This is a genomic window from Paenibacillus sp. DP01 (assembly GCF_044784315.1).
In the GTDB taxonomy this organism is placed as follows: Bacteria; Bacillota; Bacilli; order Paenibacillales; family Paenibacillaceae; genus Paenibacillus; species Paenibacillus polymyxa.
Genome location: NZ_CP173059.1, coordinates 4,109,117 through 4,224,459, shown reverse-complemented (window position 1 = coordinate 4,224,459; position 115,343 = coordinate 4,109,117). Strand labels below are relative to the sequence as shown.

The window sequence follows — 115,343 nt, the reverse complement described above, 5'->3', positions numbered from 1 at the left end:
CATTGCCTGCGGAATCGGATCGTTGGCATGTGGTCGTGGATGCACACGGGGCCGGGAATGAGACACGCTATGAAGTGGTAGGCCATCGTGTGACTGTATCGCGCTGGTCGATGATGGTGTTGTATGATCAGGCTGGACCTCCCCAAGCCTCCTTTTTGACTGAGCAAGATCAAGCTAACGAGCAAGTGGATAACGAAACGAAGGGCTTAGATGAGGGGACGAATCAAGAGATTGCAGGTACAGCAATGACAGATGCCCAGCGAGGAAACGATAGAGCGGTTATTCCGTTTCGTACGATTGAACTGATCTACGAGCGTGCAGACCGGCAATACTCTGGCTGGAATGTGTGGGTATGGGGCACCGGACACCAGGACGGACATGTTGAATTTCACGATTGGGATGATGGTCGGGCAGTAGCCCGCATTCGGGTTGCTCCTGATGTACAGCGAATTGGCTACATTGTCCGCCTGAATCACTGGGATGCCAAGGATGTGGAGGCAGATCGATATATTGATGTAAATCCGACCCAGTCTGTGATGCAGGTATTGATTCATAGTGGCAGAGAGGAATATTTATTACTGGTTAACGATAACCGGGCGGGATAGACTTGTATGCCTGGTTGCCATATATACACGAGAAATAGCATTTTTCGATCATTTCGAGAAATGCTATTTTTTTATGCAAATGTGCGTCAGTTTCAGAAAAAAGGGGTAAAATAGAATTATGGACTTGTTTAGTTTTGCCAGCTTGCTGGCTTATATTCTGTAGTACGACTGGTAAACAAGCAAGATTCTTGGAGGAAAATCATTTGTAAGGTAACCTGAAGGAGGTTGTATATCATGAGTTCTAATGGAGGAAGTATTCAACTAACCGCCCAGCCGAGAACAGAGAAGAAGGGTTCGGCCATTCGTGGATTGAGGTTAAAAGGACGGATTCCAGCTGTGGTTTACGGCTCTGAAATCGAGGGAACCCCTGTACATGTCGATGCCAAGGAATTTAATAAAGTAATCAGAACCGGACGTTCAGAGGTTTTTAATCTCACAGTAGAAGGCGGAGAAACGATTCCAGTCATTATTAAAGATTATCAACAGCGTGACAACCAATGGTTGCATGCCGACTTTTTGAAAATTTCCAAAAACAAACCGCTTCGCGTGCGTGTTTCGATTGATTATCAGGGTACGCCTGTAGGTACAAAATCAGGCGGTATTCTGCAAGTTCAAGAAACAGAAGTCGAGGTTGAAGGTTTGCCTTCTGACTTGCCGTCCACTATTGAAGTGGATGTATCCGCACTGGATATTGGCGACAAGCTGAGCGCAAGCGACTTGAAGCTTCCTAAAGGCGTGACGCTGCATGTCTCTGAAGAGGAGTTGCTGGCATCCGTGATCGTTCCGCGTGCAGTCGAAGTAGAGAATGCTGCTGTGGAAGGTGATGCAGCGGCAACTGAAGGTGCTGAAGAGGCTTCCGAAAACAAGGAATCTTAATGGATTCAGCAGGCACATTAAACGTTTGCTAATTAAAGAAAATGATTAAACTGTGAATTAAAACCGTTCCCTGTTAGGGGGCGGTTTTTCTCTTTAAAGTACGACCATCATTCAATACGCGTTCTGATATGACGATATATATAGTATGGCATTTACATTTTTATTTTATAAATACCTAATATATCTCTAAGGAGCGCGTACACAATCATGGACAGAACGAATGAATTGTTGTGGCAAAGAAACAAATTGGTGATCATTATTTTTTGGATTATGACTTTGAGCAGCATCGTCCCGGCAATATCTAATCCCTCGATGTGGATATCTAGCGGTGTAGGATTAGTAGTCGCGGCAATTTTGACGATTCTGAATATACAAAAGATAGGAATCCGGCTTATTCCTTGGATTATTACATTTTATAGTGCATTAATATGTATATTTGTGAACTTATCTAGCGTGGAGGTAGTGACTACGATCTTTATTTGTTCATTGTTGTTACTCTACCCATCTTATCCATATTTTCTGGTAGCTATGACTTTAAATCTATGTAATATTTTTATACAAATTACGATCGGTACGCCTGCAACTCTGCCAGCTACCGGTTCTTTGCGTTATGTACATGAATTTATTATTGTAGGGCTGATTGGGTTACTATTGCTAGTGGTATCGGTGTTAAACCAAAAGCAGTTTAAGATAACGGAGGAACAAAATAAAAATATGGATGCCACAAGGCAACGTATTGAATTTCTGTTTGAGCAAGTGAGGCAGGCTGTAGCGGGATTACATAGCTTTACAGAACGATTCAGGAATCAAGTGGATGCTACAGGCATTGTGACGAATGAAGTCGCCATCGGGTTTCAGGAGGTTGCCGAAGGGGTAGAGATGCAGGCTTCGAATATCACTGAGGTAACCGATAACTTGGCTCAGTCTGATCGGCATGTGCGCGAGGTTGCCGATCATTCCCGGGAGCTGAAGCAGCTCTCCGAAGATACGAAAAATGCCGGGGGTAGAGGCAGCAGTCAACTGCTTGCATTAACATCTCAAATTAAAGATTTGGGTCAGGTGATGAGTCGTACCAAAGAAGAATTGGATGAGTTTAAATTGCAGAGTGACAATATGTCTGCCATGCTTAAAGATATTACTCAAATCTCAAAGCAAACCAATTTACTGTCCTTGAATGCATCCATTGAGGCCGCCAGAGCGGGAGAGCATGGAAAAGGATTTGCGATCGTGGCTGGAGAAGTGCGTAATTTGGCTGAAATGGTTGGGAACACCTCAGTGGCGATGGAGGGTATTTTAGAGCAGCTGAGAACTCAGATGGATTCCGTCGTAAGCCAATTTGACATAGGACAGGAAAGATTGCAGCAAAGCATGGAGTCGGCACATTCGACCGAAATTGTACTGGAAGATATCCTGCAAAATGCCAATAAAGTATTGGTGCAGGCTGTGGAGGTAGAGTCCAGTACGAATAGTATGCAACAATTTTCGTCTCAGGTCGTTCAAGAGATGATGGAATTTTCCAGTGTGACAGAACAAGCAAGTGCAGCGTCTGAACAAATTTTGGCTGGAGTAGAAGAGCAGCAAAATATAACCTCCAATATGGTAGCGGGATTTAGTGAGCTGGAGGCATTGATTATTCAGTTGAAAGAGCTGGTCCATGATCAGAATGAGAACAACAGCTCTAGTGAAATCGGCAAAAGTAAATAACCGAAAAGCATCATCATCGGACTAGAGATCCGGGGCTTATCGCTAACAAGCGGTATCCCCGGTTTTTTACTTCTTATTGGGAAGAAGGGAATGAAGTGGGAAGTTTTAGAAGCTATAATTAGATGGAAGTTGATGGTATAATTTGTGGCAGTTTAAATGCTTTGGAACAAGGGGGAATGACTATGATGATGGGAAAGCAAGCACCTAAATTAAAAGCAGGAGACGAGATACGCATTCTTTCGCCATCCCGAAGCTTGTCTATTGTTTCTGAGGAAAATCGACTGATTGCTCAGAGTAGACTGGAGGCGCTTGGGTTTAAAGTGAGCTTTTCACAGCATGTGCTGGAAAACGATGACTTTGCATCTTCTTCGATAGAGTCTAGAGTAGCTGACTTGCACGAAGCTTTTGTCGATCCAAAGGTAAAGGGCATTCTGACCTCAATTGGGGGCTATAATGCCAATCAGCTTCTAGCCCATCTGGATTATGATCTGATCGGCGCTCATCCTAAACGATTATGTGGCTATTCGGATATAACGGCGTTAAGCCATGCGATTTATGCCAGAACAGGGCTTATCACGTATGCAGGACCTCACTTTTTGACGTTCGCCATGTTGCGAGGAAATGAATATACGACGACTTATTTCCAAAGGTTAATGTTGGAAGAGGGTAGCATTCAAATCCAATCGTCGCCAGAGTGGAGTGACGATGCTTGGTATCAGGATCAGGATCAGGATCAGGATCAAAGAAGCTTTCACCGCAATGCGGGTCCATATGCGATTCATGAAGGCGAAGCAGAGGGTACGATTGTGGGCGGAAACTTGTGTACTCTGAATTTGTTACAGGGAACCCCATACATGCCAAGTCTAAAAGGAACCATAGTGTTTGTTGAGGATGATTACGAAAGCTCTCCCGCTACATTTGACCGGGATTTGCAATCATTGTTGCACCAGCCTGAATTTGATCAGGTTAAAGGAATCATCATAGGTCGATTTCAGAAGGCTTCGCATATGACAGAAGAATTGCTGCGGCAAATCATTTGTTCGAAAAGAGAATTGGCATCTATTCCTGTGATTGCAGATGTCGATTTTGGTCATACCACGCCGCAGTTTACATATCCGATTGGCGGGAAGGTGCTTATTCGTGCCCGTAATGGCAGGGTAGGAATTGAAATATGTGAATAATGGGTTTTTATTTGGGAGGAACGCATGTGAACGCCTTGCTGGAAATGCTGATGCAGCTCTTTGAGCGCGCAGCATTGTTGCTGATTTGTTTGTTTTTTATTACACGTATCCCCAGATTTAAGGAAACCTTGCAGAAGAACAGTCATTCTCCGGCAGAGCTGACTTTACTAACATTGATTTTCTGTATGTTTGCCCTGTTTGGTACCTACACCGGGATTGAAGTTGAAGGCTCGCTGGTTAACGTTCGAATCATTGCAATTATGGCGGGCGGTATTTTGTTCGGACCCTGGGTTGGGATCATTACAGGTATTGTATCGGGGATCCATCGTTATCTAATTGATATCGGGGGAGTGACCTCGATTCCGTGTTTGATTACAAGTATTCTGGCAGGTGTGGTGTCAGGATATATCGGCCGCCGGGTCAATCGTTCCAAGAGATGGCTGGTCGGCATCGCTGCAGGTATGGTCTGTGAAGCGTTGACGATGCTGCTCATTCTGGTAATGGCACAACCTCACGGCCTTGGTGTGGACATCGTTTCCAAGATCGGTCTACCGATGATTATCGGAGAGGTCAGTATCGGTTTAATCGTTCTATTGATCCAAAGTGTAGAGGGGGAAAAGGAGAATATCGCAGCAAGACAGGCCAAGCTGGCATTGGATATTGCCAACAAGACGTTGCCTTATTTTCGTTCGATTAATGCGGAATCCTTGCATACGATTTGCTCGATTATAAAAGAAGACATCAAGGCAGACGCGGTGGCGATTACGGATACCCGAGATGTACTGGCTTACGTCGGATTTGGCGAAGAACGCTATCATATCGGGGATGAAATTATTAGCGATGTGACTAAATCGACGATCCGCAGTGGTAAAATCACGATCCGCAACCATATTGCTGACGACAAAACGCCCCAAATCCAGTCTCTGCTCATTATCCCGTTAGAGGAGCGGGGAGAAGTAACCGGAACCCTAAAGATTTACTACCGAAAAGCTTATAAAATCACGTATCCGTTGCAGACGATGGCGATTGGCTTGTCTCAGATCATTTCTACGTTAATGGAAGTGTCGCGTGTGGAGCAAATTAAGGAAGCGGCGAATAAGGCCGAGTTAAAGGCACTCCAGACGAAGATCAACCCTCATTTTCTGTTCAACGCGTTGAATGCCATTGCCTCGACGACGCGCACCAAACCGGATAAGGCGCGAGAGCTGATTATTAATTTGTCAGGCTATCTGCGTTATAATTTGGAGCTGAATGATGATTTGATCGAAATTCACAAGGAGCTTCAACAGGTGTCGGATTACGTAGAAATTGAAAAAGCTCGCTTCGGCAATCGGCTTCAGGTGGAGTATGTAATGGATGAGGTGTCCGTGCGCATTCCGAGCCTAATTATCCAGCCCCTAGTTGAGAATGCGATTAATCATGGAATCCTCAAGAAAAAAGGGCCAGGTACAGTAACCATTTCTGTAAAAGACCGTGGCGAAAAGGTGCGTATTTCTGTAGCTGATACCGGGGTGGGTATACGGGACGATGTAGTGGATAACCTATATCATGATCAAGTTCCGGCTAAACAGATCGGCTTGTACAATGTGCACAGAAGACTCAAGCTTATGTACGGTGAAGGAGTCATTATTCTTAAACATGATCCGGGCACCGAAGTATATTTTGACATACCAAAGGAGAAGTCATGAAGGCCATAATTGTAGAAGACGAACTTCCGGCACGTGAAGAGCTGGAGTATCTTATTCAGACTCATAGCAGTATTGAGGTGACCGATAGTTTCGAGGATGGACTGGATGTATTCCGGTTTCTGCAAGATCAGGAGACGGATGCGATCTTTCTGGACATTAACATTCCTTCATTGGACGGGATGCTATTGGCACAGAACATTAGCAAATTTGCTAAAAAGCCCTATATTATTTTTACGACCGCCTATAAAGAACATGCGGCGCAGGCTTTTGAACTGGAGGCGTTCGACTACATTCTCAAGCCATATGATGAAAAACGGATCGCATCCATGCTGCATAAGCTCGAAAATGCTTATGAGCAGCGAAACGCTCAAATACAGGAACCTGTCCAGGCTGGGCAACCCCGAGCTGCTGAAACCAGTACCGTTGCTGCTCCGGGGCGTATTAATCTGCTGAAAAATGACAAAATTATCGTAACGGATGCAAACGATATTTACTATGCGTGTGCGCAGGAAAAGGTAACTCGTGTCTTTACAAGGCATGAAGAATATACGATGCCGATGAGCATTTCGGAATTTCATGCCCGCCTGCCGCAGCAGGACTTCTTTCGCTGTCACCGATCGTATACGGTTAATCTGTCGCAAATCCGTGAAATTGTACCTTGGTTCAATCATACGTATCTCTTGCGCTTGCGTGGACTAGAAGCAGAAATTCCGGTGAGTCGCAGTAAGGCCAAGGAGTTTCGGCAAATTATGCGACTTTAAAGGCATTTCATTCCGCTATATGTGCATTTCATTCCTCAAACGATTTCTAGCTGACATGCAGGGTTATAATAACCGTGTAAACAGAATCCTTACAGAATTGCTCTTTCACAGGCGCAAAGCGTACTGGATTCACGGTTATCATCATAACAAATGGATGCTGTAGAGCCGGAATGAAAAGAGGAGATCAATATGAAATCAAACAGCGGAAATCGCCTGCTGGTCGTACTGGGAACGATTATTGTCCAGATGGGTTTAGGTACCATTTACACATGGAGCTTATTTAATCAACCGTTGGTGGACCGCTTTGGCTGGAACCTCAGTTCGGTCGCTATTACCTTTTCAATTACCAGTTTTGCACTGGCGTTTGCTACGTTATTCGCAGGCAAGCTACAGGATAAATGGGGACTTCGTCGTCTGATTTTGTGTGCAGGTATCGTACTAGGGGCAGGGCTCATGCTCAGTTCACAGGTAACTTCGTTATCCCTGCTGTACATTTTGGCAGGTATTGTCGTAGGTTTTGCGGATGGAACGGCATATATTACATCACTGTCAAATCTGATTAAATGGTTTCCTGAGAAAAAAGGACTTATCTCCGGTATTTCAGTTGGGGCCTACGGTACAGGCAGTCTGATATTTAAGTATATTAACGGTTCGCTGATTCAGTCTGTTGGCGTATCGCAGGCATTTCTATATTGGGGTATCATCGTGCTGATCATGATCGTCGGTGGTTCTTTCCTGGTGAAAGAAGCAGTAGTTGTGAACAAACCTTCGGAACAAAATGGGGCTGTACAGCGGGACTATACCGTTAAAGAAATGCTGCGCACCAAGCAGGCATACCTGCTGTTCGTCATGTTCTTTACCGCTTGTATGAGTGGTCTCTACCTGATCGGTGTGGTCAAAGATATCGGTGTACGGATGGCTGGCTTGGATGTAGCAACAGCCGCCAATGCGGTCGCTATGGTCGCTATTTTCAACACGGCGGGTCGGATTATATTAGGTGCGCTATCGGACAAGGTAGGTCGTCTGAAAGTGGTAGCAGGTGCACTTTTAACAACAGCAGTTGCAGTTACAGTACTGAGTCTGGTACCCCTGAATTTTGGTTTGTTCTTTGCCTGTGTAGCAGGAATTGCTTTTTGCTTCGGGGGCAATATTACCGTCTTTCCTGCCATCGTAGCTGATTTCTTCGGTCTGAAGAACCAAAGCAAAAACTATGGCATTGTGTATCAGGGCTTTGGCCTTGGTGCGCTGGCGGGGTCATTTATCGCTGCCTTGCTCGGCGGATTTATCCCGACCTTTACCACAATTGCTGTGCTGTGCGTCGTATCGTTCCTGATTGCCCTCACCATTCGCACTCCAGAACAAGGTAAAGGCAAACTGCGCAGCGAACGGAAGAAAAATACCAATGGTGTGCGCAGCATGAAGCCAGGTACAAAATTAGGTTAAACGATTTGAGAAAATAGGACCAGATGAATGCCAAAAGACCTGTCATCATTTCTCTAAGGGAGATTATGGCAGGTTATTTGTTTTTCCAATAACCTGATTTACGGTATAATAAAAAGACGTGTAATAAGCCGATATATACAAAAGACATAAGCTAAGAACCTGACAGGAGGACGAGTCATGATCGTGGATACAAGCGGGAATCTGCTTGCCCGCAATACGAAGCTGCGAAATACATATCAAATTCGAAGCGCCTTGTCCCGCAGTGAGCTGGCCATCGTGTATACGGCAAGGCTGTTGGATAACCGAGAAAAGGTCATTGTAAAGGAATTTTTTCCGAATGCGCTGGCTTTGCGGGGGATGGATCGAAAAACGGTCACTTGTAGCGCTTCTATGCAATCCAAATATGTAGAGTTTATGCATTATTTCTTGCGTGAAGGGCAAATGTTGAAGGAATTAAATCATCCGGGGGTTGTCGGTTATATAGATCACTTTGAGGAAAATGGAACTGCTTATCTGGTCATGGAATACTGTGCAGGCAAGACGCTGGATCGAATGATGCAAGAAGAAGCTGTGCCAACGTCTGATCCTACTTTTTTGTACCAAACGCTGCTACCATTAATTGATGCCTTGGAGTATATACACAACAAAGGAATTATTCATCGGGACATTAAGCCAGGCAATATTATGGTTGGGGAACATGGCAACATCAAGCTGATTGATTTTGGCTCTGCTGTGCATTTCGAAGGCAAGGAGCATCCGATCTTCACGACGGCAGGCTATTCTCCGCTGGAATTTTACTCTAACCGTTCGCGGCAGGGACCTGTGTCGGATATTTATAGCTTGGCCGCCACGCTGTATTATTGCCAAAAAGGATCACCCCCACCGGATGTGCCAGGCAGATTATTTGCAGATCGGACCGAACGGATTCGGATCGAAAATGCAGGGATTTCACTACTGCCGTACGTGATTCGGCGTGGCCTGGCGGTACAGGCTAACAAGCGTTGCCGCTCACTTCGATGGTTTAAAGCCGCACTACGTGCGGAATATTGGATAAAAAAAGGGAAGCGCCCTACTCTTACGGTTCGTTAATCGTAAGAGTAGGTGCTTCTCTTTTTTATTCCGACGGACGTTATCCTGTCGGAGCTTGAATATGGTCGGTGTACACTGAAGTGTTCGGCTTAATCGCCTTGTACCGCAGCTCAATTTCAGTGACGCCGTCCTCAAACGTGATGTACAGTTTGTCACCATACGCCATGACCGCTTTTTTGTTACGGGTCAATCTGATTTTTCCATGCTGCAGGGCGCAACGTGTATCATGTTTCACGATCAGAGTCCCTTTTTTACCTGCGGAAAATAGGATTCGTTCTGCTTCTGGCAACGGTTCGTGAACGTCAAGCGTACGGAATAACTCCTGCAAGCTGACCTTATGACCCGGAAAGGAGGTCAGCGGCCAAGATTTTACCGGAATCTCCTGTCCACTCGCTGTAGCGAGAAAATATCCTTCGATTCTTCCAGCAAACTGCGGCTTCGGTCGCAAGAACCAATACAGAAGAGCAGCTATCACAATGCTGATGGCTACCGTCCATTTAATGGCTGTATACCGGGATTGGACTGAAACGGTCAGTGTAGCGCTACTGGATGCACCTTCTGGATCGGTAGCGGTAATCTTTAGCTTCGTGTCACCTGTGTGAAGCTTGGATAGCAGCAGATCATTACCGTTAATCTCGGCATTAATTGTATCCTCAGAGGCTCCTGAATCCAGCTTATAATTCAGCTTGTCATGATTGGGATCAACAATAAAATCCTCTAAACTTCGACGGGAGTCACCGTCTTCTTTTACCAGATGTATCGTCAGGTCTTTTAATGCTTGTGGTGCTGCATTGGTGGCGTGAACTTTATGTACAATTCCCTTACGGTACCACTGCGGACTATCCAGAGATAGCTGCCATGTATAATCACCCGTTTGTGGGAACGCATATTCGGTATGAAAGGCTCCTGACTTATAGGTCATAGGCACCTTTTTAGCTGTACCGCCTTTTACAGGGGTAACTATAATATGGGCTTGAAGAGATGTATATACGGCCTCATCTGTAAGATTTTGGCCATCCGGTAACAGGAGCTGAGCTTGAAATGGTGTCGCTTGTCCCTTCAGCAATTGCATAGGCTTGTTGCCATGAGTTGCTGTTGTTTGCGTTCCTCCTATAGTAGCTTCAGCTTCCAGTCGGTAGCTGCCAAGTAAATTGATTTTAACCAAATCTCCGCGTATGCCCCGTAATTTCAACTTCACTTTACCTGCTTGTGGATGCTCAATTTTCAAAATTGCATATCGGCTCGACTTGTACCTACGGACATTTTCTGAATTGGAGTATAGCTGGGTTTCCAGCAGGGGATGCTCCGACAAAAGCACCAGATTGGCTTCCTCCATACTAGAGTCCGGTAGAGTCACCGTTAATTCTTGCATCTCGCCAGTGGTCGTAATTGCAGCAACTGGAACGAGTTTGGAGCGAATTTGACTGGCAAAAATACGATTCAGAATTTCCGGCAGATCCTCAGCACTACTCGTAATAAAAGAAGCTCCTCCCGTTTGAGAAGCGATCCGTTCGAGTTCTTGCCGGTTTACCGTGCCATCATGGTTCAGGCCAATCGTATACACCGGGTATCCCTTGGTCTGTGCAGATTTGATGACAGAGGATACATCGTTATTCGAGTCACCCTTAGACCGAGAACCAGAAGAGGCACCAAAATCAGTCTCTCCATCTGACAATAAAATCATAAAAGGCTGACGCCCTTGGGATGCTCCGGCAGCTAGCAGTTCTGAGCCTTTACGCAGCCCAAGTCCCAAATCTGTATAGCCAGAACGGTTCAACATTCTGATTTCCTGCTGAATTTGCGATTTTTGCGCTGCCACGCCAATCGAGGTAAGTGGTTTTGAGGCGACAACATGATGGTTGTAGGCGACGAAACCCACGCGTGTACGGTCTGCATCACTTAAGTCCATAAACATACTAATGACTTCGGCGGCAATACCCTCGGGATCCGTGTCTCTCATGGAATAGCTGGTATCCAGTACAAAAACAGCATCGTAACCCTCAATCGGAGCAGTCCCCGAAGATGCTGCATTAGCCTGATTTACAGTGCAAATGACCCCGTTTAAGCCCATTTGGAAAAATAGTACAAAAGTCATGAAAATGATAATTCCTAGTTTCCTTATTCTGAACATAAGCTCCTCCATCGGCGAGACCAATGTGGGCGTGCCAACTCTCCTAATCCTTGGGATATAAGGGATAAAGGATCAAAACAGCTGAAAACCCTCACATTAGCCATGAATTTGATACTTTTACGCTTATCAGAAATATCCAATGAACTTCTATCGGCAATTGGATTCCATTTGTGAATATTTCCCTGAAGAAACAGGTCTAACATATCATAAAAATTACGTATTCACGCATAAAATGAGCCAAAATGCCCTATTTCAATCTGAGACTACAGAAATTGACAAAACTAAAGGGTGCTTTGTATGATAGCTCTCGTATCAACGGCAAAAATTGGGATTGAAGTTAGGAATACGAAATCATAAATTTGAAGTTTCTGTGTTATATGACTTTTGATTTTGAATTTTATCTCATTTGAATGCCTTGCCGTTAAAAGCCGAATAGCGCTTCGGACCGATTTTCGAGGTTATATGCCTGTACCGTAAATGTGGTATAAGCTCAATCCTTTGACGAATTTAAATGTTAAGTAGGGGGGAGGAGGCAAATGAACTAAAAATGAATATTCGTCCGTTTCAAATTGGACATCCCATGTCCGAATATGGAGCAATGGACCTATACTCAAACTTTATTCATTTGCCGACAGCGATGGAAATCATTTATCAAACCAACCGGACAATGCTTTTTGAAGAGATTAACCCGGAAAAGCTGGACCTGATCACCATTGTAGGTGATGTGAAGGGTATCGACAGCTTGAGCGATGAGAAGATCAAGGAAATTAATCAGCACCTTCTGGTGCGCAGCTTTGACGAATTTTTGGATAAGTTTTCACCGACCGTGTATTCATTTTTTAACGCGGCCAATCAAAAGGTCGTCTACACCCTTAAAAAGCCTGAGGGAATTGATGAGGATAGCATTTCTGAAATTCGTATCAATCAAAGCAATGATTTTCTGAAAATGTTGTTTACGCTCATTGATACTAAGCGCAGTCAAGGAATCACCAATGTAGATTTCAAATTTGAAAATCTGTTGGATATGATTTCACCGAAAAAGGTTATGGACGATATTCGTCAAGTCCGCAAAGAAATTCACTATATGTACGGTGAATACGACAAGCTGGATGATGGAGATCCGAAGAAACTCGACATGGGTGACAAGCTGAATGCCATGTTCGAGGAAGCGAGCCAGAACTATAACAACGTTATGGCTATGCTGCCACTGGCCATTGAGGACATCAAAACCCGACTTCTGCTCGGTGGGGCCCAAGAGGAAAACGCCGGTGAGTTGATCCAGGTGGGTATGCTCTCCATTGGGGAAAGCGGCGAACTGAAAATTATTGAAGCGCCGAAGAGCGAAAGTACTGAGCTGATGCTGTTGGATGAGAACAGCACTGGCGATCTCTCCCAAGTATTCGAAGAAGATTACAACTCTATTACAGATACGCCTTCTGACTATGTAAAAGACTTGGTGGTTCGCACGTTTGTGCCACTGCCAGCTGTTCAGACCAAGGTTGACACAGCGGTTGAAGTTCAGAACTACAACACGTATCTGGAGTTCTATAAAAATGCCAAGGATGATTTCGTAAAGGCGGTTAAGCCTCTGGTAGAAAAAATCCTCGGTGTCAAAATGTTCTTCGATCAATATGCGACGAAGAGCAAAGGGATGCTGCCGACAATGCTGGTAGCGAATAACAAGCTGGACATGCTGGTGAAAAGTAGCAATATCCCGCGTCTGGAAACGTACCTGAACACCGTAAATGCCAAAAATGAATTCAGCGACACCATCTGGTTCGGGATCGTTCCATCTATCGAGCTTGAAGCAGCCGGTAAGGTAAAAGTTTCTCGTGAACGCTTTAAGGGCAACGAGAAGGTCGTAAAGCAGGGCGGAAATTCGATGGAATCGCTTTCGATGCTGCTGCAAGTCGTGAAGGATTACAAAATTCAAATGTTCTTTAACTTTGAATCCGGTGAAGAGACGACCTTCAACAGTATGGCGACAGCAGGCATCGATAAATATGTCGATAAATGCGCCAGTCTTGTACGCAGAGAATATAGCGAATTTGCGATTCCTTGTGTACCAAACTTTACCATTATTCCGAAGGATAAATCGGGTGTCATTATTGATAGCAAAATGCTACAGACCGAAGACGGTGTGCAGCTCTCCAAGGAAAAAGAAGATATTCTCAAGCTGTGGATCGAGGGCGTATATGTGGGCGCTGCCTATGTGGCCGCTGGCTTGGTCGCTTCCTATCAATGTCCTGAATACCTGCGTGAGACGTTCAAAACGGTCAATAAAAACTTCCCGGGTGTACGCTTCGACATTGAAGCTGGAGACAACAGTCTGCGCACGGTGACGACGATGGCCAAGGAAATCACTGGGTTCACCAACACGATCAAGGATGCCATCAACCGTAAAAACTTTGGCTTTGTATTTTCGTCCGAGAATGCTCAGATTCAGGATAAGGATATCCGCCGGATTACTGTCTACAAGGCAAGAAGCATGGCGATGTCCGAGGACGGCTTTGACTCTATCTACAAAACGCTGGTCAGCACGTACATTGAACGTATTTTGCGCTACCAAACAGGTGATTTCAAGCACGAAAATATCGTCCGCTTCTTTAGTAACAATCCGAGCAGCCAGAAGAGCAAGTGGCTGAGCAGCAGAGGATCTGTGAACTCGATCATTCAGGACGGAGATGATATGAGCTTCATTATTGACGAGAAAAGCAATATGTGTCATATCGATCTGGTCTTCAATGGTAATGTGAAGAACCTGGAAGTCATGATAACTAAGGGAACCAGCTCGGTCAAATCATGATCCGAGCACTACGAAAGATGGTAGAGGCGTTTCTATCCAGAACCGCCTTTATACATAAATCGCGGAGAAGCCCTGCTTCTTCCGCCATCATTTTACCTAATATCAAGGAGGCAACACACATGGGATTCAGATTGAAAGTAGAAGGACAAGAAACAATCGAGCTGGGCTTGGATAACATCCAAACGGTTATTTATGACACCGATACACCGGACGATTCCAATGCACGCTCCACTGACGTAGGCTCCACGCTGCGCATCAGCGGTAAAATCATCACAGCAGTAGACGGTGACAGCGCGGATGACACGCTGAAACTGGCTTTGTGGTCTCTGGTTCCTGCTGAAAAAGCAGACAGCTACCGTAAAGTAACACTGGAAGTTATCGCAGCCGATCAAGTGGTGCGTAAAATCTACTTCCCGAATGCTTTCGTTGTAGACTACAACGAGCACTTCGGCGACACAGAAGGTGTAGGCGCGTTTACACTCTACATCAAACAAAAGAAAGACAAAACCGAGTTGGCTACTATCGACGGCGGATATCCAGTTTAAGCTTAACGTCTTAACGTTAAGCGCGGCTTAAACACACACTCACCCGGCGCATACGTGAAGGGTGGATAAATATTAAGAGGCCTACGGGTCTCTTAATATTTATTTTTTTCGGAGAGGGGAACATCAGACAATGACCAACTACTATGAGCTGCTCGGTGTCAGCCGGGATGCTTCGGAGGCAGAGATTAAGCAAGCTTACCGTAAACTGGCCAAAAAGTATCATCCTGATACCAACCAGGGAAGCGAGGAAGCAACGCGCAAGTTCAAGCTGATTCACGAGGCTTACAATACCTTGCGTGACGAAGCATTGCGGCAGGCATACGATGCTGAGCTCATCCGAAAAGCTACAGGAACTAGCGGAGAACAGCAAGATAAAGCGAGAGGGGCAGCACCTTCAGGCGGTACGCGTAGGACAGCTAAAGGATTCAATCCGGCTGACATAGGCACTGATTTTGAGCAATTTTTCGGCTTTCATCCGAAAACGAAGGAGCGCTCACCAGGGAAAAAAACGAAAAAATCCGGTGATCCGACGGATACCTCAGCCATGTTCAACCAATTTTTTGGTATTCGTAAAAAGTGATGATTTCAGGATAGAAACGGGGGAAGCAAGCAGTGAAAACGGCGCAGAGCAGATGGGTTTTCATCATAGATGTTGCCATGTTCGGGCTGATGCTGGCGATCGCCTTTTATGTGTTTAATCGTACAGGCTACAGCGGTTTGAAGACTGTGGTCGCGATAGGTATTGGGATTAGCGTGCTTGTATACATACTGCGCAATCTGGTGTCCGTGGTACCTGTGCCCAAGCCAAAGGCAGAGCGTAAACGGATTACCAAGCTGGTGTTGATTGATGAAGAGGGTGAGTCCGTTAAAGAATGGTACATCGAAAGCGAAACATCATTGTTAATCGGCAAAACAACATCACGCTCTGAGGCAGATATTGATTTAGCAGGTACAGATTATGCTTCCTTGGTAAGTGTGGAGCATGCGGTACTCAACCGGGTAAACAGCGACTGGTTTGTGGAGGATGTGGATTCCGGCAACGGTACCGGGCTACGGTCTGCGAACGAAAGTGGCACCAAAAAGCTGGAAAGTGGCGAACCTTACCGAATTTACTCAGGCGATTTGATATATATTGCCAATACTAGGCTGCTCGTTAAATAGAAGAAATTGCATAACACGTAGATCGCTGTAAAGACAATCAAGACAATGGGGGAAGGAACCGACTATGAGTTTGACAAGATGCCCGAACGGACACATGTTCAGTACACGAAAGCACGGAAATACGTGTCCTTATTGTAATTCGGTAGTAAATATAGCCGCACCCAAGAGCGCGGAACCAGCAGCGAAAACAAACGTTGCGGGAGACGATGACAAAACCATGCCGTATTTAGGCGAGACGGTAGGGATTCACCCGGTAACCGGATGGCTGGTATGTATCGAAGGAGCACAGGTGGGTCAGGACTATCGCATTATGGCAGAAAAAAACTTTATCGGGCGCGCAGAGGAAATGCATGTCCGTATTATCGGAGACAACACGATTTCCCGCAGAAATCATGCGGTCATTGTGTATGATCCGAAGAAACGCAACTTTTACTTGCTGCCAGGCGATTCGTCAGGCTTGGCGTATCACAATAACGAGGCGGTATATTCACCAGTGGAGCTGGCTGCTTATGACGTGATTCAGCTCGGACGCAGCAAATTTATCTTTATTCCGCTGTGCGGCGCTCATTTCGAGTGGGATAACGAAAATTAGAACGGAAGTGGGCAATGGTGCAGGGAGGTAACGAGATGCAGCCTTATTTTGTTGTATGTGGAGCTGCGGTGCTGTTCGCTGTTCTTCTCATCATCCGTATACGACTGACGCGAAGTTCCGGCAGCCGTACCGTGAGTGGAATTGAGATTGGAAATGGTCAAACGATCGGGAGCCGGAGCGAGCAGGATGATTATTTCTCCAGTATGACCACCCCTGTGGGTACGCTGGCTGTTGTTGCAGACGGGATCAGTGGGCTGGCTAATGGACGTATGTCCAGTACCTTGGCTGTGACGACTTTTACGAAGGCATTTGCCAAGTTAGAAGATGCAACGAATTTGAACGGATATTTTGCAGAGGCTGCAACCCAAAGCAATCGCGGTATTTTGCAAAATTTGAATGGGCAGGGCGGGGGAACGACGCTCGCGGCGGTCATTGTGTGCGGCTATCAGCTGTATTACGGAGCGGTGGGCGACAGCTTGATTACAATTTACCGCAATGGTCACTTTCAGACAGTCAATTCCAAGCATACAGCGGAAACACTGCTGGAAGAACGAGTGCTTGCTGGACAAATGACCTCAGAGGAAGCTAAAACGAGTCCTGTACGCAATCAACTGGTCAACTACTTGGGTTATGAAGGCTTTGAGAGCATGGAACTGGGGAATGCACCGATTCGCCTGTATTCGGGTGATTATGTGCTGCTGTGCAGTGATGGCATTCAGGAGGCGCTGACGGAGATTGAGCAGGAAGAGATCATGCGCAAGGGCGGAACACCGCAGGAAATGGCGGATGCCATGATCGACACCATTAACGATAAAGGGTTTAAAAGTCAGGATAATGCGACAGTGCTTATTTTGGCGATAGGATGAAACAAGAAAGACGGGGGTAGCGATGCGCAAGGACAACAGCGATTTTAGTACCGCCTTTGTGTCGGAAGCGGGCTCTTATATAGATAACCGGGACTATTTTGCATTCATGGAGACGGACGACATGGCCTGTTATGTCCTCGCAGACGGTCTGGATTCGGATCAGGAGCTGCGCAGCGCAGAAATGGTAGTCAAAACGGTGCTGGAAAACTTTATGGAGAAGCCTTCCATGTCCAAGCGGCGTTTGATGAGAGATCTGCGTGAAGCGCAGGAATGGCTGCAATTTGAAAGCCGTCGTGTCCGGCTTAAGGCCAGTCTACTGATGGTAGTGACCAACTACAACAAAATGGTGTACGTTTCGTGCGGTAATGTGCGGCTATATCATTTTCGCAATGGAAGGCTTAATTTTCGCAGTAAGGATCATAGCCTGGCTCAGTCACTGGCAGATGATGGTCGTATTCCAGACGAAGCGACCAGTACACACGAGGAACGGGGGAATCTGCTGGAATACTTGGGGAATCCGAATGGGGTTCATGCCCATTACGCCAAAAAGACACAGCTTGCAGATGGAGATGTCATGCTGCTCGCTACATCTGGGATGTGGGAGGACGTTGAACTGGCAGAAATGCTGGGTGCGCTGGAGGAAGCGAAGGACCCGGGTATGCTGACGGATACGTTGGAAGAGGTCCTGCTGAGCAAACAGCGCCGGACGGTGAATAATTACACGGCTGCCGCCATTTATGTAAACAAAGTTTTCCAGGAAAAGCCTAAAAACCGTCGTAAGCTGATCAAACGGATTTTGATTGCGTTGCTCGCCTTTGTAATCGTGGGCGGAGGAGCATGGATTACACTGGCGCGTATGGCTGCGAACAAAGCGGCTGCGCTGGAAACGATGATCGAATCGGCTCAGGCTGCGGATGATTATGCAAGAGCTGGCGATTATGCAAAAGCGCTCAAATCCTACAGTGAAGCGAAAAACGCGGCAGTTAAGATTAATGATAAAATTCACAAGCGGTTGTACACGGCAGAGCAGAAAGTATCTCAATTGATGGTCGACGGAGACGGCTATGTGGAAAAGGCCGATTTTACCAAAGCTGAAGCCAGCTACGATAAAGCACGGAAAAGCGCCGGGCTATATCCACCATTTAATGTGAAGGACATTGAGCATAAAATCGACCAACTGGACAGCTATGCCGAGACGGCGAGCTGGATGAAGGACGGAGATTTAAAATTCCAGGGTGGCGATTACACAAATGCACTCAAGCTGTACAAAAAAGCAAATAAGGCTGCGATGGAATCCGGCTATACGTCCGCGCAAAAAGAGCTGGAGAAGAAGATTACAGAGACCAATGATAAATTGACAGCTATTCAGCAGCAGCTCAAGGAGATTCAAGCTGGCAAGCTTCAGGCCAAAGGGGATCGGCTGATGAAAGATCTCGATTATGAAGGGGCCATTGATGCTTATAGCGGGGCACAGGAGATTTATCAGGAGATTGATAAGCTCGAAAGTGTTCTGGCGCTGGAGCGGAGCATAGCCAAGGCGGAGGAAAAGCAGAGCGCGGAGCAGCAGAAAAATGGACAGCTTCCTGCTGGATTGGGATTGTCTGACGGAGTGTTGAACGACACAGATGCTGGAGACGCAGCGAGTGAAGCTTCATCTTCCGCTGCGGCAACCTCTGCCACAGCATCGCAAGCGAAGGCTGTGCCGACGGCTTCAGCGGGTCCTACGCCCGCGAAGAGGGAAGCCTCTCCGACTGCAAAAAGTGGTGGTACGGGGGATGGCAATGCCGCTTCGACCAAGGCGGACACCAGCAAAGAGCAAGGAACTGCTGATTCTGTTTCTAAAGCAGCCGGGGCGTCGAATTCAGAGAGTCAAGATCAGGCTGCTGCGAACGGGAAATAAGTTTTTATGTTCATTGAATGCTGGAGCCGGAAAGGAGTGAGACGTCGTGAAAGAGCTGGTACAAGATCGTTTGAGCAAGATGGACGATTTAGAGCAGAGACGTTTACTGAAAAATATGATGGCGGGGGTATTTATGAACCTCGTCGAATATCAGGAAGAAATGACCCGCCAGCTAGAACGGCGGGTATTTGAGGAAATTGAGAATACAGAAGAAAAGTTTGATGTGTATGTGTCATTGACATCGCGTGAGGACTATGACCCGATTCATGAATTTTTATATCCTGTGTTGCCCTCCGATGCAGTAGAAAAACAGGTAGACATCAGTCGTGTGGCAGAGGTGGTACGCGAAGGCGGGGAGATGCCGCTATTTACGCTTTTTCTCGAAATGGAGACCGAACAAATCTCGGCACTGGTACGCAGCAAACGAATTTTCTTAGGAATGCTGGTCACGGAAACTGCAAATTACCCGATTCGTTTTCGTCTGGAGCATAACCGATCTTATATGTTGGAGATTGAGCAGTTGTATCATACATTTATGCAAAATGGTATGCCGTGGAAAACGATTAATCATCCATACGCTTATAAATTTGTGGACTGTGTATTGATTGGTGGGGACGGCGAGCCGGCCGCTCATGAAGAAATCCATGAAATCTCGATTTCGTTGGAGGAATTCGACGTTTATAAGAAAGCCGATGTTTTTCCGCTGTGGAACATTGAAAGACTGGCTCTAAAGAACAGCGGTTTTCCTATACCAGCTATAGATCGTGTGAACTATGAGCATGTGCTGCCTTTGCGTAAAACAGGATCAGAGCATGGTTACCTGATTGACGGGACTGAAAGTGATATCCGCTATATCAAGCGGACAGAAGAGGAACTGACGATTGTCACACCACGTGATAAATCTGGCGAATGGAATGTGATGAAGGTTACGAAACCAGTTACAACCAAGCTTAGTCGTCAGACTTTTCCGGTATTGTCTAATCGGCGGCAGGACAGCTTTTTGGGTCGCTATGCAGGAAAACAGGCCGTGATTGTCCGGGCTAAAGCAGAGATCACGCGCATCGTCAATTCGTTTGAAGCGGCACAGGGGCTAGAGCTAGAGCGTGTGGACATCTGGGGAGGTGCAGGGCGAAATGATATAAGCAACCTTGTAACCAAAACTCAGACGTATCCGTTAAATCCGTTTGTCAGCGATAATGTACGGACAGAGGATGGCAAGCAGATCATGCGATTGGGGTTCAGACGTGGTTCTGAGGATGTGTTGCCAACCACACCTGCTTACATTTTATCCGATTTAATGAGCTTTCTGGTGTCGGAAGTGCAGATGTATTTTCCAGAGTACAAGTGTGAAGGAGAATGGGTGTGAATTACGTTTGGGATTTGCTCATGCGCGCAAGGAAACAGGGGCTGGATGTAGATAAATTCCGCTTCGTACCCGCTGTCAGCTATTCTCCGTATATGGAGCTTAGCTTGGCTGAGCTGAATACGTCCCATTTGGAGCAGGTAGTGGAGATTAATCCGTACTACCGCTTTTATTCTATTTTTCGGGATCTGTTTCCACCGGATGCAGCAGAGGATCTGGAGCTGAGAGAATCGCTATTTGATATTATGATGCATTTTCTGGCGGAGATCGATTTGTATCAAGGGATGAATCGGCGAGAGTACCATATCCGGTTTGTTCAGCGTGATATTGCGGATGGCATCTTTGGCCCGAAGGTAAAGGAAGCCTTTGGACAATTAAACCGTGAGGAACAGGACGCGATTGCTGAAGGTCTGCTGCGCCTGTATGAGACGGGGGAAGCCGTACATCTGCTAAAACAAACGATGCGTCGCGTCTTCCATCGCTCGATCATTTACACCAACTGTGAGGAAAAAGACGAACTACTCATATATATTGGCCAGGAGGAGACGATGCTGTCACGAATCAAAGTGGATTTGATTCTCGATTTGTTTCTTCCAGCACGGTTTACGACGGAATTGTATTGGACCAGTCATTTCGGCATTTTGGAGGAAGACCCTACGATGAAAATAGATGCTATCGCCCTCTATTAAGGCTAAATGGCTAAGAAAGGACATGTGAACGATGAACGGACCCTATACATACAGGTTGCTAGACCCGCTCACTGATCGAAAAAGCGCTCGCTTCACGACCAAATACACGCGGGCGGAATTGGAGCAAATGACGACCTTTCAGTTGCGCGGGATATGTGATAAAGAGCGACTGGTCGAGGGCTTTGCGAATCGTCTGGCACGTGAAGAATTGATTCGCGTAATCTTGCGATTTCGAAGCGCGGAGGAGCATCTACTCATTACCAGACCCAATCCTGACGGTTTTGAACGTATGCAATCGGCACTACAGCGCAACTGGAATGACCGCCCGCAGGAGAACGGCGGTATCCGGGTTCCCGCCAAAATCACGCTGTATCAGGGGGTGCGCACAGGTCGCATGGACAACTATCGGATCGAATCCGATTTGCCTTGGCTGAGCTCATCTAATGTGCTGCTGGTGAATGCGACAGGGGAATTATGTGGTGTTTTAAATTTGGTGAAGGATGAGGGACGAACAGGCGTATATTATCTTTCTCGTCACCGCGATGCTGAACTGCGAGAGACGTCCAATCATAGCTATAGCTTGCTGTTTCTGCGAAGACAGGAATCAGAATATTTTTATAACCTCTACTATGGAGATAAGCCAATGCTACCGCTGAAACTTCAGGGTCACCGAATCCCGGTGGCAGAGCTGATCATTCGGGGCACGGAAACAACCGATGCGGTACTGGCGATTGATTTTGGCACCTCGAACACCACGGCAGGTGCTTATTTGGATAGTTCCTACGTTACGGCCCCTGATACAGGGATGAGCAGCACAGTAAGGCTGGACGCTATCAATTATGTGTCATTCCCTGGTCCAGAAGGTACGGAAGGCGACTGGATCGAAGTGCTGCCGACTGCCATTCGCGTCGCGGACTGCTCCAATCCCGAGCATATCGTTTATGCATTTGGGGAGGAGGCACTACGTGGAAGTGATGTGGCAGGCAGCCGTGCCACGGTATTGCGGGGAATTAAACGTTGGGTCAATGACTATAAGCGAATCGAAGAATTAATGGATTCTGAGGGGAATACAGCAACCGCTTCCCGCAGCGATATTTTAGCGGCGTTTATCCGTTATGTGATTGCTACAGCCGAGCAGCAATTTAAGTGTCGGTTTCGCAATTTACACTTTTCTGCTCCTGTCAAGCTGCAGCCCCAGTTTATTGAGATGTTTAGCGATATTTTGCCTGATTACCGGATTGAAGCGGAGGATGCGCTGGACGAAGGGCTGGCAGTGCTGTACAACACGTTGGCAGACCAGATGGAACGAGGAACTTTTGCGGACGGTGAGGAGTATCAGGCACTTGTCATTGATTGTGGTGGGGGCACGACAGATTTGTCTTCCTGCCGCTTCCGGATTGAAGATGGGCGTATTGCCTACAAGCTGGATATTCACACAACGTATGAAAATGGGGATACCAATTTTGGCGGAAATAATCTGACGTATCGGATTATGCAGTTTATGAAAATTGTATTTGCAGGTTATTACGCTGCGGAGACGCGTTTGCCTGACACTGATATTGATGCTCTGATCGGCATTCCTTCGGGAGATTTGTACCGTCATGTGGATGAGTTTGGTGTAGATGCTGTATATGCAGGGCTGGAGGAACGGTATCGTGAGGCAGAGGCGATCTTGCCTACCGCGTTCAAACGGTATGAGCATGCTACACGGGATGAATATCAACGGGTACTGAGTAATTTTCATCTGCTGTGGAGTGCGGCAGAAAATATGAAAAAGGAATTTTTTCTACGTACGGGGATATTGCGCAGCCGCTTTGAATCCGAGCAGGTATTATCTGCTGAAAGCGACCTGAACATTGCCGTAATGGATCGTTGGCTGGTTTCGGTCATTGAGAATGGACGGTTCCGTGATGAATATGGTCTACCTGATGTAGTGTTTAATATTCGTGAAGTACAGCAGCTACTTAAGGCAGATATCTACAATATTGTGCGCAAGTTTCTGGATGATTTTTATTTGGAGGGACGCTTGCAGGATTATTCGATTATCAAGCTAACCGGGCAGTCCTGCCGGATTGACGTGTTCCGCGAAGCACTCAAGGAATTTGTACCGGGGCGCAGTATTGAGTTTCGACAAAAGGCAGAAGACCTGAGCCGAGTACCTGAGTTGAAAATGGCCTGTCTGCGCGGGGCTATCCGTTACCTGAACGCTAAAAAAATGGGAACCATTGAGCCTGTCATTACCAATCATATTCCAGCGATTCCGTATACGGTCAGCGCATGGACGCATACGGGGCGTGAGAAGGAACTGATTGCGAGCTTGGAAAGCAATCGGGTACGCGGTTCTATTTCCCGGCCGTCTCAAGCGGTTGAAGTGGAATTCTTCCTGACGGCCAACGGTGGCAAGCTGCGTCAGCGTCATGTGTACCGCAGTCGGCCAGATGCCTTTGAACCCATGCCGTATGAGGAAATCGCAGAGCTGTACGGTCGGGATATCCCGCAGGATGATACGGACTCCATTCGCAATGAGGAAACGAAGTATTTTGTTTTTGTCGGGGATAGTCGTTGGGGCTTTTACGTCGTGCCGATTACTCGCCATGATGAATTGCTGTATCTGGGTCCGAAGCGCTTTTTTGCCTTCGAAAATGATCTCTCCGAGCTGGATTTCTTTGACGGCACGAAATAATAAATTAAGGATTTTGCAAAATGCAGAAATCAGAAAAGCACACAACACATGGAGGGAATAACATGCTGTATGCAGGTTTTTGGAAACGAACTTTGGCCTATATTATTGACAGCCTTATTTTAGGATTTGTATTTATGATTATCGGACTGGTCTGGATCATCATTCAGGCCATTGGAGATTGGGTGCCATCTCCGGCAGAAACCTCTATGCTGACAGACGGGCCGACTGCTATTTTTACTATGCAATTATTAGGACAAACTTTGATGAATTTGGGGGCTTCATGGTTGTATTTTGCGATCATGGAATCGTCCAAATGCAGAGCTACGGTGGGCAAGCTGGCTCTTGGTATCGTTGTAGTAGATGAATTTAACCAAAAGCTGCGCTTTGGACGTGCGAGTGCCCGCTACTGGAGTAAAATTGTATCGAGTATCATTTTGTGGATCGGTTTTATCATGGCAGGCTTTACAGCTAGAAAACAGGCTCTTCACGATCTGATTGCACGTACCTATGTTGTGGACAAGCGCGAGCTGAATTATATACTGCGCGAGCAGGCTGGGCGCGGAGCCGGGATGTAAAGGTAGATCAATAAACTCTGAGATTAAACCTCAGTCTTCAATCGGGGGGAGCACGATGGATATACGCAGATGTATAGAAAAGAATTTTCGCCTATTTATTGGATTACTTGGAGTAAGTAAAGCTCCACCCACCACCGATGATGGAGTTATTGTTCCGCCTCCTGCGCCTGGTGTGAATCGGCTATCTGTTCCCTTAAATAAAGAAGAATAGAGAAAGGAGGAAATCCCATGTTAACGCATATCGTTCCAAAGTTTGAAAAAGGTCGCATTCTCAAAACCGAGATGCTGGAAAATCTGCGGGATTACCCCCGTAGCTTTCTGGATATCCGGTATCAGGATTATTCGGATGGTATTATTACCGGAATGAATGTGACCGTCGGGGAACATGCGCTGACCGTAGGCAGAGGCATTGTAAAGCATAAAAATAGATTATACCTGCTGGAGCAAGAGCAGGAAGTTTCATATGTGGCTACGGGGCGGCTATCGGTGTTGAAGCTGCTCTTTTTGGAACAAACCGATCGCCCGGATTTCACCGTGCATCATGCAGATATTGTGCTAGAGGCCGAGGCTGAGATCGGATTGGATGAGCTGGAGTTGGGTCGATTCAAACTCAAAGATGGAGCTGTGCTTCGCTCCAATTATCAGGATTTTGCTGATATGGCTACTGAATTCAATACATGGAGTGATATCCATGCCCCCTTTGCGGGGTTGTATCAAAGTACGTTGCGCCCAGAAACGCTGCGCTATTTTGCATCCGAGCTGCTCAAAAGCGGTACAACCGATCCGATGGATTGTATGTTTGCTATGATGTGCCTGAACCTGGAGGCTGTGGACAGAGAATCTATCCAGCATTATATTGCAAACCGAAGTGGTGCGGAATATAAGGAATATTCACATGCTCAGCTCCATAGGCAACTAGTGCTGATTTTGGAAGGAGCCGGACGGGGGAAGCGCACAACAGGCCGCTGGCAGGGCGGTGGAGCTGGACGGATGATTGTGGATTAGAACATCAGATAGAGGAGTGGAGTATGCATCCCCTCTATCTTTACTTCTATGCCCCAGTATTTGTTAAATCAATCCGGTGTAAGCCTATACATTTTTTTAAATAAAAAAGACGACATATGTATAAAAACAGGAATAAAGTCACTAAGACTATAGTCGCTTGTTTGGTGAAGTATGCATTCCTTAACCTGCTGAAATTCGACATTTTATAGGCTAGATGGATGTGCTTGAGACTAGGCTTGAGATCAACAAGATTGTCATATCAAGGAATACGTCTTTTAAGAAATTATAAGTGAGAGAGACTTGAACGGATAAGTTGCAGCGATTGCGCAATTGTGCTTGTCCATGATGAGTCTTTTTATATCGCTCATCCATACCTTGTCAAACCAGTCCGATTAGAGTAGAAAATTTGCATACATATGTATAAAAATGAGTATAAAGTCGTGGAAGCGCCCTTTGCTACGGTGAATTGACAAAATATGAAGCAGTGGCTAATATGGTTGAGGACACGGGAGATATTGGAATTTATAAAGGGGTAATGAGTTTTGAATAAGAGACTAGATAACAGATGTAACTACAAAATGAGATGGGGCCAAACGATTTTGGGAGCGCTGTTGGCGCTTAGTCTGGTGTTACTCAGTGGAGGAAATGCGTGGGCTTCATCTAGTGAACAATTAAAATGGATTGAGGGTGGCCGAAAGGTAGACCTGGGAAATGTAGCTGCGGTTGATTTAGACTCATCTCTTCTTTTTTTGGATGCGGCTAACACTGCGAAGGTAAGCGAGATGAATCACGAAAAGCCATCTGGCAAGGAAATTGGGAGTATATTTCCGAAGGATGAAAATCAAAATTGGGAAGTTGTTTTTGAATACTATGAACTTGGACATATCAAGGATGATGAAAAAGAAGACATCGATGCAGATGCCATTCTAGATAGTTATAAAGAGGGTACGGAAGAGAGTAACAAGGAAAAAGTGGAAAGTGATCGTCTGTATGTTACAGGCTGGGATGTGGAGCCTTTTTATAATGAAACTACCCATAATTTAACCTGGTCTATGCTGGCGGAGGATGGGAACAAGGAGAAGCTGATTAATTATAATGTTCGTGTGCTCACTCGTCAGGGTTATATCTCTGCCATATTAGTGTCCGATCCTGCACATTTGGACGCGGATAAGAAGTTCTTGAATGAGAAAATATTACCCAAGCTGACAGTCAAATCAGGTGAGCGATACGAAGATTTTAATGCTTCAACGGACAAAATTTCTGAATATGGCCTGACCGGACTGATTTTGGGAGGGGCCGGCTTGGCAGTAGCTAAAAAGGTAGGCTTGTTGGCATTAATCCTTGCTTTTATTAAGGGCGCGGGAGTTAAGGTGCTTGTCCTCATTGGTGCTGCTTGTGTAGGTGTGTTTGGTGTGATAGGCAAGTTTTTTGCCAAATTATTTCGCAAGAAAAAGTCAGAATCTATGCACAATGAAACGAATGCTCAGGATCAGTCAGAAACATTACAGTAGCTCTAAAGAAACACACCATAATATAATTACTAACAAAAAGGTCAGGCAGCCTGATCAGTACACACTGAAGAGGTAGCATGGGCAAGAACATTATGAACAGATGATCATGGTAATGATAGACCTATGAATCATCTGTTTTTTATATTTATCCCTTGTAATACTTTCGGTATACCGCGGGTGTTGTGCCTTCATATTTTTTGAATATTTTAATAAAATACCCTGGCTCATTAAAGCCGAGCTCACTACTGATCTGGGATACAGGGATATCTGTAGCTTCGAGCAGCTGCTTCGCCCATTTCATCTTTAAGCGGGCAAGATAGCTGGAAAAGTTCTCACCCGTTTCCTTCGCAAACAGCCGACTAAAATAACTCGGACTAATGTGACACAAGTCAGCCATGGCTTTTAGAGAGAAAGTTTCACCTTTGTGCTCATAAATATATTCAAAGGCGGGTTTGAGTACAGGATTTCCGCACGGAATATCCTCATCCCCTGAGGAGTTCAGATAGGCATCTGCTAAGAAATTATTCATTTCTTTCTTAAGGCTTTCGATATGCTTCAGCGAGTAGCCAGGAAGGATATCAGACAATTGCGGACTGGACTGTATGGCCGAAGCCTTTTCGAACATTTCCGCGAGAAGATTTTTGTTCATTGCTTCTTCAACAATATAATTACACAATAAGGATAACATGTTGGAGATCATCTGAATTTCCTGATAGGTCATCGTCGGCAGATCGGCATAGTAGTCCTTAAGTTCCTCCCATTTGGAGCTGTACAGTTTTTCATTTTTTGATGTGAGGATTTGTTCCAGCTGTAAAGCGTTCGAAGGATCGGCTAGGCGAACCTGACCTGCCATGACGGCGCCAATGTACTTATCGTCGATAATGATTGGTACCGCGATGTCAACGATGTCATAATGACAGAGATAAATATAAGGTTTGTTGGAACGCACCGCTTCAAGTCCACCACGAGAGTCACATTTCTGGCAGTAGGGAAGGAGATTCTCATCTTGGCGAACCTTCTTGCAGAACGATTGACATTGGCTGTGACTAGTTACGGGATTCCCTCTATAATCGACGGTGAGAATGGCTAATTTGGTAACGGATGCTAATGAATCCTGCAACTGCTCCCACTTTTTCAAATCAAAGATTTTCTGGATGCTCAAATGTTCACGTATCAAGATTCTCATCCCTTAATGGTAAATTATCCTGTAAGCAACAACAAAAAAGTACAATTTACATGCTTCAGTGCAAAAAAATACGATTGCAAATTATAATATATTCCTTGATTCCTCCAATGTAAAGTTCACATGGTTCGTTTATAGTTTTAATCAGAACGAAACCAACACCATTAAAGGGAGGAATTATAGATGAGAAAAGCTTTTATCAGCCCAAGCAAATATGTACAAGGTGAAAACGAATTGTTGAATTTGGGTTACTATGTGAGTACCTTTGGCAAATCTGCTTTACTGATCGCGCATCCAGCCGATGTGGAGCGGGTGAAAGATAAGCTTGATTCCACTACGGAAAAGTATAACGTAACCTTTATTGAAAGCGGTTTTATGGGTGAGTGCTCCAGACAAGAAGTGTCTAGACTCCAAGAAATCGCCACTGCGAATGGATGTGATTGCATCGTTGGTCTCGGCGGCGGCAAAGCGATTGACGCGGCGAAATGTGTGGCACAAGGGGAAGCGCTTATCATCTGTCCGACGATTGCTGCGACGGATGCGCCGACAAGTCACTCGGCCGTTCTTTATACTCCAGAAGGCGCATTCGACGATTACGCCTATTTTAAACAAAGCCCGAGTGTCGTATTAGTTGACACCACTGTAATTGCCAATGCACCAACCCGATTCCTCGTATCAGGTATGGGTGATGCACTATCGACATACTTTGAAGCCCGTGCGACCTCTCGCTCTTACTCCAGGGTCAACGCTGGACTGCCTAATGGAGTACGCGAGGGACAGTGTGCGCCAGCCGTAGGTACGAATGCGGCGTTGGCACTTGCAACGTTATGCTATGAAATGCTCTTAAAAGACGGTGCCAAAGCAAAAGCGGCATGCGATGAAAATCATGTTACACAAGCACTCGAAAATATCATTGAAACTAATATTTTACTCTCAGGTCTTGGCTTCGAAAGCGGCGGACTTGCTGCGGCCCATGCGATTCATGATGGACTTACCATTCTGGAAGGCACGCATCACTATTACCATGGAGAAAAAGTCGCGTTCGGTACGATCGCACAGCTGGTGCTCGAAAACGCACCGACGGAAGAATTACATCAGGTACTGGATTTCTGTTTAACCATCGGTTTGCCGGTCTGCTTGGCCGATATCGGTGTCGATCATATCAGCCAGGAAGAACTCATGGAAGTAGCTGCTAAAGCCTGCATTGAGGAGGAATCGATTCATGCCATGCCGTTTCCGATCACGGTAGAGCAGGTTGCAGCGGCAATTGCTGCGGCCGACCGGATCGGCAGCCAGTACAAAGCGGAGGTAAAATAGCATGAAAAAGGTCATCAACCGTACGGAAAATTTGGTTCTTGAGATGTGCAGTGGTATCGCGCTCGCGCATCCCGAGTTGGAATTTCTACCAAAATATAAAGTGCTCAAGAAAAAGGAACTGAACACGGAGAAAGTAACGCTCATCAGCGGTGGTGGCAGCGGACACGAGCCCGCTCACGCCGGCTTTGTCGGCAAGGGGATGCTCGATGCGGCGGTCTGCGGTGATGTCTTTGCCTCTCCTTCGCAAATTCAAGTGTATCAGGCCATCCGAGCAACAGCTGGGAAAAAAGGCACACTGCTGATTATCAAAAACTACAGCGGCGATATCATGAACTTTAGAAACGGCGCTCATCTGGCTGCTGAAGATGGTCTGGAAGTGGACTATGTAAAGGTTGAAGACGACATCGCTGTAGAAGACAGTCTATATACGGTCGGACGGCGCGGTGTAGCGGGCACGGTACTTGTGCATAAGATCGCGGGTGCAGCGGCAGAAGAGGGGCGTAGTTTGGCAGAAGTCAAAGCAGTGGCGGAGAAAGCCGCTGCGAATGTACGCAGTATCGGATTTGCATTGACGTCGTGCACCGTGCCGGCGAAGGGCTCGCCAACGTTTGAGCTCGGGCCTGATGAAATCGAATACGGCGTGGGCATTCACGGCGAGCCTGGAATCAGACGCGAGAAGCTGACAGATGCGGATACGCTGGCACGCAGAATGGTAACCGACCTCCTTCGAGATATGCAGATCGAAAATGGATTCAGCGGAGAAATTGCACTGCTGATCAATGGTTTTGGCGGTACGCCTCTGCAAGAACTGTATCTTTTCAATTATGCGGTCACTCGCGAACTAGCAGCGAAGGGAATCAAGATCAATCGAGCTTTTGTCAACAATTATATGACAAGTATCGATATGGCGGGCATCTCAGTTTCAATCATGAAGCTGGACGACGAACTGCAAACCTTACTTTCCCATGAAAGCAACACGCCTGCGTTCAAGGTGTCTGGACCTGCTGATCAAGTCGTGTTCACAGATCTATCAACTGTAGCAGACGAAAATCGGCAAGTATCTTTCGAGGTGGAAACTGCCCCTGCTTTTGCAGTTATTGAGGATAACAAGATTACGTTGAACAATCTGATATACCTGGTTGACAAAATGAGTGAGGTTATCATTAAGAATGAGGTGCCTTTCTGCGATCTTGATTCTCATGCAGGCGATGGCGACTTTGGCATGAGTGTTGCCAAGGGGTTCCGTCAGCTGAAACGGGAATGGAGCGACATCCTACACCAAGATTCCTTGACGATGGGAAGCTTTCTCCATTCATGCTCGCTCGTCATCATGGAATACTGCGGTGGGGCTTCGGGTCCGATCTGGGGCTCAGCATTTCGCGCGGCAGCACGATCTGCGGGTGAACGAAGCGAACTGACCATTGCCGAATTCGCAGATATGATGCAGGCTGCGGTGCAAGGCATACAATCGACAGGTGAACGTTCTTTCGGTAGAGGAGCCGTCGTGGGTGATAAAACGCTTATTGATGCATTAGTGCCATGTGCGGATAGCTGGGTAGAGAGCGCGAAATCAAATGTTGACGTGAAGGAAGCCTTTGTGCGAGGTGCTCAAGCCGCTGTCCTAGGGGCCAAAAAGACAGAAAACATCGTGGCGCGTATGGGACGTGCTGGAGCGGTCGGAGAGAGAAGCCTTGGTTATCCAGACGCGGGGGCTTATGCGCTTGGAGTGATTTTTACGGAGCTTGCTGAATGTTTGAACTAATTCGCTAATTCTTAAAAATTCAAGGTTTGTTCATTGCAATTGGGATGTATTAGGTTTATAATTTCAGACGGATTCAAAAGGCTTATCCCTGGATCCGTGGGAGTTCATCCCATCTGAGCAAGCATACTTGCATGCTCAAATAAGAATTAAGCGAGGGATTTACAATGAAAACCTGCTGCACCATCCAAGTTGACGAAGACAGTTTAGTTATTGATTTGCCAGAAGAAGGAACCACGCTAGAGTCCCTGCTCGGTGATATTGAGAGTTGTGGAGGCAGTGAAGAACCTTGGCTACAACTTATAGACAAGGTAATGGGTAACTCATCTGAGACTGTACTGACAGATCAAGCGACGGATGGCGGCGATATGAACGAAGATCAGGCGACCCAAGAACCTCAAGCTGCCGCTAAGGGGTAATAAGGACATCATACGTTAAGACGATATTGTTAACATTATCCGATCATATACAAGATCATGATAAGACTGCTGTACCGAGCCTAGGCATCGGGAAGCAGTCTTTTTTTAAGTTAAAGAGTTGCAATTAAGACTCTTTTTAACCTGTTAACCAGCCCAAATTGGCCAAATTTTTCAATAGCTAAATGAGACTTTTGTCCTTTCAGTACTCTACAGTAGCCAACTAAGGGGTACATATCCCAAAACCGTGACTTCTTATTCATTTTCTAGCATAAAGTCGAAATGTAACATGTAACTAACTATAATAGTAGTAACATCCATATACAGGTAAGTGACATCGAATGTTGGACCTGATCCTTTTATTGTATGAAGGAAGGGGCGAAAAAGCGGAGAACAACGTACTGATAAGTCTCATCTATTTTATTAAAAGGAAGGAATGTGTAAATGATGAACAGGCAATGGATCCTGCCAAGGATCGCAAAAAGAGTAGCAGTACTGCTAACAGCAGTGTTGCTATTAACGTTAACGAATGGGTTTAACTGGAATGCGTCAACAGCAGAGGCGGCCGGGACGACCCCTGTGGAACGTTACGGACAACTTTCAGTAAAGAGCGGTAAACTGGTGGATAAAAATGGACAGCCTGTACAGCTCAAGGGCATTAGTTCTCATGGCGTGCAATGGTTTGGAGATCTGGTGAATCAGGACACTATGAAATGGTTGCGGGACGATTGGGGCATTTCCGTGTTTCGAGTTGCGTTGTACACTGAAGAAAACGGTTATATTGCCAATCCTTCATTGAAAAATAAAGTGAAGGAAGCCATTGAGGCAGCACAAAAATTGGGTCTGTACGTCATTATTGACTGGCACATTCTCTCAGATGGCGATCCGAACATTCATAAAAATGAAGCCAAAGCTTTCTTTAATGAATTTTCCACTAAGTATGGTCATTTGCCTAACGTAATCTATGAACTTGCTAATGAGCCGAATGGGAATGTGAACTGGAACAATCAAATTCGACCTTATGCATCCGAGGTATCTCAGGTTATTCGAGCTAAGGACCCGGATAATATTATTATTGTAGGAACAGGTACCTGGAGTCAGGATGTACATGATGCAGCAGACCATCCACTTCCAGACAAAAATACAATGTATACCGTGCATTTCTATGCGGGAACACATGGACAATATTTGCGCGATCGGGTTGATTATGCACTGAACAAGGGAGTAGGTATTTTTGCTACCGAGTGGGGGACAAGCGACGCTTCGGGTAACGGTGGCCCGTTCCTGAATGAATCCAAAGTATGGACTGACTTTCTGGCTAGCCGTAAAATCAGTTGGGCCAATTGGTCGCTTGCTGACAAAAATGAGACCTCGGCTGCGCTGTTGCCTGGTGCCGATCGCAAGGGCGGATGGCCTGATTCACAATTAACAGCTTCCGGCAAATTCGTAAAACAGGCAATTCTGGAAGGCTCCAGCAGTCATGGTGGAGGAAGCAACGGCGGGAATAACGGCGGAGACGGCAACAATGGTGGTAGTAACGATGGTGGAAATAGCGGTGGAAACAATGGTAACGATCACAGTGGAAGTACACCAGGCGGTAATAATGAAGGGATCGTGCTTCAATATCGCACCGATGATACGAATGCCAAGGATAATGCGATCCGACCTCAATTTAATATCAAAAATACGGGTAAAACAGCTGTGAAGCTGAGTGATCTGAAAATTCGCTACTATTATACAGATGAGAGCAAACAAGCTCAGCAGTTTTTTGTAGACTGGGCCAAGATTGGCAACGAAAAGGTAAAAGCGACTTTTGTAACATTGCCAAATCCGAAGGTCAAGGCAGATAAATATGTAGAAATTTCTTTCACAGATGGAGCAGGAACGATTCAGCCCGGCGGCGAAACTGGGGAAATTCAATCCCGTATTCATGCTGCAAATTGGAGCAACTTTGATGAGACCAACGATTACTCCTATGGTGCTACCCAAACAGCATTCGCAGACTGGGACCATGGCACCGTATATCAGCAAGGTAAGCTGGTATGGGGTATAGAACCCTAGAAATTCAGCCATGACAAACTTGGCTGGAGTGAGTAAAGAGATGGGACTTTTGGTTGCACTCTTTTGAAGAAATGAAGTATAGCTTATGCGCCTTTGGTATATGGATGATGGAACTTTAGAAGTAAACAACTTATACTTCAGTTCCGATGGATATACTACTAAAGTACCATATGACATTCGACTTTTGTGGTATCTATATTACAACAAACCCCCGCTGTTGCCTTTATAGGCAGGCGGGGGGTTTAATGTTAATGAAAATGAGCCTCTGTTCATCTGTGTTTATACCAAATTAAAAGCTTTGGCCAGCAGACGGTAGGACTGAACACGTTTATTGAAGTCATGAATGGAAGAAACGACCAGTAATTCATCGGTACGATACTGCTCAGCCAGTCTTAGCAGCTGTTCCTTGCACTGCTCAGGAGTACCAACAACACGCCCTGCTGCAGACTGGCGCAGCCGTTCACGATCAAATTCTGTATAGGGATAGGACATGGCTGTTTTCACCGATGGAAGAGAATTCATTTCTTTACCCTGCATGAGTAAAAGGAAATACAAACTAGCACTGGATGCCAGCTGCTCAGCTTCCTCTTCAGTTTCAGCGCAGGCTACCGTAACTGCCGCCATGGAGTGAGGCTTATCTCCTAAAATCGAAGGCATGAATTGCTCGTGGTAACGCGCGGTAGCTTCTACGCCGCCCGGAGTACCGAAAAATTGGGCAAAGGCGTAGGAGGCACCCATCATCGCGGCCAATCTGGCGCTCTCCCCGCTGGAGCCAAGCAACCATAATTCAGGAACGGTTGATATCATCGGGGAGGCATGAAGGCCAGCAAACCGATGATTGTCAGGCACCGAATCATGGAAATAGTCGATTAAATCTAGAATCTGCTGTGGATATTGTTCGACAGCTTGGTATTTCCCTTCCTGCAATGCGCGAGTAGCCAGCGGCAAGCCGCCTGGAGCACGTCCTATTCCCAAGTCAATGCGTCCAGGGTGGAGCGCCTCCAGTAACCGGAAGTTTTCAGCTACTTTATAGGCGCTATAGTGTGGCAGCATAATGCCGCCTGAACCCACACGAATCCGCGATGTGTGAGCAGCCAAATGGGCAATCAATACCTCGGGACTGGAGTGTGCTAGTGTTTTGGACGCATGATGCTCGGATACCCAATAGCGACTGTACCCCAGTTGATCAGCTTCACGCGCTAAATCTGTTGTATTAGACAATGCATCTTGAGCAGAACCGCCTTCAGGAATATGAGACTGGTCCAGTATACCCAGTTTAAGCATTTTACAATCACCTCTTACACAACTGTATCAAACACAACCCATTTGGTCAAAATTCAAAACTCGATAGGTTGGAGTTTGGGCATCTTTTCGTTATAATAAAGGATGCATAAGGGATGAGAGAACATCTCTGCTCATGGAGAGGGGATTACATTTGTGTTAAGAACACCTTTAGGGCGTGTCCGGCTCATGCTCTGGATTCAAGCTATAGCGTATTTGGCGATACTATTCACCCACCAGCCGCTGCAAGCTGCGGGCATGACCCAGGCGGTTATGGTGATTGGTAACATATACCGGGTGAGCTTTCTGTTGCTCCTCGTCGCTTTAATCTATGGAAAAACCGCACTGCATTGGCCTTTACGGCGGCCTCTTTTCATTATGTTTGCATCCTTCATTCCGTTTGGTCTAATGATTATGGATTTTGTTTGGGTGCGAAAATGGACAGGGGATTCGACAGCAGAACAGAGAACTGCATCGTAAACTTTTCAGGAGAGGTGCTTCGCTGTGAACTGTCGAGGAGCTTGTCTATGGAAGCGAGATTGGCTCCGATGCAGTAGAAAGAACATTACGCAGATGGATGCGTGGTGTTCTTTTTTTATGCACCGGAGGAAACCGTTAACTCAATGTAATGCTAAGGTTTGAACTAAAAATTCAGCCGTCTTGCGTCTGTGGAAACCTTCAACCCAATGTCCCGTGAACGGATAAATTTCAATCGTCTTTGGTGATTCAATGCGGTTGTAAGCAGCGAAAATCGTCTCTGGCATACACACTGTATCCTTCAACCCTACAGATACCATGACAGGGATACGAATGCGATGAGCTAGATTCATCACGTCAAAATAACTCAATGTATGTAGTACCTGCTCCAAATGCTCGGGGAAGCGGTTTGCGAATTCGGCAGCTTCTGTCAGTGAACTGGTAGAATTCATCATGCCAAAATCCATATGACACATATTAGGAATATCCGCTACCGTCGTAGCAACTTTATCGCTGAGCGCAGCCACCATTAATGCAAGTCCACCGCCCTGGCTGGCGCCACTGATTGCGATTTTAGCCGAATCGACGTCGGCTTGCTCCGCCGCCCAGTCTACGGCTCTAAGGGCATCGGTTGTAATCGTTTTGTAGTAGCAGGTATCCTTGTCCAATATTCCTTTCGTGACCCAGCCTTTAACGGTTCCGTGAGGGTCATTCCGACGGTCCCCCGTTTCTCCTCCCTGACCACGAACATCTACCGCCAATACAGCAAAACCAAGCATTAGCCAAGATGAATAATCTTCAGGATAGCCCTTTCCGCCTGTGTAGCCATGAAACAGAACGATGCATGGCAGCTTCTGATCTCCTGCAAATCGGGGACGTACATACCAGGCATGCAGAGGCGTATCATCGATCCCCTCAAAAGTGACCCGATAGGCCATCATATGAGGATACGGTGTTTCTACGGGCGTTTTGAATGCACGTACAGGTTTGGCGTGAACTTCTTTCAGTGTTTTGTCCCAAAATAAATTCATATCTTTAGGGGTGGTAAGATCGGGAACGTACTGCTTCAATTCGGCAATTCTTTTTTCAATAACATTCATAATCAAAAATTCTCCTTCATATAGAATGAGTTCTCTTAGGCATTACTCGGTAAAGTGGATTTCTCCAGCTCGCTCAGCAGTTCAAATGCTCTTTCATTAGTGTCTCCGCATGTATCCTTATCCGCATGAAAGCCACTGCATACAGCAGGACGCTCAGGTTTTCCAAATAATTGGCAGCGGTAATCAGGCGTGAGTTGAGGGCAAGGAACACCAGCGGGTTTTCCGTCTGGCATGCCGGGAATAGGGGAAGAAATCGTAATGGCAATGCAACATGCAGCACATCCTACTCGACACTCCAGAGGGGGTCACTCCTTAATAATCTGTTATTTTTGTAACCTATGCATGAAGTGACTTCAGTGAAGCCATAATGTGAGGATGGCACAAAAAAAGCAGGAATACAAGGATAAACGGATAGGAGACACACTTTTCACACAAAGAGCATAAATAATCTGGGAGGCACGTAGGATGGTATCAAGCCCCCAAATCAGCGTACCATTGAGTGGTAATATTAACCATTTGGTCTCTGTGTGTTCAAAAGGAGTTCGAGTGGTTAATAATAGAACACAACGATAAAAACTAAAACGAGGTGACGCAAAATGAGTTGGTTATGGGCATTGATTGTTGGTGGTATTATTGGTTGGTTGGCAGGAATTATCGCAGGTCGTGATGTTCCGGGTGGTGTGATTGGTAACATCATCGCTGGTTTTATCGGTGGATGGTTGGGTAGCTTGATTCTGGGAGACTGGGGTCCTGAAATCGGATCGTTCTACATCGTTCCTGCATTAATTGGTGCGATTGTGCTAGTCGTGATTGTGAGCTTGATCTTCCGTTCCGTTGGACGGAGCAGAGGCTAACTTTACGAATTATTGAATAGACCCGTCCCGATGGGGCGCGAGTTAAAAATGGAAAAAAGCTGCTTCCGCAAGGTTCACAAATGAACCTGTGGGAGCAGCTTTTTTTTGAGATAAAGTTACATAGTTTCTATTGAAATCGTCTGATATGAGGAACAATTAGCACGCCCAGCACGATACACATGCCGATGGTTGCAAACATACCAATGGTGAGGATACCGCCAAGCTTGTCCGCCACGGCACCTACGGCCAGATAGCCGACAGGAAGCAGTGCGAAGGAAAACATCAAATCCAGACTGGCTACACGTCCAAAGGATTCAGCGGGAACTAATTCCTGCAGGCTTGTCTCCCAGATGATCGCAAAAATCATAATACCAAATCCTTCGAGCATCATGCTCATAATCAATCCTGGCATCCAGGTGACTATGGACAACAGCAGTAAGGCAAGACCGCTGACAAAAGCTCCTAAGTAAGCGAGCAGACCGCGGTGTTTCCAATGCTTGCGCGATCCATACACAAAGGCTCCCAACATGGCACCAATGCCACTACTTGCCATTGCGACGCCGTATACGACTGGATTATAGCCATGATGCACCTTGAACAGCCATGGGATGAGCACAGCGATAATACCTGAATAACAGATATTAATGAAAGAAAAGGCGAGTATCGTAATCCATAGCCAAGGATGGCTTTTAAGAATAGCAAAACCTGCTATAAAATCCTTGAGAAAATGTTGTCCACCCTGATCTTCCTGTGCTGAACCGGTCTGACGTTTGCCGATGATGGAGGCCAAATGAGCACTTAGCATCCAAAAACAGGCAAATGATACCAGGTAAGCGATAGAATCCAGTCCAAAGCCGACACCGGGAGAGGAAAAGGATACAATAAAGCCTCCTAGCGGAGGACCGAGTAGACGAACAGCTTGTATGCTGATTTGACTTAGCGCATTGGCAGCATTGCGGATGTCCGGTGTAAACACTTGTGCACGTAAGGCTGAATAAGCCGGATTAAAGATACCATCCATCAATCCGTACAACGCAAGCCCAACGAATAGGAACGGCAACTTCATCCCGTCCGTAAACATCAGCACTGAAGCAACGAGCATCAGACCAAAGCGGGCGACATTCGTGAACAGAAGGAGGCGAATTCGGTCAATTCTGTCCACGATCATTCCTGCGAAAGGAAGAATAAGTACATTTGGCAGCATATAAACCGTCATCGCAAATCCCATGATGGTGGTGGAGCCTGTCAGAGAATAGATAACCAGTGGCAAAATGACTGTCGTGACGGAGCTTCCTAACATCGCGATCCAATGTCCAAGCCATAAGAGGGTGAACGCTTTGGATTGTTTTAAAGGTGAAGTAAAGGTAGCCCAGGCCGAGTGCCTTCCTTCAGGGGATAAAGTTGTATTTTGGGTATCCATGATCACACTCCGGTAAATATTTCTAATCTGTATATTAAAACCTATTATACGAAATCTCTTATGTAATGGTACACAAAAAGTTGCTGCGAGGGGAGTGAAGATGAATAGCCAGCCTATGATGGAGTCAACCTAGAATAGCATTAGATGATAAAAAAATATAACTTACCTTTTGGATAGGGATTATTGGATAAAAGCATTGACGTGCGAAAATGAATGATGTACTATTCAATGACCAGCCTGTGCTAGGTTATCAAGAAAAAGGGAAAGAGTGTGGATAACATGAAAAAATTTAGTTTTTTACCGATTGTACTCATCGTGATGGCATTGCTGGTTTCGGCTTGCGGCAACAATGATAAAGGCGCTAGCACGAATGATGCATCTACCGGAGGGAACGGTTCTAATAATGGAAAAGCAGATACAACGGCTGCAGCTACCCTTGAATCTGTAAAAGCGAGCGGCAAGCTGAGAATTGGTACGGAAGGTACCTATGCTCCGTTTACGTACCATGATGCTGCTGGCAAATTAACAGGCTTTGACGTCGATATTGCAACCGAAGTAAGTAAGCGGCTGGGTGTGCAACCGGAATTTATCGAGACACAATGGGACGGAATATTTGCAGGATTGAACTCCAAGCGGTTTGACGCAGTATTCAATGAAGTGTCCATTACAGATGAGCGTAAGCAAAAATATGATTTCTCCGATCCATATATTGTCTCCAAGGCGGTTCTGATCGTGAGTGATGATAATACGGACATCCAAAAATTTGCTGATTTAAAAGGTAAAAAGGCAGGGCAATCCCTGACTAGCAACCTGACTCAAATCGCAAAAAGCAACGGGGCGGAAATTGTAGCAACCGAAGGATTCAACCAAGCTATTGACCTCCTCACTTCCAAACGGGTAGATGCGACCGTCAACGACGGATTATCCTATCTGGATCTGAAAAAGCAAAAGCCTGATGCTCCAATCAAAAAGGTGGACGAATCTTCGGATGCTTCACACAGCGCAGCAGTATTTAATAAAGGGAGCGAAGATTTGATCAAGGAAGTCAACAAAGCGTTGGCTGATATGAAGGCTGACGGTACGTATCTGAAAATTTCTGAAAAATATTTTGGAGCCGATGTGTCCAAATAATAAAGGATGTCTGTACAATGGATGATCGCCAAATACAAATTATTATGGATTCATTATTGCCTCTGCTAAAAGCAGGGGTTTCTTTTACGATTCCGCTCACACTGATCTCATTTGCTCTGGGACTTGTGCTGGCGCTAATCACTGCACTCGCCCGGTTGTCCAAATGGAGAATACTCAAGCTGATCTTCGGCTTCTATGTATGGGTGATTCGAGGAACTCCATTGCTGGTGCAATTGTATATTATCTTCTACGGTTTACCTTCTGTTGGTATTACACTGGACCCGTTTATTGCTTCAGTGATCGGCTTTACGCTTAGCGTGGGGGCCTATAGCTCTGAAATTATGCGTGCTGCTATTATTTCCATTCAAGAGGGTCAATGGGAGGCGGGATATTCCTTGGGGATGACACGCTGGCAAGTGCTGCGGCGGATCGTGCTTCCTCAAGCTTCCCGTGTATCCGTACCCCCGCTTGCCAACTCATTCATCAGCCTGGTAAAGGATACCTCACTGGCTGCCACCATCACCTATGTGGAAATGTTCAGAACGGCTAATCAGATTGTAGCTACCACCTACGAACCGCTATTAGTATATACCGAGGCTGGAGTTATTTACCTGCTATTTAGCACGATATTGACTGTGCTGCAAAATGATTTGGAAAAGCGTCTCAGCCGTTTTTCCATTAGATAAAGGAGATTGTACCGGTGATCCAAATTCGGAATATACACAAGTCGTTCGGCTCGCTGGAAGTGCTTAAGGGGATTGACGTGACGCTCGATAAGGGGAAAGTGCTCGTGATTATCGGTCCTTCCGGTTCTGGTAAAACAACGTTTTTACGCTGCTTGAATTTGCTGGAAGTTCCCGATCAGGGAGAAATTCAGGTAGGTGATATTGCCCTGAATTTTGCGAAAGGAACGAAGCCTCGACAAGAAAACATTTTGGCGCTGCGTAAGCGGACAGGGATGGTATTTCAATCCTACAACCTCTTCCCGCATATGACTGCGATACAAAATGTGATGGAGGGGCAAGTCACGGTTCAGAAAAAAAGCAAGGACGAAGCGCGCAATCGTGCATTGGAGCTGCTGAAGAAGGTGGGATTGGCTGATAAAGCAGAATCCTATCCGCATCAATTGTCGGGAGGACAGCAACAACGGGTCGGTATTGCCCGGGCAATGGCGGTCGAACCTGAGGTGCTTTTGTTCGACGAGCCCACCTCTGCTCTTGATCCCGAGTTGGTAGGTGAGGTGCTCAAGGTCATAAAGCAATTGGCTGCCGAAGGAATGACGATGGTTATTGTCACCCATGAAATGAAATTTGCGGCAGAGGTTGCGGATCATGTAATCCTGATGGATCAGGGCGTAATCATTGAACAGGGTACGCCACATCAGGTGCTGGAGCAGCCGACCAGTCCACGGGCCATCCAGTTTTTGAATCGACTGAGTGGGGAAACGGAATAAACTGAACAGAAAGGCAGCTACAGCCGGGGGTTAAAAATAACGCCCAGGCCAGTAGCTGCCTTTTATGCATCAGTAGTCCTCTTTTATTTCACTCTCATTTTTAATGTAATCAAGAAGGTAATCAAAAGAATACAACAGCCTGTTAGGAATGGAGCGAACATATTCACATCAAATAAAAATCCCGCTAGAGTAGGACCCAAAATATTCCCCACACTCATATAGGCATTATTCATACCAGCTACATATCCTTGCTCATTTCCTGCCATCTTCGACAATTGTGTATTAAGAGCTGGACGAAGCATAGCTGTGGCAAAGAAAATAAGGGAAGTCACAAGAAAGATACTCCAAAAGTCTTTGGCGAAGAGAAATAAAATATAAGCAGCAGAGGTGAAGAGAAGCGAGCCTTTGATCAACTTTTTTTCACCAAACTGCTTGATCATTTTAGCAACAACTAATGCCTGCATACCGACACCGATCACAGCACCTGCCGTTAGAAGGATTGAAATATGTTGCGGTGAGAATTGGAAGCGATCCGTTACATATAAGCCAAGAACGGATTCAAAGTTAGCGAGTCCAAAAGTCATCACCAGGACAATGACAAAGAACATCGCATATTTTGACTTTAATGATCTTGCATATTGTTTGAAAATAGATTCCCTTCGATGAGTTGTTGCCCGTGCTGCCTTCATTTGTTCTTTCGATAAGCTTTCAGGTAAATAAACGATTGAAAAAATAACTGCAATCATAGCTGCACCTGTTGCTGTATACAGCGGCACTCTCGTTCCATATCCTGCAAGAAGGCCGCCAAGTCCTGGACCAATGACAAATCCAAATGACATCGCTGCCGCTAGCAAGCTATTTCCTTTGGCACGTTCTTCGGTTGTTGTAATATCAGCTACATATGCCATCATGGGTGGAATAATCAGGGCTGCTGCAACTCCTTCCAGAAGTCTTGAGGTGTACAGCATCCACAGCTCATCCCCAATAGCAAACATAAATTTAGCTACAGCAAAAATAATAACACCTACGACGATAAAAACTTTTCTCCCATATCGATCAGACAGCTGTCCAGTTATGGGAGAGAGCAAGAATTGCGTTATTCCATAGGCTGCTACCAATAAACCGATGGCTCGCCCACTGGCACCAAATTCAATGATCAATTCCGGAAGAATAGGGGTAATCAAACCAACGCCGACCATCACAATGAATATATTGATCATGAGAATTGCGAGTATTCTTTTCATACTAAAAAACCTCCTTATCCATTGGTTTCTGGATAGGAGGCAGACATACGAACAAGAAGATACACTGCTCCCGTCAAAGAAGCAATGCTCTTATCGTTAATACCCAAAAGCCTACACTAATCCTATCCAGCAAATTCGTAAGATTACGTTTTTTCTTTGGAAATAGGATTAGTAGATCATTGGCTTAAGGTCACCCTTTCGGTACTTTATTGCTTATCAGTATAACATAAATTTCATAATAAGACAGTAAAAGGATTAATCAGAAGAACCCAACTCTTCCTTCGGAGGCATTTTTTAGCCAGTCCTGCTTGCGGCTTTTATCAAGCTCGCCCCGCATGCCTTTAATAATCAGCTCAATATCGGCTTTTCCTTGCTCATGCCATTCTAGAGCCGTGCTGACATACAGTTCACCAAGCTGAGCCAGGGAGAAGCCGTCCGTCATCGTTGCCGCCTTCTGTGTACCTGTCTCACCTGCAAAAACAAGGAAGTTACGCAGCTTGAGATACGCGAGTCGCAGCGCTTCATCAGGCAAACTGATTTCATAAGCTCGATCGAAGCGGCCCGCCCGGTTCATCAGACCCGGGTCGATTTTCTCGGGATAATTGGTCGTTCCGATCAGGAAGATGCCCTCCTTGGATGTAGCGCCGTCGAGCGTATTCAGGAAAAAGGAACGAACCTCCTGAGGCATAGAATCAATGTCCTCAATGACCAACACCATCGGAGCCAGGCGAGTAGCTGCCTCGAACACCTCTTTGACCGATTCGCTGGTTGTATATTCTGTAATTTGCCAGTAAGCAGCCGGACCCGGTACACTGCTGGCAATTGATTTCACTAGAGTTGTTTTACCGTTGCCCGGATGGCCGTATAGCAGAATCCCACGCTTGTAAGGAATGTTATAAGTCTGATAGAAGGTACGATCCGCTTCAAAAAACTGATCAAGTGATCGGAAGATATCCCGCTTGATTTCTGCCTTCAAAATCACGTCATCCCGTGTAATGGCGCGGGTTATCGGTTCTGCTTGCCGAGAGAGTCCACGGCTTGTATCGGTAAAGACGGTGACACGCTTCATATTTTGCTTGCGTTCACGACCGCGTACGCCTGCGAGGAAGCTTTGCAGCTCCTGATCGCCTATGGCAAATACGTAATCTTCATTGTATACGCCATTTTCACGGAAAAAGGGAACTCGTGCCAGTGCGATCCCCCACTTGGGATAGGCAAATACATTATTGCGCATCGACAGATGCACACCATATTCAGGCGTTGGCCCGTCATCGTCATATTGAATGGTGCGTTCCTCCAAACGATCGAAGACCCGTGCCACATGCTCCAGATCAGGGCTGCCTGAACGAATATCCTCCTCCAGCAGATCCCAATATTCAATATTGGGATCATCACTGGCATACAGCTCATATTTTACGCCATAACGGTTATAGAGTGCTTCACTAATACCGTCGATCAGACGGGCATAAGCGGCATAACCGGTAATGCGTCCATCTGTTCGTTCGTCAAATTCATAAATAGCTGGGATGTCTATACTCAACATTATTTTGCTCCTTTCAGGGCGGCCAGCGGTCTACATTTGGCTACAACGGCTGCGAGTCCTGCCCCGGTAACACTTTCAATAATATCATCTACATTTTTGTAGGCTTGTGGAGATTCGTCGATAATACTTTCCAGAGATGCCTGGTTGACCACAATTTCGTCGTCTGTCCCTACACCCAGGGCACCTGCAAAATCGTCTACACTTACAAGCCGCTTGGTCGCAGAACGCGAGCGAATACGGCCCGCTCCATGACAAATGGAGTGAAAGTTATCCTGACCGCCCGGTAAACCTACCATAATATAAGAGGCAGTCCCCATTGAGCCGGGGATCAGGGCCGGATGCCCAGTCGCCTGATAAGGCCGCGGATTGTCAGGGTGTCCTGCTGGAAGCGCGCGCGTTGCACCTTTACGATGTACAAACACGCTGCCATGATCCGGATGGGACTCCTCCCAAGCATAATTGTGCATCAGATCGTACAGCGTACGCAACTCGCACTTTGTACCAAAGACATCGCGGAAGGCTTCTCGCACGGAGTATGCAATCAGATGTCGGTTCACCACAGCATAATTCAGCGCTGAATACATCATATCCACATAATGTGCTGCCTCGGGATGATCCAGCGGTGCGAATACGAGTCTCGGGTCGGAGGTGCCGAGACCGAGACGGCTCATCGCTTTGGCGATGGCAGATGAACTGGACTGACTGACTGCTCCACCCCAAGCACGTGATCCGGAATGAATCATCACAGCCACCTGACCGTCGAACATCCCCCAAGCTTCAGCGATTTCTCTATTTTCTTCGGCAATTTCAATCGCCTGAATTTCGACAAAATGATTGCCTCCACCCAACGTGCCGAGCTGTCGATGAGCCCGGTGCCAAGTACGGTCTTCGACGAGATTCAGCACTTCCTCGTCAAAGGAGAACTTACTGTGCTCTACATGAGTCAGTGAGGTAGATTTCTTAGGAGTGTAGCTATCTGGAATATATTTATTAGGTAAGCCATGCAAACCCTTACGTACAATATGCTCCAGTCGTATATCCGAATAATGTCCGCGTTGGTGGGCTTCCATCGGCAAGTATTTGTCGATTGTCTTAACCAGCTTGCGGCGCAGCTTGATTTCCTTCAAAGCATCCTTGTGCAGATTGGTCAGGTGTACGCGCATGCCGCAGCCAATATCGCTGCCAACGATGGAGGGAGATACATAGCCGTCTTCCATTCCCCATACCGCAGTTGTACCGATGCAGGTTCCGACGCCTACATGTACATCTGGTGTATATCCCATATAGCGGATACCTGGAATTTGTAAATTGTTATTAGCCATCTCGAACACTTTGTAATCCAGTGAGGAGAAGAGTTGCTGCGAAGCGTACACGGTCAGATCCCCTGCCGGAAGCTTCATCAGGTGGCTGTATGGTCCTTCATGAAAAGATGAGTTGGTCGTAGGTTGTATATTCATAATAAATGGGTAGTTCCCTTCTTCATGTAAATTTATAACATCCTATAAAAAGATTCGAAAAAAACAAAAAAACCGCAGACTTGTCGTCTACGGCTTCGTGCACCGAAAGTGTCATTACATTTTATGATCAGTACATCATACAGTACATCATAAAAACATAAATAACCTGTTCTTTCAATAGCATATAAAAATAAAAAAGCCTGGTTCATCACGCCGTCAGACAGCGTGACATACCCATCATGTCGCCCGAACGGGGCCGATGAGACGAAATTTCGAATATGTGATTGTATCATGCTGACTGATTGTCATTATCGTGTAAAGCTTGGTCATGTCTGTCGGCCCCCTTTTCTTAAAGTTAATTGTTATGTTAATGGAAACCTGTGGAAGCTGTCAACCCTGAAAGATAAAAGTGTGGAAAAATGTGACTATACGCATGGTGAAGTGTGAGTAACATCATAGTTCAATTGACCCGAAACTGTTATTGTACTGAATATTCAAATATTCAGATATTGTTGATCGTTATGAAAACAATCTGTGAGGAGGACGGCGCAGGCATGGAAGGAGATCTCCAGAAGTTTAAGGCTGACTTTTTCAAAGCATTGGCTCACCCTCTGCGCATCCGCATTTTGGAGGTGCTGAGTGAAGGGGAACGGAATGTGAACGAGTTGCAGACTGCGCTCGGTTCCGAAGGTTCTGCCGTATCGCAGCAATTGGCTGTCTTACGGGCTAAAAATTTGGTGAACAGCTTTAAGGAAGGCACAACGGTCGTGTATTCACTACGTGATCCGCTCTTAACGGAGCTGCTAGCGGTGGCGCGGCAGATTTTTGACAATCATTTAGTCGAAGCTATCTCGTTGCTGGAAGGAATACGTAACGAGAAGTAATGCTACTACAGAAAAGAAGGGTTACAGGAATGAAGTGGATAGGAAGGTTCGAAGGCTATAACGCAGGGGCTTTACGAAAGGATCTAATTTCTGGAAGCATTGTAGCGATTGTGGCCATCCCGCTCGGTATGGCGTTCGCCATTGCATCGGGGGTAAAGCCGGAATATGGTCTGTACACAACCATTGTAGCGGGGATTTTGATTTCACTGCTGGGTGGGTCCAAATTTCAGATCGGAGGACCTACGGGTGCGTTTATTCCAATTTTGCTGGCTATTGTCATGCAATACGGCTATGAGAATTTGCTTATAGCAGGGTTTATGGCAGGCATCATACTCATTTTAATGGGTGTTTTAAGGCTGGGGGCATTGATCAAGTTCATTCCCAAGCCCGTAACCATTGGCTTTACAGCGGGGATTGCCGTGACGATCTTCAGTGGTCAGATTGCTAACTTTCTCGGTTTGCGTGGGGTAGAGCGACATGAAACTTTTCTGCCTTCGATGGCAGAGCTCGTCCATCGACTTCCTTCACTCAATGTGTATAGTATCCTGACAGCTTGTATCTGTCTTGCTGCGCTTATTCTAGTGCCTAAAAAATGGCCCAAGATACCTGGATCACTGGTCGGCCTGCTCTTGTCAACGTTGGTGGCAGCTTTGCTTTTTCCAGGGCAGGTGGCTACGATTGGCTCTGCTTATGGCGCAATTCCGGCATCATTGCCTGAGCTGCATATTCCTGTGATGACGTGGGAATTGATCGTGAAGCTGTTGCCGCCAGCACTTGTTATAGCGATGTTGGGGGCTATTGAATCGCTGCTTTCAGCGGTAGTAGCTGACGGGATGACGGGAACCCGGCATAACAGCAATCGCGAATTGGTTGGACAAGGGATTGCTAATTTGCTGACACCACTGTTTGGCGGCATTCCTGCGACAGGTGCCATTGCCCGTACGGCCACCAATATCCGCAACAACGCGGTTTCTCCTATGTCAGGCATTGTGCATGGGATCGTGGTGCTCCTCATTCTGGTGCTTTTTGCACCTTATGCATCTAATATTCCGTTGGCTAGTATGGCACCGGTATTGATGGTAGTCGCCTGGAATATGAGTGAGCGCAAGCATTTTGCGCACATTCTCAAAACACGGACAGCGGATTCTATTGTGCTGGTCGTCACCTTTTTGCTGACGGTCTTTACGACGTTGACAACGGCTGTGGAGGTAGGTCTGATTCTGGCAGTTGTATTGTTCGTCAAACGTATGAGCAGTACACTTTCAGTCGATAAGGTGCTTCCTGACCCTTCTGTGAAGCATGAAAAAGTAGGCGCACATATGGTCACAGAGCAGCATGATTGCCCACAGGTGGCTATTTACAATGTGGAAGGCCCCCTATTTTTCGGTGCAGCTTCGACGTTGGAGAACTCAGGTGTAGGGGGACAGACTGGCCACCTGCAAGGGATTTTGTTGTTGCGAATGGGAAAGGTCCCTTTTATGGATATGACGGGAGAAGCTAACTTTACCGCATTAATTCACAAGTACCGGAAGTCTGGTGGGACAGTGCTTGTGTCCGGACTCCAGCCCCAACCGCTGGAGTTACTGCGGAAAACCGGATGCTACGACATGATCGGACAAAATCATTTTTTCGAACATACAGGAGAGGCCCTTACGGCAGCTCTTGCAATGGTGAATCAGGAGCGATGCAGGGGATGCAGGCAAATGGCTTTTAGAGAATGTACGAGCCTGTGTCGCAGAACCCAGGAAACTAAATCTTCCTTTCCAGAAGCCGTTTCGGTTCCCATACCTGTAAATAGCGGCAGATAGCATTCTTCTACATTTGCTGCTGATTGCCTCCTAAAACCTCTTTTATTTTCGAAACAAATGCGAGTTTTCTCGGTGCATTTGGTTGCGGATTATAGAAGAGGTTTTTCACTTCTTCAAGAAAAAAAGGAATAAAATTCAAAAAAATGCTTGAATATCTGTTTTTATGACACTATACTAGATTCAAAAGATACCAAATGATTCATTCTTTTGTTTTAAATTGTATTTTAATAATATGCTTATCAACCTCCTCGATCACTTCTAGTATCTTACCCTACCCTTTTCTTCATTTTTTTCACTTACTTTCTTCCAGACTTGTCCACAGTTCTGAATTGAATGTCGTTCCTTGCGGTCTGCACCAAAGGTTATTCACCTTAGAATACGACCTATGGATTTCACCCCAGTATCTATATTTTTAAAGGAGGTGAGTACCAGAGGCTATTTGTGAGCTTTTGACGCTGCTGTCGGAAGGTTGTCTTTGAGAATCAAAAAAACCAAGTAAAGGGAGATTAAAAGTATTGATTAAGTCGAAAAATATCAAAAAGACACTGTCGGTCGGTTTTACCGCTATTCTTGCTTTTTCTCTGATTTCTCCGGTGTATGCAGATTCCAGCACAACCTCCTCAGCAGGAGCATCGTCGATTTCCGCCAAGGTTTCAGCCAAGCTGAACCAGCAATTCAGCGCCAGCGAGTATGTCACCTATCTGGTTAAATTAAAAGATCAAGTAGACACGGAGTCTGTTGCCAAGCACGCTTTTCAGAAGGCTTCTGCCGAGCAGATTTCCCCCGCTGCTGCTAAGCTATCTGTACGTACAACGGTTGTAAACTCTCTCATGGATACCGCAGAAAAAACTCAACAATCCGTGGAAGAATACTTAAAGAAGGAAGTCAATAACGGAAACGTCAAAAAATATAAGAGTTACTTTATCGTAAACGCATTTGCGGTAACCAGTACCAAAGAGGTCATGGAAAATCTCGCCACCCTACCTGAGATCGACAAAATTTTACCAGATGAAAAGCGCGAGTTGCAAAAGGTAGAAATCGATAAGGATACCCAGCCGATAGGGGAGCAATCAACAGCAGGCCAAGCAGTGGCAGATCAAACTGCTGTTGACCCGGCTGTGACGGAAGAAAATGCACAAAAATCGGTGCAAGAATCCGTGTATAAAGATGCAGTAACGCCAAGTCGTGTGGAGTGGAATATTTCTAAGATTAAAGCACCACAGGTGTGGGCCAAAGGTATTGATGGCAAAGGCATTGTCGTTGCCAATCTGGATACAGGTGTTGAATATACTCACCCGGCATTGAAAAGAAAATGGCGCGGGCTGAATGCTTCCGGTCAAGTCGTCAATCCAGAGCTGAGCTGGTATGATGCGGTTAATGGAGCATCGCTGCCAACAGATTCCCATGGACATGGTACACATACGATGGGGACAAGCGTTGGCTCAGACAGCAACGGTACGAATCAAATCGGTGTTGCTCCAGGGGCAAAGTGGATTGCCGTACGAGTATTCAATCCAGATACCACAGATTCCATCTTGCTGGATGGTGGGCAGTGGATTCTTGCACCTGTAGATAAAAACGGCAAAAAGCACCCTGAGCTTGCACCGGATGTGGTGAATAATTCTTGGGGCGGTGGACCTGGCCTGGACGAATGGTATCGCCCAGTGACCAAGGCGTGGAGAGCAGCACAAATTTTTCCTGAGTTCTCCGCAGGCAATACAACACTATCAAATCCCGGCGGACCTGGGTCTGTGGCCAATCCGGCTAACTTGCCAGAAGCCTATGCCACAGGAGCCACGGATATCAATAACAAGCTGGCAAGCTTCTCGTTGCGTGGTCCTTCTCCTTATGGCGAAGTGAAGCCAGAAATTTCGGCTCCTGGTGTAAACATTCGTTCCTCTGTACCGGGAGGAGTTTATGAGGGAGGCTGGAACGGTACCTCTATGGCAGGTCCGCATACGGCTGGATTAGCGGCATTACTGCTTCAGGCTAAACCATCATTAACTGTGGATCAATTGGAGGATGTTATTTCGAAAACCGCAACACCGCTGACAGACAGTCAGTATCCGACTTCACCCAACAACGGCTATGGAAATGGTCTGATCGATGCGCTTGCTGCGGTGAACTCCGTACTTAACTAAAAATAATCATAATCATAATCATACAGGTTTAAGAAAGATCCCCGAAAATCCCTTTGGGCGGCTCGTACAAGGATGCATGCACCTGCTAACCGTGTGTTGCACTAAGGCGTAGCTGCTAAAAAGGGGTTTTCCTACATAAATGAATATAAAAGTCATAGAATTTCAAGAAAATTGCAAAAAAATGACTTGTATATCTGTTTTGATAACTTTATACTATCCATAATATATGATTATATATCAATTTTTAATATAAAATGTAATGATATAACATGTTTTTTCCTTCGAAATGCTTCTGCTTTTTCTCCTAGGTATCTACTGAATTTCATCGCTTCTCTATTGGGATTGTAAACTCACCTATGAAGTACTGCCATCTATGAACAGCCAAATATCTTTTTGAGCCTCTCTATAATCTATGAAGGAGGTGGTGGCTAACACATCGTATTGCGCAACCCGCGTGTTTGATGTGCAAGGCATGAGGTCTGACTCTTGTACAGGTTATTCCAGAATCATTAAACCTAGTAAAAGGAGTGGAGAAGTAATTGATTAAACCTAGACGTTTCAAGAAACCGTTATCTATTGGACTCTCTTTGCTTATGGCCTTTTCATTTGTTCAACCCGCTTTGGCGAAAAACACCCCGGATGGCTCTAAGCTGGAGCTGAAATCAGCCTCGCACAAGGTCACGACCGCGAAGGTATCCGCGAAGCTGACCAAACAGTTTGAGGAGAACAACTATGTTACCTATTTGGTCAAATTAAAAGAACAGGTAGATACGAACAAGGTTTCCAAAAATGCTCTTCAAAAGGCTTCACTTGAGAAAATAACACCTTCCGCTGCCAAAATGGCTGTGCGCAGCCATGTGATCAGCTCTCTACGTGAAACGGCTTCCAGAACCCAATACGGGCTTGAAAGTTATTTGGATAAGGAATCGGAGAGCGGCGGAGTAAAGGAATATAAAAGCTATTTTATAGTCAATGCTTTGGCTGTCACGAGCACCAAGGAGGTGCTGGATCATATCTCGAAGCTGCCTGAGGTCGATAAAATTGTACCGAATGAAACACGTTATCTGCAAAAGGTAACGGTTGATAAGCAGCCAGAGGACACAGGCACCAAAGCGGCTGGAACCGCAACGGCAGCAACAGCAGGAACGGCAAAGTCTGACACAGCCCAGAAAGCTGTAGAACCGGAAAAGGGCGATGGCAAAACATCGGCATTGCCCGGTAATACAGGCAAGAACGCTGTGGACCCGTCCACAGTGGAATGGAACATATCCCATATTAACGCACCACAAGTGTGGGAAAAAGGAATCGACGGAACCGGAATCGTGGTCGCCAACCTCGATACAGGCGTTGACTACACGCATCCGGCCCTGCATCGCAAATGGCGTGGTCTGGATGCGGCAGGCAATGTCGTGAATCCAGAGCTGAGCTGGTATGATCCGCATAGTCATGCGGCGCTTCCGGTCGATCAGGAAGACGATTCCCATGGTACGCATACGATGGGCACGATGGTTGGCTCCGAGGAAAATGGAACAAACCGAGTGGGCGTTGCCCCCGGTGCGAAGTGGATTGCGGTGCGAATTTTTAATCCGGAAACGACGGATGCGATTATACTGGACGGCGGTCAATGGCTGCTTGCGCCAAAAGATGCCCAAGGTAATCTTCATCCCGAGCTTGCTCCAGACGTAGTGAACAACTCGTGGGGAGGCGGACCGGGTCTTGATGAATGGTTCCGGCCTGTAGTTCAGGCCTGGCGGGATGCTCAAATCTTCCCCGAATTCTCCGCAGGGAATACCTCCCTCTCCAATCCGGGCGGACCTGGATCGGTAGCCAATCCGGCCAACTACCCAGAATCCTTTGCCACGGGGGCAACCGATATCAATGATAAACTGGGAAGCTTTTCATTGCTGGGACCCTCACCTTACGGTGAGATCAAGCCCGAAGTCTCCGCACCGGGAGTAAATATCCGATCATCCGTAGCTGGTGGCGGTTATAAAGGTGGATATAACGGTACTTCCATGGCGGGTCCTCATGTTGCGGGTCTTGCTGCTCTATTGCTGCAAGCGAATCATTCTCTTACCGTGGATCAGCTGGAGGAAATTCTGGAAAACACAGCTACCCCTCGGACAGATAGTACATATCCTACTTCGCCAAACAATGGATATGGACATGGCGTCATTAATGCGCTTGATGCAGTCGGGTCTGTCATGCAGGGTCTGGGCTCTGTATCCGGTAAAGTCGTAACGGGTGGCGACGATCTGGAAGCGCCTGTTCTTGAGCATACACCGCCTGCAGCTGCATTTGAGGGTATTGATATCCCTTTGACTGCACATGTAACGGACGATGTCGGCGTAACAGCCGTTGAGGCCTTTGCCAAAACAGCGGGTTCGTCAAACTATGTGTATATTCCGTTGGAGCGGACCTCTGGAGACAGCAAAGATGGTACATATCAAGCGTCCATTCCAACCTTTTTGGTGGATAGCAAAGGTTTGGAATACTATATCCGTGTAAATGATTTCGGTAATAATGGTTTTGAAACGGAAGTATATAAGGTGAATGTCTCCAAAGGTGTTAAACCAGGCTACACACAAGACTTTGAAAAAGACATTGCCGGTATTAATATCGGGGGTCAGGGTAGTGTTTGGAAATGGGGAACCCCGACAAGCGGCCCTAAAGGCGCACATTCGGGTACAAAGGTCATCGCGACCAATCTCGAAGGCCAATACCAGACCAACTCCAACAGTTATTTTGTGGCCCCTCCAATTGATCTGACTGAGAGTTCCAAAGGGGCACTGGTCAGCTTCAAGCATTGGTACGATCTTGAAAACAATTCTGATTTCGGCAAAGTGTATGTAGCGACCACAAACAATCAGAATGCGTTTGAGCAGGTATTATCGTTTACTGGCACCAGCAATGGCTGGAAAACACAATATCTTGATTTGCGAGCGTTTGCGGGTCAAAAGGTATACCTCCTGTTCAACTTTACTAGTGACAATACAATCGTGAAAGATGGCTGGTATATTGACGATCTCTCCATTCAGGAACCAGACAGCGTTGCACCTGCTGCCCCTGGTCATTTGACTGCTGAAGCAGATACTGTGGGCAACGTTACACTCGCCTGGGGTGCTTCCTCTGATGAAGATGTGAAGCAGTACAAGGTGTATCGTTCAACCCAGTCCGGTAAAAATTATACTTCCATCGGTACAACCTCTGGGCTGACCTACACGGATACGATCACTGTCGGTGGTGCGACCTATCATTATGCAGTGGCGGCCGAGGATTATAGCGGTAACGAAGGTGTCAAGTCGAACGAGACTTCACTAAGAGTGGACGTGCCGGATACGCTGTATAGCGATCATTTTGATGGCAGTTCAGACAATGGTTGGACTCATTCCGGGACCAAGGATGAGTGGGAACGCGGCATTCCTAAGGAAGTAGGACCGGAAAGCGCAGTGTCCAAACCGAATGTGTGGGCCACCGATCTCGATAGCAACTATGAGAACGGTGCTGATTTTTCACTGGTTTCTCCAAAAATTAATTTGAATGGTATACGCAACGCAACACTGACCTTCAACCACTGGTTTGAAATTGAAGGCGGCTATGATTACGGATATGTAGAAGTGTCCAAAAACAATGGCGACACGTGGAGTGAGCTGGGTAAGTTCTCGCATAATACAAGTGGTAAAAAATGGGCACCTGTTTATTACAATCTGGACAGCTATACCGGCAATGAGATTCAAGTTCGCTTCCGCTTGAAATCGGATAACAGTGTGAACAAGAATGGCTGGTATATTGACGATTTCCGTGTGCTAGGTGTTCCAGCTTCGACAGTGACCAAGGATATCGTACCTGAGTCCAATATCAAGCTGGAAAAAGCAGAAGAACAATTCCCACTGTACAAAATTACAAGCACTGAAAAGAGTGAATTTCAGGAAAAAGTGAAGCCGGCAGAAGCATCAGTGGATCGTGGACGTGTCGGTCTCGACAGTCTTCCAGCTAGTGCTACGGTTACGGTACTGGAAACCGGACGTTCGGTGAAAACAGACCCAACCACGGGCAAATACAGCTTCACTCATGTAGCGGGTGACTATACGCTGAAGGCCGAAGCCTACGGTTACGTGCCTCAGACGAAGGCAGTTACGATTGAAAATAACAAAGTCATCAGAGCAAACTTTAGTCTCCAGGCTGTCCCACACGGTACGATTCACGGGGTCATCACCGACAAGCAATCTGGTGAACCGATCCAAAAAGCGAAAGTATTGGTGCTGGAGGATGCACGTATTGCTCCTGCAGAGACGAATGAGGCTGGAGAATTTACGTTGGACGTGCTGGAAGGAACATACACATTGTCCATCGCAGCCGAAAATTACTATAGTGACAGTATTTCCGTTACGGCTCCTCCAAACGGCAGTGTAGAAGCGAATGTCACGTTGAAGCCTTTCATCGGTTTTCAAGGAGGCATCGCCTATGATGACGGTACAGGAGAAAATGCCAGAGCCTTTAACGCGGCAGGCAATTCATGGGCAGTGAGAATGACACCTGAGTCGGAAGTGGCACAGGTGACAGGAGCATCACTGTTGTTCTGGAACTCTGCTTTCCCGAATCCGGGAGGAACAGCATTCCAATATTCTGTCTATGACGCCTCCGGTGCAGCAGGAGCACCTGGACGTCTATTGGCTGGTCCATTCGACGGAACAGCTGTACGGGATGAGACACAATGGACGACGGTACAGCTTCCAGAGCCGGTGACGGTTCAAGGCGATTTCTATATTGTATATACACAGTCTGCGGTAGGCACACAGTCGCCGGGCCTTGCTACAGATGAAAACAGCCCCAATGCGCTTCGTAGCTGGCAAGGTGTAAGCGGCACATGGAGCCAATCCCCTGAAGAGGAAGGGAACTACATGATCCGGGCGATCGTCAGATATCCGGTCAACGCTCCAACGATTACAACTCCTACGAAGGCAACGTATACGCAGGAGGATACGATTACCGTAACAGGAACTTCTCCGGCAGAAGGGGCTGATATTCAGCTCTTTAACGGCAAAGAGTTGGCTGGCACAACGAAAGTGAAGGATCGTCAGTTCAGTTTGGCGGTCGATCTTCAGCCAGGTGCTAATCCGCTAAGTGTTCAAGCAGCGGTATACGGCAAAGTAACGGATCGTTCCGAGCCGGTGGTTGTAACGCTCGATCAGACTAAACCGGGTCTGATCCTGACTTCGCCTGGTGAGGGAGCACGTACGAACGCAGGTGTGGTCAGTGTAACCGGTACGGTGTATGACGAGTTCCTCAGTGAATTGACGATTAACGGCGAGCCTGCTGAATTCGGAAGCGACGGCAGCTTTAACAAACGTTTGCTTATCAACGAAGGTGAAAACCAAATTACGGTAACGGCCAAAGATCTTGCCGAAAACGAAACGAGTGTTACACGCTCGGTGTATGTCGATACAGCGCTGCCGAAACTTGAAAATATTAGTCCTGCTGAGGATGTACGTATCACTCCAGGGCAGCCGGTACGGGTATCTTTTGACAGTGCATCTGGTTTGGAGGCATCCTTCCATGTGGAGTTGCCCTTTAACCTGTCCACTTTGGCCCGTAATGAAATTCCATTAAATGAAACTTCATCAGGTCACTATGAAGGTATTTATCTCACTTCATCTTCTCTGAACCTGGAAGGCGGAGTCATCGTGATCCGGGTAAGGGATGCAGCGGGGAATGAAGTGGAAACGGAGGCGCCGGGAAGATTGTATGTAACCCATAGTGGAGGAGAGGGCCCTGGTCCGAATCCACCTACATCGAATGAAAAGCCGGTAGCTATTATCCAGGCGAATGACTCAGCCAAGAAGAACAAAAATGTACAATTTAACGCCAAAGCCTCCCGTGATGCAGATGGTGAGATCGTCAGCTACAGTTGGAATTTTGGCGATGGCGATACGGCGGTTGGTTCGAAAGTGAAGCATAAATTCACCACAGCCGGAACGTATACCGTGGAGCTAACAGTGACGGATAATGACGGCGCAAACGGTAAGGCAGTGCACACCATCACGATCCGTTAACAGCAAGTAAGAGCAGGGGATAGAAGATTTTTTAGAATGCAATGCAGGCCCACAGCAAGCCACTGTTAATAGAGGCTGCTGTGGGCCTTTTTGAATTTGTCCAACAGTTCAGGAAGCGATACAATGAATAGTACTCTATAAAGTGAATCGTTTCACAATAATATTTTTTAGCAGGAGAGGATCATATGATTCATTTGGAAAAAGAAAGCGGACGTATCCGTCTTGTACTCGATGCCTATTTTATGGGAGAAGATATCGTTGTGCTCATATCAGGCGGTGATCAGCCTCACTTGGGGACGATTACAGCAGGGGCTAGGCTTGAGCCGATTCAAACCGTGCAATTGCAAAATCACAAGGAATTTTATATTACTGAAGAAATTGCAGTTCGCTTGCGTAAAGAGTTTGCGGGTAACTTCGCCATTTGCTGCGGGACGCATTTGGATCATGCAACCAAGGACGAAATCCGAATGTTGACAGACATGGCTATACAAATGGGAAAAGAGCTCATTGAAGAACTTAATCAAGTACGCTTGTAGGGACCTTTTTAAGTGAACTCCTGAAAGAGTAGATTGCGATAGGGATATTTACTAAAGGGATACTTAAAGAGCAATGCAAATCCATTATCCTCAATGTCTACAGATTTTAGCGCAGAGGATGGAATTAAACTACGGATCATTACCTGAACTGCACGCTGGTCTTGCCTGTTGATCGCTTTGGCTAAGGCAGAAGCAAAGCATTCATTGCGTGCCAATTCGCGATACAGCGGAAAAACGGCTTTGGCAATGGCGCGATGAACCTTCGGTTCAAATGTAAACTGCACCATCCCGGGTGGAATCGTCGTACCGTTCGTATAATAAAGCATTGGTGGCTGAGCTAAAAAGGAAACAAAGTAGCCGATCCCATTCGTGCCTAAGCCTTGCTTGGCGGCAAATGGCGCTACTGAGCAGAGAAGGGATTTCATCCGATCCAAATTACCCTGAACGACAGCTCGTGACCATTGGACGGCAAAAGCACGTCGGGTCGCAATAGCTTTGTAAAATGGCAGCATGGCGGCGGATATTTTCCGAAGTGTCTCTGCATGTAAACGTTGGTGAGGCGAGCCCTTTCTGCGGGATGTTCCACGATATAACATAGCTCCGTCCTCCTTGGCAGGATGCTCTCATGGAGCGCAATTTATCTGTAATAGGTACAATACTGTATGCCCGGTTATCTCAAAAAGTGCTAAGATGCTATGCTGCTACTTTTTAACGTTCTAATTTGAAAAATTGAAATAAGTACTGTCCTGATTTGTAAGATTGTGGTACCCTAGAACTTATATATTGTTATTATAATTATTGGAGTTGAATTAAACAGATGAGTGACTTGTACAAGGAGCCTCGATCTTCCGATCCCTTTCAGGAGCCGAACGATTATAACGCCCCATTTAACCAGCCCCCAGTAGTTCCACCTACAAATAGTAAAGCTGTTGCGTCGATGGTGCTCGGGATTTTATCTGTTGTCATTCCCTATCTTGGGTTGATCATCGGAATTGTAGGTATTATTTTGTCCAGTCTTTCCCTGAAGGAAATTAATCGTCATGGTGAGCAAGGCAGAGGCATGGCTATTGCTGGACTGGTATGTAGTATTATCGGCACACTAATTTATGCACTGATTATCATTTTCTTGGTTATTGTTTTTGTTGTGGCGGCTTCCAGTGGCGACTCGGATATTTTTTCAGACATTTAATGAATTAAAGAATGCTTGAGTCAGACTAACCATTCACGATTTGCCTATTGGATGCTATGATAGAGGGAGTCCAATCAAGGAGAGTGAAGCTGTATGGCACGTACTCAAACACAAAAAGCGTTAAGCAAGGCGAAACGCGCCGGGATCTATTGCGCGGCACAGAGCCGCAAAACGAATGATCATTATGGCGAGATTTCACAGCACACGCGAATGAAGCCGACCAAGCAGGAACAATTACAAAAGGTCAAGCACAAGAAGCGACTCGTTCAGGGTGACGCTTCTTTTTTTTGTCTTAAGCGAAGTCGAAAAACTTCAAGGAAGCTCAAAAAGAACTTGATAATAATTATCATTCTTGTTAGAATCATAAGAAAGAAGGAACCCTGGCAGGGGCTCCTTCATGATAAAGCTATGGTTTGGCTTGAAAACTAAGGACTACTTTGCTTCAAAGGTTTTGCAGTCTGTTTCTTCGGACGTGTGAGTGTTCGCAGGCTTGTTGCTTACAATATAAATGGAGCTTGCGCTGCATTTATTATCCTGAGCCCAGTACGTACATGAGTTGACTTCGCACAGAACGTCTTTTGCCATATTGTTCACCTCCTTATAGGAATGTGATGGGCTGAGCAAATACAATCACAGTCAGTCAAGGTAGGACTTGTCCAGCTGTGTGTACCCTCTTGGTAAGAAGAGGGATTTTGCTATGCCTACTTGTACAATATCAAAACAATTTTAAAATTGCAATGTTTGCGTCATGTTGCAGAGCCAAATAGACACAAGAGTTCCTTTTAATTAAAAAACAAAAGCTGTCCCTATGCAGAACGAAATGTTCTTCTGCCGGAGACAGCTTTTTTATGTTTTTCTAAACGAATGGCGGCACTAAAAGACTTAGCGCACGTTGGGAATATTTACGATGGGATCAATATCAGCATCATAGTCTACACCTTCGAACTCAAAGCCGAACAGCTGGAAAAATTCGCGACGATATCCTTCAAGATCGGATAATTCATAGATATTTTGGGTCGTCAGTTCCTCCCATATGTTTGCAACTTCTGCCTGCACATCCTCGCGCAATTCCCAATCATCAATGCGAATACGACCCTCTTCATCTACAGCAGTTTCTGGGGCGTAAAGACGCTCGGCAAATAGGCGATAGCTCTGTTCTATGCACCCCTCATGCAGCCCTTTCTCCTTCATCACCTTATACAAAGCGGAAATATACAGAGGAACGACAGGGATGGCCGAGCTGGATTGGGTAACGAGTCCTTTGGTGACTGCGACGAAGGCGCGTCCACCTGTGGCTTTCAGCTGGTCGTTCAGTTGGCGTGCTGTCGCCTCCAGATGATCTTTTGCGCTTCCGATACTGCCTTCTCTGTAGATGGCTTGGGTAATATCTGAACCGATATACGAAAAAGAGAAGGTAGTGGCGTTATCAGCGAGTACACCGCCTGCACGCAAAGCGTCAATCCACAATTTCCAATCTTCACCACCCATAACCTCTACAGTCCCCTGTACTTCTTCTTCTGTAGCCGGTTCGAGCGTCACGCTGCTGACTTCACCGGTGTGAAAGTTAACGGTCTTATTCGTATAGGGCTCACCAATAGGTTTGAGCACGGAATTAGACGTTTCGCCTGTGCGGGGATGGGTACGGCGACCTGAAGCAACACTGTAAACCACCAGATCGACTTGTCCCAGTTCTTCACGAATGGCTTCCACCGTTTTGGCTTTGACTTCATCCGAGAAGGCGTCTCCTGTCACGCTTAAAGATTTAAGCCCAGCTTCCTGAGCAGCTTTTTCAAATGCAGCAGAATTGTACCAGCCTGCTGATGCTGTGCGTGTAGCCGTAGCATTGCTAGGACGATATACACCAATTGTATTGGCACGCGCACCGAAAGCGGCCGTAATTCGAGAAGCCAACCCATATCCGGCAGATGCCCCGATCACAAGCACATTACGAGGTCCGTGGATAGCAGGACGGGCTTGTACATAGTCAATTTGCTCCTGAACATGTTGGGCACAGCCCACCGGATGAGCCGTGGTGCAGATAAAGCCACGTGTTCTTGGTTTGATAATCATGTTATTGTAATTCCTCTCTTCTTGTAGCAATCTTCACCCTTACTATTTTAACTTTTAACAATTTTTTTTCAAACGTGGATTTCAGTAAGTATCCTTTTTACCCAAAAGTGTATCCCTGTACAGGGTGGCAAGTGCCTAAGAGTCTGCATATGATGCTGTAACGATAAACATGAGAAGGGAGAGAGCTGCTTGAAGAACAAGAGCCGCAAAACCAACAGAAACAAAAAGCCGCTCTATCGTGTAATTGACCCGGATATGAATGAGTTAAGTATGATACAACGCTCAAAGCCACTGCCTGCGGAGAGGGAGACAGAAGCAAGACTTCATCAAGTTGCTTCTCCGCCTCCCCCAACTACAGAGGAGTCGGAGCTACAGACAGTTGTCGAGCCTGAAGTCGAGGCTCTGCAAGAGAAAGAGATTGAGGTTGCAGAGGTAGAGGAGACTCCAGCTTTGATGGAAGAACCTCCACTGCCAGAGCTAGAACCAGAGCTAGAACTAGATCCAGAACCGGAGCCGGAACCGGAACCTGAACCTGAACCAGAGCCAGAACCAGAACCAGATCCAATTGATGTGGAAGAAATTTTGAACAATAAGAAGGCTCCACATGTAAACAATGCTTTCATCTATACAGACGATTTGAGTGATCTCGCTGTGACGGGTGAGAAGATCGCTCCTGCTTCCATAGATTCCAGCAAGCTGAAACAAGAGAGTATTCAAACGGAATCTTTAGCAGATTATGCTGTTCATACCATTAAAATAGCTGACGGTGCTGTGACTGCTTCGAAGATTGCTCCCGACTCCATTACGGTCGAGCATCTGTCGGACGCATCAGTGGCTGGCAGTAAATTGCAGGATCGCTCTATTAGTGGTGAAAAACTTCGGGATGGCAGCATCACTCCAGAAAAGTTGGCGGATAAAATTATTAGCGGCGATCATATTGCCAATGGCTCGATTGAGAGTCGTCACTTCAAGCAATGGATCGTGTCTTCAGATATGCTTCAAGATCAGTCGGTCACCTCAGATAAAATTCGCAGCGGTACGATTCAATCGAACAATTTGGCGAATGAAGCTGTTGATAGCTCCAAGCTGGGTGATCAGTCTGTGACCACCTCCAAACTGCGGGATGGGGCTGTGGATGGAGCTAAAATCCAGGCAGGCAGCATTGAGAGCGCACACCTGACCGAGCATGCCGTTCTTGCCCGGCATCTAGCTCCGGGTTCGATTAATCGCAAGCAGCTATCCAACGGTATTGTAGGCCGAGAACAATTGGAGGAAGGCGTTGTCAGCGGACGTCATCTGGAGTCTGAGGCAGTCACCAGTACGCACATTCAGGCAGGAGCGATTGAAAGAAAGCATCTCAGTCCCGGCTCCATCGGGGAAGAGCAGCTTGGAACGGGCCAAGTGACAGCACGGCATATCGCGGATCGGAGTATTCAATCCAATAAACTGGCAGATCAGTCTGTAGGCTCATTGCAAATTGTCGATCAATCCGTCACTTCATCCAAAATATCGGATCAGAGCATTCTCCCACACAAAATTGCCGATGAGGCGGTACTTACCAGACATATTGCAACAGCAGCCATACAAGGACCCCAAATTTCTCCAGAGGCAGTTTCTTCCGTGCATCTTCAATCCGAAATTATTCGGAAGGATCATATCGCATCAGAGGCGGTTACGGAGCAACATTTGCATTCCGGGGCTGTGACAAGCGAGAAAATAGGGAAGGGTGCAGTTCTGGATCACCATGTGGCGAATCAGGCTATCAAGGAAAATCACATTGCTTCGAGCGCTATTAAGTCTGACAAAATCGCTGACGAGGCGGTTATAGAAACTAAAATTAGCACAGGGGCGGTAACCGGAAATAAAATTGCGTCTCAAGCCGTTACCCACGTACACATTGCAACGGGAGTCATCCGTGAAAACCACCTTGCCGACAATAGTGTGGGCGGAAAGGCGTTACAGGCTCAAGCGGTGGACTCAACTCATTTGGCCCAGAGCTCTGTACAGAGCAAGCATCTTGGGGAAGATAGTGTCGGAACTGCGGCGTTGCAAGAACAGTCCGTTACCGCAGACATACTAGGCGAAGGCGCTGTTCAAACCGCGCATTTGGCCAGCGGTGCGGTATACTCCCACCATTTGCAGGATCATGCCGTTACTTCGTTGAAACTATCGCCGGAAAGTGTGGCTACGGATAAAATTAATGATTTGGCAATTACTGCGCCTAAGTTAGCTGAGGGCAGTGTCACTTCCTCCAAGCTGTCTGCTCGTTCTGTGCAGCCATGGCATATTACAGATAAAGCGGTGCTAAGCAACCATCTGGCTGTTGAGGCAGTGGAGGCGAATCATCTTGCTCCGGAATCCGTCACCTCCAACCATTTGCAGTCTGCTTCGATCCAAACCAAACATCTCGCCCCGGATAGTGTGTCCGGCCATGCCCTTCAGTCGGAAAGCGTCACTTCCGAGAAGTTAGCGGCTCGGGCTGTGCAGGCTTCCAACCTGGCGGAAAACAGCGTGGGACCCGGACATTTGGCTGCACAGGCCGTACACACCAGACATTTGGCCGCAGGAGCAGTAGAGGACACGATATTAGCCCAGAATGCTGTCAAGTCTGAGCATCTTGCAGCAGAATCCATCCAATCCGAGCACTTGCAAAGCGGGATCATTCAGGGAGAACATATTGCATTGCAAGCTATAGCGACTCCGGCCATACAGGATGAAGCGGTTACCTCTGCCAAACTGTCAGAGGAAAGTGTAACCTCCACTAAGCTGTCAGCCCATGCAGTGCAGTCCGGGCATATTATGGATGAAGCTGTACAAAGCAACCACTTGGCTGTGGCAGTTGTGGACTCGACCCACCTGGCATCTGGAGCGGTCACCTCGGTGCACCTACAGGCCTCCTCGGTGCTTACGAGACATTTGGCCCCGGATAGTGTATCCGGTCGTGCGCTTCAAGCGGAAAGTGTTACCTCGGAAAAGCTGGCAGCCCGCTCGGTACAAGGAATGAATCTTGCAGAAGGCAGTATCGGCCCTTCACATCTATCTGTGCAGTCCGTACACACGCGGCATTTGGCAGCTGGAGCGGTACAGGATAGAGTGCTGGCAGAGGGAGCAGTGAAGTCCGTGCACATTGCCCCGGAATCGATCCAGCCGCACCATCTGCACACTGAAGCCATTCAGGGCGAGCATATCGCATCCCAGGCCATATCGACCGATGCTTTGCAGGATGAGTCCGTTACGTCTGATAAATTGGCGGATGAGGGTGTGACTGCCGCCAAACTGTCGGCCCACTCGGTACAGTCGTGGCACATTACAGACGAAGCGGTGCAAGGAAATCATTTGGCAGAAGAGTCCATCCAGTCGAACCATCTAGCGCCGGAAAGTGTAACCTCAGCCCACTTGCAGTCTTCGTCAGTGCTCACGAGCCATCTGGCCCCGGATAGTGTGTCCGGCCGTGCGCTACAAGCGGAAAGCGTCACCTCGGATAAGTTGGCAGCCCACTCAGTGCAAGGAACGAATCTTGCGGAAGACAGCGTCGGCCCGTCACATTTGTCTGCACAGTCGGTACACGCCCGGCACCTGGCAACAGGTGCAGTACAGGATACAACGCTGGCAAAGGGAGCAGTGAAGTCGGTACACATTACCGCGGGGTCCATCCAGCCGCATCACCTGCACACTGGAAGCATTCAGGGCGAGCATATCGCATCCCAGGCCATATCGACCGATGCTTTGCAGGATGCGTCCGTTACGTCTGATAAATTGGCGGATGAGGGTGTGACTGCCGCCAAGTTGTCGGTCAACTCGGTACAGCCGTGGCACATTACAGATGAAGCGGTGCAAGGAAATCATTTGGCGACAGAAGCCATCCAGTCAAGCCATCTGGCCTCGGAATCCGTTACCTCTCGCCATTTGCAGGCTTCCTCAGTGCTTACGAGCCATTTGGCGCCAGATAGTGTATCCGGTCGTGCACTACAGGCGGAAAGCGTCACCTCAGAAAAGCTGGCAGCGCGCTCGGTACAAGGGACGAATCTTGCGGAAGGCAGCATCGGCCCGTCACATTTATCGGCACAGTCCGTACACAGCCGGCATCTGGTAGCCGGAGCGGTACAGGATAGAGCGTTGGCAGAGGGAGCAGTGAAATCTGTGCATATCGCTCCAGAATCGATCCAGTCGCACCATTTGCACACTGGAAGCATTCAGGGCGAGCATATCGCATCCCAGTCGATATCGACTGATGTTTTACAGGATGAGTCCGTTACGTCTGATAAATTGGCGGATGAGGGTGTGACTGCCGCCAAGCTGTCGGCTCACTCCGTACAGCCGTGGCACATTACAGATGAAGCGGTGCAAGCTAATCATTTGGCAGAAGAGGCCGTTCAGTCGAGCCATCTGGCGCCGGAATCTGTCACCTCAGCTCACTTACAACCTTCGGTGATACTTGCGAGCCATTTGGCACCAGAAAGTGTATCCGGTCTTGCGCTACAAGCGGAAAGCGTCACTTCGGAAAAGCTGGCAGCGCGCTCGGTGCAAGGGACGAATCTTGCGGAAGATAGCGTCGGTCCTTCGCATTTGTCCGCACAGTCGGTACACACTCAGCATTTGGCAGTCGGCGCAGTCCAGGATACAGCGCTAGCCGAGGGGGCAGTGAAGTCGGTACACATTGTCCCGGAATCGATCCAGCGGCATCATCTGCAAACTGGAACCATTCAGAGCGAGCATTTGGCATCCCAGTCGATATCGACCGATGCCTTACAGGATCAGTCCGTTACGTCTGATAAATTGGCGGATGAGGGTGTGACTGCCGCCAAGCTGTCGGCTCACTCGGTACAGCCGTGGCACATTGCGGACGAAGCCGTGCAAGCCAATCATTTGGCACAAGAGACCATCCAGTCGAGCCATCTGTCACCGGAATCTGTTACCTCAGCCCACTTGCAGTCTTCGGCGGTGCTTGCGAGCCATCTGGCTCCGGATAGTGTGTCTAGTCGTGCGCTACAAGCGGAAAGCGTCACCTCAGAGAAGCTGGCAGCCCACTCGGTGCAAGGAACGAATCTTGCGGAAGGCAGCGTCGGCCCGTCACATCTGTCTGCACATTCGGTACACACCCAGCATCTGGCAGACGGTGCAGTCCAGGATACAGCGCTAGCCGAGGGGGCAGTGAAGTCGGTACACATCGCCCCGGAATCGGTCCAGTCGCACCATCTGCTTACTGGAACCATTCGGGGAGAGCATCTGGCATCTCAGTCGATATCGACCGATGCCTTACAGGATGAGTCCGTTACGTCTGATAAATTGGCAGATGAGGTCGTGACAGCTGCCAAAATATCTCCACATTCCGTCCAGCCATGGCACATTACGGATGAAGCCGTGCAAGCCAATCATTTGGCAGAAGAGATCGTTCAGTCGAGCCATCTGGCGCCAGAGTCCGTCACCTCAGCCCACTTGCAGTCTTCGACTGTGCTTGCGAGCCATCTGGCCTCGGATAGTGTGTCTAGTCGTGCGCTACAAGCGGAAAGCGTCACCTCGGAGAAGTTGGCGGTCCACTCGGTACAAGGGGCGAATCTTGCGGAAGGCAGCGTGGGTCCTTCGCATTTGTCCGCACAGTCGGTACACACCCTGCATTTGGCAACTGGCGCAGTACAGGATACAGCGCTGGCAAAAGGTGCAGTGAAGTCCGTGCATATTGCCCCGGAATCGATCCAGTCGCACCATCTGCACACTGGAACCATTCAGGGGGAGCATCTGGCGTCCCAGTCAATATCGACGGAGGCCTTACAGGATGAGTCCGTTACGTCCGACAAACTGGCAGATGAGGTTGTGACAGCTGCCAAAATATCTCCACATTCCGTCCAGCCATGGCACATTACGGACGAAGCCGTGCAAGCCCATCATTTGGCAGAAGAGACCATCCAGTCGAGCCATCTGGCGCCGGAATCTATCACCTCAGCCCACTTGCAGCCTTCGGCAGTGACGATCCAGCATATTGCGCCAGGGAGCGTATCTGTTCACGCGCTCCAGGCAGGCAGCGTGAACGCTGAGAAGCTTGCGCTTCGCGCGGTGCGTGCTTCGAATCTGGCGGAAGCCAGTGTAAGCTCCGTACATTTGACAGAGCATGCCGTGCACTCCCAGCATTTGTCCGATGGGGCGATTCAAGAGTCAGCACTGGCAGAGGGGGCTGTGCAGTCCCGTCACATTTCACCGGATTCTGTTCAATCTGAGCATTTGCAAGCAGGAGCTATTCAGTCACAGCATATCGGCTGGCAGGCGGTGTCAGAGCAAGCTATACAGGATGGAGCAGTGACGTCCGGCAAACTCGCAGATGGAACGGTGGAGTCCCGCCATGTGGCTGAGGAGGCAATTGAAGGTCAGCATATTGCAAAGGAAGTCATTGATTCGCACCACATAAAGCCCGGCTCGGTGACACTGGATCAATTATCCACAGATATTCATCTCTCGGGGCTTTTACCGGAGGAAGGGATCAGTGGCGACAAACTTCAGGCAAACAGTATATCCCGCGGCCATCTGCAGGATCAGGTCGTCAACAGTGAGGTGCTAAGCCCAGAAGCTGTAGGTCCAGAGCATCTACAGGCTGCTGCGGTACAAAGTCATCATATGGCAGAGCAGAGCATCGAAGGTCATCATCTGGCAGAAGGTTCCGTTGGCTCACGTGAGCTGGAACTGAATGCAGTGACACCGGAGCATTTGAGCATCACCCCGGTTCGTACTTGTGCGAACCAGCCTGCATTACAGCAGTTTGGCAGAGCGCCGTTTCTTTTAAAAGGAAGCGAAGGAGAGACGGAAGTAACCATTGTATTTGGGGAGCCATTTGTGAACCCGGACTACACGTTGGTAGCGATGACGAACCATCCTCTCTTTCATGCAACACTGAAATCCCAGACGACTAATGGAGCGGTGATCGTTGTAACCAAGTGGAGTGAAACCGCGCATAACTACGGTATTATTTCCTGGATTGCCATCGGTTAGTGGAGATGATGGTTGCAACACTTATAGCGTGCAGACTCATGTGTTTTCCAGATACAGAGCTGCACGCTTTTTCATATACTTTTCACATATTTGCTCCACAATTATCCCGAATTCTCCTGATAAGCTAAAGATACTTTAAAGGAGAGGTGATTCAATCATGAAAAAATGGACTAAAAATGCAGCAGCCGTATTGACCGTAGTAAGCGTACTGGGAGGAGCAAGCAGCGCATTCGCCGCTACAGCAACCACAACTCCAGCCACCCCTGCACCAGCCATCAAAACTCCTGCGGTTACGACTCCTGCTAGCAAAGCACCGTCAAAAGCGCCTGCAACGAAAACACCTGTGGTGAAAGCACCTGTTAAAAAAGCTGCAACAGCTCATAAAGCAACAACCAAAGCAAAAAAAGCTCCTGCCAAAAAAGCCATTGCGAAAAAAGTGGCAAGCCACAAAGCAAAAGCAGTGAAAGCAAAACACCGCACAGTTAAACATCATGTGAAAAAACATAACGCTGTTCAACACAAGGTAGCAGCACATAAAACTCGTGCACAACATGTCGTAGCTAAAAAAGTAACCCATAAAGTTCCAGTAAAAAAAGCAGTCCCAGCCAAAACTGCTCCAAAGGCAGCAGCTAAAGTAGTAACAACTAAGAAATAAGGTAGAAAATAAGGTAGAAAATAAGGTAGAAGTGTAGTTAGCTTTCAGTTCACCTGGCATATACAGCAGCGATTCATGATAAGAAAAGACGGGACCGGGAACGGTATACCCGTCTTTTGTCTATTCTGCTGGGCTTCTGTTAAGCTTAAAGAAAGGATGCTAGCATCCAGAACAACGGCAAGGGGTTAAGGCCATGACAAAAATAGTAGTAGTGGATGACGATGTGTTCATTTTGCAATTAATATCTGAATATTTGAAAAAAGAGTCCTACGAGGTAACTTCCTTTTCCAGTGGGAAAACATTGGTAGAGCATATCCGAACAAACCGTCCAGATTGCCTCGTGCTTGATATTATGATGCCGGGCATTGACGGGCTTTCTCTATTGACTCAGCTTCGTGAGTTTACAGAAATGCCGATCATTATGATCTCCGCGCGCGGAGAGGAAGGTGACCGTATCCACGGGCTGGAATTGGGATGCAGTGATTTTTTGACCAAGCCCTTTAATCCAAGAGAGCTGGTGGGAAGGGTCAAAGCGATGCTGAGACTGAGCAAGGCGGGCACGTCTGCATCCGATGACAAGCAAGCAGCAGAGAGCACAAATCTTTGCCATGCAGGCAATCTGTGCATTTTTGCTGACTTTCGTAAAGTTACAGTAGACGGACAAACGTTAAATTTGACCTCACGTGAATTCGACCTGTTGCTGTTTCTTGCGAATCATCTGGAAAGGCCTTTTGGCAGAGAGCATTTGATTCAGCAGGTGTGGAGCTATGACTTTATAGGTGATGTGAGAGTCGTAGATGATCTGGTCAAACGTATTCGCAAAAAGTTGGCAGAGTACCACTCCACGCTTGTTATTAACACGGTATGGGGATTTGGATATAAAGCAACGGTTCAGGAGATGTAGCCATGCGTACGATGAGAGCCAAAATTCTGCTGTCCCTGTCCATTGCCATGCTGATTACTGTCTGTATTACGGTGGTCTTATTTATTAGGCTCATCGATGACATTCTGGTGAATCAGGCCAAATCCAAGCTTCATGAGCAGGCACGCAAAGCCGTCCACATTATGAGTGACGGAGGCTTTGATCGACTGGATAATGCCGAATTTAACTATGTTATCAAGGGTGTGCTTTTATCTGCCGATTACTTTATTTTAAGCACGGATAACCGCATCATCGACTCCAGCGTCTCTGGGATGGAAGGCAAAAAGATCGAGCATTTGCTTTTGACCCGCCAAGGATTTTTTGCATCGGTTCATCCGTCTGCCCACGATCTGGTTACTACACATGAAGGCGTTGCGGTGCTTCAAGGTAAAAAGGTGTTGTTTACGAATGAAGAACTGCCCGGACAACCTTTCCGCATCTTTGTATACTCACCCTTATCTTCTTTGAGAGCCCTCTATGTACCGTTAATGAGAACTACGTTACTATCGATCGTAGCGAGTTTTCTGGTGATTCTCGTTATTGGTCTGATGATTGTTTCACGTCTGGTGCGTCCACTCAAACGATTGAAAGAGGCGGTAGGCAACTATGAGCCGAATCAGCCACAGGATAGTGAGTTTCCGCAGGCGGACAAAAGCGAAATTGGCGAACTAATAGGCACCTTTCATTCCATGTCCGCCCGCATTCAGCAGCACCACCACAGCCAAATTGAATTTCTGCAAAATGTATCACACGAGCTAAGGACACCGTTAATGTCCATTCAAGGTTATGTATATGCTATTCAGGATCAAGTGGTATCCCAGGACGAGGGACTGAGCATTATTAAAGTGCAATCCCAGCGATTAATTGATATGGTGGAAAAGTTGCTTCAGCTATCGAGGCTGGAGGCGCTGAATGAGGAATGGCCTGTCTCTCTGATTGATCTGAGAAGTATGGCGGAGGACGCTGTTCATCTATTGATGCCGATGGCCAGTGAACGCTCTATCTCGCTTCGAGTGGAGGGAGAGGGTCTGCATGTGGCCGTTCCGGCTGAGCAATTATTTCGCATGATATTGAATTTGCTGCAAAATGCAGTTCGACACACCTCTACGGAGGTTGTCATTCATTTGGAGACGGGGACAACGGCGGAGGTTGTGTGGGTTATGCATGTAGATGATGATGGGAGAGGACTAACCGAGTCTGAAGCAGCCGAGGTGTTTGGAAGATTCTATACAGGATCAAATGGCGTCACGGGACTAGGATTGGCCATCTGCCGTCAAATAGCCTCCCGACTGAATGGAGAACTACTTTGTACACGATCGCCATTAGGTGGTGCACGCTTCAGTTACATTCAACACATGTTATAAATGAGGCAAAAATGGTTAAAAATGATCACTTTTTCGCTTATATATACCACTAACATGACATATCATGAAAGGTTTTTGGTGATATTTTAGATATTGCTTGACTGGCAGGTACTAAAATGAGTAAAATTATTCGTATATACCTTGACTCATGAACGTCGTTTTTTTAGATAGTGGTCAATAATAGTGATGAATAATAAATGAAAGAGTGATGAGATGAACCGCCTTTTGGAAGTGAAGGACTTAACGATATCTTTCAAGACCCGTCAGGGACTAGTGCAGGCCATTCGTGGCGTAAACTTTCATGTCAATAAAGGAGAGACGCTGGCGATTGTCGGTGAATCCGGCTCAGGCAAAAGCGTAACCTCACAAGCTGTTATGAAGCTGATCCCGACCCCTCCAGGCATTTATCAAAAGGGTCAAATTATGTTTGACGGACAAGAGCTGATTAATAAAACGGAAAAGCAGATGCAAAAAATTCGTGGTAAGGAAATTGGCCTGATTTCTCAGGACCCAATGACTTCACTTAACCCGACGATGAAAGTCGGTAAGCAGATCACGGAAGTGCTTTTCAAGCATGAAAAGATATCCAAGGACGCTGCTCGCAAGCGGGGGATTGAATTGCTGAATCTGGTAGGTATTCCGCATCCTGAACAGCGTTTTAACCAATATCCGCATGAATTTAGTGGCGGTATGCGTCAACGTGTCGTCATTGCGATGGCATTGGCTGCTAATCCGAAACTTCTGATTGCCGATGAGCCGACGACTGCGCTGGACGTAACGATTCAAGCTCAAATTTTGGAACTGATGAAGGATCTTCAGAAAAAGATTGATACTTCTATCATCTTTATTACTCATGACCTCGGTGTTGTGGCGAAGATGGCGGATCGCGTTGCTGTTATGTATGCAGGGCAAATCGTGGAAACAGGTACGGTTAATGAAATTTTCTATAACCCAAAACATCCATATACATGGGGACTCCTTGCTTCCATGCCTAGTTTGGACAGCCATGGTCAGAAGCTGGCTGCCATCCCGGGAACACCACCGGATCTGCTTCACCCACCTGTAGGGGATGCGTTTGCAGCCCGCAGTTCTTATGCCATGAAAATTGACTTTGAGAAAGAGCCTCCGCTCTATCAATTGTCTGATACACACTTTGTGAAATCATGGTTGCTTCATCCAGATGCACCTGCAGTTGAGCCACCAGAAGCGGTGAAGGCTAAACTTCGCAAGCTGGATAACGCATTTGAAAAGCCGGTTTTAGTTGAACAATACGGCAGTTAAAGCAATATATAATTTATAAATAAACAGATGATAAATAAAAAAAGGCTGTTTCCTCCGTATGGAATAATATTACGGAGGAAACAGCCTTTTTGGTGTAACACCACAGGTTGCATGAGTCTGTGGTGATTTGTATTATGCGGTAGCGCTTACAGCTTGCCGGAACCGGCTTGGGAAGTGACCTCTGCCTTCACGCTGGCGGATGGGGAAATTTTATCGTTCAAGGATGGCTTCCAGCCTACAGAGGAGCTAAGACCCGCGCTGGAGCCTGCGTTTACGGCCTGTCCATTCAGAAGTGTGCCAGTATCTGACAAGGCAGTCCCACCAAAAACAGTCACAATTTTGGCTGCGGATAGTCCCGCAACGTCAATGACATTGTTTTCAGCAAAGATTTTGGAGGATTTGCCTGCGCCCCATATATACAGCGTAGGGTATTCAGAGCGTTTTACATCACCTGTATAGTAATTGTTATAGAGATGGACTTGTCCATAACGTACGCGCGGTGTGCGTTGTACTGTATTCTCATAATAATTGTGATGCAGGGTTACACGTAAAGCCCCTTCATCTGCTGTTTTGCTGTCGCTGTTGCCGATAATGGATGTTTTGTCATGATCGTAAAAGTGATTGTATGAAACGGTAACCAGATCACCTTGGTTAATCACATCGAGCAGTCCATCATGATGTTGGTATTCTTGACCGTAGAAGGTGCCGTTTCCGCTATCGGGGTGAGCCCCGTCATTGAACGTATTGTGATCCACCCATACATGCGTAGCTCCGTTAATGGTAATGCTGTCATATTCTGAATTCCAGTTGCCTGTACTGCCGTCAGTTGGGTCCCACTGCGGGAAATAATCGTAGGCATCCTGAAACTCAATATTACGGATAATGACGTTGTCTGTACCCTTTTTCAGTTGGAAGTTTGCACCATTAATGATAGCATTGTTGCCCAGACCGACAATCGTTGTATTGGATGGGATTTCAATAACGATACGACTAGCTTGATTCTTCTGTGATGCCTTACGTGCGTCTTCCAATGTACCAGAAGGAACCTTTTTACCCCATGTAGACGGATCATACGCCTTGAGATACGCATTGAAATCATACTTAGGGTCTTTGTAATCGTTCAATCCTAGCGCTTTATTATTGTCATCGACATTGGCATTGATTGTACCTTTGACATAAATAATTTTAGGTGTAGTGTTGCTGCTTTTGCCTAACGCATCGACAAGTTGTTTGCGGTTCGTTACGGTGAAAGTATTGGAGGAAGTAGCAGTAGCTCCACCTGTCGTGCCTGTAGAAAAGGCGGCCCAACCGTTTTTGCTGCCAAGTGTCTCCTTGCCAATATCGCTTGCTGCATGAGCAGGTGCACCCATAGGAGCCAGAGTAGCGAACAATAACACGGCTGCGATTCCGAGTGAACATCTCTTTTTCATAAAATACCTCCGTATATTGGATAAATGGAGTAGACGAACGAGGGAGTCCCGGGTGCTCCTGTAGTTTCTACATGTTCTATCATACTTTGTGTACCAGTATTTGTTAATATAATAAAAGTTACATACTAAAATTTTTGTCGAATTTTTAAATAATTCAATAGAGACCTTCTTTTTCCAATCAAAATGCATACATATAAATGAAAACGTTAACAATCATAGGAAATGGGAATTGTATATATGATTATATGGAGTTATTTCAGTGAATAAAGATAAAATAGTTTTTCTGATAATGTTAACGATTCCAAGTCAAAAAGTGATGAAAAATGACAGGAGAATTATGGATTTTTGTAGTATCCTCAGGTACAATGCTTGTAATAAAGCTGAGGAGGAATCGGCATCATGGCAGAGGATTTAGCAAATGTATTGAAGTTGTTGAAGCAAAAAGAGTGGGTGGACTTGTCCCATGCCTTTTATCCTGAAATTCCCCATTTTCCGGTCTTCGATAACGTTCAGGTGGATACCTTGTTTACCCACGACGATGGCTTTTTTGTAAAACAATACTGCTTTCCAGGGCAGTATGGAACTCATATTGACGCTCCCGTTCATTTTGTGAAGGGGAAACGTTATTTACATGAGCTTTCGTTGAAGGAACTGGTTTTACCGCTGGTAGTCATTGACCGTTCAGCAGCCGTTGCAGCCAATTCCGACTATGAGCTTACGGTCGCGGATATTCTGGATTTTGAAAAAGAGCACGGACGTATTGCCGAACAGTCCTTTGCCGCCTTTCGCAGTGATTGGAGCAAGCGCTGGCCTAATCCAGATGCCTTCTCGAACAAGGACAATGCCGGAGATGCACACTGCCCAGGCTGGTCGCTGGATGCGCTGCGCTTTTTGGTAGAAGAACGGAATGTTGCTGCTATCGGACATGAAACACTGGATACGGACTCCTCTGTAGCTTATCGAAAAGCGGGCAAACTGGTAGGGGAATATTACATATTGGAGCAGGATCGATATCAAGTTGAGGTGCTGACAAATTTGGACAAGCTGCCTCCGACGGGCGCAATCATTTATAATATCGTTCCGAGCATTCAGGATTCACCCGGTTTTCCGGTGCGCTCCTTTGCTATTTTGCCTTAATCTTGAGCTTAAAAGACCGACTCAGATATCGACATCTGAATCGGTCTTTTTCTAGCATATACGGGGTAGTGTACAGCGTGAATGACCATTCAGTCCGGCTTGGTTCAAAATCATTGAAACGCCTTATGTGATAATCGTTACAGTAGGGGCCGAGATGGTAGGCTGAGTGGTGATAGTAGAGGTTGTACCGCTAAAATCTGCTATTTCTATAACAACCGGGACACCTGGTGTAATATCTACGGAGGCAATGACCAGACTTGCTGTGGAGAGGGTGAATAAGGAGCTCTGCTGAATGACTCCGTTAATATAATAATTAGAAGAATCTGTGGCTGTTAATGCCGGTAAAGCAACCACGGGAGCATCGGCGTCATCTACGAAGCTGGCAGCAGGAACAGTTGTTTCTGTTGCTCCGATCATCCCGGCTGTAATGGTTGCAAAAAAACGGGTGGTTGCTGGGGTTATGGTCGTGGTTATAGCACCCCCCGTTGACACTGGAGCCGTAGCTACTGCTGTAAATACAGGTTTTATGATTGGCATAGTTCTCATCTCCTTTCTTTACTGGTATGTGGTATGAGCCATTCGCTGGCTCTTAATCAATAAATGATTTTTCAACCTATTCGGAAACGGCATATGAACCTTTCTATTAATAATAGGGTAAATGGAGAAGGCCCTATTTTACTGCACAAAAAATGAAAGCGAATACTTGGAATCTGCATGCTACAAATGCCTAAGACCCTAATGGGAGATGTGCATACAATACATAAGCATGAGAGGAGGAGGTGTGTACGGCTGGTATGAGGAGACGTGATGCATCACTAAGAAGGCAAGGAAAGAGAACAGTACATTGCAAGATCAACAAACGAAAAAAGTGTAAGCCCAGGTATCCATTCAAAGGTAAAACAAAAACGGGGTTGCATGCCCAAAAGCATCCAAAGCTAATTATTATACAACGTCGCTTCAGAAATACTCCTGCTAAACGGAAGAGGATGGAGCATACAGGAAAGCAAGGTATGCCCTGTTCAGCAGGTCTTCCAGGTGAAGCAGGGGTGCCAGGAACGCCAGGAGTGCCAGGAGTGCCAGGAGTGCCAGGAGTGCCGGGAGTGCCAGGAGTACCAGGAATACAGGGTCCTGCAGGAACACAGGGAGCACCGGGAGTGCCCGGTCCAACTGGAGCTCAAGGTAGTGCAGGCGCAACAGGTGCACCCGGTCCTACCGGAGCACAGGGCGTAACCGGTCCTACCGGAGCACAGGGCGTAACCGGTCCTACTGGAGCCCAAGGTATAACGGGTCCAACCGGTCCGGCACCTGACATCTCCAATATTGAAATTGTCCCTATGGCTGAGAGGTATTTTTATTTTACTCCTGATCCGATTGAATCTTCAGTCACGATTATGGCGGATCAATTTTCTGTAGATGGTGTGCAAGGAGCTTCTCAGAGGTTTCATGTCGGAAGCAATAGTTATGCTAATCTGTATATTAACGGAATGTTACAAGAAAGAACGTTGTTCAGCTTGACACCTTCATCGCTGACGATTCACCTCGGCGAAGGGGAGACAATTTCCTCCGGCACACCTATTATTGTGGAAATTGTTCAATTTAGTGTGCGATACAGTGCATGACATCGCTCGCGATAAATACTTCAAGTGATGGGCATTATTTTAAAACCAAAAATGGTTATAGGGTGCAGGTCCTTCAATACGAACACCGAGTTGTTCGGCTGCCTGTCTGGGCCAGAATGGATTACGCAGCAGTTCCCGGCCTACCGCAACCAGATCCGCCCGACCATTACGCAAAATTTCCTTGGCTTGAGTACCGTGAGTAATCAAGCCTACGGCTGCGGTAGCTATACCAGCAGTCTGACGAAATTCAATGACATCTATTCCAGCTTGCGAAGCCCGTACAGCGGCATCTCTGAAGGCAAGCACAAGATTATGGATTTCTTCTAAAGACAGTGCGGAGGTCGCCCGTTCGCGGTGAGGCAAACCAGAGGCGGATACAGCTGTTTCTTGAGGCAACGAGCCCTTGCGTCCGACATGCCAAAGCTGGAGACCGACTTTAGAGCCTTGGTCATGAATGGCTTGCACCACTTTTTGCAGCGGGGAAATGTGCTCGTCGCTCCATATGCCAAGGCTGCCTGAATCTTTTCCCTGCTGGGTGACTGCATGCACTTCAAGCATGATTAGCCCCACTTGTCCTAGCGCCCGAGCGCCGTAATGCAGCGTATGCCAATCGGTTGCTTTTCCGTCCTCTTTATTTACGGTTCAGAACGCCCGCTTTTATTCGGTTACATATGTATTTTATAGGAATAAAATGAGGCGATACACGTATCATTTAACGTATTCATGACCATTCACTTATAAAAACATGGTATTTTAGGTTTATTACAATGGATTTTAAATTAAGCACTTAGACAGGATGAGCATGCATAAACATGACTTGCATTTTAGTTAGTATTAACTTACTATAATTTTATGAACAAGAAAACACATGTAGACAGCAAAAAGAAAGATATTCTGCAGGCAGCGATGTGCTTATTTGCAACCAAAGGGATTGACGGGATTTCAGTCAAAGAGATTGGAGAGGCTGCCGGTGTGACGGATGCCGCGATTTATAAGCATTTTAAGAGTAAAGATGCAATGGCCTTGGAGGTATTTGGGCAATATTGTAATAGCTACACCACCTTAATTGACTTCTATCGCAAGCAGAGTGGGAGCTTCGTCAGCCGTTTCCATCAACTGGTGGATGAAGTGCTGAATATGCATGATGAGGACCAGTATGGATTGCTTCTACTATCACAGCATCATGAGCTGTATGTTGAAGCAAGCCAGAGCCAGAATGTGCGTCAGCCGCTGGAGGCGTTGACTGAATTCATCGAACAGGGGATTCAACAAGGTGAACTGCCGAAGCAGGATGTTCAGCTATCCGGTGTGCTCATCATTGGAGCCATTACACGCTTGTCCGTGTCCAGCCTGGAAGGGGAACTTCCACAGCTACTGGCTCCATTGGCAGCAGAGGTCAAACAACGTTTAACTGCTTTATTAAGAAAAGGTCTGTAGTGACCTTTTCTTTTTAAATATAAAGTTAGTGTTTTCTAACTAAAGTCATAATATGAAGGTAGGAAGTGGCTTATATGTCTAAAAAAATATTGGTGATTCAAGGGAATCCGGTCGATGGTAGTTATGGAGAAGCGCTGGCTCAATCCTATGTAAAAGGAGCGAAGGCTGCAGGAGCAGAGGTTCGTTTGTTGCAGCTATCCGCGTTGGACTTTAATCCAAATCTATTAGGTGGATATCGTAATAAATTGCCGTTGGAACCTGATTTGATCCAAGCACAGGAGTCGATTAAATGGGCAGAACATCTCGTTTTTGTCTTTCCAATCTGGTGGGGCAGCTTGCCTGCATTAATGAAAGGATTCATTGACCGTACCTTTATGCCGGGGTTTGCGTTTAAGTATCAAAAAGGAAAACCCCTGCCTGACAAGCTTCTAAAAGGAAGAACAGCCCGCCTCATTACAACGATGGACGGTCCGCACTGGTACTATCGATTTTTCCAGGGACAGCCTGGGCACCGGATGATGAAGGATTCCACGTTACATTTATGCGGTGTCAAGCCAGTGCGTTCTACGACCATTGATCTTATGAATAAGAGGACAGATCAACAGCGTAACGAATGGCTGAGCAAGGTTGAGCAGCTAGGACGAAGCATGAGCTAGGTTTTCGCCATCTCAATAGCAAACACGCTGATCCATTAACATATAGAGGACATTCGGAAAATTACATTCTAAGAGGATAGAAATGAGGCACAGAAAAATGGAACCAATCATAAATCATGAATGGGATCTAGATGAAAAAGAAGCGGTGAAATTACAGCAGGAGTTATCTTTAAAAGTTACAAAAGAAGATCGATTCCCTGAAATTCAATATGTTGCTGGGGTAGACGTGGCATACAGTGAACAAAGTGATCTCTTAGTTGCGGCCATCGTGATTTTAGATGCTAGCTCATTACAAGTAGTGGAATCCATAGTGGTTGAAGATGCTGTCTATTTTCCCTACATCCCCGGATTGTTTTCATTCAGGGAGCTGCCGCCTATAGTAAAAGCATTGAAGCAAATCAAGACCTTTCCCCAGCTGGTGGTCTGTGATGGACAAGGAATTGCCCATCCTAGACGATTCGGATTAGCCAGTCATTTAGGTGTTATATTTGATATTCCTACAATTGGATGTGGTAAAACGAGGCTATGGGGTGAATTCGAAGAGCCATCTCGAGAACGAGGGGCATGTTCGTTATTAATGGATCATGAGGAGATTATCGGCGGGGCGTTAAGAACCCAGGACAACATTAAACCTTTGTTTGTATCTGTAGGGCATCGTATTTCATTAGAAACGGCCTGCAACTGGATATTAAAGCTTTGTCCACAATATCGCTTACCTGAGACCACTCGACAAGCTGATCAGCTTGTGAGAAAAGCTTTATCACAAATAAACCAGGGGAGTATCTGATCATAATCGCTCTACATAAGGGAAAACACCACAGTGGAGCAACTAGCTCGCATTGTGGTGTTTGGAATAGCTCATGTTTTGCAATCAACGTTATATAAATATCGATGCAACGATTAAAATAAATCCGATCGCTAGACCGGCAGGGCCCCAATAATGCATAGGGATAAAAAACAGACTGTGCTGGGTTCCCATTCGATAGCGTTGTCCTGTTTCCATATCAACGAGCACCTTGTCCGAGTCGGCGTTAAGTGCTTTACCCAAATACCAGATAATAACTCCCGACACAATGAACACAAAAGCCATCGGCAGCCGGGAATCTATGGAGTCAAGCCCAAGAGCGGATACTAAACTGCCGACAATAACGAATAAAATTCCTGGAATAATGATATTTAAAATACCAAAGCCCTTCCAAATAATCACATGAAAACTTCCTTCCTAATTATGTTTACGTTCATGGTGAGTCTCTCGTCGAAATGATTTTCACATCCAACATATGTATTTATCGGTTAAAAGAGAGATTTAGTTTACAATATGACCCATTCATTAGGGAATTTACAATGTGTAAAACTGGAAATGGAAAAAGCCGTTTCTCCACCCTTTCGTAGTTCCAGCACAAACTGGACTGAAGGAGGAAAATCAGCTTTTTTAATAATCGGATTGAAGTCCTGTGCCTATTCGGCTGCTGCTTTCGCTTGCTCCGCTACGAAAACAACAGGCTTCATAATCCGGCTCAGCATATCCTGCTTTGGACGATTCCAGGTAACCCAGTCATCCAGCAGCAGACCGCCTGTGTCGCCGCTATTCGGATTCAGGGACCAATACGTAAAGTACAGGTTGTTGGCACCAATATAGTCTACGAGTGCATTTTGCCATTTACCCTCAGGGGAAGACGAATCGACATTGCGACCGCCGAATTCACCAACCAGCACTGGAGCTATGTTTTGCTTACTGATGTAGCCCCAGGTTTGATCCCAGATTGCTGGCAGGTTGGACGGGAAGGTCGAGTCGTTGAACCATGGCTGCGAAGACACACCAGGACCATAGTCATGTGGTGAATATACGACACGGTTCGGCACGTCCAGTACGACAGGATAATTAGCCACACCTGTCAGGTTGCCGCCCCACCAATATTGGCTGTTGTTGCCTTGTACATTATGGTCCACACCTTCTACGAGAATCAGCCAATTTGGATTCACGGACAGAATGGCATTCCCTGCACGCTGCGCCGCGAGACGCCAGTCTGTGGAGACATCGCCTGTTCCCCAGCTTGCCTGACCGTGTGGCTCGTTGTGTAAATCTGCACCGATGACGGTAGGATTGTTTTTATAACGTTCAGCTAACATCTTCCAGTCGCTGATCCAGCGGGACTCAGGATACTGAGAGGTATACCATAGCTCGGATTGTCCACCTGAGCCTGGGCGGTGACGGTCAAGGATAATCTGAATACCGCGTTGTCCAGCTTTTTCGATCAGCTTGTCCATAATTTGAATCGGAGTCAATCCGACCAGATCAGGATTTTTGTAGTAATCAATACTGTCAGCACGGGAGCTGGAATCAAATAACTGATTGCTGTAAGGCAGACGGATGAGATTATAGCCTTCCTTTTTCACCTGATCCAGCATGTCGTCCATTGAGCGGCTCCACAGTCCATGCAAGGTGTAATTAGGGGTTTCCAGGCCGAACCAGTTCAGACCGTTAAATGCGGCCTCTTTCCCGGATTCATCTACAATCTTGTTTCCTTGGGTGTGATAATATCCTTTCACGCTGGCTGCATCTGCCGAAGGTGGAGTGTACCCATACAGTGTAAGGCCCATAACGAGGGAGGCAATGACGAAAAATGTTTTTTTGAACCCTTTTTTCTTCATGATTCTTGCTTCCTCCTTTATATAAATGATATTGTAACCGATTACATTTTCATTTTATGTTCAAATCTTCCATCAAACAAGTTCATAAAATTCGTATATTTTTAAGATTTTGTTCGAAATTATTAGATTTGCAACAAGGTATATTTAGGTTAGGAGTCCAGCATTTATGGGGTAGGGGTATGGGGTGAAGGCACGTTTCAACTCATATTTATTATATTTTCCTCCTGTAAAAGAAGGTATATAATAAAGGAAATTCACATTACATACAGGTTGCAGAGTACAGATATAGTGAAAATGAGCACATGCCTAATACGCAAATATAGAAAGGGGGGGAATCATGGTAACAACGATGAAAGAAGTCGCAGAACGTGCAGGGGTGTCGAAGAGCACAGTTTCGCAGTTTCTGAATAAAAGATACAACTATATGAGTGAAAGCACCAAGAAGAAGATTGAGCAAGCGATTGAGGAGCTCAGTTATATTCCCAATGAGGTGGCGCGCAGTCTCAAGCAAAAGAAGACTTTTATTGTGGGGGTTATTTCTTCAACTATTTTGTCGAGATTTACAACAGAGATTGTGCGCGCGATTGAAGATGAATGCCAACTGGAAAATGTCCAGGTCATTGTCTGCAATACTGATGATGATTCCCTCAAAGAGAAAAAGTACGTCCAGTCGATGATTGCTCGGCAAGTGGATGGACTTATTATTTTTCCGACAGAAGAGAACAAAAAATTATATGTTTCCCTTGTCAAAAGTGGCTATCCGTTCGTGTTTGTGGACCGAAAAATTGATGAAATCAGCGTAGACACGGTGCTGTTGAATAATGAAAAAGCTAGCGAGCTTGCGATTGAAGCACTGATTGAGCATGGTCACAAAAACATTGGCATCATCACGTTTCCTCTAGGCAAAAAAGCGATTACTACACGAAGTGAGCGGCTATCCGGCTATAGGAATACACTCGGCAAACATGATATATCCGTGCATGAAAACTATATTAAAAGCGGCAGGCTGGATGAAATGCCTGATCTTATTAGACAACTATTTCATATGGAGAACCCGCCTACCGCAATCCTTGCTACGAATGACATGATTTTGGAGCAGGTGCTGATCTATGCCAAAAATAATCATCTGACCATACCTAACGATTTTTCCTTGATTGGGATAGATGATGTATCCTTTGCATCTTTTTATAATCCGCCGATCACTACCGTTTCCCAGCCGAGTTTTGAAATGGGGAAAAGAAGTGCGAGGCTACTGCTCGATAAAATCGATCAAAAAGAGCAGGAGCAGCCCTCAGAAATCATCCGTTTGAATCCGGTCATTAACCACAGAGAATCTGTCCAAAAGTTAAACTGAATAGTTGGAATAAGTATTTCTTCTTTTTGAAAACGTTTTTATGGATTCTATTGTAAAAAGAAAATAAAGAGCTATAATGATCTTATGATTCGAGTCATGAATACCCTTTCATGTATGTATGTTGCTGAGTGTAGTGATGACTGTAGTGATGACTGTAACTTAAAAGAGGGGAGGAGTGAACCCTAAACGGAAATTTATGATTTAACTTGTACTAAAATTCACAAAAGGCAGTTCTACTTCTTTTTACATTCCCGGAAGGGAAATTTTTTTCAAGCATTACTAAATCGATTTAGTAAGAATGAAAAATATATAAAAGAAGGTCGGAGATCACTATGGAAATGTTTATGAGCATTATCAGGGAGCCATCCATCATTATTGCGATTGTGACATTACTCGGTCTCGTATTCCAGAGGAAGAAAGTATCCGAGATCATAACGGGAACCACCCTTTCTTTCATGGGCTTCACCATGATCAAGGTCGGCGGCGGAATTTTAGGAGGCGTGCTCACCAACTTCAGCCAAATATTTTCTTTTGCGTTCAACCTTAAAGGTGTCGTACCAAGTAATGAAGCTATCATGGCACTGACCATTGATCAGATCGGGGCGGATGCTGCACTCATTTTACTCTTTTCCATGATCCTTAACATCGTGCTTGCGCGCCTGACCAAGTTCAAGTACATTTATTTGTCTCTTCACTTGATTCTGTTCATGAGCTTTGCCGCTACAGCCGTTATGAAAGGTCTGGGTCTCAGTTCGCTGACTACAATCATCGTTGGTTCTTTGGTCATTGGGAGCTACATGGCGGTGTTTCCTTACCTGCTCCGGAATGCCAGCAAAAATATTATTAAATCGGATGAATATACAATTGCTCATGCTTCCATGACTTCTTACATTCTCGGTACCTATCTAGGAAAAGTTTTAGGCAATCGTGAACATGACACCGAAAATGTAAAAATAAATGACCGCATCAGTTTTTTGCGTGATCCCAATGTGGCAACGACCTTGACGATGCTGGTGCTTTTGTTGGTATCTGGACTGGTTGCTGGTTCTGATTATGTCAGCAAATTATCTGATGGCAAAGAATACCTCGTCTTTATCCTCGAACAATCAGCTACTTTTGCTGCCGGCTTGTATATCGCAAAAGCAGGTGTTAAGCTGTTCACGACTGAAATTGTACCTGCTTTCAAAGGCTTCTCCCAAGTGTTCGCACCTGGAGCAATCCCTGGTGTAGATGTTCTGGTACTGTTCGACAAATCACCTAATTCCGCGTTGGTAGGCTTCTTGGTCAGCTTTTTCACAGGTGTTGCCTGCGTCTTTCTTTTCCCGCTTATCGGACTGCCTGTTATTGTACCGGGGATCATGGCCTGTTTTCTCGCTGGCGGTGCAGCCGCGATATTTGGCAATTCCAGCGGTGGTTTTAGAGGAGCAGTCATTTCCAGTTGTCTTAATGGCTTCTTGCTCTGTCTGCTGCCGGCTCTCACCTTGCCGCTCTTTTCTTTTTTGAGTGCCGAAGGAGTGACATTCGCCGATCCCGACTTTACTACCCTTTCCGGATTACTTTGGCTTATTTTCCGCTGGTTTTAAACTAAACCGATTTATGAATATTTAAAAATAACTCATCTAAATAAATTGGGTTCTAAATGAGGAGGAATGATTCATGTTTTTTAACGACCAAGATATTCTAATGGATACAGTAGACAGTAATACAACCCGGAAAGTGTTGGCCCACAGTGACCAGTTGATGTATGTCAAAGTGATGTTTGCTAAAGCTCAAACTGGGGAAATCCTGTTGCATAAGCATGTCCATGAACAGGTCACTTATGTATTGAAGGGAAGCTTTAAGTTCATGATCGATCATGGCGAAACAAAGGATGTGCAGATTGTTAAAGAAGGAGACAGCATTCATTTTCCATCTGACACTCTTCATGGCTGCATCCCGCTGGAGGATGACGGAATTCTGCTAGATGCATTTACACCAGCACGTGCGGACTTCTTATAAATCTCCTTACTAAGCAAGGCTCTTATTAAATTGGAATCCGCTACATTTCATTCTGATCTTTTTTAGAAGAAGACCTGCAAGTATGTTATATTTAACAAACGGCAATCGTGATAAACAGCAGTGTAGTGATTTTTAGAAAAGGATGAGATTATTTTGGAAAACAACGAAACTCAGCAGGAATTTGCAGAAGTATATGAGCAGCTTAAGGTGGCTGCAAACCGAACCTCCGATTGGAAAGCGCGTCTAGCTGCGGTGAATGATCTGGGTGCATGGAAGAACCAGCAGACAATTGACTTGCTGACGCACCGAATGAATAATGATATGGTATATGCTGTTCAGGAAGCCGCTTACCACAAGCTTCAGGAATGGGGAGAAAACGTACGGCCGCCTGTGCGCAAAGAGGGTGAGCTTGTTAAGGGGCTGACGAAGATTCTGGTGCGGATTAAAAAAAGCCTGCCAGCCGACCATACCTATAACGATTTTCGCGAGAAGCTGCACAAGATGAGAGTCGATATTTATGACGCATATGAAGGTGACAAGGGTGCTGAATTTGATCAGTGGCTGGAGCAAAAATGGGCTTCGTTATCCACAAGATAATGTCTGAACCCTGTCATTGAATGTAATGCTGAGGATTATTATTGGTAATGCAAACGAAGTCTTAACAAGGATAAGGTGTTATCTTTGTTAAGGCTTTTTTAATATACATCGTTATTACGTGTTATTATCAAACGTAATGAATCCAAAGAGGGCTGGCCGTTTTCATTAATCTCTGCTAAAAAGATGCCAACAAAGGGGAACGATGCGCTAGAATAGAAAATAGAAAGCGCTATCATTATCAACTTTTCTGCAATGATTCAGGGGGAGAAGGCTTATGCGTTCAAGGTTCCAACCATTAAACACATTGCGTAATCAGATTTTTATCGGCTTTATATTGGTGATGCTCATTATGATGAGTGTGGCGGGGGCGTTCATTTACCTCAATGTCTCTGACCTGTTAAAAGACAGCGCCGAGCGGCATATTGGTCAGACCGCAGTACAAGCAAGTGGCAGACTGGATGCATTAATCGGCCAGATGGACAGCCTGACAGAACAAGTGGCGAATCATCCATCTGTTCAGCATATTTTGCTGGAAGAGCGCAATGGAGGCAAGGTGACTTTCGGACAGCGTCAATCGCTACTGCAAGTGATGCATAGCTATCAGGCTTATATGCCGAGCGTCGGCTCGCTGGAGCTGTATACCGCCGAAGGGAAGATGTTGTTTCCAATTAGAGAAGGCAGTCTGGAGGACCGTATCGGACAGGCGGACATTCGGGAAGCAAATGAGATGAAAGGCAGGCTGGTCTGGATCGGCATAGATCCTGAAAACCCCCAGTCGCTGCTGGCGATTCGGCAGGTGAGCCTGGTGGATCGCTGGTTTTCACGCGGAGGATATCTGATTACCCGCATGGACCGAAGTTATTTTGGGCTAAATGGTACGTCAGCGACCAATGAAGAAGCAAATGAAACCATGCTGCTTGTAGATCGTGGAGGCGAGTTGCTATCGGGTGAGCCTATGAATCAGACTAATTTGTTAGATGTATTGCACAGCAAGACACAGACGGTTCATATTGGAGAGCGCGAGTATGTGAAGGCAGTTCAGCAATCGGAACGGACAGGATGGTCGCTGCTGATCCTCATTCCAGTTAGCGTCGTCACAGACGGAATTACGGTTTTACGGACGACACTTATTATTTCGGCGTCTCTTGGTGCCGTATTGTTCCTGTTCATGTCTTTTATGCTGTCAACATTGATTACCAGACCGATAGGTCACTTGATTCAGGCCATGCGTCGTTCACGGGAAGGGGCATTGGCCCTGAATCCAGAACCGGCAGCAGCGGTTGAACTACGGGAATTAAATGCAGAGTACAACACGATGATTGTCGATATCAATGAATTGATCCATGTCATTTGCGAGAAGGAGGCTTTACAAAGCCAGACCGAGCTTAAAGCACTGCAAGCGCAGATCAACCCGCATTTTCTTTTTAACACGCTGGATGCTTTTAACTGGTCGCTACAGGAGAAGGGAGAGGAAGAACTTGCCGGGCTGATGGTGTCCATGTCGCGGCTGTTTCGTTATGTGATCGAACCGGCTCACCATGACTCTTGGGTGACACTTGGAGAAGAAATAGCACAAGTCCGTCGTTATCTGGAACTGATGGAGATGCGCCTGGGCGAACGCCTGAGCTGGCAAATTCATATGCCACCAGAGGCAGCAAGAATTCCGCTTCCTAAGCTGCTGATCCAGCCCATTTTAGAAAATGCAATCTTACATGGTGTCGAAAATCGCATCGGCAATGGCCGTGTTGAAATTCGAATCACTCCTTCGGCGAGGTTGGGCTGGACTAAGATCGAGGTAGTAGATAACGGACCTGGAATGACACAGGAGGAATTTGCAGCTGTGCGTACAGCGTTGATGGAGGGATCTGCTTGTCAGAGCAAGGGAACTGGTATGGGACTGGTTAATGTGCAGCGCAGGCTTGCTCTCTATTATGATAGCGCATCTTATCGAACGGACGGCGTGCTGATCCACAGTGCTGTGCAGGAAGGAACTGTGGTCGCTTTTGAAATTCCTGATGAATACGGGGGGCGGTAGGAATGCGTTTTTCATCCAAGACCATTGTTATTGTGGACGATGAACAAAGAACACGTCAGGGGATACATCAGACACTGGAGCAGTGGGCCTCCGGGAAATACCGAATTATGACATCGGGGAATGGCCTGGAGGCATTACATATGCTGCAAGCGGAGAGGGTTCATCTGCTGATTACAGATGTCCGTTTGCCGGAATTCAGCGGGCTGGATTTAATTCGTTCTTTGGAACGGGAGTCATATCGTCCGGCGATTATTGTGATCTCGGGATATGCGGAATTTGATTATGTCCAGCAGGCGCTTCGTCTCGGAGCCGTTAATTACTTGCTCAAGCCGATTGATAAGCAGGAGCTACTGAATGCGGTAAATGAGGCGCTTCAGCTGGAAGAGGAACGGCAGCGATACAAGAAGCTGGACAAGCTGGCTGACCCTGTTCTGCTGGAGCTTGACCTCCAAGCGACTACGCTTAGCGATCCGGTACGGCGAGCCTTCGCCTATATGGCGGAGCATCTACACGAGCCCATTACGATGGCACAGACTGCGGCGCATTCACACCTGAATGCGAGCTATTTTAGTGTTTTATTTAAGGAGCAAAGTGGTTTGTCCTTCAGCGAATATCTGCACCGGTTGCGGATTCAACGGGCCAAGGAGTTGCTGCTGCATACCCAGTTGACGATTGCCCAGATCGGCGAGCGCTCAGGCTACCGGACAGATAAATATTTTATTAAAGTATTCAAAGCGACCGAGGGGGTAAGTCCCAGCCGCTATAGGCAGCAGATGCGTAAAGGACCGGAGAATATCGACTGACATATAAGCTGCTCACAACCCAATAAAAGTGGAATTATACCCAATGAGCGTACCCTGTTGGAAGCAGAAATACAGTGCTAAACTTACAAATGATAACGGTTACAAAAAATATAATTACAATAACGGAGGTCTAACGATGTCCAACAAGTATTCAGTTCGTAAGCGCTCACATCGAAAATGGGTTGCTGGGTTGACCCTGCTGCTGTCATTCATGCTAGTGCTGTCCGGTTGTGGTGTTGGTAAGGATGGTCAAGGCGGTTCCAGTGGAGCAGGGGGCAAGGTTACGCTCAAAATGATGCACCTGTGGCCAGAGGGAAGCTCGGCACAGCAAAGCAAGCTTGTAACTCAGATTATAGATCAATACCAAAAGGATCATCCGAATGTCGTCATTCAGCAGGAAGTGCTGGAAAATGAACAATACAAAAACAAACTCAAAGTGCTATCAGCTTCCAATGAATTGCCAGATATCGGTATCACCTGGGCAGCGGGCTTCATGGAGCCTTACGTTAAAGGCGGATTATTTACGCCGATGGATGACCTGCTGCAAGGTTCCAAGCTGAAGGACAAATTCGTACCGGGAACGACCGATGCCTATGCGCTGGATGGCAAAACGTATGCGCTTCCGATCGAATTGAACATAACACCCATTTATTACAACAAAGCCATATTCCAAAAATACAACTTGAAGGTACCTGCGACATTTGATGAATTTAAGCAGGTGGTGAAAACACTCGTAGATCATGGAGTTGCACCGATTGCATTGGGCAATAAAGATCGCTGGACGGGTTCGCTTTGGTACATGTATCTGGCAGACCGTATAGCAGGTAGCGAAACGCTGAAAAAAGCAATTGACGGCTCAGGATCGTTCGATGACCCTGGTTTAATTCAGGCGGCCTCCGAAATTCAGACGCTGGTGGATATGAATGCCTTTAACAAAGGATTTAACGGCTTGTCCAATGATGAAGGAAAATCCGAGTTTATGAACGACAAAGCGGCGATGTATTTGATGGCTACCTGGGAGTTGCCGAATTTTACGACTAATCCCGAAATCCCGCAAGCGTTTAAAGATCAAATTGGCTTCTTTAAATTCCCGATGGTTGCAGGCGGCAAGGGCGACGAGAACAGTTGGGTAGGAGGTCCGGGAGTAGGCTTGTTCGTTTCGGAAAATTCCAAAGTGAAAGAAGAAGCCAAAGCATTCGTTGAATACTTCGTAGAAAAATGGGGAGAGCAATCGGTCACACAGGCAGGCGTTATTCCAGCGACAAAAGTGGATACCTCCAAAGAAAAATTGCCCAAGCTGTATGTCGATCTGCTGAATGGGCTGAACGAAGCCAGCAACATTACATTATTCGCTGATGTTCAGATGAAGCCGAATGCGGCACAAGTGCATTTGAATATGATTCAGGCGTTGTTTGGTAAAGCGGTGACACCGCAGCAATTTGCCGATCAGCATAAGGCTGCCATTGAGAAAGGAAATTGAAAATTGACCACCTAAGGAGGTCTGACCGTGGAAAAGGTCATGTCCAATAAGCTCGTCATTGCTCTCTATGTGTTGCCTTCACTGCTGTTGTTATTCGCCGTGATTTATGTGCCCATCGTACTGACCGGCTATTACGGTCTGAATCAGTGGAATGGAATCGGCCCTATGACTTTCGTAGGGCTGGACAACTATCAACATCTGTTTACAGACACGGCGTTTTGGCAAAGTGCCTGGCATTCGCTGCTGTTGGCCTTGTTTTCAGGTATCAGTCTGATCGGTTATCTGGTTGTTGCGATGATTTTGTCAGGAAAAATCAAGGGAGCGAACCTGCTGCGGAAAATTTATCTGATTCCCATGCTGCTGTCTTCTGTAGCGATCGCTCAACTGTGGCTCAAAATGTATCATCCGACCAACGGAGTGCTGAATTCTTTGCTGGCGTCAGTCGGAGTTCACAACCCACCCGAGTGGTTAGCTAATCCGTCTCTGGTGCTGCTTGCCTTGTTCATTCCGATTATTTGGCAATATGCAGGCTTTTATATCCTGATCTATTATGCCGGACTGAAAAACATTCCCGAAACGCTGATGGAAGCTGCACGGATCGACGGAGCCAGTGCCTGGCAGATTGCGACTCGTATCAAATTGCCTCTGCTGCGCGAGGTAATTAACGTGACGATCATATTGTCCATTGTCGGCTCGCTCAAATATTTTGACCTGATCTACGTCATGACGGACGGTGGGCCGAACGGAGCCAGTGAAGTGATGGCTTCGTACATGTACCACCAGGCGTTCCGCAGCTTCGATTTCGGATATGGCAGCGCTACAGCCTTTGCTTTGCTGCTCATCTGCCTGATTGCTACGTGGGTGATTCGTAAGGTGACCGCTACTAGTGACACCATCCAGTATTCATAGGACATTCATGTAATTAGATCAGGGGTAACAAAGGACAGGAAGAGGGAGGAACGGATATGAAAACCCAGGCAGCCGCCAACTATCCGCTTGGAGTCGCTACCCGCGGCAAACTGTTAACTCGGGTCGGTTATGCCGCTTTGTATATACTTTTGATCATCTTGGCGGTGACGCAGCTTTTACCATTGGTATGGCTGATGCTTTTCTCGCTTAAAAATAATCAGGAAGTGTTTAACCTTCCACCGTTCGCGTTCCCGTCTCAGCCGCATTGGGAAAACTATATGAATGTGTGGACCAGTGGCAATATCGGGCGGTATTTCTTCAATAGTGTATGGATTACGGTTATATCCGTGGCGCTGACCGTGCTGCTCGCCAGTTTTGTAACGTTTGCCATTACACGGATGCGTTGGAAAGGAAGCCAACTGGTCCTCGGGCTCTTTATGGTCGGACTCATGATTCCGGTCCATTCGACCTTGATCCCGCTATTCAGTATGTTTCTCAAACTGCACTTAACAGACACTTCAGTATCCATCATCCTGTCGTATGTCGCTTTTAATCTACCGACCACGATGATGATTTTGCTGGGCTTCTATTACGCCCTGCCCCGTGAAGTGGAAGAAGCGGCCGTTATGGACGGCTGCTCTGTAAACCGGATGTTCTTCCGAATTGTGCTGCCCATGACCACCCCAGTCATGGCAACGACGTCTATTATTAACATGATCTACAACTGGAATGAGTTTATTTTCGTCAATACGTTCATCAGCTCAGACGAAAATAAAACACTGACCGTCGGCGTTCAAAACTTTATCGGTCAATATACGACCGACTGGGGAGCAATCGGAGCCACGTTGATGATCAGCATTTTGCCCATTTTGCTCGTGTTCCTCATTATGAGTGACCGGATTGTGGAAGGAATCGCAGCCGGGTCGGTTAAAGGGTAAAGCAAATTCCCCTGATTAGAAGAGCACCCCCTAGTGTAGACATTGGAACAAGCCTCTTGGTTTGTCCGATGAATGCTAGGGGGCATTTTTTTGTGAGTTTAGTTTGTGGCGGTTGGAGGGCTAGTTATTAGTTGCTGATCTTGAACAAAATAAAGGCTTATTCCTCCTAATAATATTAAGTGGAATAAGCCTTTAAGAATTTATTAAGTATAACTGGGTATCAAATGAAAAATTTAATTGTTAGAGCGGTGATTTCGAATTAAATTCCATACTCCGAATGGATTATAGAATGGATCTTCTTCCTCAAACATTGTACATTCTTTATGCTTTAATAAATAGATTGGAGATCTTGGATCTGTACTAAATGTTTCTCCATCAGTGATCCTTGGAGCTTCTACAAGGTTATATAAACAAAATATCCTGAATAATGTGGACACTTCCGAGCCAGTTATGTCTTCAGAGGTTGTTTGTACATCAGGATAACCAAAGCTGTGCATACCAGTAGTGTAAAATGTGTTTTCTTCACGGGACATTTGAATAAACGCAGTAAAAACTTGAGCAATGTCTCTACTACTTGTTATTTCTAACCATTCCTCTTTAGTACTTGCCCTTCCAGAAGATTCAACATTTATAGCCATTCCTCCTGCATGCAATACTGCACTAGCAACCTCCATAATATCCAAAACTTTTTCTATAGAACCACCCTCACCCAAAAGATAGACGATACTTCTATGTTCATTTAATTGATCAATGTGTTCCCTTTTAAATGAGCCATTTCCAGCTACCTCGAAAGCTTCTGCAACATAAGGATTATATTCACTCATTTCTACGTCAAAGAAATCTTTTGGATTATTAAGGTTTCCGATATGGCTACCTGCATATATAAAACCGTTTCCCTTTCGAGCCATTGCCTCTATAAATTCATCTCTTGTTTCCCAATAACCAGGTATCCCCAAAATAATCTTTGGTAAACTCATAGCAATATCACCTTATCTCGCAAGAATTTATACTCGACCATATTAATCTTTATTCATCTAATTTTTCTAAGAGGAAATTAGCCCTTTCCAAATATAAATCTGTATCGTCATCCTTAATCATTATTAAAATTTCTTTAATCTTCTGTTTAGTCGGACTTTCTAATTTGCCCAAAACTTTACCATAAGAAAATACTAAATCTTTTGAATTTAAAAGTGTCTGGTGGATTCTCTCTGCCCAAAATTCCGCATGGGGTAACATCTTGATAGTGCCTAGAGCCAGTTTGTGCAAGCCTTCCTCTAAGTTATTACGTTTTATAATATAGAATATAGTTTCGATTAGATAATCATCAGCTGACGGTTAAGCGACTTCATCTTCAAAAACTGTACAGAGACTGAGAATTATATCATTCGTTCCTTCAAGGGATAATTCATTCAGAATATTCTCGAATATTTCTAAGTTATCTCCCTCATTTTTCGTAAAATGCATTTTATATAGCGAATTTTATTTGGGGAAATTTTAGAATATATTAATGAAATTTCAGCAAACGAGAAATAAGTGAAAGCATAAAACACAGGTCAATCATGGTGACCTCTGACCATAATCGACCTGTTTATTGTAAGACTTTAGTTTTTTGAAGGTTATGCTTTTAATCATCAATGTGTGTTTAAGAAACAAGAAAAGTCTTTATACGGGTATTACATGAGCTATATAAGTCTTTGGTAGAGCAGATGACTTACTCAGCACTGGGGAGTCCACCTAAACGAAAAAATGTAAAAATGGTTACTCTATACGTTCATTGTCAAGTGCATCCAAGATTTCATCACTTATATCAAGTGGTTCCCTTTTAACTCGATTTGCAAGCGAAAGAAAATCAGTAGCACCAACTACATTCAAATAACCGCCCCTTATAAAGAAAAGGCCACCTCTTTCATATAGCTTTATTGCTGGCTCAAACAAATCTTTATTATCAATAGCAATTTGATTTCCTTCATCAATGAGTGCGTTTAACTCTATATAACTGGTAACAATTTCTCTAACATAACTATTGTCAATTTCCTTTAGTATTTGTAATTCATCAACACTCACTTGTGACTTAGTTATCGAATTTGAAATGATAATAAAAGGATACCGACAAGGACCAGGATAATATTGGAAAAACATTGATGCTCTTCTTAAGTATTCTTTACTCAAATGAACATGTGATCTTGCTTGTTTGTTTCCAATACAACTCCAATCTATTGCAGAAATACGCTTAATTGCCTGATTAAAATTTTCCATCAATTATTTCGCTCCATCTTCTCTATTTTTATTGCCCAAGAACTTTTTTCGCATAATATTCATATCCTCCAGGGAGTTCAAAGGAAGGTTGATCAGAAGCTACATCATGTGCACCAGGAGGATCTGAACCAAAATCATCACTATCTTTTTGATACGAACCAGGATTTTTATATGGGTAGCCTTGTTTCATTTTTTCACTTTCAGTTAATTCATGTTTAGCTAACTCTTGAAACCACTTTTTTTGTTTTGGATCCAGCTCACCTTTTTGTGCTTCTTTCCATATAAACCCAACTTCTAAATCAGGAGTAAAGTGGCCAACTCGATAACTTTGATTATCTAAAGGGATTTTATGTGTATCAAAAAACATGTGTTGTTTCATAGCCCTAATTTCTTCTATTGTCATACCAGTATTTTTTGCAACCTGTTCAATATCAGTCATACCAACACTTCTAATATCATCATAATCCTTTGTTGCAGCTTTATATTCTTTTTCTTGAAATTCATCCATAAATGTGGGTTTATAATCATCTACACGCTTGTATTCATTCCAATCAATCTTTTTAAGGGTAGGTATTGATTCAGGAACATTACCCGTTCCCTTAGTGCTCTTACCCGTGTACTCTCCTGATTCTAACGCATCAATCTGCTTTTGTCTCTCAAGTGAAATCTTTGCACCAGAACCTTTAGAATGTGGGATGTCAGGACCAGGATCATGAAACCGATAATGGCCTCCAGCAGTTGCGAAGATGGGTGACCTTTTAGTTAAACGGATATTCATCTTTCTAGATACACTTTGCAAGTAACTCCCCAAGGATTCAAAATTGGTTGGAAAACGGATGGCATTCGTTTTGAACTTCCCATCCCCAACTTTGGCCAGAGCAGAGTCGGTCTTTGCTGAATCTCCGAATAACCCCGGTGCTCCTCCTTTCCCAGCTTTCTAACTAACTTTGAGCCGCCTTTAACAAACGCATAAATGTCTGCAACACGTTCAACGGCCTTGATACTGTCGTATCCTGCATCGTAACTTTCCTGTTTGGTATCGGTCAATGGATTAGGGAAGAAATTATTCAATTTTCGCTCAATCGGATCGGGTATGCTTTTTATGCCATCCCATACAGTTTCAAGGTCGTGAACCACATCTTTCTTTGTTTTCTTCCCTTGGAATGAATCGGCAATATAGTTCCAGCCAAACTTCGCACCGTTCTTAATGCCCTCGAGCGTCTCATTGCGCTCCAGAAAACCTTTACCAGTGTAATTTCCCGGCATAACAAGAGGGGTCATTACCATGGTCCCCATATCCACTATATCGACAACCGAGTCCCATACACCGCCTATAAATTCCAAACCCGCATCCCATTCTCCCTTGAGGGTGGCACCTACGTTTTCTTTAGCACGAGCTCCCATTACACCTTGAATTCCCTTTTCAGCGACTTGTTTCTCAAAGTCAGATAAGATCGGATCTGGGTAGTATTGATGGAGGGAAGCTTTAAGCTGGATTTCCGAACTCACGCTGTTGACTTCCTGTTCCAAATCAAGCGTATCCGTTGTTGTATTCAAATGTAAGCCGTTGGTTCCTTGCAGCAGAATACTACCTGCCGAAAGACTAAGACTGCCTGCGGCTTGAATTTGTACACGTTGGGTGCTGTTCAGGCTGACACCGTTATGGGTATTCATGGAGATGTATAGTGATCCTTCCTGCGCACTCATCGACAGCTCGGAGTTCCCTAAGGAAATTTCTTTTCCTTGTGGATTTGCAAAGGATTTAACCCCAGGATCGGCTGTTTTACGCTGGTGACGTTCTGTAGGTGATTCGATCACCGCACCTTGAGCTGCGTGAGATGAAGAGACAGCAACACTAGATGGTTTCGTTCGGACCGATTGTATGACCATCGCATCGTCTTCGTCTGCACTTGGAAAATACAGCTTCACCTGTGCACCCTTTTCCGGCATCAGATACCACACCTGATTCCCTTCTGCAGAATAGGGGAACCACTGGGCATCCCTTGGATTTTGATGACCGTCTATATCCAGATGCAACCGAACCTGATTCCGGCTGACCTCCAGTATTTTTCCTTCGATAGCCGCGCCAATGATCGTTCGATTATAGATTTTAGGGACCTTCAAGCCCGCCGACAGGGCACATTCATACGACCAAGTCATCAAGCCACGAATCAATTGACCCTCACGTTTGGTGATGACGTAAGTTTCGTGATTGCGTTCAACTTCATCTCCCAATTGCAGCATTTGATCCCACTCAAAGGTATACCGAGTGTAATCTCCGATGTTTGCAGATCTCCAGCCGTTCGCCTCCTGATCCAGATAGGGAGCGATCTTGCGTTGTAACGAAAAAGGAACCTCTTTCAAATGAATATGCTGCCTGGCTTGCGGGATTCCGATCCAAATTTGCGCATGGTGTGAAACGATATTGGGGACGAGCAGGGCTCCCACATGCGAAGCCAGCCGTTTTAAAAAAGTCCAATCCGTCTCCTGATATTGCATGATAAACTGGCCTGTCGCTTTTTTCTCAAAAGCTTCATCGATTTTATCCGAGCCTTTATAATCGGCCAGCACTGCATCTACAATCTCCGCATACTTTTGATTGATATGTTGAAAGGAACGGTTTTTGAGCTGCGTATCCAGTTTGAAACTATGAGATATGATGTCGAGGGTCACCAAGACCTCCTGGTGCGTGTGCTCCACATCTACGCAGTATAGTTGCCCTATGAATAAGGGATGCTTCTGATCTTTGTCATCGGAATACCATAGCTCAACTTCGTCGTCGCTGCTCGCTTTGGCAATGATCGTGTCTGCCCGGTTGCCTTCCAAGACGCCCGTGATCCTCAGCCTGGCATGTTCTCCGAGCTCGTGACTCATATGGATATTACGAAGACGCAGCTTACCATAGGGCCAGGTAACATGTAGATGCTGATAGGTAAAACGGTCTTTCGCTACGATGTTCATTCCTGAATCTCCTTGCTTGATAAAGTCAACTGTCTTGCCCGTCATCGATGATCGAGATGATGCCCCCACCACTAGGTCCTATCGCAGAAGAGAGGGTACCATCATCACTGGGGTCTATCATGAAATTGAACGTATTAGTCAGAACATCTTGGCAGCTACACATTAAGGTCGAATTGTTGAGTAAGGCGGGTGCCCCCTCGATCAATACATCTTCTTTCCCACCGGTCCACTTGGACCCAAATGCAATCTCAGGTTCGCAAGGAAGACCATGCTTCAATTTACACAGACCAAAAGCATTGATTTTGCTAATATTGGCTCCACAAATGGCATCGTCCACGTTCAGAACGGGCTTATCTTTAATGAAGACACCATGGCTGTACATCATATTAAGCACACCAGGGTCTGTACCTTGACTGCACTGTAACTTGGCTCCTCTCACCACATAGGAATGTTCTCCGCTGAGCGCCCCCTGGGCCAAAGCTTTAATAAGTAAAGGTAAAAACATATAAGTACCTCCTTGGATAAAGGTATAGAATCAAGTAAGCTCCGACCATGTCGCAGTGTGCAGCATGGCATAGGTTAACGGGACCCAGAGCGAAGCATCCTCCAGCTTAAATTGGCAACTCCCGATCACAGCTTTGCCACGCCAGGAACGCACAAAGACAATCTGATAATAGGGAGAGGGGGAAACTAGAAAAATAGCTTCATAGCAGCCAATGATGGTATCTTGAATAGAAAGAGCCTTTTCATCCACAAGCTTCATACTTGGTTGTGCGCGACTCGTTTGCTCAATCAGCTGTTGTTGATAGATTTCTATTTGCGTAGGGTCAAGTGCTTGCCCGCTTTGGTGCAGACCGAACAGGATTCCCCCCAGCTTGTCCTGAACAACGAAGCTTTTCGACGAAGCTACCGTCTGTCCTGCTCGAACTTCTGGAATAAGAGAGTCAGGCAGAGAAATGGTGAGTTGATTTTCAAAGACAGGAAGGGTTTGAAACCGAATTTCCTGTCCATCTGCCAGCGTTAGTGAGCCTTTCGAAATTCCCTTCATCGCTTCTTCAATAGATATCATCATCCAGCTTTCATCGTTTTCTGCTGTACTTAATTGCTCTTTCAATATTTGTTGGTGATGCAGTTTTAAAAAAAATTCATCCCAATGCTCCGTCAAGGTTGAACCTCCTTATAAGAGTTCTAGCTTTTGTAGCTGAAAACCACTCAAGCTCCGCCGCAGCAAGCTTTCAGCCGCTTCCAAGCTAACGATGAAATAAGGTTCTCTCACGTTGGAAAGTCGGAAAAAATGGTGTCCATTCACCTTTTGACTATCCAGCACAAGTCGTTTTAGGGTTTGGTCGTGCGGATAAAATTCAGTCTGCTCTGAAATGCCATCCACAGAGGGAATGGATAAAATCCAATATAATTCCTGACGGCTAGGTTCCCGGTTCACGATATACACCTGCTTAAAACGAGCTTGTGTATTGTATAATTCTAGAATTTGTTTCATAGGATCGGAAAATAGTGGTTGGGAGGTTGAAAACGGGAGCCAGTCCGTATACTCGGCATCTTCTGTCGCATGAATATCTAAAACCTGAGCTGGAGGCATACCAACGAATGGCGTTTTAAAAAGGTCTAAATTCATCGGTTCCATGTTTCGGGATACACGATGATCATCGACCAGCACATAATAATGGCGCATACATATTCCTCCTTATTCCGCCCACATAATGGATTGACACTGTGCTTCGCTTAGTTTCCAATGCTGTTGGTACCTTCGCGGGACAAGGGTTCCTTGCATCGAAGCCCCCTCAAAATACGCATGTTCAAACGAATGTACATTCGTAAAATCGGCCCCATCCAGGATGGAGTGTTCAAAATGAAGGCCACATAACCCCGGAACCCGAACTCCATGTTCCCGATAAGGCTGTCCGCTGGCACCGCAGAAATGGACACCCTTTAGATTGCTATATCTAAAATCTGCGTCGGTCAGTAAACATCCCTGAAAGCTAGCTCCTTCTATATTTGCTCGTTGCCAGCTGCTCCCGATTAATATACAGGTATGGAACTGGCTTTCCCGTAAGTCACTAAGGCTAAAATCGTTATAACGCAAATCTTTTTGCATCAGCTGAAGATGGGGAAGAGAGAGCCGCTTTAGGTTTTCGTAAACAAAGGGTTCTTCTTCACTGGAGTGAATCAATTGCTCTCTCACATGATCTGCAAGAAGTGCTTCCTGATCTTCGACGTATAGATTCTCGCTGATATCCATGTATTCGCCCGTTCGGATGACTACACGATCAGCTTTATGAATAGCGAGATACTCAGGCATTTGAACCACTTCTGCCATGCCTAAGCGCAGGAGGGAGTTCACAAACTGGTGAAACAAAGGAGCGGATTCCAACATCAATCGTTCAACGTCCACTGAAGTGATCGTCCCCATATATATTTTTCGTTCCTGCTCCAAGGCTTCCAACATGGTACTCATCGGTCCATAAGCCCATGATGCGTCATAGGTTAACTTGCAATCGGAATCATCTTCGTACCATTCAGCAGAATAAGCTTCGACCATATACAGGTAGGATTGCTCTAGCATCTGAGTGCGTAAGAACGAATAGTGAATATATCCAATGGGTTCTTTTTGACCTTGTTGCTGCATGTTCAAAATGTGTATACACAAATCCCTGAACGATTCTTTGAAGTCGGAGATCAATTGAGCTTGGTAGCGGTGAAATATGGCTTCCAGCCTGTCCAACTGAATGTCCAGCAAAGGTGTAAAATGATGCTCTTTAAAATGGTGTAATGCCGCTTGTTTATTCATCTGCTAGTTCTCACCTTCCGTTAGTTCATCTTAATTTCCGTGCCGGAGAAGGTGGTTTTGTCATCCAACGTGATCGTGTTGCCTTTACCAGACAGCTCAATTTTTCCGGCGGAAAGCTGGATGTTACCGGAACTCATTACAATATCTGAAGCCGCGCTAATACTCACATTTTTTCCGCTTACAATATCAATGCCCGTTTTATCGTTAATGACAATGGACATGCCATTGCCAGAAATAACGATTTGATCTGGGGCGAGCATGATTTCTTTGCCGTATTTGGTTCGCAGCGTCTTAATGGCAGGATCAGCCATTCGATCTGGCGCAGGAGCTGCCGCAGACAGTGCCGAAGAAGACTTTGTTCCAGCAGACGAAGCAGAAGCTGTGGCATGTCCAGGAGTAGTAGATTTTCCCCCGGAAGGTTGTGGTTCTCTTTTAACTGAGCTGATCGCATATCCCTCTTCTTCCTTATAACTGGGAAAATAGATGCGGATGCTGTCTCCATCTTCAGGCATGCAATACCAGCCCGTGTTATCCGCAGAGGCATAAATGGTAGAGTAGGGAAACCAGTAATCCGTGTTTGGATCTTGCTGATCGTCCATATCGAGCTGGGCGCGTACTTTGTCTCGGCGAACGCTCAGTACCTTGCCCTGAATGGAAGCGCCGATAATGGAACGATTGTAGTCTTTAATCGGACGTAAGCCGCTTCGTGGTGACAGCTTGGCGTTATGGGTCAGTACCCCGTCCTTCATCTCTGTTAGCACCTCAGCTACAATCAACTTATGACCTCGAAAGGTCACTTCGTAGCCAGGTTCCAATAATTTCTCCGTCTCGACCTCATATTGGATAAAATCCGCATCACGCACGCCAGGGATATGGTTCTCTGAGGCGGTTTGAAAATCCGCGACCCGTTTGGTGACTTTATAATTGGTAGATTGTATTTCGCCCTTGCTGAGTCCCATAGGTAGACCAAAATAAAACTTGGGAACTCCATAGCCCACTGCAGGAATGAGCGGAGAGTAAAAGTGGGAAGCCATCCGTTTCAGAAATTGCCAATCGGTTTCATCATATTGCATGATAAAGGTGCCGATGGGCTTCTTATGGGACACAACATCCATCGCTTCTGCTTTGGAATAGTCCGATACAATACTTTCAATCAGTCCTGTATAGGTGAGGTTAGGATTCTGGAAAGAGCGTTGATGGCGCTTAATATCTAACTCGTAGGTATGAGATATGGCTTCGACGGTCAGGTAATGGACCCCGTGGACGACTTTTTCCTCCACATCCAAGGCAATGCCTCGAAAAAGGGGTTGTCGATTGCCATTTTTGTCTGTAACAAAAGCTTTGACTTGGGTTTCTTCGTCAGAAGCACGTACATACAGCTCTCGCTTTTTCTCTGAGATGATGCCTGTACAGATCATTCGGGCATGGTCATTGACTGTTTTCAAGATTTTAAGTTCATGAAGGCGGACGAACTCATAAGGCATGATTTCGATATGACCGTATGTCACGATATTTTCCATAGGTGTCTCCTTCTGTAGTTGTGTTTAAAAAGAGGAATTATAAATCCAGCATATGTATTTATCGGTTAAAAGAGAGAGTTAGTTTACAGAATGACCCATTCATTATGGTATTTGCTATGTGTAAATCTGGAATTAGAAGATATGAGAGGGAAGTATAAGATGGAAAAAAGCATATAATAGGTGGTAAGAAGAGTACAAAGAGTTATCTATAAAAGATCAGCTTTTAATGAGAGAGGAGGGTTTAGGTTATGCCAAAAAACGATAATATGCTGGCCATTCTATGGATGCTGAATTCGGGTGTAAAAATGACGGCAAAACAAATATCCGAAAAGTTAGAAATAAATATAAGGACAGTTTATCGGTATATTGATGCACTATGCGCCAGTGGAGTGCCTATCATATCCGACACGGGTCATCATGGCGGGTATAGCCTGCTGAATAATTTTATTAGAGCACCCTTACTATTTGATATGGAGGAAAAAAAGGCACTCCTTCATGCTGCTGTTTTTGCAAAAGAAGCTGGATCTCCTTTAAGTGAGGCATTAAGCAGTGCGACCTCAAAATTGAAAATGTATTCGAATCAAGAGCAAGAAAGTATACTTAGCCGTCATTTAGCCGGATTTGAAGTGATAAATCGCATAGGAGATCCTTCTCTTCAGCCGATATTGGTAGAATTGGAGCAGGCTGTAGCCAACCAATTCTCTGTCGAAATGGATTATCGCACGAGCCATGAAGAACAACCCAAGAATAGAGTGATCGACCCCTATGGAATGGTGTACTGGAACAACAAATGGTATACTGTTGCATTTTGTCACCTAAGGAATGAGATCCGTAGCTTTCGGGCAGAGCGGATTTTACAGATCAAGCGTACTCCAAGCCTATTTAAGCGTCCTGAGGCTTTTTCGGCTCGTGAGTTTTTTATGCAAAATCTGTTACCTGATTTAGTGGGCAAGGGCGGTTTAATTTCTTTAATGATCGAAGGCAGGTCAGAGGCATCGGATGACTTATGTCTACATTGGTTTTTGGGGCACCATCTGAAAGAGCGAACCGCTAATCAAGCCATCTTTTTGCTTGAGGAAAAATCACTTCATACATATGTCCCTCATTTACTCCTACCCTACGGGAAATCCATTCAGATCATCGAACCACAGAGCTTGAAGGAAAAACTTGTTGCGGTTGCGTCGGAGTTAATGGAATATTATCAACGTTAGAAGCTTCACTGACAGCAGATGTCAGTGAAGCTTTTTTATAATGAGAATAATCATGGATCACTGAGGGTTGGTATCACTTGATCAATTATAAAATAAGGAGAACCTGTGAATGAATAGTACGGTATATCTTTATGTATTTGACACCATGGCAGACTGGGAAATCGGTTACTTAACTGCCGAACTGAACTCAGGAAGATATTATAAAAAGGGGCTGGGCCCATCCAAAATAGTTACCGTGGGAATGGAAAAGACTCCTGTCACTACCATGGGCGGATTGACAATCCTGCCTGACATCAAACTGGATGAGTGCAGCATTAAGAGCACAGATGCATTGATTTTACCTGGTGGAAATACATGGACAGAAACCATTCACCAACCCATCTTAAAAATCGCTGAGAGGTGTTTAGAGGAAGGTATATGGGTTGCTGCGATTTGTGGTGCTACCATCGGACTTGCCCAGGCAGGATTGCTGAATTCACGTTCGCATACAAGCAATGATATGGAATACCTCCAAATGACCTGTCCCACCTACACAGGCGAAAAGTATTACAAAATGGAGTCTGCTGTAACGGATGGAAAACTGATCACTGCATCTGGAACGGCTCCGTTGGAATTCACCGTACATGTTTTGAAAGCTCTGGGTGTGTTTTCTTCTAAAACATTAGAAGCCTGGTATAGTCTAAATAAGACTCGTGCATCCAAACATTACTATGAATTGATGGATTCAATCCAATAAGGTATGAGCATTATATTGAACGGTTAAGAGCATTTAAAGGAGGAGTTAAAATGACTGAAAGCAGAGAATATGTGGGAGTGTCAGGCAAATATACAAAGAATGGAATGCCCAACGGCTTTACATCTATTACCCCGTTTATTACCGTGAAGAATCCTTCGGAAGCGATAGAGTTTTATAAAACAGTTTTCAATGCGAGGGTTAAGGACATTACTGAATATCCTGATGAGAATGGCAATACAATCATTGTTCATGCGGAATTAGATTTTGGAAATGGTTTTTTGCAGCTGGGAGCAGCGAATCCGACATATCAATTGGTCTTGCCTCCAGATGGAGATAATGCGTGTTATTCTTTCGGAATTTACGTTATGAATGTGGATCAGGTCATTGAAAAGGCGGTAGCAAGAGGAGCGAAAGTAAGGGAACCCGTTACAAACTTTGTTTCAGGGGATCGATTCGCAAGTATATTGGATCCTTGTGGAGTAAGGTGGTCTATTATGACCAGGATTGAGGATTTGTCAGAAGAAGAAAGCAGTCGTAGGGTTGCTGAATGGGCCAAAAGCTTTAGTGGAGAATAACAGGATGTATTAGTGTTTTAAGTTGATAAACGAGGAGAGGTAATAAGCCATGTTAAAACGTATAATTTTACCCTTAGCTGTTATCTTTGTGTTCGTTTCTTCTGTCTCAGTTGAGGGCGCGCATGCGGGATCCAAATTTAGGTATAATGTTGAAGTTGCTGTAAATAACAGCGTTTTGACATTAGATCCATTTGGAGAGAAATCCACAAATGAAAATAATAGCATTTTGACAACAGACACCAGTCCGTATATAGAGAAATCCACAAACACCGTATATGTTCCTATTAAATTCATATCTGAGGGCTTGGGAGAGTCTGTAACATGGAACAGACCTACACAAGAAGTTACAATTAAATCGACGAATGGTACAATTGTACGATTAACCGTGGGTAGCAAAGTTGCGTACGTGAACGATAAAGAAAAGATGATGCCAAGTGCTCCCGTTATGCCGGAATATCCGAATCGGGTTATGGTTCCTCTTAGATTTGTTTCGGAAGTTCTGGGAGCTATAGTAAATACAACGACGATCAATGGAACATTACATGTTGACATTAAGAAATAGCGGAAGTGATGCTGACCGAGGTAACAGCTTGTCCAGAGCTCCTGGATCGTCGCCGGAAAACCAAGCGATTGATCTGGTTCATCCTTCGCAGGCGGTCTTGGAGCAAATCGTGCAGAGATTGTATGCTGCGATTTCCGTTCATCCTCACCATTCCGACCACACAGCGAACAGATCCCGGCGACGGGGGCTGTTCGCTGTCTCGGTCAATCTCGCCTTTGAATCTTCCATAAACGAAGCAAGAAGCCGAGTTCTGAAAATCATTGTATCGGAGATTGGAGGGATGTAGTCATTTGGATAGTTCTTGGCGTTTCTGCGCCATCGTCACGCGACCTTACAAGAGTGTTAGGCAATTGTCATCTAGATCAATGGTATCAACCTAGCTGCTCCTCTATACTAATCCATTGATAGGATTATTTTTTAAGGGGGAGTTGGCGTGAGGTTTTTTGAAATGCTGCTATTCTTTTCAAGTGCTTGTTTGTTGGCACTCCTGTTCATTACCAATCAACGTATCCGAAGATCAGCCTTGCTCCTGACAAGCGGAGCAAGCTCCATTTTTTTAGTGATACATTTGCTTGTCGAAGGATACAGGGTTCAGCTTTTATTTTTATACGGATTTACGCTCCTGATGCTTATGCTTTCGCTTATAAACGTTTTCATAACGCCGAAAGTCGTTCGGACTGCCTCGCGAATCCGTAGGATGCTAGGCCGCCTTTTTATCGTGATTGGGCTAATCGTAACAGGGTGCTTCCTCTATGTGTTTCCCGTATTCAACTTTCCGGCGCCAACCGGCGAGTTGAAGGTAGGCACACAAGTCTTTCATTTCATCGATCCAAGCCGGGAGGAGACATTTGGCAAAACTGAGACAGGTAAGAGGGAATTGATGGTTCAGGTCTGGTATCCGACTCAAGCTAGCACCAGCAAGTACGCTCCCTTTATTCCCGATACTCAGATTTTACGTTATATGGCTGCGAACTATGGCCTTCCCGGGTTTACGTTTCAACATCTGAAGTACGTATCCAGTCATGCTTATTCGGGAGCCGAAGTCTCTTCGGTACAGACTTCATACCCGCTGATCCTTGCGAATCCCGGCAACGGCTCGTCCAGGTTCCTCCACACGTCGCAAGCCGAAAATCTCGCGAGTCACGGATATATCGTGGCAGTGATCGACCACACCTACAATACATTTGCAACCGAGTTTCCGGACGGTCGAATCACGACCAGCACAACCAACGACTTATTCTCGCCCGACCATGATTACCGGACAGAAAGGGGAAATCGTGACAAGTTGGGAAAAGTTTTAACCGGCGATGTAGCGTTTACGCTGGACCAATTCGAGCTCATCCAATCGGGGCAGATTCCAAGTCATCTAAAAGGGAAGATTGATCTCGGTCATGTCGGGGTGTTCGGCCATTCCATCGGCGGAGCGACGGCCTATGACGCTTCTTACGATCCGCGAATCGCGGTTGGAATAGACTTTGATGGAGGGCTATATCGACTGCGTGACAGAGAGGGTCTGCGAAAGCCGTTTTTGTTTATCAACACGGAAAGCTATTTCGAAAAATTAAAAATGGTGATGGATAACCGGGTCTACACGGATGCAGAGCTTAAGCGTATGGGATCAACAAGAGAGTGGGAGGATCAAGTAACGGAAGATAAAAAGTTGGAGCTTGAACGGATGCGCGAAACGGTCGACGAAGGGGGACAAGTCCTCTATATCGAAAATACGGAGCATTTGAATTTTACCGACGTACAGTTCATTTCTCCGATTTTTAAAATGCTGGGCATTACAGGACAGATTGCACCCGAAAGAGCGAATTCCGTTATCAATGCCTACATGCTGGATTTCTTTGATATGTATCTGAAAAATCAAGGCGGAATCTTAATGAAAGGACCGGATAGCCGCTTTCCAGAGGTGAAGTTCGTAACCTCGCTATTATAAATTACGGAACAGGCTGCCGATTTTGACATGCTCCCCTTCAAGTAGACAGGTTTAATAAATAAACCGCTACTTGAAGGGGAGTTTTCCTTTGTCTAAGAAGAACGAATACAATACGATTGAGAAACTAGCCATCATACACATAAAATTTTAAAAATATATTTTGACCTGCTTCAAAGAGTGACCAAAGAGGGGCGGCGTGCCCCTCTTATTTGCGTGATGTTGAGCATTTTTATTTATTTACAGAAAGTGTAGCATTTCATTTCATAATTTTTCATCACAAAAAGGCTTTTGTCTCATTCAATGAGCGTGCTATATTCGATAAAAGCTGAATTGTATTCCTGATTTCATGTTCCGTAGTATCTGGGTGAATTGCACAGATTCGGAGAACCGTTTTTCCATTAAGTTGTGTCGTAAGCACCGAAGCGTATCCATTGGTCACCGTTTCTTGGGAAATCCTTTTATTGAGCGAATCTAATTCTTGCTCAGATAATCCAGTTGGTGCATATCGAAAATTAACAATCGCTAACTGTGCGGGGGATACAATTTCCCAATGATTATGTTTTTTGATTTCATCTTCAGCCCATTCTGCGAGTTGAACACCATGCTCTATGGCTTCACTGACAGCATTAGTTCCTAAAGCTTGCAGTGTCACCCATAGTTTCAAACTTCGAGCAGGCCGCGTTAATTCAGGGCCCAAATCCCAATAATTAAAATGTTCTTCATCAGTCTCGGCATCCTTCAAATATTCTGGGCGTGTGCTGAAGCAGTTTTTGAGTTGCTGCTTATCTTTGGCTAAAACCACGCTACAGGAATAGGTCTGCATTAACCATTTATGTGCATCCCAGGTAATGCTATCTGAACGCGATATTCCGCTCAAAAGGGACTTATATTTCGAAGAAGCCAAAATTGACGCACCGTAAGCTCCATCCACGTGTAACCAAATATTATGTTTTTCACATAGGTCAGCAATTTCGTTTAGCGGGTCAATGCTTCCTGTATTGGTTGTGCCTGCCGTGGCAATGATCGCAAAAGGCTTCATACCAGCCGCCTGATCATCCATTACTTTTTTTTCTAAGGCTGAAATATCCATACGAAAATTTGTATCACTTGGAATCTTTCTGATCTGATCACCACGGAATCCAAGAATGCGTAACCCTTTGGCAACCGATGAATGAGTTTGGTCTGAAACATAAGCAGTTCCAATGGCATATTCCTGCTCGAATAACTTTGCATTGCGTGCAGCTGCCAAAGCGGTCAAATTGGACAACGATCCGCCGGACAGAAATAAGCCTCCAGCCGTATCGGGATATCCTGCTTGGTCACACATCCACCGGATCACTTCCCCTTCTAAAAGGCTTGCGCTCGAACTCAGCATCCAGCTTCCGGCGTGGGTATTATAAGCACTGGTCATGATATCTCCTAACCACGAGTAAAGAGACATTGGACTAGGAACCAATGCGAAAAAGCGAGGGTGTTGCATGAACGTTTGATAAGAATAGACGTTTTTCCTCATTTCATTGACAACTTCTTTTATCGGTCTTCCTTTTTTGGGAAAACCAATTCCCCTTAAATGAGCTATGGTATCCTCATCTGCAGTGTTGATTACTTTTTGAGAGCGGATATTGTTATTTTCTGCCATGTATGAATGTATGAACTGCTCAATAATTTCACCTAATTGCTGATTTGGTTCTTGATTCATCATAAGCATCTCCATCTCCTTTGTTTAACTTCAACCAAAGTATAATATAACATCTGTTGTCATATTGTGATATTCACCGATTTCATCATTAAGTTTATTTTTAGGCTCTTCGCTATTACGCAAAGTAGTTCTCAAAGGCAAAGAGGGCTATTCAAAATCCCCGTTCAGTGCAAATGCTGGAAATGTGATGTTGGGAATGAGATAGTACTCCAACTCAAGGCAGGTACGCAGGTACATAGTTGCTGTGTTGCTTGGATGGTAACGACGAGTAATTTTACAAGACAGCTAAGGAGGCGGGGGAGCTTGTAATATAGGCGGGGAACCTTAGTTATCTGAAAATAATTAAAAAAGAGAATACATGTATAGTCACTTGTAAGTAAAGTGCTCGAAACGATTTGCCAAATGTTGCAACTCAGCTACTTAATGATTTAAAAAATGACCCCAATTAGAGCTCCAAATTGTTTAGGATTTTTATATCCAATAATTAATATGGGAGTAAAAAAATACTGGTGGCCCTTAAAAATGTGTTAGGAGCCACCAGTACAAACTAATTTACAATATTGTTACATAATATGAGCCAGCTATACTTTTACTATATATACACAACACCTTAACTTCGGTCGGGAATTATTGTCCAATTTGTTCTAAGATTTGTGTGTAAGCATTCCTATAATGATCGGGGTTAGGATCTTCTCCTATTATTTTGGGTACATCAAAGTCAGACAGCAGGAAATGGTGTTTGGGTTGAACTTCATGTCTTGCTAAGCAACTCTTGCAACAGGACAAGGGGCAGCCGTCAATTGCAATGATGTCACGTCCCGATTTTGCTGTTCTGACAAGTGGTTTGACATCACCGCCAACACCAGCTATACAGGACATTTCAGCGACTTTTTCTCGATCCATTTGTATAGCGATCATGTTAGCGGTTTGTGCTGCGGAGGAACATCCAGAACAAGAATAGACAAGAGGTAAATCCGTTCTTTTCATCTTTGTACACTTCCTTGTTTTTTTCTTTGTGGTCCATCACGGTATCTTTGGTTTTAGGTAAAATAAATTTTAAATTGTTTGTATTTTAACTTAAATTTACAGTCTAAACCGTGATCGTGATCACGACAATATTTTTGTGAAATCTGTTATAGGGCTAATTGTGTGTGTATATAAATCAGCTAGATCTTTAGAAAAAAGCTTATCCCAACTCATAGATTGAAGTTGGAATAAGCTTTTGAAAGTTATGTCTTTTTTAGTATTTGGTTTGTTGTATTGTAGGATCTTGTTGTCACCTTGTACTCATAAGTTAGTTTTTGGGATTCTTATAGCACCAATCTGGGTCATACGGTAATAATTTTAATTTTTGTATGTCTTCCCAACTGTAAACCCAATCATAATCTGCAATCCAAAAATAATCATCAGGATTTAGCTTGAGGTATTCGTAAATAAAATTGAATATCAATTCTTGATTAACATAGATATCTTCAATATGACCGACTTGACACAGCAATAAATTTGTATCTAATCCTAAATCTTCGTGATAGTAAAAATCAATACTTGAACTATTAATACTATGAATATAAAAGATTAATGAAGATTCGTAGTTCTCCGCAAATGATCTATTATTAATATTCAGCGTTGTATATGAAAAATCCCCTTCATTTGAGTAATTTTTATTGTTGTAGAAATAGAGAGATGCATCCGAATGAAAGGCTGCAACTATAGTATCTGCTAACAGCTTCTCAGGAGAATATCTCTCTTTATTCGTTAAAATAACTGCCGAAGTCCCCATCTTTACTTTAATACCTCCTTGAGTTCATCTATAGAGTTTACAATAGTAACACCTTTAGATTTAATAACTTCCAATTTATTCAGATCGTTCTGATGTAAATTAGTCAACGGCTTGTCAATATATAAAATGACTTTCTTCTGGTTATGATTAAAATAACCGTCATGATTTACATTAACGTATTTATCAAACTGTTCAACATTTGTAATGGCTTTTAATGATTTCTTAACTTCAATAATTCATCCTTAGTTACTACGTCAAAATCGCCCGCCGGGTTACCATCTGCCCTTTGAATTTTCTGGGCAAATGCTGTTACTTCCTTATTTTCTCTAACAGCAGAAGCTACTTTTGCCTCAGTAGCTTTTCCGGGGTCTTTACTGTTTAAAAGATATCAATATCGCGATTAATATTTTTCGGATGTTGATCATCCCAAATTAACTCATTACCAGCCGAATTCGTATATTTCGTTTTATTTCCACTCTTGACTACACTACCAACATTTAGAAGCTTTTAGAGTATCCTCAGGAGGCTTGCTCTTGCTCGAATTCGGTAGTTTAGGTGACTCCTTAGGTCTACTTGAATTTGCCCCATTATAAATCGCTGAATCATTGAACTCATCAATGGGTTTGTTTACACCTGGACCACCCTTTGGAGTGGGTTTTGCAGGCGGATTTTCTGCAATAGGTGGCTGGCTGGACTTAGCAGGAGAACTTCCTGCACTCCCCATACCTATATGAGCTGTTACAATCCCATAAGTCGTGTCTTCGACTAAACCGCTTAGGCCTGTCCTCTCCATGTAATCTCCAGATTTTGTCCAACTCAATAGCATTTGTAGAGTCCACACCCATCGCTACTAAACCATCTTCGATGGCATTGAGAGTTCCTTCATCCCATAACTGCGTTCGTTTTGCGTTGACGATACGCTGTATGGTGGCCAATTTATTAGAATCTTTAATATCATACAGTGATAGTTTGCGCTTCTTTGTAATTTCAGTGCACAGTGCTTGCTCTGCTTGTTTTAGCTTGTTTTCATCCTGCCACCAGTTGACTGTAAAATAATCATTTTTATTATGAATACCAAACGGCATTAAGGCCAAGAGGAAAGCAAAAAAATAAGTCAATCATGGTAGTATCTGACCATAATCGACTCGTTCGACATAATTGAAAAACGTTATTTAAGATATTCTCATTTCACTTTTAACATGTAATAAACAGAAAAAAGTTACCTTCTATACCCGCTATTTTCAAAAAAATCTTCTTCTAAATAAGGATAATTCAGTAGCTCTAGATTTTCTTTAGTGATATACCTGGTTTGATATTCATCTAGATTATTATTGATAAATAAACGCCCTTTAATTCTTTTTAATAGTGGGTATGAGGAATCATCTTCAACAACCAAATCTTGATCGTTCAATCGCAATAGTTTTCCAATAACTTCGAGTAGCTTTAACCATCCAATGTCAAAAGTACGTGATATAAATTGAATACTAATAAGAACATTTGTATCTACGCCGTGATCTTCGAGATTCATTTCTTGAAAACGTTCTAAATAGTCATCCTCATCATCTAAATTAATGCTTATAGAAAAATAAGTACAACTAATACTAACCTGTCGAGCATCAGACCAATCTTTTACTTCCACTTCATAAAAATTTATTTCCATTACTAACACTTCACATATCATATTATAAAGCAACTTTCCCAAGGCTTCTCTAGACAAATTAGAGCCAATAGATAACCTAAAGTCCATTTTACTCAAACCTCCAGTACGCTCTAGTTACTTGACGATCTTCAATGATTAGCAATTCATCTAAATGTTTTAAATCCTTATGTGTTTGACTTTTTAAATTTTCAATAAGCTCGCGTCTTTTTTCAATAGGATAATCATTTAAATTTAACACTATTCTTCTAGCTTGTTTTGTAGTTTTCTCTCTGAGTGTATCAAGAATGTTCCGTAGACTCGTAGTTGTATCAGGAGCGTAACAATCAAATACTTGTCTCTCTATTATGAAATCTGGACTTTTTTTAGGATCAATACCATAACCATTTCCATTATCAAGTTCGTCAAGCATTGTTGTACGATATCCTTGTTCTGTGAGTACATCTGCAGCTTCATTTTGTCTTTCTAAACCTCGGCTACCTTTACCTTTAGTTTCAGCATAATTTCCCTCCGGTTTCCCCCCTCTAGGTAATGAAGGCTTAGTACTGATAGCATTCGGTCTGATTTTTGGTGTATAAGGAATATAATTAGGACCATATAGGTTGTATTCAGAACTAGTTTTCCAGTCTACATTATTATCGCCATATCTTGAACGGAAATACTCATCCCATTCTGGTCCTGTTCTAGGTATCTTTGCAGAATTACCCATCCCCTCAATCTCTTTATTAGGCTTCAGGTTGGGAGGTTGGGGTGGCTCTGTTTTGATTTTAGGACCTGCATGAATAGGTTCTTTAACGGGCAATTTTAGTGTAGGTTTCGGCTTGGAAAATGAACCGGTTCCCTCAACAATCCCTACTAGACCAATAATGTTGGACCAATGTTCTGCTGACAAAGGATCTTTAGGTGTCAACGCTCCACGTATAGTCTCTGTTATTCCGAACGTAGCGAAATTGATAGCATCGCTACCAGAATTCCCCTGATTACGTGCACGCTCCATATAAGCCTGATAGATTCCCTTAGGAATACCGTACGACAAGTAATCCAAATATGCACCAACTGAATCGTAGCGTTTTTGGATCCTTTCCATATTAGCTTCATAAATTCCTGTTCCTATTTCAGTTAGGCTATCTGCCGACTTTGTAGTCACATATTGTGCTGTGTGTGCCTGTTCCATTGCTATTTGACTTTTTATCATCGCACTACTACCCGTATATTCCAGGTAACGATCCCACCAAGACTTAGGCTTCTCAACTTGTTGTTTAGGCTGTTGCTGTGCCATGCGGCTGTCGTAATCGGCTCTCCAGCGTTTTCTTACTTCTTCCGGAACCTGCTGATACGCATGAACCATGGCATTCGATTCTTTAAGCAGGTTCTGTACTAGTTCCAATGGGCCTCCGGAATGCGCTATATGACGGGCGCTCGTAAACACTTTCCCAAGAATCCATTTACTATAATAGGCTTGTTTAGCTTTCTCATGCTCGTGTAGACTAATCAACCCTTGCATAGCCAAACCAGCCAAGTGTTTCAACGGATGAATACCGTTCCCTTTAGCTCCTTCAACGGTAGGGGTTCCTTTGCTCCGAATAGGGATCGCTGCAGTTGCTCTCAGAATCATACCTCCCGCAGGTCCGCCTAAAGCTCCTGCAACAACGCCAGCCACTTTTCCCATCACTGGAATAGAACCCAATAGCTTGGACACCGTACCCATCAAGGCATTTGCCTGTTTAAGCTCTGCTGGAATGGTGATTTTTGCTTTAGGGGTAGAGGCTTGGCTGCTAGATGAATCCCTAGCTGCTGATGCAGCTTGCGCCGCCTCGTATGCTTTGATGCTCATGAGTGGTGGCTCAGGCACAGGAGGGAGGTCAGCTACGAAAACAGGAGCTTTCACCGTACCTTCCTGATAAATCACTGGAGCCTTGGTATCCGTCTCACCGTCCAGTACCATACTGCTGGCTCCGCCTTTTAGATACAGCGCCGTTCCAGCTTCGAGCGAAAGCTCCTGCCCAGCATCAAGCTTGACGTGACCACCCTGAATCTGCACATTCCCGGGACTGTCAATCGTAATGCCGCTACTTTCATGCAGTGTAATGGAAAATTCACCGGAGGTGGATAGGGTCAGCTTGTGCTCAGACATTTCGACGGAGCTACCTTGCACATGTTGCCATACCTTCACATTCGGCTGATCATTTATGTAGCGTTGTTGTCGCACTGAATCCGTGACATAGGCATCTTGTTCGCGGTGTGTAGGCAGATACAGTTCCACCTGTTCCCCAACCTCAGGCATATCGTACCAGCCACTATGTTCTTCAGCGACATAACGGGTGGCGACGGGAAACCAGCAGGCTTTGGCAGGATCTTGCTTCGGGTCAATATCCAGTTGCAGCTGTACAAAATCCTGTTGTACCTTCAGTACCGTTCCTGTCAGCGAAATTCCAGTAGCCTGATCGTTTTCATAACGGGCATAGCGGATATCTTGTTCGGCTTGAAGATCATAACGGGTGTACAGTAAGCCATCTGCTAAGGTTGTCACTGCTCGAACCACGACCAGTTCTTTGCCTTGTCCAATAGGTAACGTGATAAGGTCGCCTAGTGCATAGTATTGCAGGCTTTCGATCATATAGGTGACATACGAGCCAGCACGTTCTCCCGGCTTTTCCGCATCCAACTCATGAAACGTTTTCCGTACTCGATAAAATACATCCCGCTCCACCTTATGCTGCTTGCCTTCTGGCATACCGAAGAAAACCTTGGGCGAAGCTGCGGTTACCTCTGGCACAAGGACGGAACCAAAGCGAGAAGCAAGACGTTTTAAAAATGCCCAATCCGTCTCCTCATATTGTAAAACAAATGTCTCCAATTTGGCATGGTTGCTTATCGTATCAATGGCATCTCCGTACTGATATTTTCGAACCAGTGCTGTGACCAGATCATCATAGGTGCGGTGAATATCTTGATAGGAGCGTCTTTTACGTTTAATATCCATCTGGTACGAATGGGAAGCGGCCTCCAATTCAAACGTATACACGCCTCGTACGCAGTGTACGGACATACGTGTAACAATCCCATGGAACAGCCTTCTCAGCGATTGTCCCTGATCATTCAACTGACGAATCACAATCGGCTCTTGCTCCATATTTTGACCAATACAAGCCGCTCCCTGTTCTTCGGAGAGCATGCCACTGATATGTAAAAAGGCATGATCATTAATGGTACGTGTTATTTGAAGTTGTTCGATATGTTGTGGCTGAAAGGGACCATAAAAGCGTAGGCTTTCATATCCGATCCCATCTGATAATACGCTCAAGTGAGTTCATAACTCCTTTCTAGATGCGATGGGTATTTTCAAGTGAAGCACGTCATCTTGCATTTGCTTCTGAATTATCGAAGCCGCAGATGAGTACAACAGTGAGTCCATATAAATATGTATAACAAGGTTTGTACGCTAAAAAGGAACGAGAGGTGATATTTAATAAACAACCCAGCATATGTATTTATCGGTTAAAAGAGAGATTTAGTTTACAGAATGACCCATTGATTGGGGGATTTACTATGTTTATTTTTGGAAGCAGGTGATACGGGAGGGAAGTGTAACATGATTTAATATAGGAATATGGTAATACGCAAGTGCCGAGATCGGATACCATTTTTGAACGTAAGGATTTGGAGTTGAATAAAATAAGGTTATTCCCTTCTGTGACGTGCAATCAACTTGCTGTGGTTCAATTACTTTAATAAAACAGATGCAGGGAAGGTCAACATATACCAATGATGTATGTATTTGCGGGGAATAATGGAAGCGATAAAAGTACGATTGAGAACCTGGTTGTTGACCTGACTGGGAATTAGCGTAAATATTGATCCTAATGCCCTGCCCAGAGGAACCGAAGAGACTTTCTGAGATGGATATTGTGAACAGACCTGAATTCTCGGAATGGGAGGATAAGCATCATTACAAGCAAGCATTGGAGAATGAAGCTTTGTACTGGCAGGGCATGAAGGACGGAGCACAGTTTGTATATGTTGTATTAGAGATGATGCTTCATGATGAAAAAGAGAAAGAAGAATAGCCAATGGAGATTAGAGGGTTATAGAGAACATTAAAAAAGATGCTGGGCACCTACCAATCTGGTCATACCCCTGTCAAGTAGACAGGGTATGACCAGGTTGGTAGGTGTTTTAATTTGTCTTACGTTATGAGGCACAGGCTCAGGCTTTTCAGTTCAATTCGTCTTGATTGACTATGCTTGCAACTTACCCGCACGAATATCATCTGTCATGCCCGCGTAAGGTGCCTGGGCAATCAACTTCTCGTTGTTCACACCTGCATTTTCAATAAAAGTAATATATGCGAATTCAGGAACTACATGCTTCGGATAAGTCTCATACTTTTCACGCGATTCTTCCATCAGAGGGATGAAATCATTTTGATAGCGTACTTTAATCTCTGGATGCTCATGCACCCATTTCGGAAAGAAAATAATACCATGCATGGTCAATGAAATGGCTGGATGGGTTCAGTATCGGAGAAGCTTCGCCGAAAGAATCATAAACTTTAAGTCGGTATAAGTCGATTAAATAATTAAGGGCTTATATATACACAAATTTCTATATTATAACATATCTAGCAGTGAACTTAAGCCCAGGCGTAGAAGCCGTATCTAAAAATAGAATTCATTCCAGGAGGTAAGCGATGAATAAGAGAACAGGCTTTAGATTTTTAGTTGTAATTATGATGATTTATGTATTTACTTTTAATCTGGGTGTGGAAACTGTAAAGGCAAATTCCGTATATTATGTTTCTACAACGGGGAATGACATCACTGGGACCGGTACACTATCAAATCC

General features: G+C 45.5%; 98 protein-coding genes and 3 pseudogenes (2 of these 101 running past the window's edge). 66 read left to right on the top strand and 35 right to left on the bottom strand.

Annotated elements, in window-relative coordinates; genetic code table 11:
• From pulA to ACH59B_RS18460, 8 genes are all read left to right on the top strand, one after another.
• Positions 1-605, top strand: the 3' end of a protein-coding gene (gene pulA / locus ACH59B_RS18495) for a type I pullulanase (protein WP_404302345.1). It extends 1,924 nt beyond the left edge of the window; 605 of the gene's 2,529 nt are visible here — the last part of the coding sequence; its start codon lies off the left edge, out of view; its stop codon occupies positions 603-605.
• Positions 606-839: 234 nt separating this feature from the next.
• The gene (locus ACH59B_RS18490) at positions 840-1,481 is read left to right on the top strand and encodes a 50S ribosomal protein L25 (RefSeq protein WP_019688287.1); all 642 of its coding nucleotides are present in this window, start codon (positions 840-842) and stop codon (positions 1,479-1,481) included.
• A gap of 207 nt (positions 1,482-1,688) precedes the next feature.
• Positions 1,689-3,185 (top strand): methyl-accepting chemotaxis protein, encoded by a 1,497-nt coding sequence (locus ACH59B_RS18485; protein WP_404302343.1) that lies wholly within the window; start codon positions 1,689-1,691, stop codon positions 3,183-3,185.
• A 182-nt stretch (positions 3,186-3,367) separates the two neighbouring features.
• Positions 3,368-4,366, top strand: a complete 999-nt coding sequence (locus ACH59B_RS18480; RefSeq protein WP_404302341.1) for a S66 peptidase family protein — start codon at positions 3,368-3,370, stop codon at positions 4,364-4,366.
• A gap of 26 nt (positions 4,367-4,392) precedes the next feature.
• Positions 4,393-6,054: a sensor histidine kinase gene (locus ACH59B_RS18475; RefSeq protein WP_174820839.1), complete on the top strand. Its 1,662-nt coding sequence runs from the start codon at positions 4,393-4,395 to the stop codon at positions 6,052-6,054.
• Entirely contained in the window at positions 6,051-6,815 is a 765-nt protein-coding gene (locus ACH59B_RS18470; RefSeq protein ID WP_013372559.1) for a LytTR family DNA-binding domain-containing protein, read from the top strand. Before ACH59B_RS18475 ends, ACH59B_RS18470 begins: the two co-directional genes overlap by 4 nt.
• Positions 6,816-7,004: 189 nt before the next feature.
• Positions 7,005-8,258: an OFA family MFS transporter gene (locus ACH59B_RS18465; protein WP_016818666.1), complete on the top strand. Its 1,254-nt coding sequence runs from the start codon at positions 7,005-7,007 to the stop codon at positions 8,256-8,258.
• A 177-nt stretch (positions 8,259-8,435) separates the two neighbouring features.
• Entirely contained in the window at positions 8,436-9,347 is a 912-nt protein-coding gene (locus tag ACH59B_RS18460) for a serine/threonine protein kinase (protein WP_404302338.1), read from the top strand.
• A 40-nt stretch (positions 9,348-9,387) separates the two neighbouring features.
• On the opposite strand, the gene ACH59B_RS18455 is transcribed toward ACH59B_RS18460, so the two are convergent.
• Positions 9,388-11,490, bottom strand: a complete 2,103-nt coding sequence (locus ACH59B_RS18455; RefSeq protein WP_404303999.1) for a VWA domain-containing protein — start codon at positions 11,488-11,490, stop codon at positions 9,388-9,390.
• A gap of 625 nt (positions 11,491-12,115) precedes the next feature.
• On the opposite strand from ACH59B_RS18455, the gene ACH59B_RS18450 reads away from it, so the two are divergent.
• The 14 genes from ACH59B_RS18450 (at position 12,116) to ACH59B_RS18385 (ending at position 27,174) form a co-directional block, all read left to right on the top strand.
• Positions 12,116-14,284 carry a hypothetical protein gene (locus ACH59B_RS18450; RefSeq protein WP_025365581.1) on the top strand — a complete coding sequence of 723 codons (2,169 nt, stop codon included), beginning with the start codon at positions 12,116-12,118 and terminating at the stop codon, positions 14,282-14,284.
• A gap of 119 nt (positions 14,285-14,403) precedes the next feature.
• Positions 14,404-14,829, top strand: a complete 426-nt coding sequence (locus ACH59B_RS18445; protein ID WP_007431573.1) for a hypothetical protein — start codon at positions 14,404-14,406, stop codon at positions 14,827-14,829.
• Between the two features lie 130 nt (positions 14,830-14,959).
• The gene (locus tag ACH59B_RS18440) at positions 14,960-15,409 is read left to right on the top strand and encodes a DnaJ domain-containing protein (protein WP_404302335.1); all 450 of its coding nucleotides are present in this window, start codon (positions 14,960-14,962) and stop codon (positions 15,407-15,409) included.
• A gap of 32 nt (positions 15,410-15,441) precedes the next feature.
• A complete protein-coding gene (locus ACH59B_RS18435) occupies positions 15,442-15,990 on the top strand; it encodes an FHA domain-containing protein (RefSeq protein ID WP_404302334.1) in 549 nt (182 codons plus the stop codon).
• 64 nt (positions 15,991-16,054) lie between these two features.
• Positions 16,055-16,582, top strand: coding sequence for an FHA domain-containing protein (locus ACH59B_RS18430; protein WP_025365579.1), 528 nt, complete (start codon positions 16,055-16,057; stop codon positions 16,580-16,582).
• A gap of 35 nt (positions 16,583-16,617) precedes the next feature.
• Positions 16,618-17,448, top strand: coding sequence for a PP2C family serine/threonine-protein phosphatase (locus tag ACH59B_RS18425; RefSeq protein WP_025676108.1), 831 nt, complete (start codon positions 16,618-16,620; stop codon positions 17,446-17,448).
• Positions 17,449-17,470: 22 nt separating this feature from the next.
• Positions 17,471-19,348, top strand: a complete 1,878-nt coding sequence (locus ACH59B_RS18420; protein ID WP_404302331.1) for a serine/threonine protein phosphatase — start codon at positions 17,471-17,473, stop codon at positions 19,346-19,348.
• A 46-nt stretch (positions 19,349-19,394) separates the two neighbouring features.
• Entirely contained in the window at positions 19,395-20,714 is a 1,320-nt protein-coding gene (locus ACH59B_RS18415; protein ID WP_019688279.1) for a hypothetical protein, read from the top strand.
• The gene (locus ACH59B_RS18410) at positions 20,711-21,400 is read left to right on the top strand and encodes a hypothetical protein (protein WP_016818675.1); all 690 of its coding nucleotides are present in this window, start codon (positions 20,711-20,713) and stop codon (positions 21,398-21,400) included. The genes ACH59B_RS18415 and ACH59B_RS18410 overlap by 4 nt, the downstream gene beginning before the upstream one ends.
• A gap of 31 nt (positions 21,401-21,431) precedes the next feature.
• Positions 21,432-24,083 (top strand): molecular chaperone, encoded by a 2,652-nt coding sequence (locus ACH59B_RS18405; RefSeq protein ID WP_404302329.1) that lies wholly within the window; start codon positions 21,432-21,434, stop codon positions 24,081-24,083.
• Positions 24,084-24,145: 62 nt separating this feature from the next.
• Positions 24,146-24,658, top strand: coding sequence for an RDD family protein (locus ACH59B_RS18400; RefSeq protein WP_153794491.1), 513 nt, complete (start codon positions 24,146-24,148; stop codon positions 24,656-24,658).
• A 55-nt stretch (positions 24,659-24,713) separates the two neighbouring features.
• Entirely contained in the window at positions 24,714-24,869 is a 156-nt protein-coding gene (locus ACH59B_RS18395; RefSeq protein ID WP_162835280.1) for a hypothetical protein, read from the top strand.
• 17 nt (positions 24,870-24,886) lie between these two features.
• Positions 24,887-25,663 (top strand): DNA and RNA helicase, encoded by a 777-nt coding sequence (locus ACH59B_RS18390; protein ID WP_153794490.1) that lies wholly within the window; start codon positions 24,887-24,889, stop codon positions 25,661-25,663.
• 578 nt (positions 25,664-26,241) lie between these two features.
• Positions 26,242-27,174, top strand: a complete 933-nt coding sequence (locus tag ACH59B_RS18385; protein ID WP_016818679.1) for a DUF2167 domain-containing protein — start codon at positions 26,242-26,244, stop codon at positions 27,172-27,174.
• A gap of 145 nt (positions 27,175-27,319) precedes the next feature.
• Here the strand turns inward: ACH59B_RS18385 and ACH59B_RS18380 are convergent, their stop codons facing one another.
• Positions 27,320-28,351, bottom strand: coding sequence for a PocR ligand-binding domain-containing protein (locus tag ACH59B_RS18380; protein WP_029514300.1), 1,032 nt, complete (start codon positions 28,349-28,351; stop codon positions 27,320-27,322).
• A 189-nt stretch (positions 28,352-28,540) separates the two neighbouring features.
• On the opposite strand from ACH59B_RS18380, the gene ACH59B_RS18375 reads away from it, so the two are divergent.
• From ACH59B_RS18375 to ACH59B_RS18360, 4 genes are all read left to right on the top strand, one after another.
• Positions 28,541-29,674, top strand: a complete 1,134-nt coding sequence (locus ACH59B_RS18375; RefSeq protein WP_016818681.1) for a glycerol dehydrogenase — start codon at positions 28,541-28,543, stop codon at positions 29,672-29,674.
• A gap of 1 nt (position 29,675) precedes the next feature.
• On the top strand, positions 29,676-31,436 hold the full coding sequence (gene dhaK / locus ACH59B_RS18370; protein WP_016818682.1) for a dihydroxyacetone kinase subunit DhaK: 1,761 nt from the start codon (positions 29,676-29,678) through the stop codon (positions 31,434-31,436).
• A gap of 164 nt (positions 31,437-31,600) precedes the next feature.
• Positions 31,601-31,852 carry a hypothetical protein gene (locus tag ACH59B_RS18365; RefSeq protein ID WP_013372537.1) on the top strand — a complete coding sequence of 84 codons (252 nt, stop codon included), beginning with the start codon at positions 31,601-31,603 and terminating at the stop codon, positions 31,850-31,852.
• 441 nt (positions 31,853-32,293) lie between these two features.
• Complete coding sequence (locus ACH59B_RS18360; protein WP_240753109.1) at positions 32,294-33,910, top strand: cellulase family glycosylhydrolase; 1,617 nt, start codon at positions 32,294-32,296, stop codon at positions 33,908-33,910.
• A 279-nt stretch (positions 33,911-34,189) separates the two neighbouring features.
• Here the strand turns inward: ACH59B_RS18360 and ACH59B_RS18355 are convergent, their stop codons facing one another.
• Positions 34,190-35,194 (bottom strand): LLM class flavin-dependent oxidoreductase, encoded by a 1,005-nt coding sequence (locus tag ACH59B_RS18355; protein WP_404302325.1) that lies wholly within the window; start codon positions 35,192-35,194, stop codon positions 34,190-34,192.
• Positions 35,195-35,347: 153 nt separating this feature from the next.
• Between ACH59B_RS18355 and ACH59B_RS18350 the strand changes: the two genes are divergently transcribed.
• A complete protein-coding gene (locus ACH59B_RS18350) occupies positions 35,348-35,671 on the top strand; it encodes a DUF3817 domain-containing protein (RefSeq protein WP_016818685.1) in 324 nt (107 codons plus the stop codon).
• A gap of 140 nt (positions 35,672-35,811) precedes the next feature.
• On the opposite strand, the gene ACH59B_RS18345 is transcribed toward ACH59B_RS18350, so the two are convergent.
• Positions 35,812-36,768: an alpha/beta fold hydrolase gene (locus ACH59B_RS18345; RefSeq protein WP_044787615.1), complete on the bottom strand. Its 957-nt coding sequence runs from the start codon at positions 36,766-36,768 to the stop codon at positions 35,812-35,814.
• Between the two features lie 35 nt (positions 36,769-36,803).
• A complete protein-coding gene (locus tag ACH59B_RS18340; RefSeq protein WP_174822001.1) occupies positions 36,804-37,067 on the bottom strand; it encodes a YkgJ family cysteine cluster protein in 264 nt (87 codons plus the stop codon).
• Between the two features lie 297 nt (positions 37,068-37,364).
• Between ACH59B_RS18340 and ACH59B_RS18335 the strand changes: the two genes are divergently transcribed.
• Positions 37,365-37,622 (top strand): GlsB/YeaQ/YmgE family stress response membrane protein, encoded by a 258-nt coding sequence (locus ACH59B_RS18335; RefSeq protein WP_013372531.1) that lies wholly within the window; start codon positions 37,365-37,367, stop codon positions 37,620-37,622.
• A 127-nt stretch (positions 37,623-37,749) separates the two neighbouring features.
• Here ACH59B_RS18335 and ACH59B_RS18330 read toward each other — a convergent pair whose 3' ends face one another.
• Positions 37,750-39,042 (bottom strand): MFS transporter, encoded by a 1,293-nt coding sequence (locus ACH59B_RS18330; RefSeq protein WP_404302322.1) that lies wholly within the window; start codon positions 39,040-39,042, stop codon positions 37,750-37,752.
• Positions 39,043-39,321: 279 nt separating this feature from the next.
• Here ACH59B_RS18330 and ACH59B_RS18325 point away from each other — a divergent pair, with 279 nt between their 5' ends.
• Genes ACH59B_RS18325 through ACH59B_RS18315 form a run of 3 tightly spaced genes read left to right on the top strand, consistent with a single transcriptional unit; the run spans position 39,322 to position 41,626 of the window.
• Positions 39,322-40,173, top strand: a complete 852-nt coding sequence (locus tag ACH59B_RS18325) for an amino acid ABC transporter substrate-binding protein (RefSeq protein WP_017426769.1) — start codon at positions 39,322-39,324, stop codon at positions 40,171-40,173.
• A 17-nt stretch (positions 40,174-40,190) separates the two neighbouring features.
• Positions 40,191-40,859 (top strand): amino acid ABC transporter permease, encoded by a 669-nt coding sequence (locus ACH59B_RS18320; protein ID WP_016818689.1) that lies wholly within the window; start codon positions 40,191-40,193, stop codon positions 40,857-40,859.
• Between the two features lie 14 nt (positions 40,860-40,873).
• Positions 40,874-41,626, top strand: a complete 753-nt coding sequence (locus ACH59B_RS18315) for an amino acid ABC transporter ATP-binding protein (protein ID WP_404302319.1) — start codon at positions 40,874-40,876, stop codon at positions 41,624-41,626.
• An 83-nt stretch (positions 41,627-41,709) separates the two neighbouring features.
• Here the strand turns inward: ACH59B_RS18315 and ACH59B_RS18310 are convergent, their stop codons facing one another.
• From ACH59B_RS18310 to ACH59B_RS18300, 3 genes are all read right to left on the bottom strand, one after another.
• Positions 41,710-42,870, bottom strand: a complete 1,161-nt coding sequence (locus ACH59B_RS18310; protein WP_404302317.1) for an MFS transporter — start codon at positions 42,868-42,870, stop codon at positions 41,710-41,712.
• A 259-nt stretch (positions 42,871-43,129) separates the two neighbouring features.
• Complete coding sequence (locus ACH59B_RS18305) at positions 43,130-44,413, bottom strand: AAA family ATPase (RefSeq protein WP_404302315.1); 1,284 nt, start codon at positions 44,411-44,413, stop codon at positions 43,130-43,132.
• Positions 44,413-45,870 carry an RtcB family protein gene (locus tag ACH59B_RS18300; protein ID WP_318300656.1) on the bottom strand — a complete coding sequence of 486 codons (1,458 nt, stop codon included), beginning with the start codon at positions 45,868-45,870 and terminating at the stop codon, positions 44,413-44,415. The genes ACH59B_RS18305 and ACH59B_RS18300 overlap by 1 nt, the downstream gene beginning before the upstream one ends.
• A 554-nt stretch (positions 45,871-46,424) precedes the next feature.
• Here ACH59B_RS18300 and ACH59B_RS18295 point away from each other — a divergent pair.
• From ACH59B_RS18295 to ACH59B_RS18275, 5 genes are all read left to right on the top strand, one after another.
• Positions 46,425-46,754, top strand: coding sequence for a metalloregulator ArsR/SmtB family transcription factor (locus ACH59B_RS18295; protein WP_016818694.1), 330 nt, complete (start codon positions 46,425-46,427; stop codon positions 46,752-46,754).
• A 29-nt stretch (positions 46,755-46,783) separates the two neighbouring features.
• Positions 46,784-48,562 carry a SulP family inorganic anion transporter gene (locus ACH59B_RS18290; RefSeq protein ID WP_019688262.1) on the top strand — a complete coding sequence of 593 codons (1,779 nt, stop codon included), beginning with the start codon at positions 46,784-46,786 and terminating at the stop codon, positions 48,560-48,562.
• 515 nt (positions 48,563-49,077) lie between these two features.
• Positions 49,078-50,703 carry a S8 family serine peptidase gene (locus tag ACH59B_RS18285; RefSeq protein ID WP_025365563.1) on the top strand — a complete coding sequence of 542 codons (1,626 nt, stop codon included), beginning with the start codon at positions 49,078-49,080 and terminating at the stop codon, positions 50,701-50,703.
• A 539-nt stretch (positions 50,704-51,242) separates the two neighbouring features.
• Positions 51,243-56,756 (top strand): S8 family serine peptidase, encoded by a 5,514-nt coding sequence (locus ACH59B_RS18280; protein ID WP_016818697.1) that lies wholly within the window; start codon positions 51,243-51,245, stop codon positions 56,754-56,756.
• 185 nt (positions 56,757-56,941) lie between these two features.
• On the top strand, positions 56,942-57,292 hold the full coding sequence (locus tag ACH59B_RS18275; RefSeq protein WP_016818698.1) for a hypothetical protein: 351 nt from the start codon (positions 56,942-56,944) through the stop codon (positions 57,290-57,292).
• Positions 57,293-57,300: 8 nt separating this feature from the next.
• On the opposite strand, the gene ACH59B_RS18270 is transcribed toward ACH59B_RS18275, so the two are convergent.
• Positions 57,301-57,888 carry a hypothetical protein gene (locus tag ACH59B_RS18270; protein WP_016818699.1) on the bottom strand — a complete coding sequence of 196 codons (588 nt, stop codon included), beginning with the start codon at positions 57,886-57,888 and terminating at the stop codon, positions 57,301-57,303.
• A gap of 221 nt (positions 57,889-58,109) precedes the next feature.
• Between ACH59B_RS18270 and ACH59B_RS18265 the strand changes: the two genes are divergently transcribed.
• Together ACH59B_RS18265 and ACH59B_RS18260 are read left to right on the top strand one after the other, a co-directional pair.
• Positions 58,110-58,481 (top strand): DUF4190 domain-containing protein, encoded by a 372-nt coding sequence (locus tag ACH59B_RS18265; RefSeq protein ID WP_016818700.1) that lies wholly within the window; start codon positions 58,110-58,112, stop codon positions 58,479-58,481.
• A gap of 93 nt (positions 58,482-58,574) precedes the next feature.
• Positions 58,575-58,769 (top strand): annotated as a pseudogene (locus ACH59B_RS18260) (hypothetical protein); the annotation flags it as partial.
• Between the two features lie 144 nt (positions 58,770-58,913).
• Here the strand turns inward: ACH59B_RS18260 and ACH59B_RS18255 are convergent.
• Both ACH59B_RS18255 and fabV read right to left on the bottom strand, forming a co-directional pair.
• Positions 58,914-59,066: a DUF1540 domain-containing protein gene (locus tag ACH59B_RS18255; protein WP_017426780.1), complete on the bottom strand. Its 153-nt coding sequence runs from the start codon at positions 59,064-59,066 to the stop codon at positions 58,914-58,916.
• Positions 59,067-59,363: 297 nt separating this feature from the next.
• Positions 59,364-60,551, bottom strand: coding sequence for an enoyl-ACP reductase FabV (gene fabV / locus ACH59B_RS18250; protein WP_017426781.1), 1,188 nt, complete (start codon positions 60,549-60,551; stop codon positions 59,364-59,366).
• A gap of 189 nt (positions 60,552-60,740) precedes the next feature.
• Here fabV and ACH59B_RS18245 point away from each other — a divergent pair, with 189 nt between their 5' ends.
• The 5 genes from ACH59B_RS18245 (at position 60,741) to ACH59B_RS18225 (ending at position 71,751) form a co-directional block, all read left to right on the top strand.
• On the top strand, positions 60,741-67,529 hold the full coding sequence (locus ACH59B_RS18245; protein ID WP_242211242.1) for a WIAG-tail domain: 6,789 nt from the start codon (positions 60,741-60,743) through the stop codon (positions 67,527-67,529).
• 157 nt (positions 67,530-67,686) lie between these two features.
• Positions 67,687-68,184 carry a hypothetical protein gene (locus ACH59B_RS18240; protein ID WP_167438600.1) on the top strand — a complete coding sequence of 166 codons (498 nt, stop codon included), beginning with the start codon at positions 67,687-67,689 and terminating at the stop codon, positions 68,182-68,184.
• A gap of 193 nt (positions 68,185-68,377) precedes the next feature.
• A complete protein-coding gene (locus ACH59B_RS18235) occupies positions 68,378-69,088 on the top strand; it encodes a response regulator transcription factor (RefSeq protein WP_404302310.1) in 711 nt (236 codons plus the stop codon).
• Positions 69,089-69,090: 2 nt separating this feature from the next.
• Positions 69,091-70,470: a HAMP domain-containing sensor histidine kinase gene (locus ACH59B_RS18230; protein ID WP_016821907.1), complete on the top strand. Its 1,380-nt coding sequence runs from the start codon at positions 69,091-69,093 to the stop codon at positions 70,468-70,470.
• Between the two features lie 213 nt (positions 70,471-70,683).
• Entirely contained in the window at positions 70,684-71,751 is a 1,068-nt protein-coding gene (locus ACH59B_RS18225) for an ABC transporter ATP-binding protein (RefSeq protein WP_016821906.1), read from the top strand.
• A 146-nt stretch (positions 71,752-71,897) separates the two neighbouring features.
• On the opposite strand, the gene ACH59B_RS18220 is transcribed toward ACH59B_RS18225, so the two are convergent.
• Positions 71,898-73,181 (bottom strand): polysaccharide lyase family 1 protein, encoded by a 1,284-nt coding sequence (locus tag ACH59B_RS18220; RefSeq protein WP_016821905.1) that lies wholly within the window; start codon positions 73,179-73,181, stop codon positions 71,898-71,900.
• Positions 73,182-73,580: 399 nt separating this feature from the next.
• On the opposite strand from ACH59B_RS18220, the gene ACH59B_RS18215 reads away from it, so the two are divergent.
• Positions 73,581-74,318, top strand: a complete 738-nt coding sequence (locus tag ACH59B_RS18215) for a cyclase family protein (RefSeq protein WP_017426786.1) — start codon at positions 73,581-73,583, stop codon at positions 74,316-74,318.
• Positions 74,319-74,441: 123 nt separating this feature from the next.
• Here ACH59B_RS18215 and ACH59B_RS18210 read toward each other — a convergent pair whose 3' ends face one another.
• Positions 74,442-74,855, bottom strand: a complete 414-nt coding sequence (locus tag ACH59B_RS18210; protein ID WP_017426787.1) for a DUF4183 domain-containing protein — start codon at positions 74,853-74,855, stop codon at positions 74,442-74,444.
• Positions 74,856-75,304: 449 nt separating this feature from the next.
• On the opposite strand from ACH59B_RS18210, the gene ACH59B_RS18205 reads away from it, so the two are divergent.
• Positions 75,305-75,937 (top strand): DUF4183 domain-containing protein, encoded by a 633-nt coding sequence (locus ACH59B_RS18205; RefSeq protein WP_404302306.1) that lies wholly within the window; start codon positions 75,305-75,307, stop codon positions 75,935-75,937.
• Positions 75,938-75,976: 39 nt separating this feature from the next.
• Here ACH59B_RS18205 and ACH59B_RS18200 read toward each other — a convergent pair whose 3' ends face one another.
• Entirely contained in the window at positions 75,977-76,189 is a 213-nt protein-coding gene (locus ACH59B_RS18200) for a hypothetical protein (protein WP_404303996.1), read from the bottom strand.
• 3 nt (positions 76,190-76,192) lie between these two features.
• A pseudogene (locus ACH59B_RS18195) lies at positions 76,193-76,558 on the bottom strand (hypothetical protein); the annotation flags it as partial.
• A 231-nt stretch (positions 76,559-76,789) separates the two neighbouring features.
• Between ACH59B_RS18195 and ACH59B_RS18190 the strand changes: the two are divergent.
• The 3 genes from ACH59B_RS18190 (at position 76,790) to nfi (ending at position 78,817) form a co-directional block, all read left to right on the top strand.
• Positions 76,790-77,374 (top strand): TetR/AcrR family transcriptional regulator, encoded by a 585-nt coding sequence (locus tag ACH59B_RS18190; protein WP_404302305.1) that lies wholly within the window; start codon positions 76,790-76,792, stop codon positions 77,372-77,374.
• A gap of 74 nt (positions 77,375-77,448) precedes the next feature.
• The gene (locus tag ACH59B_RS18185) at positions 77,449-78,030 is read left to right on the top strand and encodes an NAD(P)H-dependent oxidoreductase (RefSeq protein WP_017426791.1); all 582 of its coding nucleotides are present in this window, start codon (positions 77,449-77,451) and stop codon (positions 78,028-78,030) included.
• 82 nt (positions 78,031-78,112) lie between these two features.
• Positions 78,113-78,817, top strand: a complete 705-nt coding sequence (nfi, locus tag ACH59B_RS18180) for a deoxyribonuclease V (protein ID WP_019688247.1) — start codon at positions 78,113-78,115, stop codon at positions 78,815-78,817.
• A gap of 90 nt (positions 78,818-78,907) precedes the next feature.
• Here the strand turns inward: nfi and ACH59B_RS18175 are convergent, their stop codons facing one another.
• The gene (locus tag ACH59B_RS18175; protein WP_013372497.1) at positions 78,908-79,237 is read right to left on the bottom strand and encodes a hypothetical protein; all 330 of its coding nucleotides are present in this window, start codon (positions 79,235-79,237) and stop codon (positions 78,908-78,910) included.
• A gap of 251 nt (positions 79,238-79,488) precedes the next feature.
• Positions 79,489-80,682 carry a glycoside hydrolase family 5 protein gene (locus ACH59B_RS18170; RefSeq protein WP_102998986.1) on the bottom strand — a complete coding sequence of 398 codons (1,194 nt, stop codon included), beginning with the start codon at positions 80,680-80,682 and terminating at the stop codon, positions 79,489-79,491.
• Positions 80,683-81,019: 337 nt separating this feature from the next.
• Between ACH59B_RS18170 and ACH59B_RS18165 the strand changes: the two genes are divergently transcribed.
• The 9 genes from ACH59B_RS18165 to ACH59B_RS18125 all read left to right on the top strand — a co-directional run bounded on the left by ACH59B_RS18165 (position 81,020) and on the right by ACH59B_RS18125 (position 90,796).
• Positions 81,020-82,036 carry a substrate-binding domain-containing protein gene (locus ACH59B_RS18165; RefSeq protein ID WP_016821895.1) on the top strand — a complete coding sequence of 339 codons (1,017 nt, stop codon included), beginning with the start codon at positions 81,020-81,022 and terminating at the stop codon, positions 82,034-82,036.
• Positions 82,037-82,374: 338 nt separating this feature from the next.
• Positions 82,375-83,619, top strand: coding sequence for a PTS ascorbate transporter subunit IIC (locus ACH59B_RS18160; protein WP_404302301.1), 1,245 nt, complete (start codon positions 82,375-82,377; stop codon positions 83,617-83,619).
• 73 nt (positions 83,620-83,692) lie between these two features.
• Positions 83,693-84,034, top strand: a complete 342-nt coding sequence (locus tag ACH59B_RS18155) for a cupin domain-containing protein (RefSeq protein WP_404302299.1) — start codon at positions 83,693-83,695, stop codon at positions 84,032-84,034.
• A 153-nt stretch (positions 84,035-84,187) separates the two neighbouring features.
• Positions 84,188-84,631 carry a HEAT repeat domain-containing protein gene (locus tag ACH59B_RS18150; RefSeq protein WP_031462005.1) on the top strand — a complete coding sequence of 148 codons (444 nt, stop codon included), beginning with the start codon at positions 84,188-84,190 and terminating at the stop codon, positions 84,629-84,631.
• Between the two features lie 274 nt (positions 84,632-84,905).
• Positions 84,906-86,666, top strand: coding sequence for a sensor histidine kinase (locus ACH59B_RS18145; protein WP_090889768.1), 1,761 nt, complete (start codon positions 84,906-84,908; stop codon positions 86,664-86,666).
• Between the two features lie 2 nt (positions 86,667-86,668).
• Positions 86,669-87,469 carry a response regulator gene (locus ACH59B_RS18140; RefSeq protein ID WP_090889765.1) on the top strand — a complete coding sequence of 267 codons (801 nt, stop codon included), beginning with the start codon at positions 86,669-86,671 and terminating at the stop codon, positions 87,467-87,469.
• A gap of 136 nt (positions 87,470-87,605) precedes the next feature.
• Entirely contained in the window at positions 87,606-88,949 is a 1,344-nt protein-coding gene (locus tag ACH59B_RS18135; RefSeq protein WP_017426799.1) for an extracellular solute-binding protein, read from the top strand.
• Between the two features lie 27 nt (positions 88,950-88,976).
• Positions 88,977-89,858, top strand: a complete 882-nt coding sequence (locus tag ACH59B_RS18130; protein ID WP_103042548.1) for a carbohydrate ABC transporter permease — start codon at positions 88,977-88,979, stop codon at positions 89,856-89,858.
• A gap of 56 nt (positions 89,859-89,914) precedes the next feature.
• Positions 89,915-90,796 (top strand): carbohydrate ABC transporter permease, encoded by an 882-nt coding sequence (locus ACH59B_RS18125; protein ID WP_103042547.1) that lies wholly within the window; start codon positions 89,915-89,917, stop codon positions 90,794-90,796.
• A gap of 233 nt (positions 90,797-91,029) precedes the next feature.
• Here ACH59B_RS18125 and ACH59B_RS18120 read toward each other — a convergent pair whose 3' ends face one another.
• The 10 genes from ACH59B_RS18120 to ACH59B_RS18075 all read right to left on the bottom strand — a co-directional run bounded on the left by ACH59B_RS18120 (position 91,030) and on the right by ACH59B_RS18075 (position 100,339).
• On the bottom strand, positions 91,030-91,773 hold the full coding sequence (locus tag ACH59B_RS18120) for a DUF4261 domain-containing protein (RefSeq protein ID WP_045244277.1): 744 nt from the start codon (positions 91,771-91,773) through the stop codon (positions 91,030-91,032).
• A 49-nt stretch (positions 91,774-91,822) separates the two neighbouring features.
• Positions 91,823-92,062, bottom strand: coding sequence for a hypothetical protein (locus ACH59B_RS18115; RefSeq protein WP_230681862.1), 240 nt, complete (start codon positions 92,060-92,062; stop codon positions 91,823-91,825).
• 492 nt (positions 92,063-92,554) lie between these two features.
• On the bottom strand, positions 92,555-93,052 hold the full coding sequence (locus ACH59B_RS18110; protein ID WP_045244278.1) for a hypothetical protein: 498 nt from the start codon (positions 93,050-93,052) through the stop codon (positions 92,555-92,557).
• Between the two features lie 28 nt (positions 93,053-93,080).
• Positions 93,081-93,851 (bottom strand): hypothetical protein, encoded by a 771-nt coding sequence (locus ACH59B_RS18105; protein ID WP_404302294.1) that lies wholly within the window; start codon positions 93,849-93,851, stop codon positions 93,081-93,083.
• The gene (locus ACH59B_RS18100; protein ID WP_404302292.1) at positions 93,827-96,013 is read right to left on the bottom strand and encodes a contractile injection system protein, VgrG/Pvc8 family; all 2,187 of its coding nucleotides are present in this window, start codon (positions 96,011-96,013) and stop codon (positions 93,827-93,829) included. Before ACH59B_RS18100 ends, ACH59B_RS18105 begins: the two co-directional genes overlap by 25 nt.
• A 25-nt stretch (positions 96,014-96,038) precedes the next feature.
• Positions 96,039-96,518 carry a DUF4280 domain-containing protein gene (locus ACH59B_RS18095; protein WP_031461996.1) on the bottom strand — a complete coding sequence of 160 codons (480 nt, stop codon included), beginning with the start codon at positions 96,516-96,518 and terminating at the stop codon, positions 96,039-96,041.
• A gap of 30 nt (positions 96,519-96,548) precedes the next feature.
• The gene (locus tag ACH59B_RS18090; protein WP_044787572.1) at positions 96,549-97,178 is read right to left on the bottom strand and encodes a hypothetical protein; all 630 of its coding nucleotides are present in this window, start codon (positions 97,176-97,178) and stop codon (positions 96,549-96,551) included.
• Positions 97,179-97,190: 12 nt separating this feature from the next.
• Positions 97,191-97,703: an imm11 family protein gene (locus tag ACH59B_RS18085; protein WP_044787571.1), complete on the bottom strand. Its 513-nt coding sequence runs from the start codon at positions 97,701-97,703 to the stop codon at positions 97,191-97,193.
• Positions 97,704-97,715: 12 nt separating this feature from the next.
• Complete coding sequence (locus tag ACH59B_RS18080; protein ID WP_045244279.1) at positions 97,716-98,819, bottom strand: pentapeptide repeat-containing protein; 1,104 nt, start codon at positions 98,817-98,819, stop codon at positions 97,716-97,718.
• A 20-nt stretch (positions 98,820-98,839) separates the two neighbouring features.
• Positions 98,840-100,339 (bottom strand): hypothetical protein, encoded by a 1,500-nt coding sequence (locus ACH59B_RS18075; protein ID WP_031461992.1) that lies wholly within the window; start codon positions 100,337-100,339, stop codon positions 98,840-98,842.
• A 248-nt stretch (positions 100,340-100,587) separates the two neighbouring features.
• Between ACH59B_RS18075 and ACH59B_RS18070 the strand changes: the two genes are divergently transcribed.
• The 6 genes from ACH59B_RS18070 (at position 100,588) to ACH59B_RS18045 (ending at position 105,362) form a co-directional block, all read left to right on the top strand.
• Entirely contained in the window at positions 100,588-101,550 is a 963-nt protein-coding gene (locus tag ACH59B_RS18070) for a helix-turn-helix transcriptional regulator (RefSeq protein ID WP_404302289.1), read from the top strand.
• Positions 101,551-101,659: 109 nt separating this feature from the next.
• Positions 101,660-102,286: a type 1 glutamine amidotransferase family protein gene (locus ACH59B_RS18065; RefSeq protein WP_017426806.1), complete on the top strand. Its 627-nt coding sequence runs from the start codon at positions 101,660-101,662 to the stop codon at positions 102,284-102,286.
• Between the two features lie 50 nt (positions 102,287-102,336).
• Positions 102,337-102,861, top strand: a complete 525-nt coding sequence (locus tag ACH59B_RS18060) for a glyoxalase/bleomycin resistance/extradiol dioxygenase family protein (protein ID WP_017426807.1) — start codon at positions 102,337-102,339, stop codon at positions 102,859-102,861.
• Positions 102,862-102,910: 49 nt separating this feature from the next.
• Positions 102,911-103,423: a stalk domain-containing protein gene (locus tag ACH59B_RS18055; RefSeq protein ID WP_031461989.1), complete on the top strand. Its 513-nt coding sequence runs from the start codon at positions 102,911-102,913 to the stop codon at positions 103,421-103,423.
• Positions 103,404-103,709, top strand: a complete 306-nt coding sequence (locus ACH59B_RS18050) for a hypothetical protein (protein ID WP_249506858.1) — start codon at positions 103,404-103,406, stop codon at positions 103,707-103,709. The genes ACH59B_RS18055 and ACH59B_RS18050 overlap by 20 nt, the downstream gene beginning before the upstream one ends.
• Positions 103,710-103,856: 147 nt before the next feature.
• Positions 103,857-105,362 carry a dienelactone hydrolase gene (locus ACH59B_RS18045; RefSeq protein ID WP_249506857.1) on the top strand — a complete coding sequence of 502 codons (1,506 nt, stop codon included), beginning with the start codon at positions 103,857-103,859 and terminating at the stop codon, positions 105,360-105,362.
• A gap of 274 nt (positions 105,363-105,636) precedes the next feature.
• Here ACH59B_RS18045 and ACH59B_RS18040 read toward each other — a convergent pair whose 3' ends face one another.
• Positions 105,637-107,064 carry an aspartate aminotransferase family protein gene (locus tag ACH59B_RS18040; RefSeq protein WP_249506856.1) on the bottom strand — a complete coding sequence of 476 codons (1,428 nt, stop codon included), beginning with the start codon at positions 107,062-107,064 and terminating at the stop codon, positions 105,637-105,639.
• Between the two features lie 63 nt (positions 107,065-107,127).
• On the opposite strand from ACH59B_RS18040, the gene ACH59B_RS18035 reads away from it, so the two are divergent.
• Positions 107,128-107,370: a restriction endonuclease gene (locus ACH59B_RS18035; RefSeq protein ID WP_249506855.1), complete on the top strand. Its 243-nt coding sequence runs from the start codon at positions 107,128-107,130 to the stop codon at positions 107,368-107,370.
• A 318-nt stretch (positions 107,371-107,688) separates the two neighbouring features.
• Here ACH59B_RS18035 and ACH59B_RS18030 read toward each other — a convergent pair whose 3' ends face one another.
• The 5 genes from ACH59B_RS18030 to ACH59B_RS18010 form a co-directional block, all read right to left on the bottom strand.
• A complete protein-coding gene (locus tag ACH59B_RS18030) occupies positions 107,689-108,048 on the bottom strand; it encodes a putative zinc-binding protein (protein WP_013311396.1) in 360 nt (119 codons plus the stop codon).
• Between the two features lie 307 nt (positions 108,049-108,355).
• Positions 108,356-108,841, bottom strand: a complete 486-nt coding sequence (locus tag ACH59B_RS18025; RefSeq protein ID WP_031461985.1) for a hypothetical protein — start codon at positions 108,839-108,841, stop codon at positions 108,356-108,358.
• 695 nt (positions 108,842-109,536) lie between these two features.
• Positions 109,537-109,959, bottom strand: coding sequence for a hypothetical protein (locus tag ACH59B_RS18020; RefSeq protein ID WP_031461984.1), 423 nt, complete (start codon positions 109,957-109,959; stop codon positions 109,537-109,539).
• Between the two features lie 101 nt (positions 109,960-110,060).
• A complete protein-coding gene (locus tag ACH59B_RS18015; protein WP_031461983.1) occupies positions 110,061-110,588 on the bottom strand; it encodes a hypothetical protein in 528 nt (175 codons plus the stop codon).
• A 1-nt stretch (position 110,589) separates the two neighbouring features.
• The gene (locus ACH59B_RS18010) at positions 110,590-113,802 is read right to left on the bottom strand and encodes a contractile injection system protein, VgrG/Pvc8 family (RefSeq protein ID WP_167440811.1); all 3,213 of its coding nucleotides are present in this window, start codon (positions 113,800-113,802) and stop codon (positions 110,590-110,592) included.
• Between the two features lie 595 nt (positions 113,803-114,397).
• Between ACH59B_RS18010 and ACH59B_RS18005 the strand changes: the two genes are divergently transcribed.
• Positions 114,398-114,565: a hypothetical protein gene (locus ACH59B_RS18005; protein WP_017426816.1), complete on the top strand. Its 168-nt coding sequence runs from the start codon at positions 114,398-114,400 to the stop codon at positions 114,563-114,565.
• A gap of 171 nt (positions 114,566-114,736) precedes the next feature.
• Here ACH59B_RS18005 and ACH59B_RS18000 read toward each other — a convergent pair.
• Positions 114,737-114,988 (bottom strand): annotated as a pseudogene (locus ACH59B_RS18000) (phenolic acid decarboxylase); the annotation flags it as partial.
• A gap of 200 nt (positions 114,989-115,188) precedes the next feature.
• Here ACH59B_RS18000 and ACH59B_RS17995 point away from each other — a divergent pair.
• Positions 115,189-115,343, top strand: the 5' portion of a protein-coding gene (locus tag ACH59B_RS17995) for a carbohydrate binding domain-containing protein (RefSeq protein ID WP_031461980.1). The gene runs 2,086 nt beyond the window's last position; only the first 155 of its 2,241 coding nucleotides appear in the window; the start codon lies at positions 115,189-115,191; its stop codon lies off the right edge, out of view.

Excerpts from the sequence above, each read along its gene's own strand:
- ACH59B_RS18490 (WP_019688287.1), top strand. The coding sequence starts at position 840 with ATGAGTTCTAATGGAGGAAGTATTCAACTAACCGCCCAGCCGAGAACA.
- ACH59B_RS18485 (WP_404302343.1), top strand. The coding sequence starts at position 1,689 with ATGGACAGAACGAATGAATTGTTGTGGCAAAGAAACAAATTGGTGATC.
- ACH59B_RS18480 (WP_404302341.1), top strand. The coding sequence starts at position 3,368 with ATGATGATGGGAAAGCAAGCACCTAAATTAAAAGCAGGAGACGAGATA.
- ACH59B_RS18470 (WP_013372559.1), top strand. The coding sequence starts at position 6,051 with ATGAAGGCCATAATTGTAGAAGACGAACTTCCGGCACGTGAAGAGCTG.
- ACH59B_RS18465 (WP_016818666.1), top strand. The coding sequence starts at position 7,005 with ATGAAATCAAACAGCGGAAATCGCCTGCTGGTCGTACTGGGAACGATT.
- ACH59B_RS18460 (WP_404302338.1), top strand. The coding sequence starts at position 8,436 with ATGATCGTGGATACAAGCGGGAATCTGCTTGCCCGCAATACGAAGCTG.
- ACH59B_RS18455 (WP_404303999.1), bottom strand. The coding sequence starts at position 11,490 with ATGGAGGAGCTTATGTTCAGAATAAGGAAACTAGGAATTATCATTTTC.
- ACH59B_RS18450 (WP_025365581.1), top strand. The coding sequence starts at position 12,116 with ATGGAAATCATTTATCAAACCAACCGGACAATGCTTTTTGAAGAGATT.
- ACH59B_RS18445 (WP_007431573.1), top strand. The coding sequence starts at position 14,404 with ATGGGATTCAGATTGAAAGTAGAAGGACAAGAAACAATCGAGCTGGGC.
- ACH59B_RS18440 (WP_404302335.1), top strand. The coding sequence starts at position 14,960 with ATGACCAACTACTATGAGCTGCTCGGTGTCAGCCGGGATGCTTCGGAG.
- ACH59B_RS18430 (WP_025365579.1), top strand. The coding sequence starts at position 16,055 with ATGAGTTTGACAAGATGCCCGAACGGACACATGTTCAGTACACGAAAG.
- ACH59B_RS18425 (WP_025676108.1), top strand. The coding sequence starts at position 16,618 with ATGCAGCCTTATTTTGTTGTATGTGGAGCTGCGGTGCTGTTCGCTGTT.
- ACH59B_RS18420 (WP_404302331.1), top strand. The coding sequence starts at position 17,471 with ATGCGCAAGGACAACAGCGATTTTAGTACCGCCTTTGTGTCGGAAGCG.
- ACH59B_RS18405 (WP_404302329.1), top strand. The coding sequence starts at position 21,432 with ATGAACGGACCCTATACATACAGGTTGCTAGACCCGCTCACTGATCGA.
- ACH59B_RS18400 (WP_153794491.1), top strand. The coding sequence starts at position 24,146 with ATGCTGTATGCAGGTTTTTGGAAACGAACTTTGGCCTATATTATTGAC.
- ACH59B_RS18395 (WP_162835280.1), top strand. The coding sequence starts at position 24,714 with ATGGATATACGCAGATGTATAGAAAAGAATTTTCGCCTATTTATTGGA.
- ACH59B_RS18390 (WP_153794490.1), top strand. The coding sequence starts at position 24,887 with ATGTTAACGCATATCGTTCCAAAGTTTGAAAAAGGTCGCATTCTCAAA.
- ACH59B_RS18385 (WP_016818679.1), top strand. The coding sequence starts at position 26,242 with ATGAGATGGGGCCAAACGATTTTGGGAGCGCTGTTGGCGCTTAGTCTG.
- ACH59B_RS18375 (WP_016818681.1), top strand. The coding sequence starts at position 28,541 with ATGAGAAAAGCTTTTATCAGCCCAAGCAAATATGTACAAGGTGAAAAC.
- dhaK (WP_016818682.1), top strand. The coding sequence starts at position 29,676 with ATGAAAAAGGTCATCAACCGTACGGAAAATTTGGTTCTTGAGATGTGC.
- ACH59B_RS18365 (WP_013372537.1), top strand. The coding sequence starts at position 31,601 with ATGAAAACCTGCTGCACCATCCAAGTTGACGAAGACAGTTTAGTTATT.
- ACH59B_RS18360 (WP_240753109.1), top strand. The coding sequence starts at position 32,294 with ATGATGAACAGGCAATGGATCCTGCCAAGGATCGCAAAAAGAGTAGCA.
- ACH59B_RS18355 (WP_404302325.1), bottom strand. The coding sequence starts at position 35,194 with ATGCTTAAACTGGGTATACTGGACCAGTCTCATATTCCTGAAGGCGGT.
- ACH59B_RS18345 (WP_044787615.1), bottom strand. The coding sequence starts at position 36,768 with ATGAATGTTATTGAAAAAAGAATTGCCGAATTGAAGCAGTACGTTCCC.
- ACH59B_RS18335 (WP_013372531.1), top strand. The coding sequence starts at position 37,365 with ATGAGTTGGTTATGGGCATTGATTGTTGGTGGTATTATTGGTTGGTTG.
- ACH59B_RS18330 (WP_404302322.1), bottom strand. The coding sequence starts at position 39,042 with ATGGATACCCAAAATACAACTTTATCCCCTGAAGGAAGGCACTCGGCC.
- ACH59B_RS18325 (WP_017426769.1), top strand. The coding sequence starts at position 39,322 with ATGAAAAAATTTAGTTTTTTACCGATTGTACTCATCGTGATGGCATTG.
- ACH59B_RS18320 (WP_016818689.1), top strand. The coding sequence starts at position 40,191 with ATGGATGATCGCCAAATACAAATTATTATGGATTCATTATTGCCTCTG.
- ACH59B_RS18310 (WP_404302317.1), bottom strand. The coding sequence starts at position 42,870 with ATGAAAAGAATACTCGCAATTCTCATGATCAATATATTCATTGTGATG.
- ACH59B_RS18305 (WP_404302315.1), bottom strand. The coding sequence starts at position 44,413 with ATGTTGAGTATAGACATCCCAGCTATTTATGAATTTGACGAACGAACA.
- ACH59B_RS18300 (WP_318300656.1), bottom strand. The coding sequence starts at position 45,870 with ATGAATATACAACCTACGACCAACTCATCTTTTCATGAAGGACCATAC.
- ACH59B_RS18295 (WP_016818694.1), top strand. The coding sequence starts at position 46,425 with ATGGAAGGAGATCTCCAGAAGTTTAAGGCTGACTTTTTCAAAGCATTG.
- ACH59B_RS18290 (WP_019688262.1), top strand. The coding sequence starts at position 46,784 with ATGAAGTGGATAGGAAGGTTCGAAGGCTATAACGCAGGGGCTTTACGA.
- ACH59B_RS18275 (WP_016818698.1), top strand. The coding sequence starts at position 56,942 with ATGATTCATTTGGAAAAAGAAAGCGGACGTATCCGTCTTGTACTCGAT.
- ACH59B_RS18270 (WP_016818699.1), bottom strand. The coding sequence starts at position 57,888 with ATGTTATATCGTGGAACATCCCGCAGAAAGGGCTCGCCTCACCAACGT.
- ACH59B_RS18265 (WP_016818700.1), top strand. The coding sequence starts at position 58,110 with ATGAGTGACTTGTACAAGGAGCCTCGATCTTCCGATCCCTTTCAGGAG.
- ACH59B_RS18255 (WP_017426780.1), bottom strand. The coding sequence starts at position 59,066 with ATGGCAAAAGACGTTCTGTGCGAAGTCAACTCATGTACGTACTGGGCT.
- fabV (WP_017426781.1), bottom strand. The coding sequence starts at position 60,551 with ATGATTATCAAACCAAGAACACGTGGCTTTATCTGCACCACGGCTCAT.
- ACH59B_RS18240 (WP_167438600.1), top strand. The coding sequence starts at position 67,687 with ATGAAAAAATGGACTAAAAATGCAGCAGCCGTATTGACCGTAGTAAGC.
- ACH59B_RS18235 (WP_404302310.1), top strand. The coding sequence starts at position 68,378 with ATGACAAAAATAGTAGTAGTGGATGACGATGTGTTCATTTTGCAATTA.
- ACH59B_RS18230 (WP_016821907.1), top strand. The coding sequence starts at position 69,091 with ATGCGTACGATGAGAGCCAAAATTCTGCTGTCCCTGTCCATTGCCATG.
- ACH59B_RS18225 (WP_016821906.1), top strand. The coding sequence starts at position 70,684 with ATGAACCGCCTTTTGGAAGTGAAGGACTTAACGATATCTTTCAAGACC.
- ACH59B_RS18220 (WP_016821905.1), bottom strand. The coding sequence starts at position 73,181 with ATGAAAAAGAGATGTTCACTCGGAATCGCAGCCGTGTTATTGTTCGCT.
- ACH59B_RS18215 (WP_017426786.1), top strand. The coding sequence starts at position 73,581 with ATGGCAGAGGATTTAGCAAATGTATTGAAGTTGTTGAAGCAAAAAGAG.
- ACH59B_RS18210 (WP_017426787.1), bottom strand. The coding sequence starts at position 74,855 with ATGCCAATCATAAAACCTGTATTTACAGCAGTAGCTACGGCTCCAGTG.
- ACH59B_RS18205 (WP_404302306.1), top strand. The coding sequence starts at position 75,305 with ATGGAGCATACAGGAAAGCAAGGTATGCCCTGTTCAGCAGGTCTTCCA.
- ACH59B_RS18190 (WP_404302305.1), top strand. The coding sequence starts at position 76,790 with ATGAACAAGAAAACACATGTAGACAGCAAAAAGAAAGATATTCTGCAG.
- ACH59B_RS18185 (WP_017426791.1), top strand. The coding sequence starts at position 77,449 with ATGTCTAAAAAAATATTGGTGATTCAAGGGAATCCGGTCGATGGTAGT.
- nfi (WP_019688247.1), top strand. The coding sequence starts at position 78,113 with ATGAGGCACAGAAAAATGGAACCAATCATAAATCATGAATGGGATCTA.
- ACH59B_RS18170 (WP_102998986.1), bottom strand. The coding sequence starts at position 80,682 with ATGAAGAAAAAAGGGTTCAAAAAAACATTTTTCGTCATTGCCTCCCTC.
- ACH59B_RS18165 (WP_016821895.1), top strand. The coding sequence starts at position 81,020 with ATGGTAACAACGATGAAAGAAGTCGCAGAACGTGCAGGGGTGTCGAAG.
- ACH59B_RS18160 (WP_404302301.1), top strand. The coding sequence starts at position 82,375 with ATGTTTATGAGCATTATCAGGGAGCCATCCATCATTATTGCGATTGTG.
- ACH59B_RS18155 (WP_404302299.1), top strand. The coding sequence starts at position 83,693 with ATGTTTTTTAACGACCAAGATATTCTAATGGATACAGTAGACAGTAAT.
- ACH59B_RS18145 (WP_090889768.1), top strand. The coding sequence starts at position 84,906 with ATGCGTTCAAGGTTCCAACCATTAAACACATTGCGTAATCAGATTTTT.
- ACH59B_RS18140 (WP_090889765.1), top strand. The coding sequence starts at position 86,669 with ATGCGTTTTTCATCCAAGACCATTGTTATTGTGGACGATGAACAAAGA.
- ACH59B_RS18135 (WP_017426799.1), top strand. The coding sequence starts at position 87,606 with ATGTCCAACAAGTATTCAGTTCGTAAGCGCTCACATCGAAAATGGGTT.
- ACH59B_RS18125 (WP_103042547.1), top strand. The coding sequence starts at position 89,915 with ATGAAAACCCAGGCAGCCGCCAACTATCCGCTTGGAGTCGCTACCCGC.
- ACH59B_RS18120 (WP_045244277.1), bottom strand. The coding sequence starts at position 91,773 with ATGAGTTTACCAAAGATTATTTTGGGGATACCTGGTTATTGGGAAACA.
- ACH59B_RS18110 (WP_045244278.1), bottom strand. The coding sequence starts at position 93,052 with ATGGAAAATTTTAATCAGGCAATTAAGCGTATTTCTGCAATAGATTGG.
- ACH59B_RS18100 (WP_404302292.1), bottom strand. The coding sequence starts at position 96,013 with ATGAACATCGTAGCGAAAGACCGTTTTACCTATCAGCATCTACATGTT.
- ACH59B_RS18095 (WP_031461996.1), bottom strand. The coding sequence starts at position 96,518 with ATGTTTTTACCTTTACTTATTAAAGCTTTGGCCCAGGGGGCGCTCAGC.
- ACH59B_RS18085 (WP_044787571.1), bottom strand. The coding sequence starts at position 97,703 with ATGCGCCATTATTATGTGCTGGTCGATGATCATCGTGTATCCCGAAAC.
- ACH59B_RS18080 (WP_045244279.1), bottom strand. The coding sequence starts at position 98,819 with ATGAATAAACAAGCGGCATTACACCATTTTAAAGAGCATCATTTTACA.
- ACH59B_RS18075 (WP_031461992.1), bottom strand. The coding sequence starts at position 100,339 with ATGGAAAATATCGTGACATACGGTCATATCGAAATCATGCCTTATGAG.
- ACH59B_RS18070 (WP_404302289.1), top strand. The coding sequence starts at position 100,588 with ATGCCAAAAAACGATAATATGCTGGCCATTCTATGGATGCTGAATTCG.
- ACH59B_RS18065 (WP_017426806.1), top strand. The coding sequence starts at position 101,660 with ATGAATAGTACGGTATATCTTTATGTATTTGACACCATGGCAGACTGG.
- ACH59B_RS18060 (WP_017426807.1), top strand. The coding sequence starts at position 102,337 with ATGACTGAAAGCAGAGAATATGTGGGAGTGTCAGGCAAATATACAAAG.
- ACH59B_RS18055 (WP_031461989.1), top strand. The coding sequence starts at position 102,911 with ATGTTAAAACGTATAATTTTACCCTTAGCTGTTATCTTTGTGTTCGTT.
- ACH59B_RS18050 (WP_249506858.1), top strand. The coding sequence starts at position 103,404 with ATGTTGACATTAAGAAATAGCGGAAGTGATGCTGACCGAGGTAACAGC.
- ACH59B_RS18040 (WP_249506856.1), bottom strand. The coding sequence starts at position 107,064 with ATGATGAATCAAGAACCAAATCAGCAATTAGGTGAAATTATTGAGCAG.
- ACH59B_RS18030 (WP_013311396.1), bottom strand. The coding sequence starts at position 108,048 with ATGAAAAGAACGGATTTACCTCTTGTCTATTCTTGTTCTGGATGTTCC.
- ACH59B_RS18025 (WP_031461985.1), bottom strand. The coding sequence starts at position 108,841 with ATGGGGACTTCGGCAGTTATTTTAACGAATAAAGAGAGATATTCTCCT.
- ACH59B_RS18015 (WP_031461983.1), bottom strand. The coding sequence starts at position 110,588 with ATGGACTTTAGGTTATCTATTGGCTCTAATTTGTCTAGAGAAGCCTTG.
- ACH59B_RS18005 (WP_017426816.1), top strand. The coding sequence starts at position 114,398 with ATGGATATTGTGAACAGACCTGAATTCTCGGAATGGGAGGATAAGCAT.